The sequence below is a fragment of the Ereboglobus sp. PH5-5 genome (genome assembly GCF_029504805.1).
Lineage (GTDB): Bacteria > Verrucomicrobiota > Verrucomicrobiia > Opitutales > Opitutaceae > Ereboglobus.
On the sequence record NZ_JAQFIT010000014.1, the window covers coordinates 1 to 110,180 of the forward strand.

The following is a 110,180-nucleotide window of genomic DNA, read 5'->3' on the forward strand; positions in this document are numbered from 1 at the left end:
CGTTGCCGCGTCGGTGCGCAGTTTCACAGCGCGCCAATGCAACAACTTCTTCGCCCATGCACATTATGCGACTAATTAATTAGGAATTGCTCTAGTCGCATGCGATAAATCCTACATTCATTCCCCCAAAACGCGCTGATGCGCCCATGGGCACGCGGGAAGCTTTAATACGCCAAAGGATTCTTATGCCTTTTGGCAGGCCCCTCGCAGACTCGTAGAGCGGATATTACATTCTGCCGCAGCAAGGCCGCCCCGCCTTGATTTTCCCTCCCCTTCCCCGCACAGGCGCCGCGCGTCGCAAAAAAGTTAAAAGCCACGGAGAAATGCACTATTAGATTTCGCAATACTTTGACGCGGCACAGGCGGGGGGAGCCCCGGGAACGCGGGCATCCTGCCCGCAGGTTTGGAGGTTTGTGCGGCGCGCCATGTTGCGGGCGTCCCGCCCGCGCTCCCGGGCGCAAGCGCGCTCTACCTTGCCCTGCAAAATTTTAAGATGCACCCACGGAAGGGCATCAGTTAAACTTTATGTTTACAAGGCGGCGAAACCTATCATCTTATTGACCCTTTCCTACCATGATTACGAACATCGACCACTTGGGAATCGCAGTCACATCCATCGACGCCGCACTGGGCTATTATGAAAAAGTCCTCGGCCTCAAATGCACGCATCGCGAGGAAGTCGCATCGCAAAAAGTGCGCACCGCATTCATCCCATGCGGCCAGGTCAATATCGAGCTCCTCGAGCCCACCTCGCCGGACAGCCCGATCGCGAAGTTTCTCGAAAAGAATCCCCACGGCGGCATCCACCATATCGCCTACGCCACCGACGACATCACCGGCCAGCTCGCGCAGGCCAGCGGCGCCGGCGCGCGGCTCATCAACGAAACACCCGTCGAGGGCGCGCACGAAAAACTCGTCGCCTTCCTCCATCCGAAATCCACCTTCGGCGTGCTCACCGAGTTCTGCATGAGCAAACCCGGCGCGCAGCACTGAGGAGCGATTTCCCAACCTTCAAACCTAATTTTTCACCATGGCAATATCCCCTAAACTGCTCGAAGAGCTCGCTGAAAAACGCAAAATCGCCCTCTCGGGCGGCGGCCCGGAAAAACTCGAGGCCCGCAAGAAAAAAGGCCTTCACACGGCCCGCGAACGCCTCACCTCGTTCTTCGACGGCGGCCAGTTCCTCGAACTCGGCCTCCACGTCGAACACTCCTGCCACGACTTCGGCATGGCCGACAAGCACATGGCCGCCGACGGCGTCATCACCGCCATCGGCTACGTTGACGGACGCCCCATCGCCGCGTTCGCGCAAGACTTCACCGTCGGCGGCGGCGCCGTGGGCCGCATGCACGCCAAGAAAATCTGCGACCTGCTCGACTACGCCAAACAATCCGGCATGCCCGTCGTCGGCATCAACGACTCCGGCGGAGCCCGCATTCAGGAAGGCGACGAGGCGCTCTCCGGCTACGGCCAGATCTTCTTCCGCAACACCCTCCTCTCCGGCGTTGTGCCGCAAATCTCCGTGATCGCCGGCCCCTGCGCGGGCGGCGCGGCCTACTCGCCCGCCCTCACCGACTTCATCATCATGGCGAAAAACGGCGCGCAAATGTTCATCTGCGGCCCCGAAGTCATCAAGGCCGCCACCGGCGCGACCGTCACCATGGACGACGTCGGCAGCGCCGTCACCCACGCCTCCGTTTCCGGCAACATCCACTTCATCGCCGACAGCGGCGTTGAGGCCATGCAGATCGCCAAGAAACTCCACTCGTTCCTCCCCTCGAACAACGTCATGGACCCGCCGCACAACATGAACGTGCCGCTCGACATGACACCCGACCCCGTCCTCAACGAGATCATGCCCTCGAACGGCAAGGAAGGCTTCGACGTCAAGAAAGTCATCGAACGGCTCGTGGACAACGCCGACTTCCTCGAAGTGCAGCGCGACTTCGCCCGCAACATGGTCGTCGGCTTCGGTCGCATCCAGGGCATCGTCGTCGGCATCATCGCCAACCAGCCCAACTTCAAGGCCGGCACCATCGACATCGACGCCTCGGACAAGGCGGCCCGCTTCATCCGCTTCTGCAACGTCTTCAACATCCCCCTGCTCACCCTCGTTGACACCGGCGGCTTCCTCCCCGGCATCCAGCAGGAACGCGGCGGCATCATCCGCCACGGCGCGAAAATGCTCTTCGCCTACTCCGCCGCCACCGTGCCGAAAATCACCGTCATCATGCGCAAAGCCTACGGCGGCGCCTACCTCGCCATGTGCCCCAAGGACCTCGGCGCGGACATGGTCTTCGCCTGGCCCACCGCGGAAATCGCCGTCATGGGCGCGGCCGGCGCGGCCAACATCCTCTTCAAACGGGAAATCTCCGCCGCCCCCGACCCGAAAGCCAAGGCCGCCGAGCTCGCCGCCGAATACCAGTCCAAGTTTGCCGCGCCCTACCGCGCCGCCAGCAAGGCCTTCATCACCGACGTCATCGAACCCTCCGAGACGCGCGGCAAAGTCGCCATGGCCCTGCGCGCCACGCTCAGCAAACGCGAAACCCGCCCGCCCAAGAAGCACGGCAACATTCCGCTCTAAAAAAACGGACGGACCACCGTATAATCACGTCACCCGCTCGTAACAACCCGCCGTCCGCGGCCACGCGCAACGAACGGCGGGGCACCAAAACGAATACATGACCAACACACTCATCCTGCTCGCACAAACCGCAGCGCCCGAGGACGCCGTCCTGTTCGGAAACAAATGGATCGCCCTCGCGGTAATCCTCTCCGGCGTGGCAATCTTCATCGCGCTCATCGCCCTCTTCGGACGAATCCTCGCCGCCACGCACCCGGACGAAAAGAAAACCGCCGGCGCAAAGGCCAAATCCGCGGCCCCCGCGCCGCTCGTTGTCGAAGTGCCCAATGCCAGCACCGACACGCCCTCGCCCCAAATACTGGCGGTGATCGCAGCCGCGGTCGCCACCGTGTTCGGCCCCAGGGCGCGAATCGCCGGGGTGCAAACCGCAAAGCCGCCCACCGTCGAGGCCCTCATGCAAATGTGGTCCCTCGAAGGCCGCCGCCAAATCTACACCTCGCACAACCCGCGGGGATAAAAAACTGGCCAAACGAAAAACACTCACACATCAACCAACAACCATTTAACCAAAACCAGAAAATCACATATGAAAAAGCTCCGCGTTACCGTAGAAGGCAAAGCATACGACGTCCTCGTCGAAATCATGGATGAAGGTGCCTCCGCGCCCGCCGCCACGGCACCCGTGCAAAGCGCCCCCATGTCCGCGCCAATCACAGCGCCCACGCCCGCGCCTGCTCCCAAGGCCGCGCCCGCCGCCGCCGGCGCAAGCGACATCGCCAGCCCCCTCGCCGGCAAAGTCGTCTCCATCGACGTCAAAGTCGGACAGGACGTGGCCGAGGGCGCCCAAGTCGCCACCATCGAGGCCATGAAGATGAACACCTACATCTACGCCCCCAAAGCCGGCAAGATCGGCTCGATCCACGCCAATGTCGGCGACGGCATCGAGGAAGGCGCAATCATCATCAAATACGCCTAAGCCGCAGACCAAACACACTTCAATTAACAAAAACCGCCGGCTCAAAACCGGCGGTTTTTTTGCGCCTCCCGGCATATAATGCGCGCCCTGAAAACCGGCTCCGCCCGCAACCGCATTATTTTCAGGCGGAAACACCGTCTTCCAAAACAATTGCAGTTATAAATTCTGCATTGCAATAAGCGGCGCATTAACTCTTTCTTCACAACTCTCTCCATCGCTCAACAGCGGACGGAAACCCAACAAGACAACCAAACTATGGAAACTTCCATGCATCCAAACGCCAAGGCCGCCAAGCGCAGCCTTCTGTCCACCCTCGCTCTCTCGGTCGCCCTCGTCGCCACGCTCGGCACGGCACACGGAGCAGGCTTTGCAATTTACGAAACCGATGCACGCGGTTTCGCCATGGCCAACGCCAACGTCGGACGCAACGACGACGCCAGCGCGCTCTACTCCAATCCCGCCGCAATCACCCAGCTCCCCGGCCTCCAAATCAAAGCCGGCTTGAGCTTCATCATGCCTGACATCGACGTGACGACATGGGGCTCCATCGACGGCCAGGTTTCCGGGGAAAAGAAAACCTCGATGAACTCCTACACCGCGGTCATCCCGAACATCTACGCCACCTACCGCATCAACGACAACATGGCGGTCGGCATGGGCATCTTCGTTCCCTACGGACTGAAGAGCGACTTCGAAAAAGAACCCATCGTCTGGCCCGGCGCATACAACAACTACTACACGGAAATCGAAACCGTCGAGATGTCGCCGACCTTCGCCTACCGCCTCGTCCACGACCAGCCTTGGGCCAAAAACCTCTCGGTCGCCGTCGGCCTCGCGATTCTCAGGACTGATATCACGATCAAACGCCAGATGCTGCTCGGCGCCGGCCCCACCTACACGCCCCTCTACCTTGAAGGTGACGACTGGGAATTCGGATACAACCTCTCCGTCCAGTATGAAGTGAACGACCAACTCGCCTTCGGTATCGTTTACCGTTCCGGCTTCGACACCAAGATCACAGGCGCCAAGGCCAATCTCGTTGGTGTGAAAACCAGCAACGACGCATGGGGTAAAATCGACCTGCCCGAGTCATGGTCCTTCGGCGTCAACTACTCGCCCATCGCGCCCCTCAACATCGGCTTCCAAGCCCTCCGCACAAACTGGGGCTCCTACGACAAGCTCACGATTCAGGCATTCCCTGACAGCACGGTCTCCGTGGCGGAAAAACACTGGAAAGATGTCTGGCGCTACAGCCTCGGCGGTGAATACCAGCTCAACAACGCCCTCGCCCTGCGCGCCGGTTTCGTGATCGACAAGGATCCGGTAAACACCAGATATGCCGATTACATGGTGCCCTCCAACGACCGCCAGATATTCAGCGTCGGCGCCGGATGGAGAATCAGCAAGGCCGTCACCCTCGATTTCGCCTACGGCTACATCAAAATCAAGGAGAGCACCTTCAGCGAGCGCACAGCCGATCACGTTCTCAACACCAAGGTTCACACCGGTAACGCGCACATCTTTTCCGCCAGCATAGCCTGCCGCTTCTGATAAGAATCAGAACAGGAAAACAATCTCCGCCAAAGCGCGACGCCCTCAAAAGCGTCGCGCTTTTTCTTTTTTTCAAAACACCGCTTGCACTTTTTTCGACCGCCATTAATACGTTCACGGCAACCATGACTCAGGCCGCCAACATATCCACCAACCCGATCGACGCAGACTTTTATCTGGCCGCCGACGATTTCTTCAAGGCCAACCGCCCGGTTGCCCTCACCTTCGACGACGTCTCGCTCGCCACGCGCTACTCCCAAATCCTCCCCCGCGACACCGACCTCGCCACCAGCCTCTCCGACTCCCTCCGGCTGCAAATCCCCATCATCTCGTCCGACATGGACACCGTCACCGAGTCGCGCATGGCCATCGCCATGGCCCTCAACGGCGGCATGGGCCTCATTCACTACAACATGACGCCCAAGGACCAGGTCCGCGAAGTCGCCCGCGTCAAACGCCACATCCACGGATTCCTCCAGGACCCCATCACCATCCGCCCCGACATGCTCATCGGCGACCTCCTCGCCCGCATCGAGCAAAAGACGTTCTCATTCTCAACCTTCCCCGTCACCGACGAAAACGGCGTCCTCCTCGGCCTCGTCTCCGGCAACGTCGTCAAGGAACGCTACAAGGCGAAAAAAATCGCCGATGTCATGACCCCGCGCGCCGACCTCATCACCGAGCACATCAACGCCGTCACCAAGAACCCCATCAAGGCCGCCGACACCTTTTTCAACCAGCACATAGGCATCAACAAAATGCTCGTCGTCGATGACGCCGGCAAACTCCGCGGCATGGTCACCAGCCGCGACGTTGAAAGCATCACCGACGAGGCCAAGTCGCAGCGCAAACCCGCCCGCGACGCCAATTTCCGCCTCGTCGTCGGCGCCGCCATCGGCCCCGTCCGCAACCCCGACGGCTCGCTCGACCGCGAAAAAATCGTCTCGCACGTCTCCGCGCTCGTCGCCGAAAACGTGGACGTCGTCGCCATCTCCACCGCGCACGGCCACACCGCCGGCGTGGGCGACATGGTCAAGCTCGTCCGCGACGCCTTCCCCGAGCTCACCATCATCGCGGGCAACGTCACCAGCGCCTCCGGCGTGGAATACCTCGCCGACTGCGGCGCAAGCGCCATCAAGGTTGGCCAGGGCCCCGGCTCCATCTGCACCACGCGCATCGTCGCCGGAATCGGCATCCCGCAGCTCACCGCGCTCTACACCGCATCGAAGGGCGCCGCCGCCAAGGGCGTGCGCATCATCGCCGACGGCGGCATCACCAAGTCCGGCGACATCGTCAAGGCGCTCACCCTCGCCGACAGCGTCATCCTCGGCGGGCTGCTCGCCGGCTGCCGCGAAGCCCCGGGTGAAATCATGGAAATCAACGGCAAATTCTACAAACAATACCGCGGCATGGGCACGCTCGCCGCGATGAAAGCCGGCAGCGCGGCCCGTTACGGGCACGACAAAAACGACACCGCGCGCAAACTCACCGCCGAGGGCATCGAGGCGCTCAAGGAAGTGTCCGGCTCGACGGACGACGTCCTCGGCAACCTCATCGGCGGCATCCAAAGCGGCATGGGTTATCTCGGAGCACAAACCCTTCCCGAGCTCCGCGCCAACGCCCGCTACATGCGAGTGAGCCCGGCCGGCCAAAAAGAGGCCTCCCCCCACGACGTGATCGAAGTCTCCACGCGCAAGCAGTAAAGCTGACCATCGATCACGGTGGAGTATTTCGGTTTATTCTGTCGCATTTTGAGGTAGGGCGAACCGTCTCGGTGAGCCGAGAATGTTGCGGCTCAGCCAGAGGCTTCGCCCTACCTCAAAATGCGACAGAGCAACCCCAAAAAGCTCTAATGGCGAAATGTGCGGTGCCGTTATACTGCGCATTAGTCGGAAGGCGGCGGACTGTCTGGCGGGGATTGGTTTTGCCCAATGTAATTTTGGGTCACGCGGTAAAGGAGCAAGGCTATCCATGTCAGCATAAAGAGCATTGCGATGTCACCAACAAGAAGCCCTGGATCCAGCCAATATAAGCGGGGAACTAATATAAAAAGACCAATAACGCTCACCATCATCGGGAAAAATATCAGCCATACGGCTATTACTGTGAACAGTTTGGTGTGTTTGCCGAATGCCGCCTCCCGCAACAGAAAACCTTCCGCAAAGATGCGCTCAAATGGCGCGATTGCGGCAGTGGCGCTTATAGGGGCGCCACATGCAACGCAGAAATTGGCATGCGGCGCGTTGTGCTGGTGGCAACAGGGGCAAATCATCCACTCCAGATCATTCTCGATCTCAGAATCCCGAGCTGTCACGTCTTCGATGCGGACGTTGTTGCTGGCATCGGGATTTTGCATCGGGGTATTTGTGGAAATGATTGCGGGCTGCCTAACTCTTCACCGCCTTCGCCGCGGCGGCGATTGTCGCCTTCGCCTCCGGCGTGCGGCGGCAGACCACGCTGAGCATGTGCACGAGTTTTTCCAGGGATTCGCGGCTCGGGTTGCCGAGCAGCGCCGCCTGTATCCAGTTGTGGTTTAGCAAATATTGGCTGCGGTAGCTGAGCCAGAAACCGCGCATTTCAAGTTCCTCGCCGAGCTCGGCGGCGGACATTTCCTTGACCGGCAGGATCGTCATGATGCCGGGGCTGGCGACGTCCTCGGACGCGGCGAGCTGGAAACCGAGACTCTGGAGTTGTTCGCGGAGCCACTTGGCGTTGTCGGCGATTTGTTGCATGCGCTCGGGCGTGGCTTGCTGCACGGCGATGTCGAGCGCGGCGACGAGGTTTGTGGAATGGGTGTGGGGCACGCTTTGGTTTTCGAACCAGTGGCCGAGATCGAGATAGCCGGGGAAGCGGTCGGGGTGAGGCTCGGGTTTGTAATTATGAAACACCATCGCGATGCCGGGGAAGCTGCCGAGGCCCTTGCCGGAGGCGCAGGTCGCCAGATACATGCCATGAAGATCCACGGGCATGGCGCCGATGGAGCTGATGCAGTCGGCGCAGAGGTGGAGGTTAAGGCGGTCGGCGAGTTTTTTGAGCGCGTCCAGCGGGTTCATGATGCCGGTGGACGTTTCGTGATGGACAAACCAGATCCAGCCGCCGGCGGGGAGGCGCTCGGCGAGGCGGGTGACCTCGGCCATGTCGAAGGTGTGCCCCCAGGGAAGCTGGAGCCAGTCGTAGCGGAGTCCGGCGTTGCGGGCGTTGCCTGCGAGGCGTTCGCCGAATTCGCCGTTGGAGAGGATGAGACCGGTGGTGCCGAGAAGGGCGAGCTGATTGGCGACAGTGGCGTTGGCGATGGTGCCGGAGCCGAGCATGATCTGGACATCGGCCGCGCCGGTGAGCTTGCAGAGGCGCGCGCGAATGTCGGCCATGCGGGTGATAAACAGCTTGCTGCGGTGCGAGATGGCGGGGCCGGAGAGCGCCTGGCGAACCTCGGAGGAGGTGGGGACGGGGCCGGGAAGGAAGTTGAGGACGTGCTGCTCGGGGGCGGGCCCCTCGACAAAGGAGCTGCGGAGCACGGTGCTTTTTTCAAGGGTGCGGCCGAAGTTTTCCAGCGTCAGATACATGGGCTGGTATTGCGCCTGCTCGGAGCCGACGAGGGGGCCGAAGGGAACGAAGCCGAGATGCCGGTAGAGTTTCAGCTGGCGCGTGGTGGCGGAAATGATGCAGATGTCGTAGCCGTTGTGGAGGCAGTGGCGCACGGCGTGCTCGAAGAGCTTTGGGAAGACGACGGTTTTGCGCGCGTCGGGCTCGACGGCGAGCAGACGCACTTCGCAGGCGGAACGGCCGGTGGGCAGGTATGCGTCGAGATTGGCGAGCTTGCTGTCGATGGAAAAGGGGCGCGTGCCGCGAATGGCGAGCATTCCCATGAGGCGGCGATCCTGCAGGCAAATGATGTAGGTGTTTTCGGCGTGAAAACGATCCACGAGGCGCTCGTCGGTGTTCGGGGCGTGCTGGGGAATTTCCTCGACGAAGGTGCGGTAATTGAGGCGGTGGATTTGCTCAATTTCCCAATCTTCGGTCGCGATTTTGTAAATATATTCAGTTTGGTCGTTTTTGTCGGCCATGGTGGTAAGAAAGTGTGGCAATAAAAGGGAAAGTGCGCGGGGTGGAAAGGGGAAAAACAAAGCGCTCTCACCGGGGGGATGTGCGTAAAAGTGTTACTGGAAGGACTGCCAACCGCCCCGCCCGCCGTTCCGGTCACGCTTTTTTTCCAAGCACGGCAAGAATGTTTGCGCGATGGGAAATCCAGAGTGTGAGAATCATTGCCGCGCAAATGAGCGTGGAGGCGGGATCACGCCAGAGCCACCAGGCAATCACGGGAAAAAGCGCATGCGTGACGAGCCACGAAACCGAAAAGGAGCGGCGGAAAACCGGCTTGAGCGCGAGCGCGAGCACGATGCAAATCGCGGCGGGAATAAAACCCTGCCCGCCCGCCAGCGGACACCATGCGCCGTAAAAAGTGGCCACGCCCTTGCCTCCGCGAAAGCCGAGCCAGACCGGCCAGATGTGCCCTGCGACAACGGCGTAGGCCGCGGCGCACCGCCATGCCGGGGGCGAGTCGGCCATGAAATAACTCGCGGCAAGCGCGACAAGGAAACCCTTGAGTATGTCGATGAGGACAACGGTATAAAAACCGCGCTTGCCGAGAACGCGACCGGCGTTGGTGGCCCCGGTCGCCCCGCTGCCGATTTCGCGAATGTCGACTCCGCCGCGCTTTCTGGCCAGCCAATACCCGGGCGACAGCCCACCGATAAGATAGGCTGCGACAATAAACGCGATGTTCGACCATGCGGGCATGACGGCGGTTAGGATGTTTTCAGTATGCAAAAAAATTAGGGCGCGGAAGGCGCGGCTCGCAAGCACACACATGCGCGCCATGCCATCCGGCAAATTTATTTGGCGTTGCGAATTATCCAAAATCAAAACACTTCACCGCGATGGCGAATCGCATCATGAACACGATCAAACGCACGCTCCCCATGGTATTCATTCCCGCAGCAGTCCTGGCCCTTGCCTCCCAACCCGACGCCCTGGGCGCGCCCGAAATCAATCCCGATTCGTCGGCCACGTTTCGCCTCCGCGCGCCCGACGCGCGCACGGTCGAGCTGCGCTGCGAAGGCATTCCCTATACCGCGCTCGCCAAGGGCGACGACGGCGTGTGGACATTCACAACCGCGCCCCTCGCGCCCGACATTTACGCCTACTCCCTTCTCGTCGATGGCGTGCGGATTACCGACCCCGCAAATCCGCACCTCAAATACAACCTCATAAACAACTCCAGCGAGCTCATCGTGCCGAGCCCCGCCGGCGCGCCCCCGAAGGCATGGGAGCGCACCGACGCGCCGCGAGGCGCGCTGCACCGCCACTCCTTCAAGACCAAGGTCTCCGGCGACGACCGGGACTTCATCGTTTACACCCCGCCCGGCTACGATCCCGCCGACGCCTCCGCGCGTTATCCCGTTTTGTATTTGCTGCACGGATACAGCGACGACGCCACCGCATGGACAACCGCGGGCCGCGCCGACATCATTCTCGACAACCTCATCGCCTCCGGAAAAGCGCGCCCCATGATCGTCGTCATGCCGCTCAGCTACGGCACGATGGAAGTCGTCCGCGCCGGCTGGCAGGGCATGCGCGCCAAGCCCGGCCTGTGGGAGCAAAACATCCGCGACTTCACGCCGATCCTTCTCGACGAGGTGCTTCCGCGTGTCGAGGCCGCCTACCGCGTGTCGACCGCGCGCGAGGATCGCGCCATCGCCGGCCTCTCGATGGGCGGTGCCGAGTCGCTCAACATCGGACTTAACCACATCGACAAATTCGCGTGGATCGGCGCATTCAGCTCCGGCGGCCTGCCCGGGGATCTCGACGCGGCGTATCCACATTTCAACGACACCACCGCGAAACAAATTCGCCTTCTCTGGATCGCCTGCGGCAACACGGACCAACTCCTCACCGCAAACGACCAGGCCGTGAGCTGGCTGAAAGACAAGGCGCCCGACGCCCCGCTCTATTACGTCGTCACCGACCTCGGCCACACCTTCCGCAACTGGCGCCGCTACCTCGCCGAGTTCGCGCCGATGCTCTTCAAGAAATGAAAAAGGATTTTCTATCAACGCCCGGCCAAGGTGGCACAGACATTCCTGTCTGCGCGGGAAGGGGCGCGCGAGCCACGGCACGGATAAGAATGCCCGTGCCACCCTGGAAACGAAACATCGGCGTCCGCTTGTGCGTCGCCGTGTTTTTTCTGCTCCCCGCGCTCCGCGCCATCGACTGGGAGCGCACCGAAATCGAGCAGCGCGCCGAAATCGGCGAGACGCTCCCGCCCTATGAATTCATTTTCAAAAATTCAGGAACGGCACCCGTCAGCATCACAAACGCCCGCGCCGGGTGCGGCTGCCTCGCGCCCGTGATCGACAGGGAAACACTCGCGCCCGGCGAAACGGGCAAGATGCTCGTCAAGTTTGACCGCACCGGACTCGTCGGCGAAGTCGCGCGCACCATCACGATCACGACCGACGAATCGCGCAACAACACCTACGAACTCACGCTCCGCGCCAATCTGCCCGAACCGCTCACCATCGCGCCGCGACTCGTTTTTTGGAAAAGCGAAAATTCCGCCTCCACAAAATCCATCGACATAAAAATCAACTTTGCCACGCCCGTTGAAATCACGGACGCGACATGCAGCCGCGACAACTTCGACCTCGCGCTTGTCGCGATCGAACCCGGACGCCACTACCAGCTCGACGTCACGCCGCGAGACATCGCCACGCCGCGCCTCGCCGTCATCACCCTGAAAACCGCCGCGCCGCTTCCCGCCGGAACGACGCTCACCGCCTATGCGCAAGTCCGCTGAAATCGATTTGACAGGACGGGGCCGCGGCTCAGACGGAGGCTTCGCCCCACCCCATAGCTGATGCGTCCGCTCCTCCGCCAAGCCCTCATTCTCCTCGTGCTCGCCGCCGTTCCGGCGCTGATTTCGGGGTTCATGCACCGCGAGCTTTTTGACGACCCGCCACTCGCCGGCGACGAAACCACGTGGGCGCAAGTTTACGCATGGCAACGCGAGGCCGGCGCGGCGACATCGCAGCCTCGCATTCTTCTCATCGACGCGCGCCCCTCGGAATCCCACGCGGCCTCGCACGCACCCGGCGCGCTGCCGCTCAACCCGGCGCATTGGGAGCAACAGCTCCCCGCAATCATCGAGGAGCTCGGGCGCGCCGCTGAAACGCGCGTTGTTGTTTATTGCGACGACGCGCTCTGCGACACCAGCCGCACCGTGGCCGAACGCATCCGGCGAGAACTCGCGCTCACAAACGTGTTTATCCTGAAGGGAGGCTGGCGCGCGCGATGAACAACAACAATTCCACCCCCGCCGGCATTGCAAACACGGTGCCCGCGCGCATCACCGCCTCGCTCACGCTTCTCATCATCGCGGGCGTCTTTCTTTACGCGGGCGTGTCGAAAGTCAGCGATCCCGCCGCCTTCGCTCACGCCATCGAACTGTATCGCGTCGTGCCGCGCACGCTCGCCGTCATCACGGCGCTCTGGCTGCCGTGGATCGAGATTGGCTGCGCGTGCGCGATTTTCATTCGCGGCTTGCGCGGCGGCGCGCTCGCGATCCTCACCGCGTGCAGCGTCGTCTTCACCGCGATGATTGTCAGCGCCCTGGCGCGCGGCCTCGATATTTCCTGCGGCTGTTTCGGCGATGGCGACACCGGGCGCGCCGCGCTGCTCGTCAGCCTCGCGCGCGCCGCGATTCTGGCCTTTGTTTGCGGAGCAATGTTTCTCCGCCATGCGGCACAAACGGCCAAACCCGCGTAGAGTTTTAGGTAGGGCGAACATTCCCGGCTCACCGGGACGGTTCGCCCTACCCAATGCGTTTTTTCGCCGTGCTACGGGAGCCAGGGGAATTTGCGGGCGTCGGGTTTGCGCTTTTCGCGCTGGGCGCTGTGAAACTCCTTGGCCTCGTCGGTCATGTAGTAGAGCAGCGTGGCGTTGCCGGCGAGCTCCTGGATTCCGCTCTGGCCGTCCACGTCGGCATTGAACGCGCTCTTGAGGCAGCGGATGGCGAGCGGACTGTGCGTGAGGATTTCACGCGCCCACTTCACGCCCTCGGCCTCGAGTTGCGCGACGGGAACGACCGCGTTGACAAGGCCCATGTCGAGCGCCTGCGCCGCGGTGTATTGACGGCAAAGATACCAGATTTCGCGCGCCTTTTTCTGGCCGACGATGCGCGCCAGATAACTCGATCCGAAGCCGCCGTCGAAACTGCCCATCTTCGGGCCGACTTGGGAAAAGATACCGTTGTCCGCCGCGATGGTGAGGTCGCACACGAGGTGCAGGACGTGACCGCCGCCGACGGCGTAACCGGCGACGAGCGCGATGACGACCTTGGGCATCGAGCGAATGAGTTTTTGCAGGTCGAGCACGTTGAGGCGCGGCACACCGTCGTCGCCCACGTAGCCGGCGTGGCCGCGCACACTTTGGTCGCCGCCCGCGCAAAACGCGTATTTGCCGTCGGTGTGCGGCCCTGCGCCGGTGAGGAGCACCACGCCGATTGACTGGTCCTCGCGCGCGTCGGCGAAGGCGTCATACATTTCAAACACCGTTTGAGGCCGAAAGGCGTTTCGCTTTTCGGGGCGGTTGATCGTGATTTTCGCAATACCATCAGCCTTGTGATAAAGGATGTCGGCATAATTTTTAACGGGTTTCCAAGTGATGTCGGCGGTGCTCATTTGTATGAGAAAAAAAGAATATTGAAGCGCGCACAATGCAGTCCGCGGCGCGCCGCGTCAACGGTTGCGCGCCCGCCAAATCCGCTCACCGAACCAAGGAGATGCCAAAGCGGATTGTGTCGGTGCGTTTGTCGTAGTTGAGCAGGCTTTCGCCGTAGCCATTCCAGTATTGAATCATGAAGTAGCCGGCGAAGTTTTTGAAAACGGCATCCAGCGGATAAGTGAGATCGACCTGCACCGCGCCCTTTTTGAGGCGCTGCCCGGCGCGCATGTGAACGACCAGGTTGACGCTGTCGTTCTTGCCGAGAGTGACCGTGAGGTCGCCGTAACCGCGATAATCGTCGAGATCGGGATTGTCGCTCATGTCGCCGATGTATCCCCATATTCTCGGCATCAGGATCATCCGCCATCCGTCGAGATTGCCAAAGGACACAAGCGCGCGCGCCGACACCTTGTTCATGCTGCGGGAAGCGTCGCCGTCGCGGCCGTTGGATTCGTGCCCAATCCCCGCCTGCCAGCCGAGCCAGTTGAAACCGCCGCCCTTTGTTTTTTCGGCGGGCATCATGTAGGCGCAAAACAACTCGGGCATGTAGCTCGTGTCGTAAAAGGGCGAGGAGTCGCCCTCGATGTCCCAAAGCGAGCGCTGCGTGTATGCAAAGCTCAGCCCCTTGAGCACGGGAAACTTTCGCGCCAGATACCCCTCGTCGGCGAGTATCCGATACATGAAGCTGAACTGAAATTTCGCGGCGGGATCATCGGGCCCGTAAATGAAATAAACCGGCTCGTAGGTGGAGAAGTTCTCAAGGAAACTGCGCTTGATTTTTTTGACCACGGGCGGCGGCTGCAGGCTATCGAGCGGCGCGGTGTCGGCGGCATCGGAGGCCTGCGCGGAGGCGGGTTTTATTTCGATGGCCGCGCGCACGGACGGCGGCTCGCGCAGCGTCAATATCCCCCCGCCAACCGCGCCATTGGGAAGCGCGAGTGTGTAAGTGCAGGAGACAAATCCGCGCGTGGTGATGCGCTCGACACCGCGAACATCCTTCGGGTGAATCTGGAGCGCGACAGGAATGGGCGCGCCCTTAGCGACGGACAATTCGCCCTGGAGCGACGCGGGCGCCTCAAAATCCACCGAGTAATCGGCGGTATTAAGCGCAACCAGATTGACGTTAATCGTGTCGCCGGCGCCCACGGCCCCGGACGGCGCGAGCAGGCTGAACACGATGGGCGACGGCGCATCAAGGGCGGGCGTGTTCGCCAGCACATCCGCGACGGCAGCAAACGCGATGCAGTGCACCGTGAGCAGTTTGGCGATTTGAGTGGCGATTTTCATTTGGTTAACGGAATGAGGCGCCCCGTCCGCGGGCAAGCCTTTGTCCGCGAATCACATTATTTTTAGCATGTTTTTGGTTACGCAAGGCATGGCGGGCGGCATGCGCGAGCAACACAGAAACCGGCAAACAAACGCGGGCGGCGATTTCCCTGCTTGATTTATTGGCGGGCACTTTGTGCTCTCATGAAAACGCCCATGCACCTGCTGCTCGCCAAAATCTGGATACACAAACCGCACCACTATATTTTTGAAATCGCGGATGGAATCGGCCTGCGCTGGTATGGGCTGGCGTATGTGCTCGGTTTTCTCGGCGGCGCGTGGTTGCTCACCCGCTACGCAAAGGCAACCCCGCCCCGCTCGCTGCTGCCCGCGGAAAAAGTGTGGGACTTGATCATCGCGCTGGTGCTCGGCGTGTTCATCGGCGCGCGACTGGGCTATTTTATTTTCTACAGGCCGGGCGACTTGGCGCAAAACCCGCTCGTGTTTTTCCGGGTGTGGGAGGGCGGCATGGCAAGCCATGGCGGATTTATCGGAGTCGTTCTCGCGCTCGTGTGGTTTGCGCGGCACAACAAAATCCCATTCCTGCACATCGGCGACCTGGTGGCCACGATCGCATCGCTCGGCCTGATGCTCGGGCGCATCGCCAATTACCTCAACGGCGAGCTTTGGGGCAAATTGACCGACGGCACATGGGGCGTGGTTTTCGCCGCCACCGACGGCGGCTCCCATCCGCGCCACCCATCGCAACTTTACGAAGCCGCGCTGGAAGGCGCGTTGCTGCTCGCGTTCGTGCAATGGCGGTTCTGGCGCACCGATGTCGCACGCAAACAGCCGGGGCGGCTCGGCGGCGAATTCCTCGCGCTGTATGCGGTGGCTCGCTGCGTTTGCGAATATTTCCGCGAACCCGACGCCGCTCTAATCTGGGGGCTGAGCCGCGGCACGTTTTATTCGATCTTCCTGTTCGCCGCCGGACTGGCGCTGGTTGTTTACTCGACGCGCAAGGCAAAAGAAATTCCGGCAAAAAAATCCAAGCGATAATTCATCAGGCAGAAAACGCCCCTTCTTGGACGGGCAAAAAAAGACCCCAAAAACCGTAGAAGTTTTTGAGGTCGAAAGTGGTGGCAAGACTCGGAATCGAACCGAGGACACGAGGATTTTCAGTCCTCTGCTCTACCAACTGAGCTATCTTGCCATTGCGCTTCCCAAAGGAAGAAGGGTGAACGGAAGCAAAAAATAACGAAGCCTCAAGACCAAAGTTGCCAATATCGCAAAATTGGGCGCGATTGTGACTGTCGGCGGAGGCGCGAACGTCGGCGCAATATCCCGTTTTTTAGCGAATAGGAGCACCTTTTTCACTTTCTCTTGCGCCGCCCACAGGCCGTGGCATCCTGTTGCTCAGTTTCCGCATTTCGTCGTCCCCCGCCCGTCCCCATGCCACCACATCCCGTAGTATCCGCAGAGATTTATGTCATCCCCCTGGAGACGGGCCGGTATATTATTTATGCGCCGCTACGGAAGGCGGCGTTTGTGGGCAATGCGCGCGTGGTGAACTTTCTCGCCGGATTGAAGGAGGGAAATTACGACGCGACCCTTGATGCCGACGGTTCCACGACCGAGTTTTTGCGCCGGTTAGAAATACTCGACGCGGGACCGGAGCAACAGCCCGAGGCTGTTTTTTCCGACACGCACGACCCGGTCTCCCTCACGCTCTTTCTCACCACCGCGTGCAACCTCCGCTGCACCTATTGCTACGCGGCGGCCGGGGACGGCCCCGTGCGTTCCATGTCACTGGAAACGGCGTTGCGCGGGGTCGATTTTATTGTCCAGAACTCGTTAAAACGCCGGACGGGATTCATCGACATCAACTTCCACGGCGGCGGCGAGCCGACCCAAAATTGGCGCGTGCTCACCGGCGCGCACGACCACGCGCGACGCCTCGCCGACCAGCACGGGCTGAAACTCACATGCTACACGGCAACCAACGCCGTTTTTTCAGACAAGCAGCTCGACTGGATTGTAGCCCACCTGCAGGGCGCGAGCGTCTCGTTCGACGGGCTGCCCGAGGCGCACGACACGCACCGCATATCCGCCAACGGCAAGGGCTCCAGCGAACGCGTCATGCACACGCTGCGCCGTTTCGACGAGGCCGGATTCTCCTATGGAATCCGCATGACCGTCACCGCCGACATGATTGCGCGCCTGCCGGATTCCATTGAGTTTATCTGCTCGCGCTTCCGCCCCGGCCAGATCCAAGCCGAGCCGGCCTACCAGATCGGACGCTGGGCCGGCGCGCCCTCGGCGGAAACCGACGCGTTCATCGCCGCGTTTCGGGAGGCGCAGAGTCGCGCAAAAAAGCACGGCTGCGAAGTCACCTTTTCCGCCGCGCGCACGGGCACGCTGACAAATCACTTTTGCGGCGCCACGCAAGACCTCTTCGCGCTCACGCCCGACGGCACCGCCTCCGCCTGTTACGAGGTTTTTGACGAAGCCAATCCGCGCGCGAAAATCTTTCTTTATGGAAACGCGGACAGCGACGGCGCGTGGAAGTTTGACATGGAAAAGCTGGCGTTTTTGCGCAGTCACTCCGTGGACAAGCGCGATTATTGCGAGGGTTGTTTCGCGCGCTGGACATGCGGCGGCGACTGCCTGCACAAGGCGCTCACCGTGTGCGGCGACGACGGATTTTCCGGCACCGACCGCTGCAACATCATTCGCGAGCTAACCAAGGACCAAATCCTCGCGCGCATCGCCGAGGCCGGCGGCGTGTGCTGGCACGGCCTGCCGGGCGACGACGAGGAGGGAAGCACATGCCCCAACTGCAACGAAATGGAAACCAAGGAAAGCGAAGCATGAGCCCCAACAACGACAACAAACCCGCGTTTCAACTCACCCGCGTAAGCGAGGGAGAGGAGTTGTATCAACAAACGGAAATCGTGATGCTAAACAAGGGACCCGGAGGAGGCGTGATGAGTCGCCGCGGGTTTCTTGGCGCGGGCATCACCGCGGCGGCTGCGGTGGCGCTGCTGAACAAGTTCACCATCGCGGCAAACGCCGCCAGGACGCCCAAAGCCAGGGCAAGCTCGGTATTGGTCGCTCATATCGGCCACGTTCACACGGTTCGCATAAGTCACGACGGGAAATGGCTGGCTTCGGGCAGCAGCGAGGGAATTATAAAATTATGGAGTTTCCCGGAGGGGGCGTTGATCAAGGCGTCGAAGAAAAACCGAACCAGGGTTACCACTGCCCACATAAGCCCCGACGGAAAACTTTTGGCCGCGGGAAGCAGGGACGGTGCCATTGCGCAATTATGGAGCCTGCCCAAGGTGGCGCTGAAGAAAAAACTGAAGGGACACGCAAAGGGCATCTGCTCGGTCTGCATAAGCCCCGATGGAAAATTGCTGGCTTCGGGCGGCCGGGACAAAACTATCAACCTATGGAGCCTTCCAAAAGGGGGATTGATCAAGAAACTGGAGGGGCACATTGACACTGTTGAGTCTGTTTGCATAAGCCCCGACGGCCAATGGCTGGCATCGGGAAGCAGCGACAAAACTGTTAAATTATGGAGCCTGCCCGATGGCGCCTTGCTCAACACCCTGACCGGGCACCCGAGAGGCATTAACTCCATTTGCGCAAGCCCCGACGGAAAACTGCTGGCTTCGGGAGGCGACGACAAAACAATCTGTTTATGGAGCATGCCGGAAGGAACCCTGGTTAAAAAACTGTCGGGACACACGAACGCCATCATGTCCGTTTGCACAAGCCCCGACGGGCAATTACTGGCATCAGGCGGCGTGGACAAGACCATCAAATTATGGAGCCTGCCCGACGGCGCCTTGCTCAACACCCTGACCGGGCACACGGGCGTCGTCACCTCTGTTTGCGCAAGCCCGGATGGAAAACTGCTGGCCTCGGGCAGCAGTGACCAAACCATCCGCCTGTGGAGCCTGCCCGACGGAAAACAACTTTCCTGCCTGGCGGACATGACCGCCAATCCCGCCAACAGGGAAGGCGCGACTGTCCACATGCGAAACGAATACGGGCAGACCATCACTTACACCCTGCCATGCGGATCCCCGCTTCCCCCCGGAGCCACCTGCCGGTGCAATTGCGTCCCCGGCTCCGTCAAAATATGCACGTGCCAGTCTGTCGCGACGCGGTGCCGCCACGGCTGCTCTTGCGTTCCCGTCTGCACCTGCCAGGCGGTGCGTTGCCGGCAGACGTAGCCGGGCGCCAAAACAGGAAGCCTCCAAAATCTTTCCAAAAGCGAACCCAACTTTAATAAAACAAAGAACACGCACCATGAGCACCGGCGACGCCAGCAAACCCGCGTTTCAACTCACCCGCGTCGACGAGGGCGAGGAGTTGTATCAACAAACGGAAATCGTGATGATAAGCGACGGGGCGGGAGGCGGCGCGATGAGTCGCCGGGATTTTCTTGGCGCGGGCATCACCGCGGCGGCGGCGGTGGCGTTTCTGAGCGCGTGCGGCAAAGAGGAGACAACCGTTCGTCTGGCCCAAGCCGACAAGAGAGACGTCCTCGGGAAAAAGACGGCGCTGCTGCGGGCGCACAAAGAAAGCGTTAACTCCATTTTCATAAGCGCCGACGGAAAGTGGCTGGCGTCGGGCAGCAAAGACAAGACCGTCAAGCTATGGAAACTGCCGGAACGCATTTTGGAAAAAACATTGGACGGCCACAAAAACAGCATTCGCTCGGTTCTCATAACCCCCGGCAAGGGCGAGGCGTTGATTTCCGGCGGATTGGACAAGCAAATCAAAATATGGAATTTGCCCGGTGGCGAACAGGCCGCGAGCCTGGACGACCACAAAGGCGGCATTTTTGCCCTCTGCATGAGCCCCGACGGGACAATCCTGGCGTCGGGAAGCAGCGACAACACCATTAAGTTGCGAACCGAGGCCGGAACCAAAACATTAAAGGGGCACCAAGACTCTGTTCTCTCCCTCTGCATAAGCGCCGACGGGAAATGGCTGGCATCGGGCAGCCAGGACAAAACCGTCAAGCTATGGAGCCTGCCCGGCGGATCGTTGATCAATACATTCACAGGACACCATGGCCGGGTTGCCTCCGTCTGCATAAGCCCTGATGGAAAACTGCTGGTCGCGGGAGACAGCGATGGATGCCTCAGGCTGTGGAGCCTGCCCGATGGCGGGACGGTCAAGTTGCTGCGGGTGAAAAACCATATCGGAAGTTTTGTCTCAACCTGCATAAGTCCCGACGGCCAATGGCTGGCATCCGGTGACGCCGTTTCAAACATCAGATTATGGAGCCTGCCTGACGGCACGTTGATGAAAACGCTGTTGGGGCACACCGGAAGCGTGAATTGCCTCGGCATAAGCCCCGACGGAAAACTGCTGGCATCCGGCGGCAGCGACAGCACCATTCGGCTGTGGAGTTTTCCCGGGGGAGAATTGGTTTCCGCGCTGCCGGACATGGAGGATTTGATAAACCGACCCGAATCCGTGAAGGGCGCCGTTTTCGCCATGACGAGCGAAACCGGGCAAGTCATCACCTACACGCTCCCGTGCGGCGCGGCGATTCCCGCCGGCGCCACGTGCGCGTGCAATTGTGTTTCCGGCCTGCGAAAACCCGCGACACAAAGGGCCTCTTCGGGGACAAGGCCGAGCGGAGGCGGTTGCCGGCACGGGGGCGGTGGAAGTTATCAACGCTGCGTCTGCATGGCCGTGCGCTGCCGGAGGACGTGAATCGCAACCGGCATCCATCGGCCATTGCGAATGGCCGGCGCGCCCGGTGGACCAAACGCCGCGGCGCTACATTCGGAACGAGCCGCTTAGGGTGAAGATGGCGGAGACGATTGCGAAGGCGATGAAACCGACAAAAACAAAGGTGCCGCCGAGCATCACGCTCGTGATGACCTTCATGAAAAAGTTGAGCTGCGCCGAAACAATCTTGCGGTGGCTGTTCGAGATTTTTTTCAGGCTGGGCACAATGCTGCCGGTGTTTTCGCCGATGGCGAGCTGGTCGAGCACAAGCGGCGGAAAACACTCGGTGCGCTGAAGCGCGGAGGAAAGCGCCCCGCCCTCCATGACGTGCGCGCTCGCGTCGCCAAATGCCTCGCGATGCACGGTGTTGCCGATTTGGCGCTCGGTGATCTTGAGCGCGTCGGTGGTGGTGATTCCGTTTTCGAGAAGAATCGAGAGCGTCTGGCTGAAGGCGAGCACGCTCTGGCTCATGGTAAAGTTTTTCGTAAGCGGGAGCTTGAGCAGCCAGCCGTCGGTGATGTGGCGGCCCCTGGCGGTTTTTCGCCAGCGCCAGAAGGCGATCGCGCCGAAGACCAGCGCGCCCGCAATGAAGATGCCGTAGTGCAGCGCAAAGTCAGACATGCCAACCATGAGGCGCGTGGACGCGGGGAGTTTGCCGCCGAGCGAATTGAAGAGCCCCTGCATGCGGGGCATCAGGAAAAACATAAAAAAGAGAATGACGCCAAACGCGACCGTGAGCAGCAGTATGGGATAGGCGAGCGCGCTGACAAACTGGCGGCGCAATTCGTTTTGCTCGTTGTAATGCGCGATGAGCCGCGTGAGCACCTCGCTGAGGCCGCCGGTCGCCTCGCCCGCCTGGATGAGGTTGATTGCCGACGTATCGAAGACTTGCGGGAACTCCGCCATCGCGCGCGAGAGCGTGGCGCCCTCGCCGATGCGCTCCCAAAGGCTGGCGCACAAAAACCGGAGCTTGGGCTCGCGTATGCGCTGCGAGAGCATGCGGAGCGACTCGCCCGCGGAGAGTCCGCTCGAGACGAGATCGGAAAGCGCCTCAAGGAACGGAAGCTGTTCCTTTTTGGAAAGAGGCTTGGGCTTTTTCGATTTCGAGCCGCGGGACGGGGAGGATTGTTTTGGGGATGATGCGGCGGCGCCCGATCTGGCGGCCTTGCTTTTTGCGGGCTTGGCGATGACCGCGCCGCCCGCGGTGACCTCCTCGATCCGCTGGGGTTGCAAACCGCGCGCGGTGAGGTGGCGGAGGGCATCCTTGCGACTGGGCGCCTCCAGCGTCGAGGTGACGGTCTGGCCGGAGCGGTCGCGGGCGGTGTAAGTGTAGGCGGGCACGGGAAAAGAAGCTAGAAGATGAAGATCGAAATGGGCGAAGCCGGGCGAAGACAATTTGAGATGCAAATAGCATTTGGCGGACAACAAGCTGGCAGAATATCAGGGTTTTTTCTCCTGACTCCCGTCTCCTGACTCCTGTCTCCTTTGCTTGGCTTCATTTTTCCGCGGCGATGACCCGCACGATTTCGTCGAGGGTGGTGTGTCCGGCCTTCACTTTTTCCCAGCCGGAGATTTGCAATGGTTTCATTCCGTTTTCGCGGGCGCAAGTGGCGAGGGCTTGCGTGCTTTCCCGGCGGAGGATGAGTTCGTGGAGGGCTTCGTCGGGCTTGAAGATTTCGAAGATGCCGATGCGCCCGCGGTAGCCGGTGTTGCGGCAGCGGTCGCAACCGCAGGGAACCTTGAGGGTTTCGACGCGGTCGGCCTCGTCGGGGTCGATGCCGAGGACGCCGAGCGTTTCGCGGAGCTTGAGTTTGTTGACGGGCTCGTGCTTCGAGCAGTCGGGACAGAGGCGGCGCACGAGGCGCTGGGCGATGACGAGCTCGATCGCGGAGGCGACGAGGAAGGGCTCGATGCCCATGTCTATGAGGCGGGTGATGGCGCCGGGGGCGTCGTTGGTGTGGAGCGTGGAAAACACCAAGTGTCCGGTGAGCGAGGCGCGGATGGCGATGTCGGCGGTGTCGCGGTCGCGGATTTCACCGACCATAATGACGTCGGGGTCCTGACGGAGAATCGAGCGGAGCGCGGTGGCGAAGGTGAGGCCGATTTCCGGTTTCATCTGCATCTGGTTGACGCCGGGAACCTCATATTCGATGGGGTCCTCGACGGTGACGATGCGCAGGTCGGGCGAGTTGATGTAGCGCAGAAATGCGTTGAGCGACGTGGATTTGCCGGAGCCGGTGGGGCCGGTGACGAGGATGATGCCGTGCGGGTATTCGAGCACGGTTTTGATTTCGCGTTGCTCGTCGGCGCTCATGCCGAGGCGGTCCATCGTGTAGGCTTCCTTTTTCTGGTTGAGGAGGCGGAGCGAAACGGACTCGGCGTAAATGGTGGGCGCGGTGGCGACGCGGATGTCGAGGACGTTGCCCCCGGCGCGAAAGTTGATGCGTCCGTCCTGCGGCAGGCGCTTCTCGGAAATGTTGAGCTTCGCCATGATCTTGAGGCGCGAGATGATGGCGTCCTGAAAGCGGAGCAGGTTTTCGGGCACGGGCACGGGCACTAGCAGGCCGTCGACACGGTAGCGGATTTGGAGGCGGCCCTCCTGCGGTTCAAAATGGATGTCGGTCGCCTCGTCGTTGACGGCTTGCGTGATAACGTCGGTGACGAAACGCACGACGGCGGCGTCCTCATCGACATCGTCGTCGGCTTGCTGGATATTTTCGGGGGCGATGTAATCGTCGTCGCTGCCCTCGAGCGAACCGGAGCCGACGCCGAAGCGCTCGATTATGAGTTGGTGGACTTTGTCGGGATTGCCGAGATACCAGACGAGGGGACGCGGCGTGAAGGTGCGTATCCAATCGACAATGGCGGAATCGGGCGGCCATGAGGTCGCCAGCACGAGGGGCGATTGGGAATGGGGAATGTGGATTTCGGAATGCGGAGTTGGGGACGCTGGCGCGGCGCCGGAAGATGGTTCGGCGGGCTGGGTTTGGCTTTCTCCATTCCGCATTTCGAAATCCGCATTTCGAATTGGAATGATTTGGTAATCGTGGATGAGGCGGGCAGGCAGGAGACCGAGGGCGTCGGAGTCGGCCACTAGGTTTGTGACGGTGGGGAGGTTCGCGGCGGCGGCGAGTGCGTCGAGGGTGTCGGGGTCGGTTTTGACGAGAGCCGCGGCCAGGATTTTGAACCGCTGGGCGCGCGGAGCTTCATTGATGGCCTGCACTTGCTCTTCGTCGAGACGACGGGCGAGTGAGTCGGGAAGCGAGGTGTCGGTTAATAACATGGCGCGCGCTTTTCTGGTGCGGTTTTTGCGAGGAGACGCGAACGATCAGCCCCTTTTCTTTTTCTTGTGCCGCTTGGGCTCGGCGGGGAGGTCCGGCAGCGCGTTAACGTCGTCCTTCGGCGGCGCGGGTGTTTGCCCGAGGACTTTTTGAACGGCTTCCTTGTTGCTCATGCGCTCGAGTTGTTCCATGGCGGGCGCGTTGTCCGCAGCTGAGTTGGTAAGGACGGTGGGGCGCAGGAAGAAGATGAGTTCGGTGCGAGTCTGGCTGCGGGTGCGCTTGCCGAAAAGATCGCCGATAATTGGAATGGGGCCGAGACGACTGGTGGTCTTGGTTGCCGAGCTTTTTTGAATGCCGCCAAGGACAATAATTTCACCGCTTTTGACGATAATGGAGGACGAGGTGTTACGCTTTCCTATGATGTATTGCTCGTTGGAGTCGATGGTGACTTTGCCGGAGACGTCGCTGATTTCCTGCTGGATGTCGAGTTGCACGCTGCCGTCGTAACCAATAAGCGGAGTCACCGTGATGGTGGTGCCGATTTCCATCTGGGTGATGGACGAGGTCGTGGCGTTGTTGACATTGCCTGTGTTGACAGTGCTGGCAGTGATAACGGGGCGTGTTTCGCCAATGAAGATTTTGCCCTCTTTGTTGTGCATCGTTGTGATGGCGGGCACGGAGACAATGTTGGTGTTGTTTTTGCGCGGTGTGGTTTTAAGGCCAATGACAGCGGTGAGGGGCTGCAGGGATGACGAGTAGCCCCCGCTGTCGCTGCCTCCGAAACCGAAGCCGGGGCCCTCGCCATTAATCCCGGTGAGCTTGCCGTTTACCACGTTGAACCCGAGCGCATCAATGCCACTGCTGGCATCGTCCGTGAGGCTGACCTCGGCGATGACGACCTCGATGCGGACTTGCGCGAGGAGAACGTCGAGTTTTTCGACGAGCTCCTTGATGATGCGGATATCGTCAACCGTGCCGGACACGACGATGGCGTTGATGCGGGTGTCGGGTTGCACGGTGATGAAGCTGCTGAACTCGTTGCCCTCGAGCCCGAGGCTGCCGCCGGTGATGCCGCTGGCGGGCGTGGCGAAGGCGGGGCGCACACTTGCGGACTGGGTTCGTTGCTGGGAGGTGTTTCGGTTTTGCGTGGTGGCGCGCTGCTGGGTGTTACGGTTGGCCGAGGTGGTTTGCGTGGTGCGCTGTCGCTGGGTGGCGCTGGTGCCGCCGCTGGATTGCGCGGCTTGGGCGGCGCGGGTTTGCCCCGAGATGATGTTGCTGAGAAGCGTGGCGACATCGCCGCACTGCGCGCTCTTGAGGCGGATGACTTCGTTGCGGGTGTTGGGGTCGGCCTTGGTGTCGAGTTTTTTGATGAGGTCGTCGAAAAACGGAAGCTGCCGCGGATCGCCGATGACAACGACCTGGTTGGTGCGATCGTCGGAGTTGAACGTGGTGGAGGCGCCGAGCTGCTGCTGGAGCGGGCCGGTGAAGAGCGCCTTGATTTTGTTCACGATGTCCGAGGCCTTGGCGTATTCGAGCGAGTAAAACTTGGCCTGCACGGGCGTGGCGGCGGGACGGTCAACCTGCTTGATGATGGTTTCGACACGCTGGAGCGTGGAGATGGTGTCGGTGACAAGGAAGGCGTTGGCGCGCTCAAAAATGGAAATTGTCTGTATCTGCGCGTTGAGCATCGTGCTGATCATGGGGACGAACTCGCTGGCGCGAAGAAACTCGAGCTGGAAAAACTTGCTGGCGATGCGGCCCGAGGGCGCAAGGTCGAGCGTGGAGCCCTCTATGATGGTAGGCGCCTCGCTGCGAACGGTGTTAATGGGGACGAGCAGGAGGAGTTTTTCGCCGCGCGGAACGAGCGCGAGCTGGTTGACGGTGAAAAGCGTCTCGATGGCCTGCAACGCCTCGGCGCGCGTGGGCGGGGTGGCGAAGGAAAGCGAGAGGTCGGCGACATTGGGGAGCGTGGCGGGGCGGATGACGGTGCGTCCCGTGAGTTTTTCAAGCTCGGGGATGGCCATCGAAAGCGGCAGCGCGGTCCAGTTGATCGCGATGCGATCATCGGGATTGCCGGAGGGGGCAAGCGCGGGGGCGGCGGGGATTTCAGCGTCGGCCTGCGTCCACGGGGGCGAAAGAAGTATGGGGGAGCCGCCGGGTTGCGCCCGCGGCGCGGCCGGCGTGTTTCGTGCGATGGCCGGCAAAAACGCAGTGGCTGTGAAAATTGAGGCAAGGGCGATGCGGAGGATGCGCGGGGTCATGCTGGAGAGATGGGAAATTGGCTGCGATGGTTTGCTCGGCGGAAGGCGGAGAGTTGAGAGGGTGTTGACTGAAAAGAAAAGAGCGAAGAACGGGTTGGGCATGAAATTTGGCGGAGGTTTTGCAACGGGGCAAGACGTCCCTTGGCGCGGCAGGTTGCACGGGGCCTGACTCTAAATTAGCCGGAGTGCGCAAAAACGGCGCGCGAACATTAATCGCGGAACCGGGCATTTTTTTGGCATTGGAAGTTTCTCCTTGATGCGCGGCGGCGGGACTCTCATCTTCCGTGGTTCAATCGGATCGGGGCGTAGCTTAGCCTGGTAGAGCGCTACGTTCGGGACGTAGAGGTCGTGAGTTCGAATCTCACCGCCCCGACCATTTGAGACAACCGGAGCGGACGTGCGTCCGCTTTTTTTATTTTGAGAACGGATTATGCAGCCGTTCGTTTTCCAGGGTCGTGAGCGGGCCGTGTCCCGGGGCGATCACTGTCTTGCCGGGAAGCTCGGTGAAAAGGCGTTTCAGGCTGTCGGCAAAACTCTGCGCGCAAAAATAACCGCGCCCCGCCGAGCCCGCAAAAATCAGGTCGCCCGACACGAGCATTTGCGTGGCGTCGGGCAACGCGGGCGCGCTCACGACATAGCTGTTGTGCGCCTCGGCGTGGCCGGGCGTCTTGATCGCGCGCACCTCAAACGCGCCGTAGCGCAAGCGCGCGCCCTCGCCCATCGCGAAGCCGCCGCCGACCTCGCCGGCCATGGCGCTTGTGTCCGAAATGCAAATGCCCTCGGGGAAAAACACGGGCGCGCGACCAAGGATGCGCTGGAGCTCCTCCAGTCCGCCGGTGTGCTCGGTTTCGACATGCGTGATAAAAACGGCCTCGATCTTGCGAATGCGTTTCGGCCAGACGCGCTCGATTTGCGCATAGTCGGAGCCGGCGTCGAAAAGAATGCCGGAGGACTGGCCGCACTCGGCGACGATGTAGGCGTTGGCCACGCCGATGCCGTGGGGCGTGCGCAGCGGATAAAGGCAGAAGGGCAGGCCGGAAATCTCGGGCAGCGGATAACGATTCTGCGCGAGGGCGAGCAGGCCCGGCTCGTTGAGGCCGAGCGCGACGGCGAGCCGCTTGAGCTCGTCGGGCGTCAACTCATACCGATAGTCGATGGCGTCGTGTATTTTCTCGGCGGACACGCCCGAGCGCTCCGCGAGCGCCTGCTCGGTGCAGCAAGCGTGCCGCATCGCCTTGTCCAGGACGTCGCCGAGCTCGTCCTCCAGAGGTGCGTATTCGATGACCACGGCGGAAATGTGGCACGGGGTTTGACGAGGCGCACGTTAAAAGTGCCCGCTTCTACTTTACAGGCGGCGCGGCGGCGGGCAATTTCGCGGACGATGGATTCGCAACAACAAGAGATTCTGGATATTTTCACTCGCACGCGCGCGTTGTTGCGCGGGCATTTTGTGCTGCGCTCGGGATTGCACAGCGGGCATTTTTTCCAATGCGCGCAAGTGTGCCAGGACATGGCCGCGGTCACACGGCTGACCGAGTTGCTGCTGCCGAAGCTCGCCGGCTTGAAATTCGAAACCGTGCTCGCGCCCGCGATGGGCGGGCTTGTGATCGGGCAGGAGGTCGCGCGCCAGACAAATTCGCGCTACATTTTTGTTGAGAAGGAAAACAACGCGCTCGTGATGCGCCGCGGCTTCAAGATCGCCCCCGGCGAGCGCGTGCTCGTGGTCGAGGACGTGGTGACGCGCGGCGGCCGCGTGGTCGAGGCGCTCAACATCGTCAAGGCATGCGGCGGCACGCCCGCCGGCGTGGCGATGCTCGTGGACCGCAGCGCGGGCGCGGCCAAGTTCGAGGTGCCCGCGGTTTCGCTGCTGGAGTTGAGCTTCCCGACCTGGCCGGCCGACCAGCTGCCTCCGGAAATCGCAAAACTGCCGGTCGAAAAACCGGGCAGTTGACGGACTCGGGCGCGGATAAATTCCAAAAAAACAAAACGCGGATAGCTGAAAATTCCCATGTCACAATTCGATCTCATTGTCATTGGCGGCGGACCGGGCGGTTATGTCTGCGCTTTTCGCGCCTCGCAACTCGGCCTCAAGGTCGCGCTCGTCGAAAAGCGCCCCACCCTCGGCGGCACCTGCCTCAACGTCGGCTGCATCCCGACAAAGGCGCTTTTGCATTCAACCGAGCAATACGTTTTCGCCCGTGATCACGCCGCCGCGCACGGCATCAAGTTCGACGGCGTCGCCGCCGACATCGCGACCATGATGAAGCGCAAGGACTCCGTCATCGCCAAACTCACCGGCGGTGTCGCGCAACTCGCGAAGGCGCGCAAGGTCACCGTGTTCAACGGCAGCGCGAGTTTTGCCGGCGGCCCGGGCCACCAAGTCGAAGTCACCTCGACCGACGCCTCGACGGGCGGCAAACCCATCACGCAAACCATCTCCGCTCCGAACATCGTCATCGCCACCGGATCGCTGCCCGCCGAATTACCCTCGGTCAGGATCGACGGCAAAAACATCATTTCCAGCGACCAGGCCATCGCGCTCGACGAGGTGCCGAAAAAACTCGTCGTCATCGGCGGCGGCGCGATCGGGCTCGAGCTCGGCTCCGTTTGGGCGCGCCTCGGCGCCGATGTGACGGTTGTCGAATTCCTGCCCAAAATCGCCGCGGCGTGCGACGACGACATCGTGCGCAACTTCACGCGCCTCCTCCAAAAACAAGGTCTCAAAATCGAAACCAACGCAAAGGTCACCGGCGCGAAGTTCAACGGCCCCAGCGGCGTGCTCGCCGCCGAGCGCGACGGGGCGGCGCTTGAGTTTACCGCGGATAAAATCCTTCTCGCCGTGGGCCGCCGCCCCAACACCGAAAACCTCGGCCTGGAAAAAATCGGCGTCGCGCTCGATCCCAAAGGTCGCATCCAAGTCGATTCGGAATTGCGCACCAGCGTCCCCGGCATTCGCGCCATCGGCGATGTTGTCGCCGGCCCGATGCTCGCTCACAAGGCCGAGGAGGACGGCGTTGCCGCCGCCGAGTGGATCGCGGGAAAACACGGCCGCATCAACTGGGATTTTGTTCCGGCGATCATCTACACCGCGCCAGAGGTCGCCACGGTCGGCCTGGGCGAGGACGCGGCGAAGGCAAAAGGCATCGAGGTCAAGACGGGGCGCTTCAACTTTGCCGCAAACGGACGAGCCATCGCCAGCGACACGACCGACGGCTACGCGAAAATTATCGCCGACGCAAAAACTGACACGATTCTTGGCGCGCAAATCCTCGGGCATGGCGCGGGGGAGTTAATCGCCGAGGTCGTCGCGCACATGGAATATGGCGGCAGCGCCGAGGACCTCGCGCGCACCATCCACGCGCACCCGACGCTGGGCGAATCGATCAAGGAAGCCGCGCTCGCCGTCAGCAAATCGGCGATTCACGCATTGTGAAATCAGGGGAGGCGGAGTCCCGCCCCGCCCTTTTTGCATAAAAAACCCGGCGCGCGGAAGCGGGCCGGGCTCGGAAACGCGATGCGTTTGGAGAATGTTATTTGATTTCCTTGTGAACCGTGCGGCGCTTGAGGAAGGGATTGTATTTCTTCTTCTCAATACGCTCTGTCACCGTCTTTTTGTTGCGCGTGGTGAGATAACGCGAGACGGGTTTCCCCTCTTTGCGGGCTTCGGTGCACTCGAGTATGACGACTTCTTGCATAATGTTTTAAAATTGTTGAACGGGTGAGCAAACCAGCGCGGCGGCACAGCGCAACCACAATCTTGCGTCTAAAAATTTCGCCAAAACACAATCCATACGCCCCTCCGGCATGCGCGGACGCTCGACTTTCCCCCGCCGACTCGCATTAGCTGTGGGGGGGGCACCTCCCCTCCATTTCAAAAATTCAAAAAATTCTCCCATGCCACTGACCTTCGACAAACCGCTTCCCGAATTGCGCAAATATCGCGGCACCAATCCGCGCCCGGCGGATTTCGACGCCTACTGGCGCGCCGCGCTGCGCGAGCTCGACGCGACGCCCGCCAACGCCGAGCTCGTCCCCAACCGCGCCATCGCGCCCGCCGGTGTCGAGTGTTTCGACCTGTGGTTCGACGGCACGCACGGCGCCCGCATTCACGCCAAATACCTGCGACCCGAGCGCACGCCCGAAAACACGGACAAACGGCATCCCGCCGTGCTTCTTTTTCACGGCTACTCGGGGCACAGCGGCGACTGGCAGGACAAGCTCGCGATCGTCTCGCAGGGCTTTTGCGTGGCCGCGATGGATGTGCGCGGACAGGGCGGGCTTTCGGAGGACACCGGCGGCGTCAAGGGCAACACCCTGCGAGGGCAGATCATTCGCGGCCTCGACGATCCCGATCCGCACAGGCTGTTTTTCCGCGATGTGTTTCTGGACACCGCGCAACTGGCGCGCGCCGTGATGACGTTTCCGGAAGTCGATGAAAAACGAGTCGGGGCAACCGGCTGGTCGCAAGGCGGCGCGCTCACACTCGCGTGCGCCGCGCTCGAACCGCGCATCAAGCGCGCCGCGCCCGTGTATCCGTTTCTCTGCGACTACCAGCGCGTCTGGCAAATGGACCAGGCGAAAGACGCGTATGACGAGTTGCGCTATTTTTTCCGCCAGCACGATCCGCTCCACGAACGCGAGGAGGCGATCTTCACAAAGCTCGGCTACATCGACTGCCAGCATCACGCGCACCGCATCAAGGCGAGAATCATGCTCGGCATCGGGTTAATGGACACTGTCTGCCCGCCATCGACGCAGTTCGCCGCCTACAATAAAATCAAATCGAAAAAGCAGATGGTGATTTACCCGGATTTCGCCCACGAACCGCTGCCCGGCATGCACGATAAAATTTTCGAGCTCATGCGCGGATTGTGAAACTGCGTTCGCATTGGGCGGGGTGAGCGCGCCGAAAATTGCGAGCGGCAAACACGGTGATTTTTGCGCATCCGTTTGACGTGTTTGTTGATGCGGCGACATAGCGCGGTCTGCCGCCCAACCCCGGCAGGGCGCAAAAAAACGAACCGGCTTTGGGCCGGTTCGTTTGTGGTAAAACGTGTCGATTGTCGTTTATTAACCGAGGCGGGCCTTGAGGGCTTCGCGCTGGGCCTTGAGCTCGGCGGGGAGCTTGGCGCCCACCTTCGCGAAGAAGGTCTCCTGGTCGGCCACTTCGGCTTTCCATTTCTCGACGTCAACCGTTTGGAGTTCGTCGAAGATGGCTTTGTCGAAGCTGGCGCCGTCCCAGTCGAGGTCGTCGAAGGAGGGCTGGTAGCCGATCGCGCTTTCCGCGGCCTTGGCGCAGTCGCAGCCGACGGCGCGGCCAACGATCCACTTGAGCACGCGGGCGTTTTCGCCGAAGCCGGGCCAGATGAACTTGCCTTCGGCGTTCTTGCGGAACCAGTTGACGTGGAACACGGCGGGCATCTTGGCCTTCTTGGCCATGTTGAGCCAGTGCTGGAAGTAGTCGCCGATGTGGTAGCCGCAGAAGGGCAGCATGGCCATCGGGTCGCGACGGACTTGGCCGACTTTGCCCGCGGCGGCGGCGGTCATTTCGGAGCCCATCGTGGCGGCGATGTAAACGCCTTGTTCCCAGCTCTTGGCCTGGTAGATGAGCGGCATGGTGTCGGGGCGGCGGCCGCCGAAGATGAAGGCGCTGATGGGCACGCCGGCGGGATCTTCCCAGGCGGGGTCGATCGTCGGGCATTGCGCGGCGGGCGCGGTGAAGCGGGCGTTCGGGTGAGCGGCCTTGACGCCGTTCTTGCCGTCCGCGGGCGTCCACTTGTTGCCCTTCCAGTCGATGAGTTCGGCCGGGGGCTCGTCGGTCATGCCTTCCCACCAGACTCCGCCTTCGGGTGTGAGGGCGACGTTGGTGAAGATGGTGTTCTTGGCGAGCGAGGCCATCGCGTTCGGGTTGGTCTTGACGGAGGTGCCGGGCGCGACGCCGAAGAAGCCGGCCTCGGGGTTGATCGCGCGGAGGGTGCCGGTGGCGTCGGGCTTGATCCATGCGATGTCGTCGCCGACGGTCCAGACTTTCCAGCCTTTGTCGAGGAGCGCCTTGGGCGGGATGAGCATGGCGAAGTTGGTCTTGCCGCAGGCGGAGGGGAAGGCGGCGGAGACGTAGGTCTTTTCGCCTTTCGGGTTTTCAACGCCGAGGATGAGCATGTGCTCGGCCATCCAGCCTTCGTCGCGGGCCATGTTGGAGGCGATGCGGAGGGCGAAGCACTTTTTGCCGAGGAGGGCGTTTCCACCGTAGCCGGAGCCGAAGGACCAGATTTCGCGGGTCTCGGGGAAATGGACGATGTATTTGTCGGGGTTGCAGGGCCAGATGACGTCTTTTTGGCCTTCCGCGAGGGGAGCGCCGACGGAGTGGAGGCAGGGGACGAAGGGTTTCTCGCCCTTGTCGATTTCCTTGAACACGGCGGCGCCGATACGGGCCATGATGCGCATGTTGGTGACGACGTAGGCGGAGTCGGTGAGCTCGACGCCGTTTTGGGCGATGGGCGAGCCGATCGGGCCCATGCTGTAACCGAGCACATACATGGTGCGGCCTTTCATCGAGCCCTTGAAGAGGCCGGTGAGCTTGGCGCGCATTTCGACGGGATCGGCCCAGTTGTTGGTCGGGCCGGCGTCGTCCTGCGACTTGGAGCAGATGAAGGTGCGCTCTTCGACGCGGGCGACATCGCTGGCGTCGGAACGGGCGTAGTAGCAGCCGGGCCAGAGGTTTTCGTTAAGTTTGGTGTAGGTGCCGCCGGCGACGAGCTTGTTGCACAGATCGTCGTATTCGGCTTGCGAGCCGTCGACCCAGTGGATGGCGGCGGGCTCGCACAAGGCGGCCATTTCATCGACCCAGGCGAGAAGCTTGGCGTTTTCGCTGAGTGGTTTGTTGGATGGTATGTTTGTTTTCATCGGGTGGAAACTGGGTTGTGTGAGTGTTTCTGATGTTTTGGTTTTGTTCGTGTGTTTCTGTCTTTGGAAATGACGAGACAGAAAAGGAACGCGTATTTTACGAAGGCTTCGCGCCGCAATTCAATCATTTGTTTTTTCGGACGGCGTTTTTTACGTTCACACGATTTGTTGACATGAAGCGGAGATTGAGTGGGGCGAATGAAAAACCCCCGCTTTAACGTGGTGAAACGGGTGGCCTTAGCCCTCCTCGCAAGCGAATGGCGTTTGCCAGCGCTGCCGTTGGGCAGCCCCGGAAAAAGACACCGCCCCGCAGAGCCTTCGACAGCACCAACGCGCGTGGGCGATTGGATTCAACCGCTCAATGGCGGGAACCTGTTGATGCGTTACAAACAAAGCCCGGATTTGTAACGGCTTTCACGTTGTGCGCACGCGGGCAATCGGATGGATTGCAACCCAGAACCAGGCTTTCTGGTATTTAAAACAACAACCCAATAATAAAAAAATAACACAATGAGCACCGACAAGCTTTTAACAAAATCCTTTCTTCAGTCCTGGAAAAAAGCCATGCATGCGCTAGCGCTGTCGGGAAAGGACCTTCCCCTCGAAACGGGTGCGAAAAAACACTGGTTTCAAGCTGAAAAAGGAATATCGGACATTCTCAAGGAGGTCGATGCGGCCAATGAGGCCTGCCTGGCCGCGCTGGAAAATCCAAAAAAATTAAAGTCCGCCTATGAAAAATTCGAAAAGAAGAGCAAATCCGTATACAAGATGGGGGATGCTTATTTGGATAAAGTATTCAAGGCAAACAAAGGGGGAAGCAAGGAGCTGGACCAGGCTCGCATCAAATTAAAAGCGCTGGAGTCGGAAGCTGAAATTAGGGTCACATACTACAAGGACAAGGTGAAGGAACTTGCGGGAAAGCCCGACAAGCAGATAGAGAAAGGTGATATAAAAGCCGTGATCACCGCATACCTGGCTTTTCAAAAGGAATGGATGGCGCTGGATTCGGCAATTCGCCCGGCATTGCTCAAGGCCAGCAAAACCCTGGACATCAAATTCAAGGACAATGACAATCCCGCGCCCAAGGAGATCGCCCCCTATGTTGCCGTTATATCCGAGGCATTGGGAAAGAAGCGGCTCGCAAGATTTCGCGCCGTAATTGGCAAATATGCCCGCATACTCCCGGCAGTGAATCACGGCATCGGCACCAAGGATACGCGGGTGGACAAATTGATGGACGGTCTGGATCTGACCATAAGGATAATGGAAAATGACTTGAAGGGAGCCAAGTCGCTTCGCGAATTAAGGAAAGCCATGGACTTATACGAAGACAAACTCAACATGAGTCGCGCCGACATAAACATGGCGGTTATCAACGCGAAAAAGAAATAGTTAATGGCGCTCATAACGCGGACAGCAAAAAAGCCCCGGCCTTTGCGCCGGGGCTTTTTTGCGCATTTTTATAAATAGCGCGGTCGTTTTGGCAGGGCGGTTGGCGCCGGCAATTCCTGGTGCGCTCGGCTCGGACATTTTATCAGGAATTCGGTTTCGAACCGCTCCCCAAGCATCCATTGCATCTGTTCCTGATGTTGAAGGAAGCGAGGAAACAATTGCCACGTCATTGAATGGTTGCGTGCCCGGCTCGTTTGAGTTTGCCCGGTTCTATTTTGAGCGCGTCTAACTTTTGAGTGGCCGCTGATTCTGACAAAGGACGAAAATCAAAACCTTTTCTGAGGTGTTCTGCCGGTTAATCGCCCACCCATCATAATGCTCAGCGGATTTTTCCCACTGCATCGCGCAACTCTGCGTTCTCCGGCCAAGCTCGAACCCGCGCTGCAAGCAAGTCAATATATTCTCTTGGTAGCTTCACATCCGTGTGCGCCCATGCTTGTGCAAATTGCACATACGTCTGCTGCGACTCGACGCCCTGCTTGAGTGCCTCAACCAATGGTTCGATGACGGTGTCCAGTTCGTCTTTTGTCAAGCGGTGCTTTTCGCCTTTCAACGCCAATAGATTTTCGAGCCGCAGCCGTGAGAGCATACGCCACGCCGTGGGGCGCACAACCTTTTGGGACGCCATTGCTTTTTCGAGCATAGCGGCCGCGCTGTATTTCCGGCCGTGCGCGGCTTCGCTCAGACCGAGCGCGGCTATAAACTCCGGATCGTTGCGCGCGTGCACGGATTCGTCGTTGGTCTTGAGCAGCACTTGGCGCGCCATGTCGCGCGCGCCGCAAAGCGCGAACCAATCGCTCACAATTCGCGTTGTCTCGCTGCGCCGCGCCGGGCGAAACTTCAGCGAGGGAATGTCATTACGGGTGAATTTCGCCACGACAATCGCGCATGGCCCCCATGGGTTATCTTTGAATTCGGGGTCGTTTTTGCCGAGCTGTCCGAAAAAATCATACATGCGCGCACGAAACGTGTCGTAGTCCATGCCGAAGTATTCCTTAAAAACAGATTCATTCGTCCGCTGCTTGTTCGTGTTCACAACAAACCGCGCAAAAGCTTCTCGTATTTTGTCGTCCGCCGCAAACGTGCAGTAATACACAAAATCCCGCGCCTCGCGCGCCACGATAATCGATGCGTTTCTACTCGCGACAGTTCGTTGCACGCGTCTTGTTTTTCGGGGTTTTGGCTCAAGGAATTCACCGAGGCTCGCATTCGGCGCGAGCGCGAAATCACGCCAGATTTTCCTTCGGTTCACAATAGCATCCCTGCTGGTTCCTTGAGGGAAATCCGGAGCCCTGCTCAACAGTGCGGTTTCACACATGACACAGTAGCGGCCAAAACTCATTTCATAATCGTCTATCGAAAACCATGCGGGCCTATATTTGCATCTGTAGATCGGTGATCCGAAACCGGGGCTTCCCAGTGGCGGCGGCGGCGTGGATTGCTGGTGACCGCGCAAACTGTTGAGCGCCGTGGATAACCACAGCACGCTACCGCAGCCCGCCTGAATTTCGACGCACATGAGCAAATAGTTAAGTGCAAGGTCGATGGCATTTTCGGTTACACGCTCATCAAATGGCGTTTCGTTGTCGAGATATGCTTGCGGCATGAATTTTAGGAACACAGCTTGCTCGCTGTCGTAAAAACCGCTCACAAGAATTGGCCTCACATCACTAGCTTCGCGGCCCAAATAGACACCCGGCGGCGGGTTATCGCGGGCGTATTGAAGGCCGTCCTTGCCAGCAAGAACGAGATAACGTTCGACGCCTTGGTCGTTGATGAAAATGATTTTTGCGGGTAACTCGCGCCTCATTCGAAAGAGCGTGTTGCTTTGCTCAAACACGCTGATGATTTGCTCCGCACGCTGCATGATACGTGTGATGAGCTTGCTGTTATCAACTGCCGAGAGAATTTCGAAATGGGGCGAACGCATGTAACGCCATTCATGTCTCGGTGTGGATACAGTGAGAGTATCAAGTGTGACAATGTCCTCATTCGCCGCATGGCCATGCGGCTGCGCGAGCGCAAACACCAACAGAAACAGCAACGCCCTAGAACCCAGTTTCATGTAATCCAAGATGCGCGATGTGCGACAAAAGACAAGCACAACGGATGCATATTGAAATCATCACGCCGGGGCATATCATAAAAATTCCATTAAAACCACGCGTGCGCCAAGAATCAACGACATCCCGCCAACGAATTGCGATCACCACCATCCCCCTACGCATGCCCGGTTTTAAAAATTAAAAACTGCCATGATATCATATTCGTATTCGGACGCGCACAACCAAAAGGCAATATCCTTGGTGGCAGGAGGCGTTGCGCACTGCGCAAGCGTCTCTTTGCGTCTCTCAAAATTTGAGACACGCACCGTTCGTCATTACATATTAAGCTTGACCATATTCCATTCATAATAACACATATGAAACTTGTAGGATGGCGACGATACTGGATGTGACTCCCAACACATCCTTCAAAGTAGACACCATGAAAACAAATACTACGATGAAAACCTCAAATATATTAAAATATCTACTACTGTCAGCCTGCATTATCCTCCTTGGTCAACAAGCGCACGCTTGTGAGGAGTGCGGCGAGGGCGGTGGAAATGATTATGATCCCTGCTCCAATTGCGGGGATGCCGAATGCGGCGGAGACTGCTCATCATGCGGAAATTGTGGAGGCTATACTTGTCCAGGCACCGAGTGTATGGGCGAATGCCCTAATTGCGGTAACGCTGCCTATGATTGTAGCTGTGAGCTATGCCCCAATTGCGGGGGCACTTTCGATGACTGCAACTGCGGGCCATGCCCCAATTGCGGCAGCGACAACTGCAACACCGAATGCTCATATCCAACCTGCCGCTATTGTGACGGGGAATACTGCATGGGGGAGTGTATGGAATGGTGCCCCCTGTGTGATAGCGACGGGGAGTGTATTACAACTTGTCCTTGGTGGATTGATCCCGATGACATCGATCCAGACCCCGGCTCCGAAATCACCCCTCCCGTGTTATGTCCCGATTGCGGCAGAAATGACTGTTGCGGGAGTGCGTATTGCGAATGTGGGGATGCCGGTTGCACATGTGGACCGTGAAATATCATCGGCACCGCACGTAATTTTCTGTTTATAACCCAAGGCAGACGTTTTGCGCCCGCCTTGGATTTCTTGAAAAGAAAGCGTAATATTGAAGATGTTGCGCATCTATTTACGGAGCATTTGTATTCGGACGCATGCAATCGAAAACACGGGACGCACGCATCATCCCTCGTGAAGGAGCAACAGATGGGGGCATTTCTGTTGTTTTTGATTCATAAGCCTTGCATGAGCGTCGCGATGATTTTTTCGCGCAGGTGGGTGCTGCGGAGTTTGGATTCGTTGTTGCGCACGGCCATGCCGTAGGCGGCGGGTTCGCCTACGATGAAGACTTTTTTCTTTCCGCGCGTGATCGCCGTGTAGAGGAGGTTGCGCTGGAGCATCATGAAATGGCCCTTGAGCAGCGGGATGATCACGACGGGGTATTCGCTGCCCTGGCTCTTGTGGATGCTGATCGCGTAGGCGAGCGCGAGGTCGCCGGTTTCGTTTTTCTCGAAGGTCTGGATGTTGCCGTCGAAGTCGATCGTGAGCGCGCCGGTCTCGGGGTCGGCGGAGGTGACGGCGCCGATGTCGCCGTTGAAGATGTTTTTGTCGTAGTTGTTGCGAAGCTGGATGACTTTGTCGCCGGTGCGGTAGCGGCCGGAGAGCGACTGGTAGCCGCGCGCGCGCGGGTTGAGCGCGGTCTGGAGCTGCGTGTTAAGGTTGCCGACGCCGGCGACGCCCTTGTGCATGGGCGCGAGCACTTGCACGTCGCGAATGCGGTCGAACCAGTCGTAATGGCGCGGAATGAACTCGGTGCAGAGCGCGATGGTTTTGCGCAGGCAGTCGTCGGGCGAATCGGCGATGACAAACGTGAGGTCGCCCCATGCCTGAATCGCGGAGAGTTCGTGCGCCGATGGCGGAAGCGACGGGTCGCCGTTGTTGATGGCGTGCGCCGTGGCGACAATCTGGCTCTGGCCCTTCTGCCGGTGGATGACATCGAGGCGGGTTACGGGAATGGCCGGATTTTGGATTTTGGATTTTAGATTTTCGATTGAAGAATCCACAAACGCAGATGCGCCGTCAGGCGCGGTGGCCTTTGGAATTTGAGTATTGGAATTTGGAATTTGCGACGGAGGCGGCAGCGCCGCCGCAGTCGCTATGATGTCCTTGAGGACGTTGCCGGCGCCGACGCTGGGGAGCTGGTCGGTGTCGCCGACGAGGAGCAGGTGCGCGCGCGAGGGGATGGCTTGGAAGAGCGAGGCGGCGAGGCGGGTGTCGAGCATCGAGGCTTCGTCAACGATGAGAAAATCGGTGGAGAGCGGCGTGTCCTCGTTGGCGGAGAAACCGCCCTTGGCGGGATCGTATTTGAGGAGGCGGTGGATGGTGCTGGCGAAACCGCCGGTGGATTCGGCGAGGCGCTGCGCGGCGCGGCCGGTGGGCGCGGCGAGGTGCACGCGCACGCGCTTGGCCTTGAGGATTTCGACGAGCGCGCGGAGCGACGATGTTTTTCCGGTGCCGGGGCCGCCGGTGAGGATGGAGATTTTTGAGCGGAGCGCGGCGAGGATTGCGGCGCGTTGCTTGTCGGCAAAATTGATGCCCGCTTTTTTCTCCGCCCACTCGACGGCGATCTCGTCCTTGATGGGCGGCAATCCGCTGGGGACGCGAACGAGCCGCGCGATGGTGGCGGCGATTTTTTGCTCGGCGCGGTTGAGAAGCGGAAGCTGGATGAGCGGAAGAATACCAGAGGCCGGAGTGCCAGAGGCCAGAGGACCAGAGTCGGACTCCGGCAGGGTAGCGTCGATGGGATTGGTGGAAACAGTTTCTGGATTTCGTCCTTCCGGCCTCTGGCTCTCTGGTCTCTGGTATTCTGGCCTCTGAAAATGCGCGACGAGTTGCTTGGTCTCGATGAGCTTGGCGACGCGGCTGGCAAGAAGCTCGGGGCTGGTTTCGAGGAGTTGCGCGGTGTAGTCGATGAGGTCGGCCTCGCGGAGCGCGGTGTGGCCCTCCTCCTGAAGCTCGTCCATCGCGAAGAGGATGCCGGCGTCGAGGCGCGGCGGGGCGTCGTTGGCAAAGCCGAGATTGATGGCGATGCGGTCGGCGGTTTTGAAACCGATGCCGTCGATTTCGCGGGCGACGCGGTAGGGCTCGTTTTTCAGGATCGGCATGGCCTCGTGGCCGTAGCGGTCGATGAGCTTCACGCATTGCGACGTGGTGACGCCGTAGGTCTGGAGGAAGATGTGGATTTCGCGAAGGGCGCGCTGGTCGTCCCATGCTTTTTTGATCGCGGCGGCGCGGACCTTGCCGATGCCGGGAATGTTGCGGAGCTTGGCGGATTCCTCGGAGAGCACGCGAAACGTGTCGGTGCCGAGCGCGTCGACGATTTTGTTGGCGTAAACCTTGCCGATGCCGGGAACGAGTCCGGAGCCGAGATATTTGCGGATGCCGTAAACGGACGAGGGCAGCTCGGCCTTGAAGGACTCGACCTTGAACTGGTCGCCGTGCTGCGAGTGTTTTGTCCACTGGCCGGCGAGGTGGAGCGTCTCGCCGCATTGCGCGCCGGGGAGCGCGCCGACGATGGTGATTTTTTCGGCGGGTTTCGCGCCGTCGCTGTCGGGGCGGAACTCGGCGATGGTGTAGTGGTTTTCCTCGTTGAGAAAGATGATGCGCTCAAGCACGCCGGTGAGTTTGTCGGCATGTGCGGCGGAGGCGGAGCGTGTGTTTTGGAAATTGGCCACGTGCGAGGGATTGGGCGAAATGAACCCCGAAAAAAGCGGATTCACCGGAAAAGTCCAACGGCGAAATCGTTCGATTCTTTCCTCAATCGGGACTTGTGACGGGGCTTACAATCTTTTTGCTACCCTTCCTTATGTCTCCGCAGCAACCAGACGCCAACCCATCCGAAAAACTCTCGCGCTATGAGCCCGAAGTGCGCGAGGCCTACGCGCGCTATCGTGAAACAGGCGACGTGGATGCGGTGCAAATCGTAATCATTGCAATGGTGCGCGAACATTTGCCAAAACCCTCGGACGCGCCGATCACCGACGAACAAAAACTGGTCGAGGACCTGGGTTACGATTCGCTCGCGGTGGCCGAGGTGGTCTTCGCAATCGAGGACACGTTCGGGCTGCGCATCGAGACAAGCGAGATCATGCAGATCAGCACAGTCGGAAGCCTGAAGGAATTTATCGCCAAAAAACTCGGGCCGAAAAATGAGTGAGGCGCGCGTCATGCCCACGGATAAAAACGGACGCCGGCGCGTGGTGATTTCGGGCGTGGGGTTTATCACGCCGATCGGAAACGACTGGGCGGGCGTGGCGGCGAGCCTGCGCGAGGGGCGGCACGGTTTCGAGCGGGTGGAGTTTTTCGGAAACCCGAACGTTCCCGTGAAGGTGGCGGGCACGGTGAAGGATTTTGTCGTGGAATCGATGAACTGGCGCGATTGGAAATGGCCCGCGCGCTACGAGATCGCCCGCGAGACATTGCGCGGCCTGGCGCCGCACGGCGTGTATGCGATCTGCGCGATCGACCAGGCGGTTGAGCACGCGGGACTGGCGCGCGAGGCGCTGGCGAACGACGACGCGACGGGCCTGTATTGCGCATCGGCGGGCTCGGCGATGATGCTGCACGGGCATCTCAGCCAAATGGACAGGACGCGCGGCGAGCGCGGCAACCCGATGGGCGTGGTGAGCTCGATCAGCGGAACGCTGAACTTCAACCTTGCGGCGCACTACAAGATCACCGGCTCGGTGTGCGGGTTTGTGTCGGCGTGCGCGTCGGGCAGCCACGCGCTCGGCTACGCGTGCGACGACATCCGGCTCGGCCGCCTCAATCGCGCGATCGTGGTGGCGGGCGAGGAACTGAACGCGGAAACACTGCTGCCGTTCGCGGCCATGCGCGCTCTTTCGCCGCAAAGCGACCCGAACGTGGCATCGCGTCCGTTCGACACGGCGCGCGACGGTTTCGTGGGCGCGGGCGGCGCGGTGGCGTTGATTTTGGAGGATGCCGAGACCGCCGCGGCGCGCGGCGCGCGCGCGCTTGCCGAAATCGCCGGCTGGGGACAGGCGGCGGACGGCCACAGCGTGGCCATGTCGCATCCCGAGGGGCGCGGTCTCGCAAACGCGATGAAACGCGCGTTATCCGACGCCGGCGCAGACGCTGGGGAAATTGATTACATCAACGCGCACGGCACCTCCACGCCGGTCGGCGACCGCGCCGAGGCGCTGGCGATCAAGACGGTTTTTGACACAAACAAAAAGCAACCGCGAATCAGCAGCACCAAGGCGCTGACCGGACATCCGCTGTCACTCGCCGGAGCGATGGAAACGGCGTTCTGCGTGCTGGCGATGAACGAGGGCTTCATCCCCGGCAACCCGCATCTTGTGAACACCGACCCCGTGTGCGAAGGCCTGGATTTGCCCCGCGAAACGCTGAATGAGCGCCCGCGCCTCGTGTTGAACAACAGCAGCGGCTTCGGCGGCAGCAACGTGTGCCACGTGCTGCGCGCGGTGGGATGAGCGGTTATCTGGGACCGATGCGCCGGGGAGAAATCCCAAACAGGCGGAATGCGTTGCATTAATTATTGCCGAGCATGACATCGCGCACGGCTTCAAGATAACCAAAGCCGTGGAGCATGTCGGGAAGCAGATAGCTTCCCTCCACCCATTCGTTCCACGCATTAATCGTGATGATCTTGGGCTGCTCCGGATGGTTGTCGGCATACTCCCTGGCCTTCCTGAGAAGCATGGCGAAACTCGCCGGGGTGTTGTGATAACAGGTCACGTCCTTTTTTCCCTTGGCGGGAAAACGCGGCGTGTCATCCCAGCCCACCGAAACGCACGGGAACAGCGGAATGTCGAGGATCGCGTCCCATTGCTCGCGTATTTTCCGCGCGTTGCTTCCGTGTGTGAGATAGTCCGGATCAAATCCGCCCATGTTGTAGAACGCCATGCTGTCAAATCCGATCCCGGTGATTCTCTCCAGGGTGGACTTTCGTTTTGCGGCGTCCTTTGGGAAGGACCCGCCGCCGGAATTCATTTGAAGGTGGAGGCCGGGAAATCCCGCCTTCTTCACCTCGGCGCGGAAGTAGTCGATCGCCTTGCGCGTCTCCGCGATGTCCCCGCCAAAACTTTCGACCAGCTTCCGGGTGCTGAACACTGAAAACACCGGGCATCCGTTTATTTTGAGATAATTGGGTTTTGTGAAGTATTGCCTGATGACTCTTTCAACAATGATTTTGAAATTTTCCCAATCCACGCGCGCGTTCCACAACAACGTCTCGTCGTCGCCATGGCGATGGTGGTTCCAATAGTTTTTTTTCACATCGTGGTTGGCCCACATAATATAAAAATTCATTTTTTCATTATTACGGGCCTTGAGAAAGCCGTCGTTTAGCGCGCTTTCCAAATACGGGCCCCCATCATACCAATACCAGTCGTATACGAAGGTGTTCACGCCATGCTTCACGGCCGTGTCGATCCATCGCTCGACCACCCTGGGGTCGTTGTCCATTTCATAACCCCACAACGGCTGGCGCGGTTGATAGTGCCCCTCGAAGCGCGGATTTCCCTTTTTTATCACCTCCCACTCCCCAATCCCCTCGGGCCACAAATGTTTTTCGGCCATCGGATCATTGTGACACGAAGGCCAGACGTATGCCGCGACAATGTAATCATTCCGGGTGGCTTCCGATACGGGGCGGCCTTCGCGCGCGGGCATCACGCACACGGAAAGAAGCCAGCACGCCAGCGGGAGTAACATCAACTTCTGTTTTTTCATGGGGCGATTAAATCCTGTTCCATTCGGGGCGTTTGTTCTGCGGCCATTGGGCCGCGTCCCAAATGACATTTGGCCCGGTTTCGCCTGTCAACCAAGGAGACAACCGGGGCTGCTCGGCACAATCCGAATTCCACAAGTCAAGGCGCGCGCTACCTTCGGCGGTTGTAAACCGTCGCGCCATTTTCATTTTTTGGAAGCGTCAGCATGCCGCCTATGCGGGGCAGAGTTTCGTGCTGCACGGGGCGCATGGGACGCTCCTCCAATTCGGCCTGTTGCGCGTCGTCGCTGCTGCTGGACATCGTGACCCCCCAGTAAACGTAGACGTTGGACTCGCGGCGCTTTTTGTAGATTTTGTCGTAATACACCCCGATCGGAAATATCTCGTTGATGGTTTTTCCGGGCAGCAACGGCAGGTTTCCCATGACCACGCCGCCGGGCAGAAGCTCGCTCGCCCAGTCGCCCGTGCTCGATATGATCGGAGTGTCGTCGGTCGAGAAAAACACGGACATCTGGCCCGGCACATCAAACGCCCCGCGCGCAATAAAGTAGGGCTTGTCCGAGTTGTTCCGCATCACGAAGCGGATCGCGAGCCGAGAGGTGACATCGTCCTCAAGCGTCACCGTGTATTCAATCGCCGTGCCGGGAATTGTCCCGGTGTTGGTCGAATACACCATCGCCTGGGCTTGGGCGGCATTTGCAAAAACAACACTGCCGAGGGCCAGCAACACGAGGCTGCGTTTGTTGGAAAAAAGACGGCGGAAGATAAGCATGGGCAAAGGGTTTATCGATGTAGTTCTTTGCCCTGCCGTGGCAAAGCGAAAATCAATTGGCGTTTGAATTTTTCCGCCGCCTGAAAAAAACTCGCACAAAATTTGCCCGCCGTTTCCCTATTGGGGCGTGAGCCAGCCCCAAGACGACACCCCGGCGCCCACCCCGCAGACAACGCCCAAGCTGCGCTCGCTGCGCCATCGGGCGCCGCTGCTCTGGATACTGATCCCGTTCATGGCCGGGCTTGCGGCGGCAAAAACCGCGCCGCACGCGCTTCCGGCCGGCTGGCTTCTGGGTGGGGCGTTGGTGCTCGCGCTCGCGAGCATCGCCCTTGCGCCGCGGCACTGGAGCGGCCTCGTCGCGCTTGTGCTGTGCGTGCTTTTGAGCGGGGCGGCTTCCTACGAAATCAATCGCAGCCGGCTCGCCTCCTACGACGCGCTTCCGCCGCGCGAAGCCCGGCTCACGCTGCGCGTCACGCACACCTTTGCCCAGGGCGTCCGCGGCGCGCGGGGCAAATCCGACGCGCCGCGAATCAGCGGACTGGCCCGCGTGACGGATGCCGCGCCGCACTTGCGGGAGCTCGTCGGGCAGCGCGTTTATTATTCCCTCGCACTGCCCGTGGAAACAGGCGGCGGGGAAAAAGAAAACACGCCGCCCCCGATAATCCGCTCCGCCGAGATCACCGCCACCGGCGTGCTTTATTCGCTGCCGCGCCGCGTCGCGGCGGATTCCTTTGACGGATACCTCGCGTCCTCGGGCATGAACTTCAAGTTCTCGCGCGGGCGGCTGCTCGGCGTGGAAAAGCCGCCGGACGCCACCGCCGCTTTCTACGAACGAATGCGGCAGCGTTTTTCCAAAATTCTTTCCGCCGGGCTCGAGCACCGGCCGCAGCAGGCGGGCGTTTTGCGCGCGATGGTGCTCGGCCAAAAACAGGACATCGAGGAGCAGCAGCACGCGCTCTTTCTCGGCAGCGGCACGATGCACTTGTTTGCCATATCGGGTCTTCATATCGCCGTGATCGCCACGGGCATCCAGTTTCTTCTTTTGTTTTTGCGACTGCCCGTGTGGCCGCGCGTGATCGCCGGCACGCTCGCGCTCTACGTCTATGTGCAAATCACCGGGGCGAGCCCCTCGGCCACGCGCGCGTTCACGATGGTCGCGCTCCTCCAGGCGTCGCTGCTGCTCCGCCTGCCGGCAAACGCCACCGCCACGCTCGCGTTTGCGGCGCTCGCCACGCTTCTGGTGGCGCCCATGCAGCTCTTCAGCGCCAGTTTCCAAATGTCATACAGCATCGTGGCCGCGCTCCTTTTGTTCGGGCTTCCGCTCGGCGAAACCTGGCTCGCTCGCTGGGTGCCGTTTCGCGACACACCCCAGGTGGCGCGCAACTGGTTTCAGAAAAAAACCGTCGTCGCGCACCGGGCGATTGTTTCCGCGCTCGGCATCAGCATCGCGGCAAGCCTCGTCAGCGCGATTTGCAGCACGATTTATTTCAAGCTCTTCACACCCGGCGCGCTCCTCGCCAACCTCGTGCTGATACCCGCCGCGTCGCTCGTGATTCTCTCGGGTTTTATTTCGCTGTTCTTCGGGCTCATCGGAATCACGCCCCTGAGCGTCCTTTTTAATCACGCCTCGGCGCTCTTGCTTTTCACAATGGAAAAATCGCTGGAGCTGTTTTTGGAAATTCCGGTGGTTGCCATGCCCGCGCATTTCTCGCCGCAATGGACAGGATACTGCGCGCTCGCGCTGCTGCTCGCCTCCTTGCTTTGCGGTTATTCGCAAAAATGGACGCGGAGGCTCGGAGGATTTTGGATGCCCGTTGTCATCGTCGCCGCCGCGCTGCTTTTTTTCGCGCACCGCGGTTGATTCGCGCGAAGCGGCGTCCGCCTCAAGGAATCCGCAAAGTCATGCCAAGCTTGAGGGCGTCGGGGCTTTTGAGCTGGTCGCGGTTGGCCTCGTATATGCGGCTCCAGTGCTCGCTGCCGCCGTAATATTTTCTCGCAATCGACGAAAGCGTTTCACCCGCCGCGATTGTGTGCGTGCGCGTTTCCGGGGCCGCTGTTGTTCCGCTTGCGACCACGGTCTGCGAGTCCGGCTGCGCGGATGCCTCGGGTTGCGGCTGCGCCGGACGAGAGGGGGCGCGGGCGGGCGGCGCGGTTGCCGGGCGGGACTGCGCCTGCGTTTGCGTGATCAATGCGATCTGCGTTTTCAGCCGCACGTTTTCCCCCGCGACATCGGCCGACTGGAGCTGCAATTGCTTGAAATTTTCTTGGGCAACGGCCAGCTGCCTGGCGGCTTCCTTGGCGGCTTCCCTGTCGTCCGCGGCGAGTTTTTCCGCCTCCGCAAATTTCGTCTCGAACTCGGCCAGCTGCGCGGTGAGCGCCGCGTTCTTTTCCCCGGCGACGTCGAACTGTTTTTGCAGCCCGTCGAGTTCCTCCTGCTTGAGCTGTTGGGCTCGCGATGATGCCGCGAGTTTTTCCTCCGCGTCCGCGATTTGTTTGCGAAGCTCGTCCGCGGCGGCGGTGGATGCCGCCGTGTCGTCGGCGATTTGTTTTTCCAACGCAGTCACGCGCTGGGTGAGTTCGTCGCGCGCCTTGGTGGCTTCGGCAAGAGCGGTCTCGGTTTCCTCGAGCTTGGTTTCCGCTTTTGCAAGCCGGTCCTGAAGCGCGTCGCGCGCGCCGAGCACATCGCCGTGCTCGCGAACGGTGCTTTCATTTTTGGCGGACAGCTCGGCAATGCGGGCGGTGAGTGTCGCGATTTCCGCCTTTGCCCCGGCCGTTTCTTTTTGGGCTGCGGCCAGGCTTTCCTCCGCCGCCTCAACAGTCTTTGCGTGCCTGGCCGCGTCCTCGCCAAGCTGCGTGTTGAGGCGCTGGTTTTCGGCGTGGAGCGCCTGGATTTGTTCGCCCAGCGCAATCGCGCCCTGGCGCGCCGCGGCGAGGTCGATGCGCAGCGTGCTCATCTCCTTCCTCGCCGAGGACAGCTTTGCGTTCGCGTCCTCAATGGCATGGTTGCTTTGGGCGATGGCGCCTGTTGCGGTTTCCTTTTCGGCGGTCAGTTTTTCGATCTGCAATTTGAGCGAGTCGATTGTGAGGCGCGCCGATTTCAACTCGGTCGAAATGGCGGTGACGTTTTCGTCCGCCTTGTCCTTGTCCTGCGCGGCGAGTTGCGCGGCGGCGAGTTTTTGGATGAGAATGTTGCGTTCGTTTTCGCGGTTGATCGCGGCCCGCTTCAACTCGGCGTTTTCGCGGCGAAGCGATTCGATGGTTTCGTTCAACCCGGCTTGCGCGAGCTCGTTTTCCTTGGCGGTCTTTCGTATTTCGCCCTTCAACTTCGCCATCTCGATGCGCAGTTCGAGATCCGTCTCCGGGATTGTGGTGAGCTCCACGACGGGCTGGATCGGGCTGGAGGATGCTTTGGCGGTTTCAGCCGCCGGGCTTATCGGACTGACCGGCGAGCCGTCTTGCGCGCACAGCGGCGCGGTGGTTGCGGACAAGAGGAAAACAGTCAGCGCGCAGGCAAAAATAAGGGACGGTAGGCGTGTCATAATGGATTTCGAAGCGTGGTGTCGTGGCTTCAAACGATGAGGAATCGAGAGACACTGAAGGCAAAACGCGCGCCATCTCAATTTTTTTATGACAGCCAACCGTGTTTTGCGCAACTCACGCGCCCGGACCGCGCAGGAGCACTTTGCCGTTGCGTCCGTAGCCGCCGGCGCGGGCGAGCGCCCCGGCGTATTGGTTTATCGGATACACGGAATCGACCGCCATCTTGAGCGAGCCGTCGCGCAGGCGCGCATACACGGCGTCCAGCACGGCTTGCAACGCGCCGGGGTTCGCCGAGCGCGCCCAGCGGTCCATCCAAAATCCCCGCAGCGCCACGTTTTTGAAAATGAACTCGCGCGTGGGAAAACGAATCGCGTCGCCCGTCATGCCGCCGAAGGTGACGAGCTGGCCGTCCTGGCCGAGCGAGCGGGTGAGAGTGATCGCGCTCATGCCGCCAATGCTGTTGAGCGCGAGGCGCGGCGCCGCGCCGCCAAGTTGCGGCATCACGGCCTTGAGCGCCTTGTCGTCGTCGGCCACAACGACATCCGCGCCCATTGCGCGGAGATTCGCCTCGTGTTTTTCGGGCGAACGAACAAGGCAGGCCGTCCGCAGGCCGAGCGAACGCGCAAACTGGATCACACACTCGCCCACGGCGGAGTTGGAGGCGTTTTGAATAATCCAGTCCCCTGGCTTCAGGTTCACAAACTCGTGCAGCAACAACCAGGCGGTCGGCGGATTGATAAACGCCATCGCCGCCTGTTCCGCGGGCAGGTCGGACGGGACGGACATCAGGTCGTCCGCGCGCGCGACGATTGCCTCGCGCCACACGCCCGAATCCTCGGGCATGCGCACACGGTCGCCGATTTTAAATTTTGTCACGTCCGCGCCGAGCTTGGCGACGCGGCCCACGCCCTCGCGTCCGGCGACGGCGGGCAGCGCGCGCAGGCGCCCGTAGGTGCCGCCGATCATTCCGAGGTCGGACGGATGAATGACGGCCGCCTCCATGAGCACGAGCACTTCGCCGGCGGCGGGTTCACGCGCGTCGTCGGAAACCGCCTCGTATTTCAAGACCTCATCGGGTTTGCCGGTGGCGTGGTAACGAACCGCGTGTGGCGCGGCGGGAATTGCATGGTTTGTGTTCATTGGAATTTCTTTCGATTTACGCCGCGAGGCCCGCCGCGAGTGCGAGCGCGCTGCGGGCGCGGTTCAAGATGTAGAGGTGGTAGCCGGGCGCGTTGTTTGCGAGCAGGCCGCGAATTTGCGTGAGCGCCCAATCAATGCCGATCATCTCGGAGGTGTCGGCATCGTCATGGGAGGCCTCGAGTCGCTTGATGAGCACGGGCGGCGGGGGCTCCGAGCCCAGTTGCGTGATGCGTTGCACTTGTTTCAGCGAAAGCACGGGCATGATTCCGGGGACGATGGGCACGGTGATGCCGCGCGCGTGGCATTTTTCCACGAAGCGGTAATACACGGTGTTGTCGAAGAAAAGCTGCGTGGTGATGAACGACGCGCCGGCGTCAACCTTGCGCTTCAAGTTGTCCAAATCGACGTCCTCGTTGGGCGCCTCGGGATGTTTTTCCGGATAACCGCCGACGCCGAGACAAAGGTCCGCGTGGCGCGCCTTGAGCAAGGCGACGAGTTCGTTCGCATAACGCAGGCCGTTCGGCGCGGGCTTGAACTCGGTCGAGCCCTTCGGCGGGTCGCCGCGCAGCGCCATGATGTTTCTGAAACCGTTTTCGTAAATCTGGTCGGCAAGTTCGTTCAGCTCGTCGCGTGAATGTCCGACGCAGGTGAGATGCGGCATCACCGTGAGGCCGAAGTCGCTTTTCAGCATTGCGCTGACTTGCGTGGTGCGCTCGCGCGTGCTGCCGCCCGCCCCGTAGGTCACGGAGACAAAATCCGGATTGATGCGTCGAAGCGCCTCGGCGGCGGCGCGCAGGTTCGCGACCCCCGCGTCATCGCGAGGCGGGAAAAACTCGAGCGATCTCAACGGACGTTTTTGCGCGAAGAGCTCGGATATGGGACGGTTTGCGGTCATTGAAAAAAATTAAGGATTAATGATTAAGAATTAAGAAACCAGCATTTGGAAACCTGAAATGCGATTCGCATCGGGCGCGCGGCGTGTCGCCCCCCAAGCCCCGGCTCATTTCACCAAATCGAAAACGGGAATCACCATTGGCTCCTCGCGCTGGCCCCTGACGAAAGTGTAGGTGATTTCCCCGGACTCGCGCACGAGCTTGTCGTAGCGCTGCAGCTGCCATGCGGACACATGCTCGCCGTTGATGCGCGCGACGATGTCGCCCGCCTGCACACCCGCGTCCTCCGCGGGCGAGCCGGGCACGACTGACAGCACGCGCCAGTAGGCCGGCGTTTTGGCGAAGGAGAGGCCGGCGCTGCGTTGCGAGCCCATTTCGAGGGGGGCGTCCGTGCTCCGTTGAAACGTCACCGTGCCGAGCTTGGAGTCAAAAACGAGGCAGTAGTTTTTCAGGATTTCACCGCCGATCGCCGAGAGCTGGTCGGTGATGTCGACGATCGGTTGCTCGACCTTGCACTCGCCGATGCGCAGCGGCGTGGAGAGCCGGCCGATTTCCTGCACGCGGTCGCCAAGGATCGTGCCGATTGTCGCGCCCGTCCGCGGCGGCTGCGAAAACTCGGGCGAGAGACCGAGCGGGTTGAGGACGAGCGCGCCGTCGCTTCCGGAGTCGATCAGCGCGCTGAATGTTTCGCCGCCAACGCTCACGGGGATGATCGGCGCGCGGATTTCGTTGTTGAACTTGACCGTGACGCCGGGAACCGAGCGAACCGCCGAGCGGCGGCTGATAATCAGGCGCGACTGCGGATAATCCAGCGAGAAAACCGTGTCGCGGAAAAGCGGAAAGCCGATGATGCCGTCGATCCGCATGCCGAAGTGCGCGGAGAGTTCCGCGCAGTCGTAAATGAGCACGGGCACGTTGGAGAACATCGCGTCGCCGAGCTTGATGATGCGCACGTTTGCGGGCGGGAGTTTTTGCACGCGGCCGCTGGCCGTGCGCACGTTGATCGAGCGCGCGCTGGCGCCGTCCTTTTTTTCCGCCGGGTAGCGTTTCACATAGTCGGGCGAGAGCAGCGTCACCGACGAACCGGTGTCCACGATGAAACGCCAGGGGCCGTGCTTGTCCCACTTCGCCTCGACGATAAAATAGTTGGCCTCGATGCGCGCCGGTATGGTGGTCACCGGCTCCGCAAGGCGCGTGTGGCCGGGACGCGACTCGCGCTTGTAGAAATGCAACAGGTGCCGCTGCACGCTCGAACACCCCGCCGAGAAAACCACCATGAGCGCCACGCACAACAGCGCCGCGGCGTGGCCGGGGCGCGGAGCCGGGTGTTTTTGGGCGGTGCGCGAAATCATGCGGGCGGGTTATTTTTCAGGTTCTGGAAGCCGTTGACTAAACCCCCAAGCGACCGCGGCAAGCAAGGCCGCAATTGCATATAATGCGCGCGCGCCCGCGGTGAAAAAGATCACGCCCGCAACGACGGGGGCGACCGCGCGCGCCAGCGATCCCAGCGAGCGAAAAATGCCGAGCACCCGGCCTTGCTCAAGCACGCCCGCGTAAAGCGAAATCAGCCCGCTCGTGGACGGGTTGACGAGCCCGCCGCCGAGCGCGAGCAACGCCACGCCCGCGTAAAGCAGGGCGGGGGCCGGAGCGAACCCGATTGTCAGAAACCCGAGCGCCGAGCAAACCAGCCCGCAAGAAAGCACGGCGGTCTCGCGCAGGCGTTTGTAGAGGCGGCGCACGATCAATCCCTGGGTGAGGATCGAGCAGAGTCCGAGGAAGCCCATCAGCACGCCGTTCTCATACGCCGTGTAGTCGAAGCGCTCCGCGCCCAAAAACACAAGCGAGGTTTCCATCGCCACAAACGCCAGCGAATGCGTGAACGAGACGAGGTTCACCCTGCGCACCGGCGCGTTGTCGAGCGAAAGAATCTCGCGGAGGGGGTTTCGCAGGCGCCAGCCCCCCGCTTGCGCGCGCGCCCCGGGCGGAAGCGTTTCGCGAAAGCGGGCGTTGATCCAAACGAGGTTCACCAGCGCAAGGCCGAGCGCGACGAGCGCCGGCATGGAAAACGGATTTATCCCCAGCGCGACGAGCTCCGGCCAGAGCGCCGGCAAGTCGATGCGCGCCGAGAACGCGCCGACGAGCGGCCCCGTGACAAGGCCAAGCCCGAACGCCGCGCCGACATAACCCATCGACTTCGCCCGTTCCCCGCGCGTGGTCACATCGGCGACCGCGGCGGTGGCGACGGAAAGATTTCCGCCAAACACACCGGCAAGCACGCGCGACGCCAGAAACAGCCAGAACGATCCGCTGAAAGCCCAGAGTAGATAACTCGCCGCCGTGCCGAGCACCGTGAGGCGAAGCACATTGCGCCGCCCGATCCTGTCGGAAAGACCTCCCCACAACGGCGCGGAAACAAACTGAAGCACGGCAAACACCGAGCTCACCACGCCGCCAAAAAGCACCTCGGGCAGATGCGCGCCGCCGCCGAGCGCGCCTGCGATTGTGTTGAGCTGCGCGAGCATCCAGCCGAGCGCGCCGCCGGAGCCGTGAATCAAGAGATAGTGCTTGAGCAGGTCGGGAGTAAGCGGAAACAGAATCGAAAACCCGGCGAGGTCTATGTAGAGCGTGAGGAAAATCACCCCGAGCGAAAGCGGGCGCGCGGACTTTTGGCTGGAGTCGTTGGAGATGGCCACGATGGTTTTTTCTACCCTGGTTTCCGGCCTGATTTTCCGGCGCTTGTCCGAAAACATTTACCGGGAAGGCCGCGCAGCGGAATCAATCCCGCCTCGGCAGCGTTGAAATAGGATTCCGGATGCGCGCGATTGTCGCCGGGGGAAGATAACCCGCGAAGGCAACGGTCGGCATGACGAGCGCGCGTCTGCCCATGATCACGCCGGGTTGCAAAACGGCGTTGCAGCCAACTTCCGCATCCTCGCCGAGAAGCGCGCCGAGCTTGCGCAAGCCGGTGTCGGCGACGCCATCGGGTGTTCGCACCGTCACGGTTTTTTTGTCGAGACGCAGGTTCGAGAGGACGACGCCCGCGCCGAGATGCGCGCGATTGCCGAGGATGGAATCACCGACATAGCTGAAATGCGGCACCTGCACGCCATCCATCAACAGGCAGTTTTTGAACTCGCACGAATTGCCGGCCACACAATTGGCGCCGATAATGACATTGCCCCGGATGAACGCGCCGGGACGGATTTCGGTGCCGGGACCGATCCACGCCGGGCCGATAATCGTGGCGTGCGCGGGGAGTTTTACGCCCGCCCCGATGACCACCCCGCCCTCGATATGCACGCCGGGCGGGACTGGCGGAAGCGGACTTTGAGGCGCGGCGGCAAGAACCGCCTCGAGCGCCGGGCCGATCGCATCAAGCCATGTCCACGGGACGGCGGCGGCGAGAAAATGCGGTGCGAACGCGCCGAGCGATTCCGGCAGGTCGTAGAGGTCGGAGGCTTTCATTTGTGTGAAACTATAAACCCGGGGCTTGTTGCGCCGCTAGACATAAATTCCCCCGCCGAGGAGTCGCTCGCCGTCGTAGAGCGCGAGCACCTGGCCCGAGGCGAGCGCGCGTTGCGGTTCGCGAAAACGAACGGTCGCGCTGCCGCCGTTTGTGTTTTCCGGGTCGGGAATGAATTCCATGTGCACGCGCGGATCGCGATAACGCACGCGACCCTCGATCAAACACGGCGCGGTGACCGGCTCCCCCACCCAGCTCAACGAATGCACCCGCACTTCGCTCGTGAAAAGCCCCGGCGCGTCCAGCGCGTCGAAGGCGACGAGCAGTGCGCGATCAGCGGCGCGTTTGCCAACGACAACGTATTTTTGGAAATCCGCGTTCGAGGGGACGCCGATGCCCCGGCGCTGCCCGATCGTGTAATAATGCAAACCGCGATGCCGGCCGAGCACCTGCCCGTCGGTCGCGCGCACAATCGGGCCGGGCTCGTCGGGCACGTATTGGCGCAGAAAATCCTGCATTTTCACCTCGCCGATAAAACAAATGCCCTGGCTGTCCTTTTTCGCGGCGGTGGCGAGGCCGGCCTCGGTGGCGAGCCTGCGCAGCTCGGGCTTGGGCAGGTGCCCGATGGGAAAACGCGCCGCGCGCAACTGCTCCTGGTTGATCAGCGCGAGAAAATACGACTGGTCCTTGTTTTTGTCCGCGCCCTCGACCAGCGAAAACGCGCCGCCGGGGCTTTCGACGCGCCGCGCGTAGTGCCCGGTCGCGACGGCGTCGAAACCGTGGTCGCGCGCCCACGCCAGGAACACGCCAAACTTGATCTCGCGGTTGCACATCACGTCGGGATTCGGCGTGATGCCGCGCTTGTATCCATCCAGCAAATACGCGACCACGCGCTCGCTGTATTCCCGCATCAAGTTGACCACGCGGAACTCGATGCCGATTTTTTCAGCGACCGCGCGCGCATCCTCGATGTCCTGCTGCCACGGGCAGTCGCCCACGATATTGTCCTCGTTGATCCAGTTTTTCATATACGCGCCCGCGATGTCGAAGCCCTGCTGCTTGAGCACGAGCGCGGCGACGGAGCTGTCCACTCCGCCCGACATGGCGACAAGGATTTTTTCGCGCGATTGCGGCATGGCAATAGCAGGCGCGCGCGGGGGGCGGTTTGTCAACAACGCGCGCACCGTCAATGCGCCGCGCACGGGCGGTTTTTTCGCAACCGCCGCGACAATTTAATACGTTTCTGAATAACCCCCATGCGCAAACGCTTATATTTCGGGCCTGAAATTGCGGGTTTGAGTTTAGTGTTTGGAGTTTCAAATAATTTGGCGCTACCAAATTTCCATGCACAACTCACACGAAACGCCAAACGCCAAGTCCCACGGCGCCCCGGACGCGCCCGTTTACATGGGGCTGCCCGATTTTCATGTGCTGCTGCCGCGTTTCTACGTGGCGCTCGTGCTCACCATCCCGCTGCTCGTTCTCTCAATGGGCGAGATGATCGCCCCCGCGTTTTTCCAGGAGCTCTTCGCGCGCCTATCGATCACCCCGCGCACCAACGCATGGCTTCAGTTCGCGCTCGCCACGCCCGTGTTTTTCTGGAGCGGCAAGTATTTCATCCGCCGCTGGTGGTATTCCATCCGCGAGCGCGACACGAACATGTTCACGCTCACCGTCACCGGCACCGGCGCGGCGTGGCTTTACAGCACCGTGGCGCTCCTGCTCGGCGATTATTTCCCAGAGTCCATACGCGGCCCGCACGGGCTCCCGCTCTACTTCGAATCCACCGCCGTCATCACCACGCTCGTCCTCTTCGGGCAAATCATCGAGCAGCAGGCGCACTCGCGCACCGACGCCGCCATCCGCGCGCTCATGGCGCTCGCGCCCTCGGTCGCCCGCCGCGTCAACCCCGACGGCACCGAGCAGGACGTGCCCATCGAGGACATCCACCCGGGCGACATCCTCCGCGTGCGCCCCGGCGAAAGAATCCCCGTCGACGGTGAAATCACCTCCGGCGAAAGCCCCGTCAACGAGGCCATGCTCACCGGCGAGGCGATTCCCGTGGACAAACACGCAGGCGATTCCGTCTCGGCGGGCACGCTCAACACAACCGGCACGTTCACGCTCCGCTCCACGCGCGTGGGCGGCGAGACGCTCCTCGCGCACATCATCCGCCTCGTCGAGGAGGCGCAGGAAAGCGAGCCCCCCATCGCGCGCCTCGCCGACCGCGTCTCCGCGATTTTTGTCCCGATCGTGCTCGGCGTCTCCGCGCTCACCTTCGCACTCTGGCTCGTCCTCGGCCCGTCGCCCTCCTTCGTCCACGCGCTCCTCAACGCCGTCGCCGTGCTCATCATCGCCTGCCCCTGCGCGCTCGGCCTCGCCACGCCCGTCGCCATCGTCACCGGCATCGGACGCGGCGCGCAAGCCGGCGTGCTCGTGAAAAGCGCCGCCGCGCTCGAGCGCCTTTCCTCCGCGCGCACGCTTCTTATCGACAAAACCGGCACGCTCACCACAGGCCGCCCCACCCTCACCGCGCTCGCCCCCGACCCCGGTTGCGAGCTCCCGGAAAACGAGCTCCTCGCATTCGCCGCCGCCGCCGAGTCGCACAGCGAGCATCCCCTGGCCCTCGCCGTGCTCGCCGCCGCGCGCGCGCGCGGCCTCGGCATCCCGCCCGCCGAAAACTTCGCCGCCATGCCCGGCCTCGGCGTCGCCGCCACTGTATCCGGAAAGCAAATACAAATCACCCGCGCCGAGCGCCACAAGGAGCGCGACACCGACACGCTCGCCGCGCTTTCAATCGACGGCAGGCACGCCGCCACGCTCGCCTTCACCGACACGCTCAAACCCACCACCCCCGCCGCCATCGCCGAGCTTCAGGCGGCCGGCCTCCGCATCGTGATCGCCTCCGGCGACCGCCCCGCCGCCGTCCGCGCCGTGGCCGAGCAGCTTCACCTCCCGCCAATCGACATTCACGCCGGCGCCACGCCCGCATCCAAGCAACAACTCGTGCGAGACCACCAGGCCCACGGTGAGACGGTTATTTTTGCCGGCGACGGACTCAACGACGCCCCCGCGCTCGCCGCCGCCGACATCGGCATTGCGATGGGCGCGGGCACCGACGCGGCAATGGCCAGCGCCGGCATCGTCCTTGTCAAAAGCGACCTGCTTGCGATTTCCAAGGCCATACGCCTGAGCCGCGCCACGCTGCGCACGATCAAACAAAATCTTTTCTGGGCGTTTTTCTACAACGCGCTCGGCATCCCGCTTGCCGCCGGACTTTTTTATCCGCTGTTCGGATGGACTCTCAACCCGATGTATGCCGGCGTGGCAATGAGTGTGAGCAGCCTCACCGTCGTCCTCAACGCCCTGCGCCTGCGCAGATTGAAATTGTCATAACGCCGCGGCGCTAGACGGCCTGGGTATCCGTCTCGCCGTCTTCCAGCATTCGCACAAACTCCGCTTCGTCGATCACGGGCACGCCGAGTGACTCGGCTTTGGCGAGCTTCGAGCCGGCCTCCGCGCCCGCGAGCACGTAACTGGTTTTCTTGCTCACACTGCCGCTGACCTTGCCGCCGGCGGCCTCGATTTTCTCGGTCGCCTGCTCGCGCGTCATCGTTGGCAATGTGCCCGTCAGCACAAACGTCTTTCCGGCGAACATCGCGCTCGTGGCCGCGCTCCGTTCCGGCGGCGGTGTCGGGTTCACGCCCAGCGCGAGCAGCTCGCCGACCAGCATGCGGTTTCGCGGTTCGTTAAAATACTCAATGATCGCCAGCGCCATCGTTTCGCCGATTCCCTCGATCACCGTTTTCTTTTCCAGAATAAAGTCCTCGTATTTTGATTTGGCGAGCGCGTCGAGACTGCGGAAATTTTGCGCGAGATCCTTCGATGCCGACGCGCCGACGTGCGTGATACCGAGCCCGTGGATGAAGCGCCACAGGTCCGCGCGCTTGCTCGTCTCGATGGCGGCGAGCAGGTTGTCAGTCGATTTTTCCACGCTCTTGCCGAGCGTCATCAGGTCGTCGCGGCGCAGCCGGTAAAGGTCCGCCACGCTGCGCACCCAGCCCTTCTCGACAACCGTGTCCACCATCGCCTCGCCGAGGCCGTCGATGTCAACGCACGCCTTCGACGCGAAATGGCGCACGCGCCGCCGCACCTGCACCGGGCACTCGTGGTTCGGGCAGCGCAACGCCACCTCGCCCTCAAGCTGCACGACGGGCGTTTCGCACACCGGGCATTTTTCCGGATACACATACGGCACGCATTCCGGCGCGCGCTTCGCGGTGTTCACGCCCACGACCGCGGGAATGATTTCGCCGGCTTTCTCAACGTAAACAAAATCGCCCACGCGGATGTCCTTGCGCGCAATTTCATCGCGATTGTGCAAGGTCGCACGCTGCACCGTCGTGCCCGCCAGGTGCACCGGTTCGAGTTCCGCGACCGGGGTCAGCACGCCCGTGCGTCCGACTTGAATCGTGATCGCGTTCAGGCGCGTCTCGGCGCGCTCCGGCGCAAATTTGTATGCCATCGCCCAGCGCGGCGCCTTCGAGGTCGCGCCCGCCTCGCGCTGCAACGGAATCGAGTCGAGCTTCACCACGGCGCCGTCGGTCGCGTAGGCGAACTTCTCGCGCATCGTGTCGAGCTCGCGAATGGCGTCGCAAATTTCGTCGGCGTTTTTCACCACCCAGTATTTTTCCAGCGTCGGCAGTCCCCACGCGCGCACCTGTTCGTGCCAGTCGTGCTGCGCCAGTGGCAGCGCGGAGGCCGGTTCGCACGCGCCCAGGCCGTAGAGCACGATTTCCAGTTTGCGCTGCGCGACCTCGCGCGGGTCGAGTTGCTTGATCGTGCCGGCGGCGAGATTGCGCGGATTGGCGTAGAGCGGCTCGGCGGCTTCCTCGCGCAGTTTGTTGATGCGCTGAAACTCCGCGGTCGTCATGAAAATCTCGCCGCGAATCTCGATCAGGTCGGGCGGCTGCGAAAACAAATCGTCGCCCTTTTTCAGCGTGCGCGGGAGCGTTTTGATCGTGAGCGCGTTGGCCGTGATGTCGTCGCCCTCGACTCCGTTGCCGCGCGTCACGGCGCGCACGAGTTTTCCGTGCTCGTAGGTGACGCTCACCGCGAGGCCGTCGATTTTCGGCTCCACGACGTAAGCCAGTTCCTCGCGCCCGAGCAGTTTTTCCAGGCGCGCGCAAAACTCGCGCAGCTCGGTCTCCGAGTAGGTGTTGTCGAGGCTCATCATGCGCTCGCGGTGCGTGTGGGTGGCGAAGCCCTCCGTGCGGTCGTCCCCCACCCTTTCCGTCGGCGAGTCAGCGGACGCGTCTTGCGCACAATCCGGATGCGCATCCTCCAGCTCGGTGAGCGATTTTTTCAGGCGGTCGTATTCGACGTCGGAAATCTCCGGCTCGGCCTTGCGGTAATAAAGCTCGTCGTGATGCGCGATGTCCGCGCGAAGTTTTTTGATGCGTGCCCTGATCTCGTCGGGATTCATGGAAATTGGATTGTTCGAAACAAAACCCATGGCCGCAAAAAGGCGCAAGAAGCGCAAAGAAAATTTCCCGGCATTTTGGCGGGCGCTCCACCGCGACATTTCGTCAAAAACCAAGCACCCCTTGAATTCCGAATGTCACGGCGTGGTTGAATTGGAGCGTGCATTCGAGACCCAAGGTGGTGCTGCCGCCCGCAAAGGGTTTCGCCCTGATGCCCGCCTTGGGACCGGCAGAGAGCATATGATGAACTTTTGAGGTTTGGTTTTTATCGGAGCCATACCTATCCCAGCCGTGCTCAACCAGCACGCTTGCAAGCTGGGTTTCAACGCCGAGCAAAAAATGTTTGAAATGATATGACATGCCCGCGGCCGCGAGCGCTCCGAAACGAGCCTGCGAATAAACGAACGCGGCATTGCCGGGAAGCCGGTCGTCATTGGCGTTTTGATGGCGGTCGCGATTGTCGCCCAATAAAATGCCCGCGTCAAAATTGAGGGAAACGCAGTCCGAAAGGCGCGGCTGCCACCCCAGGGTGATCGACATAAAATGCTGTTTGTTTCCAATGTCGGTCGTGCCGGCGGAACCGGGAACATGGGCGTCGGGCAGGAATGAATCGTCGGGATGCGTGTTATGGGAAAAGGTGTGCTGCTTGAGGCTTATCATTCTGTATCCAAGCAGACCGGCCCTGAATTTCCCCTCCGGAGCCTGCGCGCGAAGCGGTTGTCCGAACAACGCAAACGCAGCCGCCAACACCAGCGGAAGGATGAGTATTTTGTTATTCATTGTGTTTTCTCCAAAGTGAAAAAGGCGGCGGGGCGAGGAGGAGACCCGTGCGCCATTCGACGCCAAAAGCGGGAACGCGCAAAGAATAAAACAAACGCCCAAAACGCACAATGGCCGCCGCTCAATGATTTCTCAACACGCTGCGCGCATCAGAACACCCAACGCGCGCGCAGGCCGAAGCGCACGCGCTCCAGGTTGCGCCCGGAATCGTCGGAGTGCACATAATCGTAATCGCATGTCAGCGACGCGGACCATTTTTCCTTGAATGTGTAGGTGAGCGCGCCGCCGACTTTCAGGTTCGACTCGTCGATGTCGGGGATATTTGAGCGCCCGTTCAGTTGCGACGGCTGCCAGTCCGTCATGCACGAAACAATGAACCGCCTGTTCAGCGCATGCTGCACGTTCACGAAAAAATGATGCGTATACATGTCGGTGTAGAGAATCACGTTCGAGGATTCCTGCGCCGAGAACGTGTAGCCGGCCGATATGAAACTCAAGTCGCTGTAGTCGTGCTTCACACCCAGCTCGACATAGGGCAGCGCCGAGTCGCCGCCATTGCGCCGGAACAGCGCCTCGATTCCCAGCCGCGCCGTGTAGGCCGTGCGCTTGGTCAGCGCGTAATCCGCGCCCGCGAACAAAAAGTGCGAGTCCTTGTTTTTCAACGAGCCGTGCTCGTCGTAGCGTATCGCCTTGTAACGATACTCCGCGGAAAACTGCAAATTTTCGCGCGAGAGCCGCACCGCCTCCACACCCACGAGATACTCCGCGCGGTCGAGGTCCTCGCTCAAATAATCGTTGTCGTAGCTCATGTGCATCGTGCGCGCCTTTCCCTTCAAACCGACGCGCTTGCTAATGTTGTAAGCCAGTTTTCCGTCGAGCTGGTTGTATTTGTAGGACTGGTCGGGATTGGCGACCCCGCCGCCGATTCCCGGCAGCAGAGACTCCGGGTTCTTCACGATTTGAAACGAGTCGCTGAGCTCGCCCTCGAGTCGCGGCGTGAACGCGTGCGCCACGCGCCCGCTGATCGAATGGCTCGCCAGCAATTTGTCGTCCGGCCTGTTCTCAAGGTAGTCCATCGACAACTGGTAACTCGCGGACAAAAATGTCTGCTGGCTCGCCGATATGTTTGCGACGATTGTCGGCTGCGCCTGAAACACGATGCTCTCGATCTCGCCCTTCGCCGCGCCAAAGATGTTCGAGTCGTAATAATATCCCGCGCTCAAGTATGCCGTCAGCAGGCGCCCTTGCTCCACTTCCGGAATCGGCGCGTAAACCGCGCGCGCGTAATTCGCCGCCAGCAACAGGCCGGCGCAGGCGATCAGGAGGGATGACAGTCGTTTCATCGGGATAAAAAAGAAACGGCACGCTAGAATCACCGGCCCCGCCCCGGCAACGTCTTTATTTTTCATGCGCGCCCTCCGCGGCAACCTTCGGCGCCCCCGGATCGATGAGCACATAAAAATCCGGCGCGATCCTCACCGGCACGACCAGGGGGAAATCTGCGGGCAGCCGCCCCGCCGCCAAACCGCGATAGACCGGGGCCCAGTCGCCCCTGCCGTGCGACTGCTCGTTCGCAATCTCGCCGAAAAACGGCCTCGCTAGCGTCGCCGGCGTCAGCACCAGCGCGCGCACCCGCTGCCAGCGCGCCACCTCATGAAACCCTTTCATCGTCGCCGGCTGCGCCCACACGCGCTGCCCGGAATACCACGACGCGCCCGCCGGCACGTCGGACATCCACGCGGGCGGCTCCGCGCGATTTTCCGACAGCTTTTGCCCGATGCCCGAAAACAGCGCCGGCAGATACGGCGGGTAGTTGTAACGCGTCCCGCGCGGCTCCAGCACATCGCGCGCAAGCGGCACCGCCTGCAGGGCCAGCAGCACCAGCGCAGCCGCCAGCCCGCGCGATTCGAGCGCCTCGCTGCTCTTCACGAGCACCAGGAAAAAACCCGTCCCAAAAACAATCACCAGCGGCGCCATGCACAGCCACACATCGCGCTCGCCCTCCCCCGAGCTCAAAAACGCCTGCGCCAGCGCCACGCTCGCGATCACCGCAACGGCAAACCAGCGCAACCGGTTCGCCCGCGCGTCGCGAAACCGGTATGCGAACCCCGCCGCAAAAAACGCCGCAAAAAAAATCCCCCCGCCCGACCAGAAGCGCTCGCCCGCCCCGCGCTGCAAACTCGTCAGCGCCTTGTTGCCGAGCTTCTTAAAATCAACCGCCGGAGACTCCGTCGTGAACATCGCGCGCCGCGTCGCGGGCTCCGCCGTCGGGTCGCCCGCCTTGAGCGCGAGCTCCCGCGCGGCGAATCCAACGGGGCTGCCCGTCAGCGACACATTGCGGGCCATCCACGGCCCCGCCACCACAACGAACACCGCCGTGATCAATACCAGCGACCTGAAAACCCGCCAGTCCGACACCTTTGTCAAAATCACCACCGCCACCAGCGGGGCGGCTACGATCGTCGTGTAATCACTCAAAAACAACGCGCCCAGAATCATCCCGGTCAAAGCGGGACGCCAGAGGGACATGGTTATGCGTCTCCCCAAAGTCAGCGCAGCACCGCCGCCCGCTTTCATCACCCGCGTCTCGGCGGACCAGGTCAACTGAAACAAAGCCAGCCAAAGCGCCATGGTCAGCACGGCGCCGTTCACGGCCACCGTCGCCGCCCAAATCGGCGCCGACAGCATCACGCCGAGCAACGCAATCACACCGCCCATTTCACCAAAAAGGTTTCTCGCCAGAAAAAAGCTCTGCATCGCCACGCACCACAACAACACGATGTTCAATGCGAGCAGCGTCGTGTCGCCGTTGAACCAGCGCGCCGGAAGCAATCGGTGCGCGGCCGCAATCGCCGCCGAATACAACGGCGGCTGGTGCAACTCCGGCAGCGGTTTGCGCACGTCCACAAACTTCCCGCGCGAGATTCGCTCCCGCGCCCACGCAAACGACTGCGGATGGTTCACCAGCGTCGTGAAACCGCGCCCCTCCGCCACCTGCCGGCCAACAACCGCCTGTGCCATCGTCACCTCGGTGAGCGGCCCGCGAAACAATTTGTATCCGACAAACCACGACAACAACAGCACGCCCGCCGCCAGCCCCGCGATCCGAACCCAGCGCGAGCCCTCGCCGATTTCAAACCAGTGCACCCATTCCTGGAGTGATCGTCTTGGTAGCGTGCTCATTTTTGAAAACGTGAGGCGGGGTTGGGTTGGCGGTTCCTCTACTTGTCCAGCACGTCGAGGTCCGGCCAGCGCTGCAATTTCCGGTGCAAGGTGCGCCGGCTTATCCCCATCAACTCCGCCGCGCGCGTGCGGTTGCCGCGCGCCTTGATCAAGGCTTCGCGCAACAGGCGCTTTTCGTTTTCCTCAATCGAATACGCGCTCGACGCCCCCCGGGGTGTCGCGGGCGCCAGCGCGACGCCGGACGGCGTCGCATCCACCGGCGGCACCGGATGAGCCTCCACAACCAGCGCGGGCAGCGCCGGCTTCAACTCGCCGCGAAAGCGCGGCTCCAGGTCGAACTCCGTGAGCCTGCCGCCGCGCCGCAGCACGACCGCGTTCTCGCAAAAATTGCGCAGCTCGCGAATGTTTCCCGGCCACGGATACGCCTGCAAATAACGCATCGCGCCCGGCTCCACGGTGAGCGGCGGCACCTTGTTTTCCTTGCTGAATTGCCTGATGTAATGCGCCAGCAACGGCGGGATGTCCTCCGGCCTCGCGCGCAGCGGCGGCATTGCGATGCGCACGACGTTCAGCCGGAAAAACAAATCCTCGCGAAATTTTTTCTCGATCACCAGTTGCTCAAGCGAGCGGTTTGTCGCCGCCACCAGGCGCACATCGAGCGGGATCGGCTTTGTGCCGCCCACGCGCTCGATTGTTTTTGTTTCCAGAAACCGCAGCAATTTCACCTGCGTGCTTTGCGAGATCTCGCCGATTTCGTCGAGGAACAGCGTGCCGCCGTCCGCCGCCTCGAAACGGCCCACGCGCCGCTCCGTCGCGCCCGTGAACGCGCCGCGCTCGTGGCCGAAGATTTCGCTCTCCAGCAAGTTCTCCGACAACGCCGCGCAATGCACCGCCACGAACGGCGCGCGCGCGCGCGAACTCGCCTGGTGAACCGCCTGCGCCACGAGCTCCTTGCCCGTGCCCGACTCGCCCTCTATCAAAATCGTGGCCCTGGACGGCGCGACCAGGCGCACCCGGTCCAGCACGTCCTTCAGCGCCTGCGAGTTTCCGATGATTCCATCAAAGTTGAATTTGTCGTCCAGTCGCTCGTGCAGCTGTTGCACCTCCACCTCGAGCGTTTTTGTTTTCAGCGCGCGCTGGATGAGCATTTCGAGCCGCTCGATGTTCACCGGCTTCGTCAGGAAATCCACCGCGCCGCGCTTCATCGCCTCAACCGCGGTCTCGATGCTTCCGTAGGCTGTCATCATGATCACCGCCGGCTTGTTCGGCAGCGTCAGCGCGCGGTCGATCACGCGCAGCCCGTTTTTCCCGCCCGGCATGCGCAGGTCGGTCACGACCACGTCAAATTCCTGCGCATCCATCAAGTTGAACGCCTCGTCCGCGTTGCTCGCGATGGACACATCGTAATTGTCCTCCAACGCCTGTTGGAGACCCTCGCGAGTATTTTTTTCGTCATCAACGATGAGCACACTGGGAACCATGCCCCCGTATTCACGCGAGCCGTTGCAAAACGGTCAATGAGTAATTCAACCCGGCGCGCGGTTCCGGACAGAAGTCGCATCGTCCCCACAAACCCGCTTGCCAGCGCTCGCGACACTTGGTTCGCTCGCGTCTTTTCATTCCGCATCCGCATTCCCAATTCCTTCAGCCTTTCAGTCCTTCAGTTTTTCAGCCTTTTCCTTACGAACCATGTCCGCAGAAATCACCAAGAGTTACGAGCCGCACGACGTTGAGAAAAAATGGTATTCCGCCTGGATGCAGGCGCGCGCCTTCGCCGCACCCGAGCCAAAGCCCGGCCAGGAAACGCACACCATCGTCATCCCGCCGCCCAACGTCACCGGCATTCTGCACATGGGCCACGCGCTCAACAACACCCTCCAGGACGTGCTCACGCGCCGCGCCCGCCTCGAGGGCAAGGCGGCTTGCTGGATTCCCGGCACCGACCACGCCGGCATCGCCACGCAGACGATGGTCGAAAAACACATCAAGAAAACCGAGGGCAAAACCCGCTACGATCTCGGCCGCGACGAATTTCTGAAACGCGTTTGGGCCTGGCGCGACGAAAAGGGCGACCTCATCCTCCGGCAGCTGCGCGAACTCGGCTGCTCGTGCGATTGGGACCGCACGCACTTCACGATGGACCCCGGCTACAGCCGCGCCGTCCTCACCGCCTTCGTCAAACTCTACAAGCAGGGCCTCATCTACCGCGGCAAACGCATGGTCAACTGGTGCCCCGTCTCGCTCACCGCGCTCTCCGACGAGGAGGTCGAAATGCGCCCGACCAAGGGCCACATTTACCGCGTCCGCTACGAGCTCGTCGAACCCGCGCCGATTCCCGAAATTCCCGAGGACGCCCGCCCGCTTCCGCCCGAGGCGATCAACGACGGACGCGTCACGCACATCGTCCTCGAAACCACGCGCCCCGAAACCATCGCCGCCGACGTCGCCGTCGCCGTGCATCCCGACGACCCGCGCTACAAAACCCTCATCGGCAAAAAAGTCTGGCGCCCGCTCGGCGAGCGCGTGCAGATCGCCATCATCGCCGACGCCGCCGTCGATCCCGTCTTCGCCGCCGGCGCGCTCAAGGTCACGCCCGCCCACGACAAAGTGGACTTCGAGATCGGCCAGCGCCACAAGCTCCCCGTCATAGACAGCATCAACGCCGACGGCACCATGAACGCCGGCGCCGGCCCCGAACTCGCCGGACTCGACCGCTTCGTCGCGCGCAAAAAATCCGCCGAAATCCTCTCCGAACGCGGCGCGCTCATCGAGGCCAAGCCCTACGAAAACAACGTCGGCTACTCGCAACGCGCCGGCGTGCCCATCGAGCCGCGCCTCACCTGGCAGTGGTGGCTCCGCTACCCGCGCGTCGAGGAGGCGAAGCAAGTCGTGCGCGACGGCACGATCAAGTTTCACCCCGAGCGCTGGACGAAAGTTTACCTGAACTGGCTCGAAAACATTCAGGACTGGTGCATCAGCCGCCAGCTCTGGTGGGGCCATCGCATCCCCGTTTGGTATCGCAAGGGCGTTGACCGCGACACGCTCACGCCCGCCGACCTCGCCGACCCGCAAAAAATCCACGTCTCGCTCGACGGCCCCGCCGATCCCGAAAACTGGACGCAGGAGGACGACGTGCTCGACACCTGGGCCTCATCGTGGCTCTGGCCCTTCGCCACGCTCGGCTGGCCCGACGCCGACGCGATGAAAGCCGCCAACTACGACACGCTCTACCCGACCACCACGCTCGCCACCGGCGCCGACATCATTTTCTTCTGGGTCGCCCGCATGATCATGGCCGGCTTGGAATTCACGCACGAAGGCGAACCCCTGGAAAAACGAATCCCCTTCAAGCACGTTTATTTCAACGGCATCGTGCGCGACAAGCAGGGACGCAAAATGTCGAAATCGCTCGGCAACTCGCCCGACCCGCTCGACCTCATTAAAAAATACGGGGCCGACGGCCTGCGCTTCGGCATGTTGCAAATCGCCCCGCTCGGCCAGGACGTGAAGTTCGACGAGGACCGCATCGAAGGCGGCAAAAACTTCTGCAACAAACTCTGGAACGCCTGCCGCTTCCGCCAGATGAGTTCGGGTAGCGCGGGCGTCCCGCCTGCGGACAAGGAGCGTCCCGCTCCTTGCCAGGCCGACAACTCCTCGCTCGACGCCATCCTCGCGCGCCTCAACCCCGCGCAACTCGACGACGACGACCACGCGCTCCTCGGCGCGCTCCTCGACACCATGCGCGTGCTCGAGCGCAGCTTCGCCGAGTTCGAATTCGCGACCGCCACGCAACGCCTGTATTCATTTTTCTGGAACGATTTTTGCGACTGGTATGTCGAGGTCGCCAAGACCCGCGTGCAGGACCCCGCCGCGAAGACGCACGCGCTCGCCATGCAAGACCTCGTCATCCGCGAGTTCCTGCTCCTCTTCGCGCCCTTCGCGCCCTTCATCACCGAGGAACTCTGGCACCTCCTCGGCTACGGCGCGGCAAACGACCTGCTGCAAAACACACGCCTCGAAACCGCGGACGAACTGGCCGGCATACTCCGCAAAAACGACGTGCTTATTTCCGACAGCGCCACCGCGCGCGTGGAAAAACTGCAACAAACCGCCACGCTCGCCCGCCAGCTCAAGGCCGAGCAATCCGTCGCCCAAAAGCGCGACGTGAAATTCCTCGTCCTTGCCGACGACGCCAACTGGGCCGCCCTTTCCTCAAACGCCGCCAAGCTCGCCCGCCTCGTCGGCGCCGCGAGCATCGAACGCGCCGCGAGCGAACCCGCGCTCCCCGCAATCGTGACGCCGCTCGGCACGCTCTATCTCGACACCGGCGTGAAAGTTGACGCCGCCGCCGAGCGCGCGCGCCTGACGAAGGAACTTGCGCAATTGGAAAAACACATTGCCGGCACGCAAGCGCGCCTCGCAAACGAAGCCTTCGTCAGCAAAGCCCCGCCGGCAGTGCTCGAAGGCGCGAAAAAACAACTCGCCGACCAGCAGGCCAAAAAAGCCGAGTTGGAGCGTTTGCTGAAAGCATTGTGAGCCTCCAAACAAGCGGGCGGGACGCCCGCGCTCCCAGGGTCACAGCAACCGTGAAATTCGCGCCGCAAGCGCCGCGGTTGCGGCATCCATCCACGCCCTGCCTTTTTCCGCGGTCGCCGCAGTCGCGTCGCCCATCACGCCGCTTTGGGAAACGTCGCGCGTCATCCACGCAAACGAATCCAGCGGACGCGCGGGGTATTCGCGCACGGCCTTGTCCATGCGCACGAGCTCCGGCGCGCATGCGAGCATGAGGGCGGTTTCCCATTCGCCGGCGTGGATTCCGTTTTTCGCCTCGTGTTCGGAGAGTTCCGGCGAGAGCGGCGCCTTTAGCATTCCGGCGCGCATGCCGAGCGTGGATTGGATTTCGCGCAGCGTATAAACAATCACGGGGCTGTTGCCGCCGTGCGTATTTAAAATTGCGATACGACCAAAACCCATCGAGCACAACTCCGCCGCCACTTCGCAAAGCACACGGCGCAGCGTCCGCGCCGAGACCGTGATCGTGCCCGGAAAACCGTCGTGCTCGTTGCTTTTGCCGAACGTGAGCGGCGGCGCGACAAACACGCGACGCGCGGTTTCGGCGGAAAGTTTCGGCAGCGTGCCGGCGAGCAACGCCTGCCCGAGAATCGCGTCCACGCCGACTGGCAGGTGCGGCCCGTGCTGCTCGATCGCGCCCGTGGAAATGATGACAAGCGCGTTGTGCTTGTCCGGCAGCGCGTCGATTTGCGCAGGCGTGAATGAAGGAAGGTAATTCCTGGGAGCGCGGGCGTCCCGCCCGCTTGTTTGGGCGGGCGGGACGCCCGCGCTCCCGGGGTGCCCGGCGCTGCCAAACCTCCATGCTTGCGCGGTTTTTACCAAGCCGGCTTTCACAGGGTTGTTGCGAATATACTCCCGAATACTGACGAGGTGTCCCGCATCACGAACGTAGCGGTCATGATAGTCGGACATCCAGAAGGCTCCCTGGCCGCCAAGAATCGCGTTGGCCTTTTTGGCGACAAAAGACTTCCAGGAATGCACGATGTCGGACACGGCGTGCCCCTCGCGCGTGGCGATGAGCGCGTGCACATGATTGGGCATGACGCACCATTCGAGGAGCGCGTAGCGTTCGCCGTCGAAATGCAGAAGGGCGTTTTCGACGAGCGCGGCAATGCCGGCATTGCGCAAGTGGCACGCCCCGTGACCGGCGTCCTCATATTCGGCAATGCGTTTGCGCAGCTCAACGGAGCGCGGATCGTCGGACGGAACGGCGGTTCCATCGTCATTGCAATCGAGTTCGACCCTCCACTGCTCAATCACCTTTGCCGGAACACTGTCGTGCAAGCGAAAGGTAATGGACTGGACAAGGCCGGGCTGGTCGAAATGGGGCAAGTAATCGCGAGAATGCCAGCCCTTTCCCGGGAGCGCGGGCGTTGCGCCCGCTTGTTTGGGCGGGCGGGACGCCCGCGCTCCCAGGCGTTGCGCCAGATGCGCCGCCACCGCGGTCAAAATCGTTTCGCCGTCGAGCGATTCGTCGGGCGCGAGCGGTTCGGGTTGCTGAAAATTCCCCGGACGAAAATCCGCGTCGCGCACATCGGCCTCGCCGGCGCGTTCGAGATTCGCGCGCACATCGGCGGCTGACAATCCCAGCACGCGCATCGCGGCGGCCTGCGCGTTCGCGCGCGCCGGGGCTGGCGCGCCGGGATGAAAACTCATCCCGAGCCTGGAAACATTGACGACGCGGTTTTCCATTTCCCAATCGACATGCGTGTCGAGCGCGACCGTGGCGGCGAGTTCCTCGTTCCAAGGGCTTGTGTTGAAGAAAATAATTTTTCTGAAACCGGCGGACTTCACCGATTTCACGATCTCGCGCATGTGGTCATAAGCGGTGTCCGCGTCCACTCCGAAAAACGTCGAACGCTGATACGGCGCGAGCGCAAAACGCAACGGCGGCAGCACGAGCAGCGAATCGCATTCCATCGCGGCGCGTTTCAAAATCTCGCCACCGGCAACCTCCTCGGCATCAAGCGGCAGGCCGAGTCCGTGGTCGGCAAACCCGTGCACGGGCAGCACGACGCTCGTGCGCGCCCTGGCGTCGCCCGAAAGCGCGGCAAACTCCGGCCACGAGTGATGCGGCCAGAAATTTTCGTGATGCGCGTTCGCGAGCCAGAAGGTGCCCATGACATGCACAATTACAATGAAGCGCGGGATGCGCAACCGAAGTTTCGAGTATTCCACTTTGACCACGGATGACACGGATTAACACGGATAAATATGCAGGGGCGTCGCTTGCGACGCCCTGTTTATCATCCGTGTAAATCCGGGGTCAAAAAATCAGAAAATCTTAATTCGGGATGGTCCTCAGGTTTTGCGCGCGAAATACATTTTGCGGTTTGGCGGAAAACAGCGGATAATCCGGGCACCATGAAAAAATCAATCGGTGTCATCGGTCTTGGCATTATCGGCGGCGTGTGGGCCCGCCACTACAACGACGCGGGCGTGCTCGCGGGCGCGTGGAATCGCACGCCGCAACCGGATTTTCCGCGGTGGATGCCGTCCGCGCTTGATGTCGCGAAAACGGCGGACGTGGTGCAGATCGTCGTGGCCGATCCGCCGGCGGTGAAGGGGATTCTCGACGCGATTCTGCCGGCGCTCGGCGCGGGCAAAATCGTCATTCAATCGAGCACGATCGACCCTGCGAGCAGCGAGGAGTTCAAGAAACTCGTCGAAGGCGCCGGCGCGCGTTACCTTGAGGCGCCGTTCACCGGGAGCAAGCCGGCGGCGGAGCAAAAGAAGTCGGTCTATTATCTTGGCGGCGACGCGGCGTTGATCGCGGAGGTGGAGCCGTTGCTGTCGCTTGTGTCCGAGTTTCGATACACAATCGGCACCAATGTGCAGGCGACGACGCTCAAGCTGGCGATGAACCTGAACATCGCCGGGCAAATGCAGGCGCTCGCCGAGACGCTGACAATGGTGCGCAAGGTGAGCGTGCCGGACGATTTGTTCTTCAAGGTCATCAGGCAAAACGTGAGCTACTCGGGCGTCACGGCGCTCAAGGAGCCCAAGCTGCGCTCGGGGGATTTTTCGCCGCAGTTCTCGGTGAAGCACATGCTGAAGGACATGCGCCTGGCGTCGCGCACGGAGGGCTGCGATGATTTTCCGGTGCTCGACACCGTGCGCGAATGCCTCTTCCACGCCGACCAGGCGGGCTACTCCAACGAGGATTTTTCGGCGCTGATCAAATTGCTGAAATAACCGCGGCCCCGGTTGCGATGTGTATAAAAAATGCGCGTTGGGAAAACCAATGCGCATTTTTGCCGGATAATATTATAATAAACAATCAAACGAGTTGCCTTATGGAAACGCCCATGTTTTTCAGGCAGAATTTAATATTGTAGAATTTCTCATCGACCTTGACCAGTTCCTTGATGATGTCGTTCGCGGTCGCGTTGGTGTGAAACGCCTTTGGCATCAGTTGAATTTCCTTCACCATGGCCTTGTAATGTTTGTAAACACCGCCTTTCACGAAGTCGTCGTTTTCCTTGATGATCTCCATGATGTTTTTGGATATCGCGACCATTTTGACGATCATCGGGCCGTTTTTGCTGCTGTAAGAGGCTATTATTTTCTGGGTAATTGCCGCATCCGGCTTCTTCTCGTTTTTGGCGGCGAGCGTTTTCAATTTTGAAAAGTAGGCGCTCGCATCGGCGAGAAGGATTTCGAGCTCCTTGTGCGCCTTGAGGTAGCGGTCAACGATGCCCTTGGTCTCTTTGCCTCCGGCCTTGGTGGCGTCATCCAGTTCCGCGACCTCCAGCTCGGCGCGGCTGTAGATGGCGTCGAGCTTGCCCGAAAGGTATGCCAGGGCGCTTTGCTGGATTTTCAGATCGGCCTTGTCGGCCTTCGGGTCGGCCGCGTTCTTTAATTCATTGATGTGCTGCGTCCGCATTTTGTTCACGGACTGAAGGCGTTTCAGCAGCTTGTCGCGGCCTTTTGCGACGTCCTTGGCCCGACCCTTCTTGATGAGTTGCGCCATGGCGTTCGCCTCGGCGTCGAGTTCCTTGAAGGTGACGCTCAGCGTCTTGTTGGAGCGGAGCCAGCATTTCTTGACGCTTTCCTGCGGCTTGGCCTTTCCGGTCATGGCTTCATATTTTGCGGAGGCTTTTTCCCATTCGGCGAGTGTGTTCATTGTAGGTTGTTTTATTTGGGTTCGGGTTAAGTTTGACGACTCGCTTGAGCGAGGCGATGCGTTGAAAACCAAGAGGAAAAGCGCCGTGGAAGAAAGTGTTTTGTGATTATAATACGCGGGTTTGTTTGTAATTACACGCGAAGGCGCGTTTTCACGGCGGCGAGACTCCAGGGCGTGGTTGCGCACGACGACTTCGAGCGGGAGGTTCAGACAGGAGTTGCCCCCGCAGGATGACGGTTTGGCGACGCGATTGAGCAAGACGCAGTTTTTTGGTGGCTAAACGCTCGCCGCTTGCGCCATTTTCCGCGCTGCAAAAACACATGAGTGAAAAGACACCGGAATCCAACATCCCGCCCCGCGCGCCGCTGACCTTGCAGGAGCATCGCGCGGCGACCGACTTGTGCCTGCAAACCGGCATTCTGCTCATGCAGCACGGGGTGGAAAGCGCCTTTGTGGAATCGATCACGCGCCGCACGGGTTTCGCGCTCGAGCTCGACCGCGTCGATGTCGCGATCATGGCAAACGCCATCACCGTGACGAGCTACGCGGGGCCGCACAGCATGACGCGCGTGCGGCGCAACGAGGATCGCGGCATCAACATGCACGTGGCGATGGAGGTGCAGCGCGCCGCGCTCGCGTTCGAGTCGGGGGAAATCGACCGCGCCGAATTTGAAAAATGCGTGCGCTCGGTGAAGGCGTTCCGTTATCCGCGCTGGCTCGTGGTGCTCGCGATCGGGTTGTCGTGCGCGTGCTTCGCGCGGCTGGCGGGGGCGGACTGGACCGGATGCGTGTTTGCGTTTGCGGCAAGCGCCGCGGCGATGGTGGCGCGGCAGGTGTTCGCGCATTTTCATTTCAACCCGATTGTCGGATTTTTTGCGGCGGCATTTGTCGCCACGTCGATTTGCGCGCAAGCATTGCTGCAGTCGATCGGCACGACCCCGCGGCTGGCGATGGCGGCGAGCGTGTTGCTGCTGGTGCCGGGGTTTCCATTGATCAACGGCGTCTCGGACATGGTGAAGGGTTACGTGAACACGGGCATCTCGCGCATCGCGCTCGCGATGCTGATGGCCCTGGCCACGTGCGCTGGAATCGTGCTGGCAATGTCGGCCTGGGGCACATGGGGGTGGCTGTCATGAGCAACGTCGAAATTATTCCCCTGCTGCTGGACTTGCTCCAGGACATGGCGCTGGCGGCGGTGCCGGCGGCGGGTTTTGCGATGGTGTTCAACGTGCCGGTGCGCGTGCTGAAATACTGCGCGTTGTTCGGCGCGCTGGCGCACGGAATGCGTTTTCTGATGATGCGCGCGGGCATGCCCATCGAATGGGGCACATTGATCGCGGCGACGGCGGTGAGCTTCGCGGGAGTGTGGCTCGCGAGACGGCTGCGCGCGCACCCGAAGGCGTTCACCGTGGCGGCGATGATCCCGATGATTCCGGGCGTGTCGTTTTTCACGACGATCATCGCGCTGCACCAACTCGGCACGCGCGGGTTCGACGCGGAGCTTTTTTCGGTGGCGCTGACAAACGGGTTGCGGACGTTTTTTATCATCGGCGCAATCGCCATCGGCCTGGCAATGCCGGGTTTGCTGCTCTACCGGCGGCGTCCGGTGGTGTGAATCAGGCTGGCTCTGGAGCGCGCGGCGTGCGAGTGTGAGCGCGTCAATCGCATCGTCGCTTCTCAAATCGTGAAACCGGGATTTCTCAGAACATTCGCATTGCTGGCCGCCATCATCGCGGGGGCGCTTTGCCCGTGGGCGCGGGTGCTCGCGTTTCTCATTCCGTGGCTGATCGTGGGAATGCTGTTTGTCGTTTTCCTCGGCACGAAGTTTTCGAGGGAATCGTTTCAGCGTTCGCATGCCTGGCTGGTGCTGGCCAATGTGCTGATGGGCGGGGTCGGGTTTGCGATCGGCTGGGCGACTGGCGGGCGAGACATCGCGATCGCGGGTTTCTTCGCGGGAATCGGGCCGACGGCGACTGCGGCGGCGGTGATCACGGGGTTTCTCGACGGGCGCGTCGATTATGTGGTCACGACGTTCATGCTCACGAACCCGATCATCTCCGCGCTCATGCCGTTTTTGATGCCGCTCGCGCTCGGCCACGCCACGCCCGCGGCGTCGCTCGACATTGCGTTGAGCGTTTCGCTGCTGGTGTTCCTGCCGCTTTTGGTGGCGATGATTTTGCGGCGCGTTTATCCGGCGGTGACGACATGGCCGGCCCGCGCAAAAAACGCGTCGTTCTTCGCGTGGGTGCTCGCGTTGTTCCTGATCATGGCGAAGACGAGCCATTTTTTGCGTTACGAAATGAGCGACGCGCCGGGTGTGCTGCTGCTGAAAATCGGCGCGGTTTCACTGGTCGTGTGCGCGATGAGTTTCGCCATCGGAAGGGTGATCGGCGGGCGCGCGTTCGCGCGGGAGGCGAGCCAGGCGCTCGGCCAGAAAAACAACAACTTCACAATCTACCTGGCCATGACCTACGCGAATCCGCTGATCGCGCTCGGGCCGACTTTTTATGTGATCTGGCACAACCTCTGGAACTCGTGGCAGCTGCACCGTCACGGGGGGAAAAAATAGGGGCGGCATGAATCGCCGCGTCCATACTGGCGCCGCCGTTTTTTAGAACGCCGACTTTGGCACGTGCAGCGAATCGCCGGGCAGCATCCGGGGGTCCTCGGCGGGGGTTCGCTCGGCGAGCTCCGCGTCGATCGTGTAGGACTTGCCGGCGCGGGCGAGCGAGACGCGGGTTTGTTTCGCGTAAATCGCAAAGCCGCCCGCGGCCTGAACCGCCTTCGTAACCGTCAGGTCGGGCGCCCAGACCACGCGGCCGGGCCGGGCCACCTCGCCGCCGACATACACGTAACGCTCTGTCGCCGTCACCGAGACATCGACCGCGTTGTAGATTTTTTTATCGACGTAATTCTCGCGGATTTTTTGCGCGAGCACCGCCGCCGTTTCGCCCGATGCGGTGATCGCGCCGATATACGGCAGCGAAATCAACCCCTGATCGTCGATCTGGAGCTGGTTGCTGCTCGGATCGGGAATGCCCTGAAGCGTGACCACAAGGTTGTCGCCGGGACGGAGCACCGCGACGTTTTCGGCGTCGGGCAGGACGGGATTGTGCCGCTGCCCGTCGGCGCTCTTGGGCGTCTTGCAACCGGCAAGCGCGAAAACCATCGCGAGGGCGATCAATGAAAGGATGAGTTGCCGGAGTGTGTTTAACATCGGAAGAAATTTTGAGTCATTATTTCCGATTTAAACGGCGCGTGTCGACTCAACGTTTTCCGCGACTGCGACGCTTCGGCTTGGTGTCTTCCTCGCCGTCGTCATCATCGTCGCCGGCTTCGATGTCGAAACCTCCGTCACCGTCGCCGCGTTCGATTTCGCCGTCCTCCGTCTCCTCTTCCTCGTCCTCGTCCCACTTGAGGGACTGGTCGTTCTTGAGTTTTTCCTCCTCCTCCTCGTCGAGTTCGGGGAGGTCGGCGTCGGCGGCCTCGTCGTCCTCCTTGGTGACGGGACGCTCCTCGTCGGTGTCCCAGCCAGCGGGAACGTATTCGAGAATCGCGGCGAGTTCGTCGAACGTGTGGATCGCCCGGCCCTCGATGAACGAGGCGTTTTGATCCTCGCGGATTTCCTCCTCAACCTCGTCAACAGTGAGCTTCGCCTCGAAATTGAACAGGTCGTTGAGCGTTTTCACGCGGCAGCGCGTGATATGGTCGAGCAGATCGGCGTAGGGGCCGTTTTCGTCGTCGATCGTGTCGGCGAGCGCGAAAAGTTTTTCGTCGGAGTCAAAGATGGAGTCCTTCACGCGGCGCAGGCGCACGCGTCCGTCGCCCAGGTCCTTCTCGATGCGGAAGGGGATGAACGCCGCCTCCATGATGTCCTGGTCAAAACCGTAATCGCGCAATGCTTCGACCAGGTCGGTCAGATAATCAAGCTGCCGGGGGTCAACGATGCTCAGCCCGTCGACATCCCAACGGATCGGGTCGCTGACTTCTTCGACCCACCAGTTGTGATCATCGCCAAGACGGACTATGCACCAATCGAGACTTTTAGAGGATTTTGCCATGGTATGTTTGCGTGATAATTTTCGGGAGGAAAAAGAGCAGGGATTGGTCGAGTCAACCCAGGAATCATCGCGCCCGAATTTTTCCGCCCAAAACCTCCTGTTTCTCCAAAACGAGGCGGAGCGTGAAAGGGCATAAGTGAAAAACAAGCCCAAAATTCAAGATATTGCGCCCCGTCAATCTTGTGTGAAAAACAACGGCATTTCGGCGCGCCGCGCTTGATTTATTTCCGGCAAATACCAACGTCTTGCATACATGGATTATTTTTATGAACGCGTCCTGCGCCCGATCTTCTTCAAGCTCGACTGCGAGCTCGCGCACAACCTCGGCGCTTTTGGCATGACCGCCCTCGGCTGGATGCCCCCTGTCTGCCGCGTCATGGAGCGCTGCGGACGCCTCCCCGCCGCCGCGCGCCCCATCGAGGCGTTCGGCCTGAAATTTCCCAACGCCGTCGGTCTCGCCGCCGGCTTCGACAAACACGCCACGGCCTGGCCCGCCGCCGCCGCGCTCGGTTTCGGCCACATCGAAATCGGCACCATCACCGCCCTCGCCCAGCCCGGCAATCCCAAGCCCCGCGCCTTCCGCTACCCGAGCGAGGAGGCGGTCATCAACCGCATGGGCTTTAACAACGAAGGCGCCGAAACCGTCGCCAAGCGCCTCGCAAAAATGCCCAAGCGCGGCAAACGCCGCATCCCTCTCGGCATCAACATCGGCAAATCAAAAGTCACCCCGCTCGAAAAAGCCGTCGAGGATTACCTCACCAGCTTTTCGCTCCTCGCCGACCACGCCGACTATCTCGTGCTCAACGTCAGCAGCCCGAACACCCCCGACCTCCGCAAGCTCCAGGATGAGCAGCGCCTCTCCGAGCTCCTCGCCGCGCTCGACGCCGCCAACCGCGACCGCGCCTCGCAAAAAGACGCGGCGGGCAACGCCAAAACACGCGTGCCCCTGCTCCTGAAAATCGCCCCCGATCTCACCTACCCGCAAATCGACGCCGTCCTCGAGCAGCTCGAGGCAAACCACTTCGACGGCATCATCGCCACCAACACCACCCTCGCCCGCCCCGGCTATTTTGAAAACATCGACCAAACCGGCGGACTCAGCGGCATGCCCCTGACAAAAAAATCGACCGAAATCATTCGCTACATTTCTCGCGCAACAAACGGCAGGCTGCCGATCATCGGCGTGGGCGGAATCCACACCTCCGGGGACGCGGGCGAAAAACTCGATGCCGGCGCGACCCTCGTGCAAATCTACACCGGAATGATCTATCGCGGCCCCTTCTTCGCCCGCGAACTCGCCCGCGAACTCAGCGCTCGCCAGCTCCGCCCCACCCGCGGGTATTGACAGAAAACAACCGCACAGACGGATCAGTCCTTGAAAGCTGATCCAGTTTTCCGAGCAAGCCGACCTCCGCCACCTCGCGCAACGGAATCAAAACAAACGCGCGCTCCCACATGCGCGGATGAGGCAGCGCGAGCGTTTCCGACGCGCACTCTACGTCGCCAAACAAAAGCAAATCCAAGTCGAGCGTGCGCGGCCCCCAGCGCACTTCGTTTTCGCGCCGCCGCCCAAACGCGCGCTCAATCCGCTGCATTTCGCCGAGCAACGCCTCGGGTGAAACGGACCGTCCAACACCCAGCCTCGCCGCCAGATTCAAATACGCAGGCTGTTCCACGCCGCCAACCGGATCGGTTTCATAAATCGCCGACACTGCATCGACACGCACATCCGCCGCATCGCCAAGCGCGCGCAACGCACCACGCAGCGTCGCCTCGCGATCACCAAGATTCGAACCCGCGCTGATGTAGGCGACACAACCGCTCATTTGCGCTCCCTGCGCACCCGCGCTTTCAGTCCGTCGAAATCAAAATCCACCGGCGGCTTTAACTTGGTCACGTCAACACTCACGGCGCGCACTTGCGCAAACGCGCGCAACAAATCCTCCACAATGCGGCAGGCAAGCGTCTCAACAAGATTGACCGGCGGCCCCTCCATCACCGCGCGCGCGGCCTCGTGGATGCGCCGGTAGTCGATAGTTTTTTCCAGATCGTCCGTGCGTCCGGCCTCGTCGAGCGGCAGTTCGAGCGTGACGGTCACCTCCCATGGTTGCGGCCGTGTTTTTTCCTCCGGCAGCGCGCCGTGGCACGAGTGAAAACGCATTCGGGAAAGTGTGATGGAATCGGTGCTCATAATTTTTCAACCTCCGTCCATTCCGCGCCCGCGCGGATCGCGTCGGCCATCTCAACGAAGGGGCGCATGCGCGCCACATCGTGCACGCGCACCATGCGCGCGCCCTGCTGGACGCCCCACACGAGTGTCGCCGCCGTGCCGTCCTCGCGCTCGGTTGGTATCTGTTTTTTCAATACACTGCCGATTGTCGATTTGCGCGACGTGGCAAGCAACACCGGATGCCCAAGGTCAACGATGCGAGAAAGGTGTTTCAGCACTTCAAGGTTCTGCGCGACATTCTTTGCAAAACCAAAACCCGGATCAGTCCATATCTGCCCCGCCTCAACCCCCGCCCCGAGCATGGTGTCGATCGAAGCTCGCAAATCGGCAATCACGTCGGGCCAAAAATCCGTGTAATCGGACGCGGGCCGGTTGTGCATCAGGATGATCGGGCAGCGAAGATCGGCGGCCGCCTGCGCCATGTTTTCGCCCTCGAAACGCCCGCCCCAAACATCGTTGATGATGTCTGCGCCGCCGCGCACCGCCGCGCGCGCGACACCCGCCTTGTAAGTGTCCGCGGAAATCGCCGCCTCGGGAAACGCGCCGCGCACCGCCTCGATTACGGGAAGGACGCGATCAATTTCCGCCGCCTCGCTCACGGGCGCGTGGCCGGGACGCGTGGATTCGCCGCCGATGTCGATCACGTCCGCGCCCTCCGCGAGCATCGCGCCCGCGCGCTCAAGCGCCGCCTGCGCGCCGATGAATTTTCCACCGTCGGAAAACGAGTCGGGCGTCACGTTGAGAATTCCCATGATGAGCGTGCGCGCGCCGTCCGGCAGCGCGCGTCCGTGCGGGCTTCGCCATTGGAGCTTATGAAGATGAGTCGCTGTTTTCATTTCGCTTTTAAACTTTCGACGAGCGCCGCCGTTCCCCCGGCCATGCTGACGCGCGGTGTGTATCCAATATCCCGATGCGCAGCGGTTGCGTTAAACCAGTGGTCCTTGGCGAGCTCCGAGGCCACAAAGCGCGTCATGGGAGGCTCGCCGCGCAAGGGCAGCACGCGCCACGCGGCCTCGCAACACGCGCCAATGGCGGACGCGGCGCGCAACGAAATGCGTTTCCCAACCGGACGCTCGCCGAGCGAAACGAGCAAGTTGTTAATCCACTCCCAAAGCACGACGGGCTCGTTGTTGGTAATGAAATAGGCGCGGCCCGCGCATTGCCCGATGTTGGTTTCGGCGAGCAGGTGCGCGTCGGTTGCGTTTTCAACATGCACCATGTCCACTCGATTGCGTCCGTCGCCGACAATGCGGAGACGCCCGCGGCGCGCCTGCGCGAGCACGCGCGGGATGAGATGCGGGTCGTCGTTGCCCCAAATCAAATGCGGACGCAACGCGACGGTTCTCAGTCCGGGCGAATTCGCCGCCAGCACCTCTCGCTCGGCGATTGCCTTGGTAAGCGGATACGCGCTTGGGCAGCGCGTGGTGAGCGGCAGCGATTCGTCGGCGCCGGCGAGGTCGAGGTCGTTGTAAACGACGCTCGGCGTGCTCGTGTGCACAAAGCAACGCACACCATGCTCCCTCGCCCCTGCCAGCAACGCGCGCGTGCCGATCACATTTGCGCGAAAAAAATCATCGTAGCGCCCCCACACGCCGACTTTGGCGGCCACATGAAACACCGTATGAATGCCCGCGCACGCATCGCGCATCGCGCCAGCATCATCGAGCGACGCGGCGATAAAGTGCACGCCGCGCGCAACAAGATCGTCCGCAACCCGCCGCGCCAGCACGGTGACGGGGCGGCCTTGCGCAAGTAGCCGCTCGACAATGTGCCGCCCGAGAAACCCCGTGCCGCCCGTGACAAGCACGGGGGAAGAAAGGGCTGAAGGGCTGAAGGGCTGAAAGGCTGAATCGGAAGAAGGCATCGATCGTGGGAGGTTTGATTGGGCGGTTTTTCTTTCAGCCCTTCAGCTTTTCAGTTCTTCCGCCTTTCCGCTCGCGGCCCAGGCCGCGAGCGTCAGCCGGTGGATCTTGGCGTTGTGGCGCACATCCACGGGAAATTTTGGGTGATGGAAGAAATGCGCGATCCCCGCCGTGTGCGGCTGCGCGAGCGCAAGCGCGCGAAGTTCCGCGGCGAGTTTGGCGAGGTCGAAATGCTTGGATGCCGGCTGAATGACGATTGCCGGGATCTGCGAACCGCGCGCGCCGAGTCCGACGAGCGCGCAACGGACGACTTGCGGATGCGCGCGAAACACCTGCTCGCAAGGTTCCGTGTAAAGCGGCCCGGCGGCAGTTTCGACGCGCTCGGCCTTGCGTCCGCAAAACCACAGACGCCCATCCGCGTCGAGACAACCGGTGTCACCCATGCGATGCCAAATGGTGTCGCCGGATTTTATTTTTGCCGCCGCGGTGGCGGCGGGAAGGTTGTCATACTCGCGCGTGATCGCGGGGCCGGTGACAATGATCTCGCCGATCTCGCCGGGCGGGAGCTCGCGCGCGTCGGCGAGCGCGGCAATGGGGTCGTCATTGATTGCGATGATTTTGATTTGTATCTCCGGCGTGGCGCGGCCCACGCAAGCGCCGGCGCAGGCGCTTTTGTTTTGGAGCATTTCGTCGCCGTTGACGTTGCTCACGGGCAGGCACTCGGTCGCTCCGTAGGGGCTGTGGAGTTTTCCGTTGGGGAGAATTTTTCGCGCCTTTTCCCAAAGCGCGGCGGGCACGGGGGCGCCGGCGCAGAGCACGCGTTTCATGCTCGGGAGCGTGATGTTGTTCGCAATGCAGTAGTCGGCGATTTTGTTCCAGAGCGTCGGCGAGCCGAAGGAATTGTTCACATTTTCCTGCTGGATGGCGCGCACGATTTTTGAGGGATCAAGCGTCGCGGGGCGGCTCGGGTCGATCTCGGGCACTATGGTCGTCATGCCGAGAGCGGGGGAAAAAAGCGCGAAGACCGGCAGCATCGACAAGTCGCCCTCGCCGGGCTCGATTTCGTAGGTGTCGCGAATCGAGCGCACCTGCGCCTCAAACATTTCGTGTTTGTAGCAGACGCCCTTTGGCGCGCCGGTGGAACCGGAGGTGAAGAGAATCGCGGCAAGGCCGTTGTTGGAAACCTCCGTGTTATTCTGGATTTTAGATTCTGGATTTTGGGCTTTTATCCGCGCGAGCGGAGAACTGCTTGCGGGCACCCGTATTTCGACGGAGCGAAACGCGCGACGGCACACGCGGCTGAGAAATCGCGCGACCGGAATGCCGAGCAGCACGCGCGGGCGCGAGTGCGCGACGCAACGCAAAAAACTTTTCATGCCCATGCCCGGGTCAATGATCACGGGCACCGCGCCCATTCTGAAAAGCGCGAACACCGCCGCGATGAGCGGCAGCCCCTGGCGCACCATCACGAGCACGCGATCGCCCTCGCGCACGCCGCGTTTGACGAGGTTGGCCTCCCACGCGCCGACCTCGGCATGGAGATCGGAAAACGTGAGCGTGAGATAATCTATTTTCTCGCCGGCGGCATCGTGAACGCGTCCGCGCGGCACTTTTACCGCAACCGCGTCCGGCCGCGCCTTCGCCATGATGGTGAGGTGCCGCGCGATGTTCATTCAGCAACACCCTCGCCGCGCGACGGCTCGGCGGCGGTTTCGCGAGCGAGGTTGTCCGCCTCGCGTTTTTCCTTTTTGCCGCGCGCGAGCAATTCGACCTGCCAGGGCAGGAGCACCTCGCCGGGTTTGTCGGGAATGCGGGCGATCTGGGCGAGTTGCGCGCGGTTGGCGATAAGCGTCGGGTCGAGCTGAATTTTTTGCGCGATGAAATCGCGCTCGGCCTTGATCGCATCCTGCACGGCGAGCTCGGCGGCCGTGAGCGGAAGGATGTTCGGGTCGCGTCCGCGGCGGCGCGGGAGCGTGTGCGGGTCGCGCGAAAGCCCGGCCTCAATCGCAGCCCGCAGGCTTGGCGCGAGCCGGTCGTGGCGGCGCCCGAGCTTGATCGTCTCCATGAGAGAGCGGGCGGACAGGCCGTGGTCGGCGCCCTCGGCGATTTTGAGAAGCAGGTCGTTGCTCGTGACCTTGAACGGCGGCGTGTCGAGCTTGCGGGCCCAGTTTTCGCGCCAGTGCCAGAGCGCGTGCAACACCGCGAGACCGTGCGGGCGCAGGCGTTCGGAGCGGCCGATGCGCCAGTCGTTTTCGTCGTCGGGAGGAAACCCGGTCGCGCCGGACTCGATCTGGCGGTCGCATTGCTGGCGCAGCCAGTCGAGGCGGCCAAGCGCATCCAGCTCCGATGTCAGCTGGTCGCGCAGCGCGGGCAAATAATACACATCGAGCGCGGCGTAATCGAGCAGGCGCGGCGTGAGCGGGCGCTGGGACCAGTTGGCCGTTTGCGAATCCTTGTCGAGCGCGACGCCGTAGTGCTCCTCGAGCAGCGCGGCGAGCCCGATGCGCCGGCGGTTGAGCAGCTGCGCCGCGAGCATCGTGTCGAAAAGACTGCGCGCGCGAAACCCGCACAGGTCGGCCAGCAGCCGCAAGTCGAAATCGCTGCCGTGCATGACGAGATGCTTGCCCGCGAGCCGCTGCCACAATGGCGAAAAGTCGAGCCCGGCCAGCGCGTCCACGAGAAAAAATTTTCCCTCCACATTGAACTGCAGCAGGCAGAGCCGCGTGCGGTAGTGATAAAGATTGTCCGCCTCGGTATCGAGAAAGACCTCGTCCACGCGGTCAAGCGCCTCGAGCAAAGGCGCAAGCTGGCCTGCTTGATCAATGAGTTGGTATTCGGGCGTGTCTGGCATCGGCGAAAAGAAATGTCACAGGAAACACAAACATCCCGAAACGGAAAGACTGAAAGAAATGAGCCGCGGGGAAAATATCGCAAAAAAACACGTGTGCAAAACCGCTTGCGTTTGACGGCCCGTCCTCTCGAAATGTCTGCTGTGAAAGATTCGTTTCACATTTCAGCAAAAGCGTAAACACCATCATCAACACAAATGCACTCTGAACAACTCAGCGCCAACGGAGTCAGCCCGATGCCGCACGGCTACGCGCTCATGACCAATCCCGCCCTCAACAAGGGCACCTGTTTCTCGGAACGCGAACGCGACGCGTTGGGGTTGCGCGGGCTGCTGCCCCCGCGGGCGTTCAGCCTCGAGGAGCAAATGCGGCGCGCCCTCGGCAACATGCGCCGCAAACCCGACGCGCTCGAAAAATACATCTTCCTCACCACGCTCCAGACGCGCAACGAAACGCTCTTCTACCGCCTGCTCCAGGACAACATCGAGGAAACCATGCCGCTCGTTTACACGCCCACCGTCGGCCAGGCGTGCCTCGAATACGGCTCCATTTTCCGCCGCCCGCGCGGCCTCTTCATCAGCCTGCGCGAAAAAGGCCGCGTCGCCGAAGTGCTGCGCAACTGGCCGATCGCCGACGTGCGCATGATCGTCGTCACCGACGGCGAGCGCATCCTCGGACTCGGCGACCTCGGCGCGCTCGGCATGGGCATCCCCGTCGGCAAGCTCTCGCTTTACACCGCATGCGCCGGCGTCCATCCGAGCTACTGCCTGCCCATCACAATCGACGTCGGCACCGACAACGAGAAACTCCTTGATGATCCCTTCTACATCGGCCTCCAGCAAAAGCGCGTGCGCGGCGCCGAATACGACGAGCTCCTGCGCGAGTTCGTCGAGGCCGTGAAAACCGTCTACCCGAAAGCGCTCCTCCAATGGGAGGATTTCGGAAACACCAACGCGTTCCGCCTCCTCGAGGAAAATCGCAAAAACCTCCTCTCATTCAACGACGACATCCAGGGCACCGCCGCCGTCGCCATTGGCGGCCTCATCGCCTCGCTGCGACTCACCGGAAAAAAACTCACCGACCAGCGCCTCCTCTTCCTCGGCGCGGGCGAGGCCGGCACGGGCATCGGTGAGCTCTTCACCGCCGCCGCGCAAAAGGCGGGCCTCTCCGAAGCCGACGCGCGCGCCTGCTGCTGGTATGTCGATTCGCAAGGCCTCGTCGTGAAAAACCGGCCCGGCAAACCGCTCGCGCACCACAAGCTCCCCTTCGCGCACGACCACGCGCCCGTCGCCACGCTCGCCGAGGCGGTCGAGGCGGTCAAACCCACCGCGCTCATCGGCGTGTCGGGCATGCCGCGCACCTTCACCGAGCAAATCATCCGCCGCATCGGCGAACTCAACAAGCGCCCGGTTATCTTCGCCCTCTCAAATCCCACCTCGCGCGCCGAATGCACCGCGGAGGACGCCTACAAATGGACGGAAGGCCGCGCGATCTTCGCGAGTGGAAGTCCCTTTGATCCCGTCACCATTGACGGCAAGACGCACCATCCCGGCCAGGGCAACAATGTGTATATCTTCCCCGGCGTCGGCCTGGGCGCGCTCGCCTGCGGTGCGCGCGAAGTGACCGACCGCATGTTCCTCGCCGCCGCAGAAACACTCGCAGGTCAAGTGACCCAAGCCGACCTTGACCTTGGTCGGGTGTATCCCGCGCTCACCAAGATCCGCGACGTCTCCGCAAAAATCGCCGCGGCCGTGGCCGAGGAAGCGCATCGCGAAAACCTCGCCACCACGCCGCGCCCCGCCGACATCGAAGCCGACATCAAGGCCAAGATGTATGAGCCGGCGTATCGCGAATTTGAGTGAGCCGCGGTTTTTGAATCGCGCACTGAAATCAAAACAGCCGCGGACTATCCGCGGCTCAAAACAGTTTCGCCATGACTTGGACCGCGGGGTTCAAGCCAGTGGCTTTGTGGTCTCAATCTCGCACATGGCGTCGTGCACGCGCACGATTTCGGCAATCTCGGGCCGCATGGTTTTGATTTCAGCGCCGACGGTTTCGATGTGACGGCAGGTGGCGAAATCGGACGGGTTGCGAAGGGTTTTGGTGCGCGGCACCGGGAAGAATAATCTCGAAAAGAATCCCCTCGATTCAGACGCCTGTTGTTCCCCCGGCGAAAGCGGCACTTTTTTGAAACAGCGCCAGGGTTTCGGGCTAAGCCGCGCGCGATAGCATTTTTGTTTCCTGCAAAGCAGGACATAACGCGCGTCGGATTTTAACTGCGTGAGAATGGCCTCGCTCTCGGGCGACTCGGGGTCGAAGAGCGTGCTCGTGCAAAGATAACGAAGACCGGCGGCGGTCGAATAAACACGGAAGGCGAGATCGGGGCGCGCGGCCAGAAGATCGGCGAGCGCGCTTAGCGCCCCAGCCTGCGTGGTGCCGCCAACGGACTGCACGATTTGCCCGGTCCTTGGGTCCCTGCCCTGCTGCTCAAAATCGACATCCACAAACATCACGCGGTTTGCATTGAGCACGGAGGCTCCGTAGGCATTGCGGGTGATGCGCGCGATCGGTGATCCGTCCGCGTAAAGTTGCTTGAGCACGGGCTCGGTCAGGTCGCGCACACCGTAGGGGTAGCGTTCGCGCTCATGGGGCGCGTGAGCGCCGCCGGAGGCGGCCTTGTTCGCCTCGGCTTGGGCGAGCGCGACGGCCTTTTGTTGCGCGTCGGACTGGCTGATGGAGGAGGAGGCTCTTGCGCTGCGGAAGACGCGCCCGGAGGCGCCGTCGGCGCCGCGGGTTTCCATAGCGGTGAATTGTTTCGGGGTGGTCATAGCGTGAATGGGATTTTTGTCTGCGCGGAGAATCGCATGAACGCGGTGGCGCAGACAAAATAAAAAACCGCGAGCGTTGCGGCTCGCGGCTTGTGGGTGATAAATGAATACAACCTAAATCAGTCTTTTTTCTCCTCTTCCGCGGCGGGCGCGGGAGCCTCGGCGGGTGCCGCTGCTTCTTCCGCTGCGGGCTTGGCGGCGGCGGGTTTCTTCGCCTTCTTGGCGCGGCTCTTGTTCTTCTTGTAGCCGGGATCGTCGGCTTTCACGAACTCAATGAGAGCCATCTCGGCGGCGTCGCTGTCGCGGCGGCCGAGCTTGTAGATGCGGGTGTAACCGCCGCTGCGATCGGCAAACTGCTTGTAGGTTTCGTTGAAGAGCTTGGTGACTGCATTCTCGTCGCGGACGTCCGCGAGGGCGAGACGGCGCAGGTGAATGGCGTCCTTCTTGTCCTTGGCAACACCGGCCTTCTTGGCCTTGGTGATGACTTTTTCAATGAAGGGACGCAAGGCCTTGGCCTTGGTGAGGGTGGTTTGGATGCGCTCATGCTTGATGAGCGAGGCGGCCATGTTGGCCATCATTGCCTTGCGGTGCTCGCGCGTGACGCCGAGTCCGTATTTGTGCACTTTGTGACGCATTGTATTTCAGTTTTTATTTGGTTTTTGGTTGTGCTTCCCGATCGGCTTTCCGGTCGCAGCGTTGGGCGGCAGCGGACGGCGCGAGAAGCCCCGCCGCGGAGCGGCGGGAAGGGTGAAATGTGAAGAGTGAAAGGTGAAAAAAGAAAACCGGCGCGGCGCGGGAGCACCCTCAGTTTTCACTCTTTACCATTCGCTCCTCACTCTTCGACTCAGAGATCCTTCTTTGAGTCGAGCAGGCGCTCGTCGAACTTCATGCCGAGGGAGAGGCCGAGGGCTTCGAGCTTGTCCTTGATTTCGTTGAGGGACTTTTTGCCGAAGTTGCGATACTTGAGCATTTCCTGCTCGGTCTTCATGGCGAGTTCGCCGACGGTGGTGATGTTCGCGTTGTTGAGGCAGTTCGCGGCGCGGACGGAGAGTTCGATTTCGTTGACCGACATGTTGAGCAGCTTGCGGAGCTTGTTCTGCTCCTCGCTGACTTCGTTGGCCTGGGTCTCGAAGGCGTATTCCTCGTTGCTGACGCGGTTGAAGACGTCGAGGTGGTGCGCGAGGATCGAGGATGATTGCTTGAGGGCGTCGTCCGGCGTGATGCGGCCGTCGGTCCAGACTTCAAGAATGAGTTTGTCGTAGTCGGTGATCTGGCCGACGCGGGTGTTCTCGACGGTGTATTTGACGAGCTTGACGGGCGAGAAGAGCGAGTCGATCGGGATGACGCCGATGGTTTGCTCCTCCTTCTTGTTTTGCTCGCCGGGATAATAACCGCGGCCGGTTTTGATTTCGATCTCGGCCTCGAAGGTTTTGTTTTTGTCGAGCGTGCAAATGACTTGCTCGGGGTTGACAATCTTGACGTTGGCGTCGGCCTGGATGTCGGCGGCGGTGACGGGACCCTCGCGGCTCACCTTGATGAGGAGGGAGAAGGGTTCGCGTTTTTCCGAGACGATGAGGATTTTCTTGAGGTTGAGGACGATGTCTGTGACGTCCTCGACGACGCCGTCGATGCTCTGGAATTCGTGGTTCACGCCGTCGATCTTGATGGACGAGATGGCGGAGCCCTCAATGGAGCTCAGGAGGACGCGACGGAGGGAGTTGCCGATGGTGTGGCCGTAACCTGCTTCGAATGGTTCGGCGATGAATTTTGCGTAGGTGGGCGTGGAGCCTTCCTCAACTTTGCTGAGTTTGCTGGGGAGTTCGAACTTTCCGAGTCGTTTTGGCATGGCGGGAATGTGGAAGTTTTCTGACAGTTGCGCGTTAAGCGATAATAATTGTGACTGTTTCGAATTGGAAGAGGGCGCGCGCGAGGCGCGCCCCTACGAATTAGCGCGAGTAGAATTCAACGATGAGCTGCTCGTTGATGCCGGGTTCCATTTCGTCGCGGTTGGGCATGCGGGTCATGGTGGCCTTGAGAGCTTCGTCGTTGCGGGTCAGCCAGCCGGGGACGTTGCGAGCGCGGGTTTCCTCGAGGTTGCGGGTGGCAATCTGGCGGGAAGTGGGCGCGTTCTTGACCTCGATTTCGTCGCCGGGCTGGACGCTGTAGCTGGCGATGTCGACCTTGTGGCCGTTGACGCGGATGTGGCCGTGGTTGACGATCTGACGGGCGGCGGCGCGGGACTTGGCGAAGCCGAGGAGATAGACAACGCTGTCGAGGCGGGTCTCGAGGAGCTGGAGGAAGACCTCGCCGGTGACTCCGCGGGAGCGCTTGGCCTTGGCGAAGACGCGGCGGAACTGGCGCTCGAGCAGGCCGTAGATGTAGCGGAGCTTTTGCTTTTCGTTGAGGCCGACGGCGTATTCAGAGAGTTTGCGACGAAGCTTGGGGCCGTGCTGGCCGGGGGGATACGTGCGTTTTTCGTAAGCTTTCGTGGAGCCGAAGAGCGGCTGCGAGAAGCGGCGGCTGAGGCGGGTTGTTGGTCCGGTATAACGAGCCATGGTGTTTTAAAAATTAAGAATTAAGAGTTGTGAATTAAGAAGTGAGAAACCGGCGGAACGCGGATTAGACGCGACGGCGCTTGGGCGGACGGCAACCGTTGTGGGGAACGGGGGTGACGTCGACGATGGCGTTGATTTCGAGACCAATGGCCTGAATGGCGCGGATGGCGGAGTCGCGTCCGAGGCCGGGGCCGGAGACTTCGATGACGACGTCCTTAAGGCCGTGCGCCATGGCGTTGCGGGCGGCGTCCTGGGCGACGATTTGCGCGGCGTAGGCGGTGGATTTGCGGGAGCCGCGGAAGTTGCACTTGCCTGCGCTCGACCAGGAGATGACGTTGCCCTTCGGGTCGGTGATCGAGACGATCGTGTTGTTGAAGGAGGCGTTCACCTTGACGATGCCGGAGGTGATATTCTTGGAGCCCTTGGCCTTGCGAACCTTGATGGCGCCGACTTCCTCCTTGAGGAGTTCCTCGGCGGTGGGTTGGCGGGCGACGCCGCCAACGAGTTCAACGGGTTTTTCCTCGGCGGGAGCGGCGGCATCGGCAGCCGGAGCGGCGGCCTTTTCCTTCTTGGCCTTGGGGGCTTTTGCAGGTTTCTCGGCGGCGGCTTCGGGAGCGGCGGCGGCAGGAGCGGTTTCCTTCGTGGGATCGGATTTGTCTTCAGCCATGGTGGTTGTGTTTGTTTAAAGGTGTTATTTGGCGGCCTTGGTGACACCGACGGTGCGGCGCGGGCCTTTGCGGGTGCGGGCGTTGGTGGAGGTGCGCTGGCCGCGAACCGGGAGGCTGCGGCGATGGCGGATGCCACGGTAGCAGCTGATGGCCTGGAGGCGCTTCAGGTTGCCGGTGATTTCGCGGCGAAGGTCGCCCTCGACGACCCACTTGTGGTCGGTGATGACGTTGAGGATCTTGTTGAGCTGCTCCTCGGTGAGATCCGAGGCGCGCATGTTGCCGTCGATTCCGGCCTCCTCGCAGATGATGGCGGATCGGGCGGGACCGATGCCGTAGATGTAATTGAGCGAGAAGACGACTTTCTTCTTCGCGGGAATGTCAACACCGAGTAGACGTGGCATAGTGGTTAGTTGGTTGTTTGGTGAATTGTTGTGGTTTGTGAGATTGGACTGGCAGGGAAAGTGGTGAGATTTTGGATTTTCGATTGGGCGCTTCCGCTCCGGTTTCGCGCAGGAGCGCGCAATCCAAAATCGAGAATCGAAAATCGAAAATTTCTAGGGGCGCGGGACCGTGAGGATTTCCGGGCCGTGGTCTGTCGTGAGCACTGTGTGTTCGAAGTGGGCCGAGGGGCTGCCGTCGGCGGTGACGATTGTCCAGCCGTCTTCGGCTGTCTTGGTGCGCCAGGAGCCGAGGTTTATCATGGGCTCGATGGCGAGGGTCATGCCGGGCTTGATGACGTCGGTCTTCGATTTTTTGCGTTCGATGAAGTTCGGGATTTGCGGTTCCTCGTGCATCGATGCGCCGACTCCGTGGCCGACCATGTCGCGAACAATACCATAGCCGTGCGGCGTGATGTAGTTCTGGACCGCCTCGGAGATGTCGCCGATGCGGTTGCCGACCTTGGCCTGGGCGATGCCGGCGGCGCGGGCTTCCTCGGTGACGCGGAGGAGCTTGGCAACTTCGGGCGAAACCGCGCCAACGGGGACGGTGTAGGCGTTGTCGCCGACGTAGCCGTTGTAGGTGACGCAAATGTCGAGAGTGACAACATCGCCGTCGCGGAGGATGCGCTTGAAGGAGCCGATCCCGTGAACAACTTCCTCGTTGACGGAAATGCAGGCGTAGGCGGGAAAGGGACGGACGCCGCGGGAGTGCGACGGATAACCGTAACAGGCGCTCTTCGCGCCGTATTCCTCAATGTATTTCCGGGCTAGATCATCCAGGTCAAAAGTAGAGATGCCGGGCTGCACGGCTTGCTTGAGTCGGTGCAGAACGGTCGCGGCAATGGCGCATGATTCCCTCATGCGGGCGATGGCATCCTTGTTTTTAATCGGAATTGCCATGGCGTTATTTCGCGAGAACCGGCGCGAGGGCTTCGTCGTCGAGAAGAAGACCGTGGGCTCGGTAGTGATTGACGATGTGCAGGCTCGCCGTGTCGTTCGCGTCGGCGGCGTCGATGACGCCGTCGAGCGACTCGCCGCGGGCGTCGAGCCATTCGTCAAATACTTTTGCTTGGAGCAGCGTAGCCGGGAAGCCGGTGAGGGCGAATCCCGCATCAGGTTTGCGCGCCCAAAACCAGCGCCGCATAATCGCGGTGACGGTTTCCCCGGAGGGGGATTGCCCCCGGCGGGCAGCGGCTTCGGCCTTCTGGCCGAGCGGCGTGTGACGCGAAATCTCCTGGCGTATCAGGCCGGTGGGAGAGACGTGCTCTTGATTCAAAGAACTGAGTTGGAGCATCACGTTTTCGATTTTCGAAGCGGTGGAGCCAACGATGACTAGCTTGATCTTGGCCGCGAGGCCTTGATTGGAAAAGTAGGTGAGTAAGCCGGACACGGTGACCGGTGTAAAGTCCTTATTTTATGATGCCTGAATACATCAGATACCATGAAACAAGGCCGATGAGGAAAAGGCCGCCCAGCACATACCAGAGGCGGGAGACGGTTTTCCAGTCGGCGGCTTCGCCGGTGGCGCTGGCAACATTCGGGTTGCGGGCGTGGATGCGGCCTTTTTTCAAGAACCCGTCATAGTGGCGCTGGAGGAGATAGGTCTCAACCTGGCGCATGGTGTCGAGGACGACGCCGACGGTGATGAGCATGCCGGTGCCGCCGAAGAAGGAGGCGACACGTTGCGGGACGTGGAAGTTGAACAAAAGCACGTCCGGGAAAATGGCGATGACGGTGAGGAAGATCGAGCCGGCCAGGGTGAGGCGCGTCATGATGAAGTCGAGGAACTTGGCAGTGGGCTCGCCGGGGCGAACGCCGGGCACATAACCGCCGTATTTCTTGAGATCATCCGCGATCTGGATGGGCTTGAACATGACCGACACCCAGAAATAGCTGAAGAAAAGGATGAGGGACGCCATCAGCACGTAATAGATCGGATCCCCGCGAAGAAGGTCGGCCGCAAGCCGGGTCATCCAACGCCATTCCATCGCGCCGCCGAGCATCTGGAAAATCTGCTGGGGGAAGAGGAGGATGGCGCTCGCAAAAATAACGGGCATAACGCCGGAGTAGTTGACCTTGAGCGGAAGGAACGAGCTCTGGCCGCCCATGACCTTGTTGCCAACGACGCGCTTGGCGTATTGGACCGGAATCTTGCGCTGTCCCTGGACAACGAGAACGATGCCCATGGTGACAATGATGAAGAGCGCGACCATGAACACGGCGATGAGCGGGCCGGGCTTGTCAACACCGACGGGGCCGGTGAAAAGCTGCCAGGTGGTTTGGGCCGCGCCGGGCAAGTCGGCGAGAATGCCGACGGTGATAAGGAGCGAGACGCCGTTGCCAATGCCGCGCGAGGTGATCTGCTCGCCGAGCCACATGAGGAGCATGGTGCCGGCGGTGATGAACACCACTGAGGTGAACATGAACCAAGTCTTGTTGACGAGAATGAGCGAGGGACCGGTGTAACCGCCGAAGAGCGAGGCGGGGTTCTCAAGACCCAAAACGAGAAGAACTGCCTGGATGACGCAAATCGCGACAGCGAGGTAACGGGTGTATTGGGTGAGTTTCTGGCGGCCGACATCGCCTTCCTGCGAAAGGCGGGCGAGCGAGGGCACGACGGCGCTCATGAGCTGAAAAATAATGGACGCGCTGATGTAGGGCATGATGCCGAGCGCGCAAATGGCGCCCTTGGTGAGCGCGCCGCCCGTGAACATGTTGTAGAGCCCCATCAGGGAGCCGGTGGTTCCGGAGGTCGCGCTCTGGTCGGCAAAGAAGTCCATGAGCGGGCGCGGATCCAGACCGGGAAGCGGAATGTTCGCACCGACGCGAGCCACAAAGAGAAGGGCGAAGGTGTAGAAAATTCGCGAGCGAAGCTCGGGGATTTTCAGGGAGTTGGAGAAGGCGGAGAACATGTGGAAATTTTGGATTTTGGATTTTCGATTTTGGATTTGGGAGCTGCCGCTCCGTTTTATTTTTCGATTCCCGCTTTCAATTTCGCGCGGCAGCGCGCAATCGAAAATCGAGAATCGAAAATCGAAAATTCAGTCGCGGCTCAAGCCGCGACGGTGGCGGAGCCTCCGGCTTTTTCGAGCTTGGCCTTGGCGGACTCGGAGAACTTGGCGGCGGTGACTTTGAACGCGCGGGAGACTTCGCCGTCACCAAGAACCTTGAGCTTGGCGCACGCGCAGCGGATGAGGCCGGCCTTGGCGAGGATTTCCGCGTTCACTTCCGTGACACTGTCGTCGAGGGACGCGAGCTCGCCGACATTGACGACGGCGTATTCGGTGCGGAAGTTGTAGTTGTTGAAGCCGCGGTGCGGGAGCTTGCGATAAAGGGGCATCTGGCCGCCTTCGAATCCGGGGCGGATGGAGCCGCCGGAACGGGCGGTCTGGCCCTTGCCACCCCTGCCCGAGGTCTTGCCGTGGCCGCCGCCTTCGCCGCAGCCCACGCGTTTGCGACGGTGAACCGCGCCTTTAACATTTTTGAGTTCGTGAAGTTTCATGTGTGTGTTTTTTCCTAATGTTTGGTCGCCGCATCCGGATTTTTCGGATGCGACTCGGAGGGCGTCGCTTGCGACGCCCCTACGGGTTTACTCGGCGGCAGGCGCGACCACGGTTTCGCGGGCGGCTTTGATTTGCGCGGCGAGGCGGAGTTTTTTGAGTCCGTTGAGGGTGGCGTGCACCACGGCGTTGTGGTTCTTGGACCCCATCGACTTGGTGAGCACGTTCTTGACGCCGGCGGCTTCGAGAACCGCGCGGACGGCGCCACCGGCGATAAGGCCGGTGCCGGGAACCGCGGGGCGAAGGAGAACGCGACCGCCGTCATATTCGCCGTAAACTTCGTGGGGGATCGTGTCGCCCTTGATTTTCACGGAGACCATGCGCTTCTTGGCGTGCTCGGTGCTCTTCTTGATGGCGTCGGGCACTTCGTTGGCCTTGCCGAAGCCGATGCCGACGGAGCCTTTCTTGTCTCCAACGACGGCGAGGGCGGAAAAGCTGAAACGGCGTCCGCCTTTGACGACCTTGGCGCAGCGGTTGATGAAGACAATTTTTTCGACGAGCTCGGGCGCGTTGGGATCGATGTTCGCGGTGTCGCGACGGTCGCGACGGGGGCCGCGTCCGCGCTCGCCGCCTTCGCGGCGCTCGCCACGGGAGGTGCGTCCGCGACGGGGCGCCTCAACAGCGGCTTCGGGTGCGGCGGGCGTGTTTTCAACGGCGGCGACGGCCGCGGGGGCGGCTTCGGCCGGTGTGACGGGAGATTCGTTTTCGGTGCTCATTTTATTAGAATACGAGGCCGCCTTCGCGTGCTGCGTCAGCGAATACTTTGACTTTGCCGTGGTAGGGTGCGCCCGCGCGGTCGAAGACGACGCTCTCAATGCCGGCGGCCTTGGCCTTGGCGGCGAAGGCGGTGCCAAGCTCCTTGGCGCCATTGAGGTTGGCGGCGAGTTTCTTGGCGCGGAGTTCCTTGTCGAGGCTGGAGAGGAAGGCGAGCGTGGTGCCCGCGTCGTCGTTGATGGCCTGGGCGTAGATGTGCTTGGTGGTGAAGCGCACGCAGAGGCGCGGGCGGGCGGCTGTGCCTTGGACCTTCTTGCGGATTCTCCAGCGGCGTTTCTGGAGGAGGTCGGCTTTGCGTTGAGTGTTCATTTTGAAATAGTGTGGGTTGCGGGTTGTTAGGCGACGGTTTTGCCTTCCTTGCGGCGGACGCGCTCGGCGTGTTCTCCGACGATGCGGACGCCTTTGCCCTTGTAGGGTTCGGGCGGGTAGTAGGCGCGGATGTTGGCGGTGACTTCGCCGACGACTTGCTTGTCAGCACCCTCGACCTTGAGCTTGGTCTGGTCGGTGACGGTGATTTTGATGCCTTCGGGAATGTCGTAAACGATGGGATGCGAATAGCCGAGTGCGAGGTCGAGCTGGTTGGCGCCCTTGAGGGCTGCCTTAAAACCGACGCCCTGAATTTCGAGCTCCTTGGCGTAGCCGTCGGTGACGCCCTTGATCATGTTGCTGATCACGGCGCGGGCGGTGCCATACATGGAGCGCGCGAAGCGGGTTTCGTCAACGGGTGTGACGGTGATTTTGCCATCCTTGTTTTCGAGCTTTACGACGGGGGCGAAGGTTTTTGTGAGTTTGCCCTTCGGGCCTTCGACGTGGACGGTGGTGTCCTTGATCTCGACTTTGACTTTTTCGGGAATGGTAACGGGAACTTTGCCGATACGTGACATGGTGATGATCTCCTTTTTCTCGGTGTTGCGGGTTACCAGACGTTGCAGATGAGCTCGCCGCCGAGTTTCTCGCGACGGCAGTCCTGGTCCTTGAGGACGCCCTTGGATGTCGAGAGGATGGCGATGCCGAGTCCGTTGAGGACGCGGGGAATTTCATTGTAACCGCAGTAGAGGCGGCGGCCGGGCGTGGAAACGCGGGTGATGTTGGTGAGCACGGGAGCACTGTCCACATACTTCATTTTGACGACGAGGGTCTTGTGCCCCTGCGCGTCGGAACCGGTGGTGTAGTCGGAGACGTAACCCTCGGCCTTGAGGATGGCGGCGATACCTTCCTTGTATTTGGAGTGCGGCGCGGCGCACTCGGCGAGACCGGCCTTCGACGCATTGCGGAGGCGGGTCAGGAAATCACTGATCGGATCTGTCATGATGTTGGATGTTTTTGTTTAATTTCCCTCGGGTCATATCCGACCCCCGGGGAGAAAATTAAGTTTTTCGCTTTGTTACCAGGATGACTTCGTGACGCCGGGGATTTTGCCGGCGAGGGCGAGTTCGCGGAACTGGATGCGGGAGACGCCGTATTTGCGGTTGTAGGCGCGGGGGCGTCCGGAGAGGGCGCAGCGGTTGCGGATGCGCACGGACGAGGAGTTGCGCGGAAGCTTCTGGAGCTTTTTCTGCGCGGCGTAGAATTCCTCCTCCGGGGTGTCCGGATTGGCGATGAGGGCTTTCAACTCGGCGCGCCGTGCCTTGTATTTCTCGGTCATGGCAATGCGCTTCTTGTTGCGTTCGATGGCTGATGTTTTCGGCATGTCGAAAAAGAGTTTTGAAAAGTTGTTTTGGGTTACGCGGCCTTGGGCGCGGGCGCGGCGGCGGCGGTTTCGGAGCGGCGGAAAGGCATTCCGAGGAGCTTGAGAAGCTCGCGGCCTTCCTCGTCGGTCTTGGCGGTGGTGTTGATTGAGATGTCGAGACCCATGGTCTTCTTCACATTCTCAACGGTGATTTCGGGGAAGATGGTAAAGTCGGTGATGCCGAGGTTGTAGTTGCCCTGACCGTCGAGCTTGGGCGAGATGCCGCGGAAGTCGCGAATGGTGGGGAGGGCGACGGCGAGGAGGCGGTAGAGGAAATCCCACATGGCATTGCCACGAAGGGTGACAAACGCGCCAACGATTTGACCCTGGCGGAGCTTGAAGTTCGAGACGGCCTTTTTGCTCTTGGTGTAGACGGGCTTTTGTCCGGCGATGAGGCCGAGATCCCGGCCGATGTCGGTGATCTGGTTCTTGTCCGCGTCGGAATCAATGCCGGTGTTGAGCACGATTTTGACGAGTTTCGGCACTTCGTGCCTGTTCTTGTAGCCGCGGCTCTTGATGAGTTCGGCGATGATTTGCTCGGTGTAGAGCTTCTTAAGTGCGGGTGTGTATTTTTCGCTCATTGGTGCAAGGCCCCGGATTTCCAACCCGTGGGCATCTGAGTTTTTGAAAAGTGTGAAGAGTGTGGTGTGAAAAGTGAAAAGGGGACAATGCTAGGGTTTGTCCCGCTCGTGGCGATTACTTTTTCGCGGATTTTTCCTTCTTCTCAGCCGCGGCTTGCAGCTTGAGGTTGGAAATATGAATGGTGCCTTCGCGCTCGATGATGCCGCCGGGCTTTTGCTCGCCCTGGGCCTTGGTGTGGCGCTTGATGAGGGCGAGGCCTTCAACGCGGGCGCGCTGCTTGGCGGGGAGGATTTCGAGAATCTTGCCCGTCTTGCCTTTGTGGGAGCCTGAGATGACGGCGACGGTGTCGCCGCGTTTGACGTGGAATTTGGTAGCCATTGTTAGAGAACCTCCGGTGCGAGGGAGATGATTTTCATGAAGTTCTTGGCGCGCAGTTCGCGGGCCACGGGGCCGAAGATGCGGGTGCCCTTCGGGTTGCCGTCGGGTCCGATGATGACGATCGCGTTGCTGTCGAAGCGCAGGTAGCTGCCGTCGGCGCGGCGGATGGGAGCCTTGGTGCGGACGACAACGGCCTTGGTGACTTCGCCTTTCTTGACGGTGGCATCGGTCGTGCTGTCCTTGATGTGGACGGTGATGATGTCGCCGACGCCGGCGGTGTCAGTCATCTGGCCTTTCTTGCGGATGTAGGAGGCGGTGCGCGCGCCGGTGTTGTCGGCTACGTCGAGGAGTGAGCGGAGTTGGATCATGGTGTGTGGCTCCTTGTATTATTCGGCCTTGGCTTCGTCAGCGGCGGCTTTTGCGGTTTTGGTGGGAACGGTCGCGGCTACATCGGCTTCGGTGACGGCGGCGGAGGCGCTCACGGCTTTTTCGATGATGCTCACGAGGCGCCAGCGCTTGAGGCGCGAGATCGGGCGCGTCTCCATGATCTCAACCTTGTCGCCGAGGCCGGCTTCGTTCTTCTCGTCGTGAACGTGCACGACGGTTTTGCGGTTGATGACTTTGCGGTAGCGCGGATGCGGAACCTTGAAGGGGACGGTGACTTTGATTGACTTGTCGCCGGAGCGGCTGGTGACGATGCCGACGAGGTCTTTGCGATTGTTGCGTGTCATGTTAAGTGCGGATTGCGGATTGCGGTATGACCTCTTATTTCGCGGCGGCGGCGAGCTTGACGGTCTTGGTGGTTTCCATGCGGGCGATGTCCTTGCGAATGCCGCGGATGGTGTGGGTTTTCTCAACTTGGCCGGTTTGCTTGCGCAGGCGGAGCTGGAGGAGCTGCTCGCGGGCTTCGCGGAGCTTGACGTCGAGTTCCTTGAGGGAGAGTTCGTTGATTTCTTTGGAAGTCATGGCGTGTCGTCTTTTGGTTTCAGGTTGTGGTTTTAGACGTTCGCGCCTTCACGGGTGATGAAGCGGCAGTGGAAGGGGAGCTTCGCGTCGGCGAGGCGGAAGGCCTCCTTGGCGATCGTGGCGGGAACGCCGGCGAGTTCGAAGAGAACCGCGCCCGGCTTGATCACGGCGACGTAGTATTCGACGGGACCCTTGCCCTGGCCCTGACGAACCTCGGCGGGTTTTTTCGTGATCGGCTTGTGGGGGAAAACGCGAATCCAGAGTTTGCCCTTGCGCTTGAGGTGGCGGGAAATGGTGACGCGAGCGGCCTCGATTTGGCGGCCGGTCATGTTGCCACGGGTGAGGGACTGGAGCGCGTAGTCGCCGAAAGCGACTGTGTTTCCGCCCTTGGCATTCCCTTTGCGGGAGCCTTTTTGGACTTTGCGATATTTGGTGCGTGATGGTGCGAGAGCCATGGAGTGTGTCTCCTTTGTTTAAAGATGTTGCGGCTGGGTGCTGCGGATTAGTTGGTTGCTTCGGCTTCTTTTTTACAGATCCAGCACTTGACGCCGATCTTGCCGTAAACGGTTTGGGCCTCGGAGAAGCCGTAGTCGATTTGTTCGCGCATGGTGTGGAGCGGAACGCGGCCCTTGCGCTGCCATTCGCGGCGGGCGATGTCGGAACCGCCGAGACGACCCGAGCACTGGATTCGGATGCCCTCGACGCCGAGGTTCATGGCGATTTCGACGGCCTTTTTCATGGCGCGGCGGAAGGCGATGCGGCGTTCGAGCTGGAGGGCGACGGACTCGGCGACGAGTTGCGCGTCGGTCTCGGGTTTCTTGACCTCGGTGATATCGAGGAGGATTTCCTTGCCGGTGAGCTTGGCGAGGTCGTCCTTGATCTTGTCGATTTCCTGTCCCTTGCGGCCGATGACGATGCCGGGGCGGGCGGTGTAGATTTTGACGCGGACGCGGTTGGAGGCGCGCTCGATGAAGATGCGGGGGACGGAGGCTTGCTTGAGTTTCTCCATCAGTTTCTCGCGGATGAGCTGGTCTTCTGCGAGGAGCTTGGCGAAGTCTTTCTTGTTCGCATACCAGCGGGATTGCCAGTTGCGGTGAACTGCGAGGCGGAAGCCGACGGGATTGGTTTTTTGGCCCATGGTGGTTGCGTAAAATTAGTTGTTGTCTTGGCCGTCGGTGAGGACGATGCGGATGTGGGACATCTTCTTGCGGCGGGGCGCGGCGGAACCGCGGGCGGCCGCCTTGAAGCGTTTGAGCACGGGGCCGTTTTCAATGACGGCGAGCTTCACGGTGAGCGCGTCGGCGTTGAGGTTGTGATTGTTCTCCGCGTTTGCGACGGCGGAGTTGAGGGTCTTGGCGATGAGGCGCGCGGATTTGCGCGTGATGACGCTCAAGAGGTTGCGCGCGTCGGCCACGGTGCGGCCTTGAATGGTGCGCGAGACTTCGCGCATTTTTTTCGGCGACATGCGCGCGTATCGTGTGAGTGCTTGGACTTCCATGTGTTTGTTAACGATTCCGGTTTGGCGGCGATAGCAGGAGCGGTTGGTTATTGGGCTCCCCTACCCTTTTGGTTGTTTGGTTGTTGGTGAGAAAAGTGGTGGTTTTTATTTTCGATTTTCGATTCTCGATTTTGGATTGGGAGCTTCCGCTCCGTTTTCGTTTTCGGTGCCGCGCAGCAGCGCGCAATCGAAAATCCAAAATCCAAAATCGAAAATCACTAGACTTCCTTGCGGGTCATGCCGCCGTGAGCCTTGAAGACGCGGGTGAGCGCGAATTCGCCGAGCTTGTGGCCGACCATGTTTTCGGTGACGTGCACGGCCACGAAAGCCTTGCCGTTGTGGACGTTGAAGGTGTGGCCGACGAAATCGGGCGTGATTGTCGAGCGGCGCGACCAGGTCTGGATGGGTTTGCGCGACTTGGTTTCGACTGCCTTCTCAATTTTTTCCATGAGATGGTAGTCGACGTAGAAACCTTTTTTGATTGAGCGTGCCATGTGGGAGGAATTTCTGAAGACCTGAAAGCCTGAAGGCTGAAGGTCGGGTTGTTATTCGGTGAGTGTTTTGCGGTTTGTTGTTTCAGCCTTCAGGTTTTCAGGCTTTCAGGCTTTTATTTCTTGCCGCGCGGCGGACGGCCGTTGTGGCGGGTGATGATAAGGCTGTTGGAGGGCTTGGCGCGCTTGCGGGTCGGGAAGCCCTTGGCGAGCTGCCCCCACGGGGACATGAGGTGCTGGCGTCCGCCACCGCCCTTGGACTTGCCGGCACCACCGCCGTTGGGGTGGTCGACGGGATTCATGACCATGCCGCGAACGCGGGGGCGCTTGCCGAGCCAGCGCTTGCGGCCGGCCTTGCCGAGCGAGATGTTCTTGTTGTCGGCGTTGCCAATGACGCCGATGGTGGCGCGGCAGTTGGCGTTGACGCGGCGGAGTTCGCCGGAGGGAAGCTTGATGGTGGCCTGACCGTCCTCGACGTTGACGAGCTCGATCGAGGTGCCGGCGGTGCGGCCCATCTGGGCTCCGCGGCCGGGAAGGAGTTCCACGCAGTTGAGCTTGGTGGAGGGCGGAATGACTTCGAGGGGGAAGTTGTTGCCGACAACAAAGTCGTTGTTCGTGGCTTTCTTCGAGCTGAAGATGGTGTCGCCGACCTTGAGGCCCTCGGGAGCGAGGATGTAGCGTTTCTCGCCGTTGGTGTAGCAAACGAGGGCGATGCGCGCGGTGCGGTTCGGATCATACTCGATGGCCTGCACCTTGGCGGGCATGTCGAGGATGTCGCGACGGAAGTCGATGACGCGGTAGAGGCGCTTGTGTCCGCCGCCACGACGGCGCGTGGTGATGCGGCCGTTGTTGTTGCGGCCGCCGGTCTTGCCGTGCGATTCGGTGAGCGCGCGCTCCGGGCGCTTCTTGGCGAGGCCGGGCGTGACATTCAGTTTCGTGAATCGCGTGGAGGCGGTCAGGGGACGAAGTGATTTGATAGGCATTGTGATGGTTCTCCTTGTTGATGGCGCGCGGCTCGTTAGAGGAGCTCGATTTTGTCGCCGGTCTTGAGGGTCACGATCGCCTTTTTGTAGGCGGAGGTTTTCGACGGGCGGCCCTGGCGGCTGCGTTTGTTTTTGCCGTCGATGTTCATGATGTTCACGCGGGTGACGGTGACCTTGAAGGCTTTCTCAACGGCTTCGGCTACCTGGTGCTTGTTGGCCGCGATGTCGACCTCGAAGGTGTATTGGCCGTAGTCCGAGGAGAGTTTGTTGGATTTCTCGGTGAGGAGAACTTGCTTGAGGACGTGCGTGGTGTTCATGCGTTGGCTCCTTTCGTGCGGGCGATGATTTTCTCGAGGGCCGCGGTGGAGACGATGATCTTCTTGTATTGCGCGAGGTCGAGGGTGTTGAGTTTCGAGGCTTCCTGCATTTCGACGCTGCAGAGGTTGCGCGTGGCGCGGGCGGCCTCGAGGGTGAAGGTTTCGTCAACGACGAGCACCTTGCCCTTGGGGGCGATGGTGCGGATGACTTTTTGCATTTCCTTGGTCTTGGCGGCGGGCGTCTCGAATTTTTCGATGACGTCGAGCTCTCCGGCGGCGCAGCGGTCAAACAGCGCGCGGCTGAAGGCGAGGGTCTTGACCTTGGAGTTGATTTTCTTGGAGAAGTCGCGGGGACGGGGGCCGAAGACGACGCCGCCGCCGGCCCAGATGGGCGAGCGTTTTTCGCCGGCGCGGGCGCGGCCCGTGCCTTTTTGCTTGAAGGGCTTCTTGTTGGAGCCGGCTACTTCGCCGCGGGTCTTCGTAGAGCGGGTGCCCTGGCGGTTGTTGGCGTTGATGGCGACGATGACTTCCTTGACGGCTTGGAGGCCGCGATTGGCGTTTTCGCCTTCAAAGAGAGGGATGTCGAAATCCTTTTCAACGGAGCTGGCTGCGTCGGGTGTGAAAACTTTGAGTTTCATGGTCTGCGTTTTCCTTGTGGGTTAGGCCTTATTTGGCGGCAGCGCGGGGCTGGCCTTTGATGGCGGTGCGGACGATGACGTCGTCTCCGTTCGCGCCGGGAATGGCGCCTTTCACGAGGATGAGATTTTTCTCGGCGATGATCTTGACGACCGTGAGGTTTTGCACGGTGCGGCGGACATTGCCCATGTGTCCCGGCATTTTCTGGTTTTTCCAAACGCGGCCGGGGGTCTGGCGCATGCCGACCGAGCCGATGCGGCGGTGGAACATGGAGCCGTGGGAGGAGACGCCGCCGGCGACGCGGAAGCGGCGCACGACGCCTTGGAAGCCCTTGCCCTTGGTGATGCCGATCACGTCGATGATCTGGCCTTCCTTGAAGATGTCGACTTTGACGATGTCGCCGACCTTGAGTTCGGGGGCCGCGTCGAGGCGGATTTCGCTGAGCACGCGGGGCGTCTCTTCGAGACCGGCCTTCTTCGCGTGAGCGGCCTCGGCTTTGGAGGCGTTCTTGGCTTTCTTTTGGTTGAAGCCGAGCTGGACGGCGTTGTAACCGTCGGTTTCCGTGGTTTTGACTTGGACGACCGGGCAGGGGCCGGCTTCCACGACGGTGACGGGGACCAGGACGTTTTGGGCGTCATAGACCTGCGTCATTCCGAGTTTTTTGCCTAGGAGCGTAGTGATCATGGGCTAAGTGGTAGGTGGATTGTTTCCGTTTAACGACCTACATTAGTCGAAACCCAGCGGTGCGCGGCGCGCACATGGGCAAGAACTAAGTATGTTGTGAAAGTGATTTGGTTGTTGGTGATTGGTTAAAATGTCGTGTGTTAATTTTCGATTTTTGATTTTGGTTTTTCGATTGGGAGCTTCCGCTCCGTTTCGCTTTTGGCATCGCGCGGCAGCGCGCAATCCAAAATCGAGAATCGAAAATCGAAAATTAAACGAAAGAGGTCGAAAAACTCAGACCGTGATCGTAATGTCAACACCAGAAGGGAGATTGAGCTTTTTTAGCTCATCAACCGTCTGGGCGGTCGGCTCGATGATGTCGATGAGGCGCTTGTGTGTGCGCGACTCGAATTGCTCCATCGACTTTTTGTCAACGTGCGGCGAGCGGTTCACGGAGAGCTTCTCGATGCGGGTGGGCAGCGGGATGGGGCCGGAAACACGGGCGCCGGAGCGCTTGGCGGTCTCGACGATTTCGAGGGCGGACTGGTCGATTACGCGGTAATCGAAGCCCTTGAGTTTAATGCGAATGCGTTGGCCTTTCATGGCGGTGTGGCGTGATAAAGAACGAGTTGGAGAAGAGTGGTGGTGGAATTTTCGATTTTCGATTTTCGATTCTCGATTGGGAGCTTCCGCTCCGTTCGTTTTGGTTTTCAGTTTTTGTTTTTCGTTTCGCGCGGTAGCGCGCAATCGAAAATCGAAAATTTATTTCGTGTTTTGTTATTAGGATCTGGCTGGTGCTTTGGAGGAGGTTTCGACAATCTTCGCGAGGAGCGAGTTGGGAACTTGCTCGAAGTGCGAGGGTGTGATCGAGGCGCTGGCGCGGCCTTTGGAGAGCGAGCGGATGTCGGTGACGTAGCCGAAGAGGTTTTCGAGCGGAACGTGCGCGTTGACGATCGCGGCGCCGTTTTTGTTCTCGATGCCCTGGATGGTGCCGCGGCGGCGGTTGATGTCGCCCATGAGGTCGCCCTGGTATTCCTCGGGTGTCGTGACTTCGACGGCCATGATCGGCTCGAGGAGGATCGGCGTGGCTTTCTTCATGGCTTCCTTGAAGCCGAAGATGCCGGCCATCTTAAACGCGAGTTCCGACGAGTCGACTTCGTGGAAGGAGCCGTCAACGATGCGGACCTTGACGTCCACGACCGGGTAGCCGGCGACGACGCCGTTGTTACAGGCTTCGTAAATGCCGTCGGTGGTGGGCTTGATGAATTCCTTCGGGATGACGCCGCCAACGATTTCGTTGATGACTTCGATGCCCTTGCCTTTTTCATTGGGCTCGACCTTGAGCACGCAATGGCCGTATTGGCCCTTGCCACCGGACTGGCGGATGAATTTGCCCTCGCCTTCGGCGGCGGAGAGAATGGTTTCGCGGTAGGCGATCTGCGGCTTGCCAACGGCGGCCTCGACCTTGAACTCGCGCTTCATGCGGTCGACGATGATGTCGAGGTGAAGCTCGCCCATGCCGGAGAGAATGGTCTGGCCGGTGTCGGCGTCGGTCTTGACCTTGAGGGTCGGATCCTCGGCGACGAGACGCTGGAGCGCGATGGACATTTTTTCCTGGTCGCCCTTCGAGTTCGGCTCGACGGACATCGAGATAACGGGCTCGGGGAATGACGGCGGCTCAAGGCGCACGTCGAGGTCTTCGTCGCAGAACGTGTCACCGGTGATGACGTCCTTCACGCCGACGACGGCGCAAATGTCACCGGCGTAGGCGACGTCGATTTCCTCGCGATCCATGGCGCGCATGAGGACGAGGCGGGAGACGCGCTCGCTGCGGCGAGTGCGGGGATTGTAAACCGGGGTGCCCTTGAGGAGCTTGCCGGAGTAAATGCGGTAGAACACGAGGCGTCCGACAAACGGGTCGGTCCAGAGCTTGAAGGCGAGACCGGCGAGCTTGCTGTTGTCGGAGACGGGGATTTCGATTTCCTTGCCTTCGGAATCGACGCCGCGGATCGGCGGCACTTCCATCGGGTTCGGGAGGTAGTTGACAACGCAGTCGAGGAGGCGCTGGACGCCTTTTTTCTTGAAGGCCGAGCCGGGGATGGCGCCGAAGAACTTCATCGAAATGGTGGCTTTGCGCACGGCGAGCATGAGCTCTTCGGTGGTGATTTCCTCGCCGCCGAGGTATTTCTCGGCGAGCACGTCGTCGAAATCGGAAACCGCCTCAATGAGTTGGTCGCGCCATTTCTTGGCGTCTTCCTTCATGTCGTCGGGGATGTCGCGGATGTCCGGCGTCATGCCGAGCGGATCGTCCTTGGTGGGTTCCGTGAAATAGTAGGCGACGTTCTGGACGAGGTCCACGAGGCCGATGAAGCCGTCTTCCTTGCCGATGGGCAGGAAGAGCGGGTGGGCGTTGGCCTTGAGCTTCTCGCGCATTTCGGAGACGGCGCGGAGGAAGTCGGCTCCGGTGCGGTCCATCTTGTTGACGAACGCGACGCGGGGAACGTGGTATTTGTTGGCCTGGCGCCAGACGGTTTCGGATTGGGGCTGCACGCCGGCGACCGCGCAGAAAACGGCGACCGCGCCGTCGAGCACGCGCATGGAGCGCTCCACCTCGGCGGTGAAGTCCACGTGGCCCGGGGTGTCGATGATGTTGATGCGCTGCTTGATGCCCTTCCACGGACCCCAGCTCGCGAGCCAGGCGCAGGAAATGGCGGATGCGGTGATGGTGATGCCGCGCTCGCGCTCCTGCTCCATCCAGTCGGTGACCGCGGTGCCTTCGTGCACTTCGCCCATCTTGTGGACGGTGCCGGAATAATAGAGGATGCGCTCGGAAGTGGTGGTCTTGCCGGCGTCAATGTGCGCGGCAATGCCGATGTTGCGGGTCCATTCGAGCGGGAAGGGACGGTCTTTGGCATTCTCCGACGAGACCTTGGACTTGTCGGTGATTATGGTAAGTTTGGAAACGTCGAATTCGGTGGCTGACATGTGATGCGGGCGCGAAGCGATGGTTGACGATGGGCGGGTGGACGCGGCGGTTTCGAATTACCAGCGCAAGTGAGCGAAGGCGCGGTTGGCCTGGGCCATCCGGTGCGTGTCTTCCTTCTTTTTGACGACAGTGCCAGTGTTATTGTAGGCGTCGACGATTTCAGCGGCCAGGGCGTCCTTCATGGGAATGCCCTTGCGGGTTTTGGCTGCGTTGGTGATCCAGCGAAGAGCAAGGCTCTCCTGGCGTTCGTAGGAAATTTCCACGGGCACCTGATAAGTGGCGCCACCGACGCGGCGGCTCTTCACTTCAAGGCGGGGACGGGCGTTCTCAAGCGCGCCAATCAAAAGGTCAACCGGATCGCCCTTCTCGAGCTTGGCGGAAACCTTCTCAAAGGCTCCGTAGACGATGCGCTGGGCGAGGCTCTTCTTGCCACTCTTCATGATGACATTGACCAAATGGGCAACGAGAGGGCTGTTGTAGCGCGAATCGGGAACAGTGGTGCGCTTGGTGGCTCTGTGACGGCGTGACATGATTGGAAATGTAAATGAACGACGGTTAAAGATTGCGGGTTATGGCTTATTTGGCGGCCTTCGGACGCTTGACACCGTATTTGGAACGGCTGCGACGGCGTTTCTCAACACCGGTGGCGTCGAGCGTGCCGCGAACGATATGGTAACGGACGCCGGGGAGATCCTTCACACGGCCGCCGCGAACGAGCACGATCGAGTGCTCCTGGAGATTGTGCCCCTCGTCGGGGATGTAGGAGATGACCTCGTTGCCGTTGGTGAGGCGCACCTTGGCCACCTTGCGAATGGCGGAGTTGGGCTTCTTGGGAGTGCGGGTCATGACTTGCACGCAAACACCGCGGCGAAACGGGTTTCTATCGAGTGCGGGAGACTTGGACTTCGTGCGAATAATGCGACGTCCTTTGCGAACAAGTTGGTTGATGGTTGGCATAACGGTTTGGTTAAAAAATTGGAAACTGAGTGTCTGAAAAAGAGGAAAAGGGGGCAGACGCTACCTTTCCTGAACAAGTGAGCAAGGATTTTTTGCGAAAAAATGATTGCACGAAGAATTGGGGCTGAACGAGAGCCCGGATTCCTTCGGTATCACGATGGTCGCGCCGCCAACCAGCTACAGTCCTTCGACGCATAAAAGTGAGGGAGAAAAATGTTGAACCGCAAAAAAGAGCCCTCCTTCCCGCGCCAGGCAAGCGAAAAACAACCAAATCGTTTTAACAGGGCAAAATCATCCTACCGGATTCTCCTGATCCTCCAAAAAAAGTCGGCCAACCGTCACTCTTGACGCCGCGCGGCGTCTGAAGTTCAACACATCCCTGCAAATGAGCCTCTCAAAACTCCCAGCCTTCGCCGCCCTGTGCCTTGCCGCAACCCTCGCGTTTCCCCTCGCATCGGCGGGCGCCGAACTCGAATGGACCAACGCCGATGATTCCAACAACTGGGTGACCGGCTCCGGCACCAACTGGTGGAGCGGCTCCGCCACGCATTTCTCCGCGAGCAGCGCGGTCGTCTTCGGTTCGCCCAACCAGCCGTCCGTCACGCCCGGCACAATCACCATCACCTCGTCCAACGGCGTGACCATCGGCGCGTCCGGCACGAACCCCGGCATGATCGTCACCGGTGACGGCAACTGGGAATTCACCCTGCGCTACGCGCTCACCGCGACCACGAGCACCAACGCCGGCATCGGCCTGTCCGGCTCGGCCGGCGTGTTCAAGGAAGGCACGGGCACGCTCACGTTTTCCATGACCACCGCCTACACGGGCACGACCGATGTGCACGCCGGCGCGTTGCGCCTCAACGTCGCCGACGCCATCGCGCAAAGCTCCGCCGTCATCCTCGCTTCCTCCGCGCGGCTCGATCTCGGCGGTTACAACCAAACACTAAAAAGCCTCGTCGTCTCGTCCGGCGGCACGGTCGCCTTCAGCAGCACCGGCGCGAACTACAACGCGCTCACGCTCGACTCGCTCACCGGCGACGGCGCGGAGTTCCAACTCCGCTACAACCCCGGCGCGGGCTACAGCGACCAGATCATTCTCACCGGCACGAGCGAAGGTTCGCACAGGCTGATGTTTGATAAATACGGCGACACTCCCGAAAACAACGACACCTCGATCCTCGTTGTCGAAAACAAGGGCGGCGGCACGGCGGTCTTCAGCGGCTCGACGGAAACAGCAGCCCACATTTACAAAGTCGAGCAAGGCGCAAACGGAAACTGGTATTTGAACAACACCGAACTGCCCAGCCGCATCGCCTCCGCCGTGATCGCCTCTGCCGCCGCGGCGGGGCAGGACTGGCACTACGAACTCGACTCGCTTCACAAGCGCATGGGCGAACTGCGCGAGCCCCCGCTCGGCGGCGCGGCCAACCTTTGGTTTCGCGTCAACGCCGCGCGTTTCAACGCCGACTCGCGGCTCACCGGACGCAATTTCAGCCAATACAACTACGGCGCGACGATTGGCGCCGACAAGGCGTTTTATCCCGGCGGCGACTCCGGCGCATCGACATGGTTCCTCGGCGCGTTCGGCACTGTGACCCACGTCAACCGCGACTTCAAAAACGGCGCGGGCGACGGAAAAACCAACGGCGCGGGCGGCGGCCTTTACGTGACATGGCTGCACGCAACCGGCTGGTTCGCCGATCTGCTCGGGCGCATGGACCGCAACAAAAACGACATCAACGCCGTGACCACCGACGGCTACCTCGCCGAGGCCGATTACAACGCCAACGTCAAAGGACTCTCGTTCGAGTTCGGACGCCGCCTGCTCTGGAACGAGGAGTGGTGGATCGAGCCCTTTGTGCAATACGCCGTCGCGCACATCGACGGCGCGGATTACAACGCGCATTACCACTACAACGAAAGAACCTCGGTTCCCGTGAGCGTTGAAAAATCGAAATCCGCGCAAGCCCGCATCGCGTTGCGCCTCGGCGAAGTCGCCGGCGCGAGCCAGGGCTGGCATCCGTATGCGAAGGCGGCGGCCGTGTATTCGCACACGAGCGACGGACGCGTGCGCGTCGGCTCCGGCGCCAATGCGCGCAGCTTCACCGCCAACTTCGACGGCTGGCGCTGGGAGGTCGGCTTCGGCGCCGCCTACGTGATCAACGAGCGCAGCCAGTTTTATTACGACTACGAATACTCGCGCGCCAAGCGCTACAACCGCCCCTGGGCGGTGAACGCCGGCTACCGTTACGCGTGGTGACGCCACCCCGTTTTTCCGCCGCCATGCAACCCCGCCCCGAAGTTCGCCGCCAAGACCGCCTGCTGGACGAAGCCGGGCAGGAACGCCTTCTCGAAACGGGCGAATACGGATTTCTCGCAATGAACACCGCCATCGGCGGCTACGGAATCCCGATCAATTTTGTGCGCGAAAAAACCGGCGCCGGCGCGGATCGCATCTATTTTCACTGCGCGCCGGAAGGCCGCAAACTCGACGCGCTCACGGTGGACAACCGCGCGAGCTTCTGCGTGGTCGGCGCGACGCGAGTCGTCCCGGACAAATTCACAACCGCGTATGAAAGCGTGATCGTGTTTGGCAGGATCGCGTCAAATCTTGACGCCGACGAACGCCGCGCCGCGCTCCGCCTGCTCGTGAAAAAATACTGCCCCGAGTTTATTGAGAAAGGCGAAAAATACATGGAGGCGTCCTTCCATCGCACGCACATCCTGCGCCTCGACATCGAGCACCGCACGGGCAAGACAAAGCGCGTCATGCCGCGCGCGTGATTTTTCCCCGATGAGAAAAGTCATCGCATTCAACGGAAGCCCCCGGACGAAGTGGAACACGCACACGCTGCTCGAGCACGCGCTGTCCGGCGCAAAATCGAAAGGCGCGGAGACGGAGCTGATCAACCTCTACGACATCGACTACAAAGGCTGCCGCAGTTGTTTCGCGTGCAAGCGAAAGGGCGCGCTACTCGAGCAATGCGCGATCAAGGACGACCTGCTGCCCGTGCTCAAAAAAGTGCGCGACTGCGACGCGGTGCTGCTCGGCTCGCCGGTTTACCTCGGCTGCGTCACCGGCGAAATGCGCTCGTTCATGGAGCGGTTGCTGTTCCCGTATAAATCATACGACGGGAAGCCCTCGACATTTCCCAAAAAAATCAAAAGCGCGTTCATCTACACAATGAACATCCGCGCGGACGAACTGCCCGCATACGGCTACGAAAATTTCCTGAAAGCCAACGAACGCTACCTGCGCGAAGTCTATGGCGAGGCGGAAACAATGCTGGTCACGGAAACGCAACAATTCTCCGACTACGATCACTACGCGGCATCGCGTTTCGACGGCCCCGCGCGCAAACAGCGTCACGAAACCGTCTTCAAGGAAGACTGCGCCAAAGCCTTCGCCCTCGGCGCGCGCCTGGCCGCAGGGTAGGGCGTATCGAACAAAGCAACAGTTGAATACCGGCCCGGTGAACCGGGGCTGTTGTGGCGCAGCCAGAAGCTTCGCCCTACCAAAAGGCATTGTCTCACAACAAAATAAACTGGAAATGCTATGAACCGAAAACGTCCAATCGAGCATTCCGAGGCCGAATTGAGTGTTTGACCGCAAGCGCAAAGGCAAATATGCATAAAATACTGACGCAGCCCTGCCAATTCACGGCACACTCTCATTCCACCCAGTTTTAAAATGCCCTATGATACAACTGTCCGTATTCGCCTCTTTTTTCCCCGTCACTTGGTTGAGCAACATTAAAGAGAAAAGCCTGCAACTCCGCAAGAGCACATTTAACACAAATGAAAATAAAATTAATAATAATATTATTAGTCTGCATTAACCTTCATTCAAAATGCGACGCATTGTCTTTATTTGAATACAAGGAAAGTAGGTGCGCTCCTAATGGCCTGCGATTTATGGTATTTGAATTCAGAGAAAGCAAGCACATGCTTAAATTTGAATATGCTTTACCTATTAGTGAAAACTTGAATGAGTTTCTTTACCCATGCCATCTAACATTTATTGAACACGATAAATCTTGGACGCAAATAGAAACCATTCCTAAGGGCTTAATGAAGCCTGTAAGAAAAGATTACAATCCTGTTGATGGCTCTCTTGGCATATGTGTAACCAGCTCATATCTTAAGGCACAGGTGCTTCGGGCAATTGAAAAATACAACTATGGAGAAAAACATATGAAAATAAAATTTAGAATACGTGCATCAAACAATCTGAACGAAACCATGATGTTGGATACGGAGCCGATTTTAATAGAGATGAAAAACAATGGTTTATTTCTTATTGGATATTGGAAGACATCAAAAGATGGTCGATATCCCACATACTCAAATGTTGATAAACATACGTTCGACAACTTGGTTAAGTTGGACACTCCGATTGAGATAAAAGAAGTTTATAAACCAACTCAATGGGGATTGCTCCCTGAGAATTGGGTAGTGTCCGTCAAGTTTCGCACATTTTAAAAAGCATATAGTCGGCGGAGGAAGGTTATGTGTTGTTTTGTTGTTGGTTCTTTCGTGAGGGTTG

102 protein-coding genes and 2 tRNA genes are annotated in these 110,180 nt (G+C 60.8%); 34 read left to right on the top strand and 70 right to left on the bottom strand.

The window, feature by feature from the left end; all coding sequences use genetic code 11:
- Positions 1-573: 573 nt before the first annotated feature.
- From mce to M2103_RS10035, 6 genes are all read left to right on the top strand, one after another.
- Positions 574-993 (top strand): methylmalonyl-CoA epimerase, encoded by a 420-nt coding sequence (gene mce, locus M2103_RS10010; RefSeq protein ID WP_277510343.1) that lies wholly within the window; start codon positions 574-576, stop codon positions 991-993.
- A gap of 37 nt (positions 994-1,030) precedes the next feature.
- The gene (locus tag M2103_RS10015) at positions 1,031-2,584 is read left to right on the top strand and encodes a carboxyl transferase domain-containing protein (protein WP_277510345.1); all 1,554 of its coding nucleotides are present in this window, start codon (positions 1,031-1,033) and stop codon (positions 2,582-2,584) included.
- 97 nt (positions 2,585-2,681) lie between these two features.
- A complete protein-coding gene (locus tag M2103_RS10020) occupies positions 2,682-3,101 on the top strand; it encodes an OadG family transporter subunit (RefSeq protein WP_277510346.1) in 420 nt (139 codons plus the stop codon).
- Between the two features lie 69 nt (positions 3,102-3,170).
- A complete protein-coding gene (locus tag M2103_RS10025) occupies positions 3,171-3,560 on the top strand; it encodes an acetyl-CoA carboxylase biotin carboxyl carrier protein subunit (RefSeq protein WP_277510347.1) in 390 nt (129 codons plus the stop codon).
- 255 nt (positions 3,561-3,815) lie between these two features.
- Positions 3,816-5,111 carry an OmpP1/FadL family transporter gene (locus tag M2103_RS10030; protein WP_277510348.1) on the top strand — a complete coding sequence of 432 codons (1,296 nt, stop codon included), beginning with the start codon at positions 3,816-3,818 and terminating at the stop codon, positions 5,109-5,111.
- 125 nt (positions 5,112-5,236) lie between these two features.
- Positions 5,237-6,814: an IMP dehydrogenase gene (locus tag M2103_RS10035; protein WP_277510349.1), complete on the top strand. Its 1,578-nt coding sequence runs from the start codon at positions 5,237-5,239 to the stop codon at positions 6,812-6,814.
- Between the two features lie 182 nt (positions 6,815-6,996).
- Here M2103_RS10035 and M2103_RS10040 read toward each other — a convergent pair whose 3' ends face one another.
- The 3 genes from M2103_RS10040 to M2103_RS10050 form a co-directional block, all read right to left on the bottom strand.
- A complete protein-coding gene (locus M2103_RS10040; protein WP_277510350.1) occupies positions 6,997-7,467 on the bottom strand; it encodes a zinc ribbon domain-containing protein in 471 nt (156 codons plus the stop codon).
- Positions 7,468-7,498: 31 nt separating this feature from the next.
- Positions 7,499-9,175: an aminotransferase class V-fold PLP-dependent enzyme gene (locus M2103_RS10045; protein ID WP_277510351.1), complete on the bottom strand. Its 1,677-nt coding sequence runs from the start codon at positions 9,173-9,175 to the stop codon at positions 7,499-7,501.
- Positions 9,176-9,308: 133 nt separating this feature from the next.
- A complete protein-coding gene (locus tag M2103_RS10050) occupies positions 9,309-9,938 on the bottom strand; it encodes a glycerol-3-phosphate acyltransferase (RefSeq protein ID WP_161554678.1) in 630 nt (209 codons plus the stop codon).
- A gap of 125 nt (positions 9,939-10,063) precedes the next feature.
- Between M2103_RS10050 and M2103_RS10055 the strand changes: the two genes are divergently transcribed.
- From M2103_RS10055 to M2103_RS10070, 4 genes are all read left to right on the top strand, one after another.
- On the top strand, positions 10,064-11,206 hold the full coding sequence (locus M2103_RS10055; RefSeq protein WP_277510352.1) for an esterase: 1,143 nt from the start codon (positions 10,064-10,066) through the stop codon (positions 11,204-11,206).
- 89 nt (positions 11,207-11,295) lie between these two features.
- Positions 11,296-11,967 carry a DUF1573 domain-containing protein gene (locus M2103_RS10060; protein WP_277510354.1) on the top strand — a complete coding sequence of 224 codons (672 nt, stop codon included), beginning with the start codon at positions 11,296-11,298 and terminating at the stop codon, positions 11,965-11,967.
- Between the two features lie 60 nt (positions 11,968-12,027).
- Positions 12,028-12,465, top strand: coding sequence for a rhodanese-like domain-containing protein (locus tag M2103_RS10065; RefSeq protein WP_277510355.1), 438 nt, complete (start codon positions 12,028-12,030; stop codon positions 12,463-12,465).
- Complete coding sequence (locus tag M2103_RS10070) at positions 12,462-12,935, top strand: MauE/DoxX family redox-associated membrane protein (RefSeq protein WP_277510357.1); 474 nt, start codon at positions 12,462-12,464, stop codon at positions 12,933-12,935. The genes M2103_RS10065 and M2103_RS10070 overlap by 4 nt, the downstream gene beginning before the upstream one ends.
- 71 nt (positions 12,936-13,006) lie before the next feature.
- Here M2103_RS10070 and menB read toward each other — a convergent pair whose 3' ends face one another.
- Together menB and M2103_RS10080 are read right to left on the bottom strand one after the other, a co-directional pair.
- Positions 13,007-13,849: a 1,4-dihydroxy-2-naphthoyl-CoA synthase gene (gene menB / locus M2103_RS10075; protein ID WP_277510358.1), complete on the bottom strand. Its 843-nt coding sequence runs from the start codon at positions 13,847-13,849 to the stop codon at positions 13,007-13,009.
- An 85-nt stretch (positions 13,850-13,934) separates the two neighbouring features.
- Positions 13,935-15,179, bottom strand: a complete 1,245-nt coding sequence (locus M2103_RS10080; protein WP_277510359.1) for a phospholipase A — start codon at positions 15,177-15,179, stop codon at positions 13,935-13,937.
- A 183-nt stretch (positions 15,180-15,362) separates the two neighbouring features.
- Between M2103_RS10080 and lgt the strand changes: the two genes are divergently transcribed.
- Positions 15,363-16,217: a prolipoprotein diacylglyceryl transferase gene (gene lgt, locus M2103_RS10085; RefSeq protein WP_277510361.1), complete on the top strand. Its 855-nt coding sequence runs from the start codon at positions 15,363-15,365 to the stop codon at positions 16,215-16,217.
- Between the two features lie 78 nt (positions 16,218-16,295).
- Here the strand turns inward: lgt and M2103_RS10090 are convergent.
- Positions 16,296-16,371: transfer RNA gene (locus M2103_RS10090), tRNA-Phe, on the bottom strand.
- 239 nt (positions 16,372-16,610) lie between these two features.
- Between M2103_RS10090 and M2103_RS10095 the strand changes: the two genes are divergently transcribed.
- The 3 genes from M2103_RS10095 to M2103_RS10105 all read left to right on the top strand — a co-directional run bounded on the left by M2103_RS10095 (position 16,611) and on the right by M2103_RS10105 (position 20,900).
- A complete protein-coding gene (locus M2103_RS10095) occupies positions 16,611-18,032 on the top strand; it encodes a radical SAM protein (RefSeq protein WP_277510362.1) in 1,422 nt (473 codons plus the stop codon).
- Positions 18,029-19,402, top strand: a complete 1,374-nt coding sequence (locus M2103_RS10100) for a WD40 repeat domain-containing protein (RefSeq protein ID WP_277510363.1) — start codon at positions 18,029-18,031, stop codon at positions 19,400-19,402. The genes M2103_RS10095 and M2103_RS10100 overlap by 4 nt, the downstream gene beginning before the upstream one ends.
- A 76-nt stretch (positions 19,403-19,478) precedes the next feature.
- Positions 19,479-20,900: a WD40 repeat domain-containing protein gene (locus tag M2103_RS10105; RefSeq protein WP_277510365.1), complete on the top strand. Its 1,422-nt coding sequence runs from the start codon at positions 19,479-19,481 to the stop codon at positions 20,898-20,900.
- 66 nt (positions 20,901-20,966) lie between these two features.
- Here the strand turns inward: M2103_RS10105 and M2103_RS10110 are convergent, their stop codons facing one another.
- The 3 genes from M2103_RS10110 to M2103_RS10120 all read right to left on the bottom strand — a co-directional run bounded on the left by M2103_RS10110 (position 20,967) and on the right by M2103_RS10120 (position 26,460).
- A complete protein-coding gene (locus M2103_RS10110; protein WP_277510366.1) occupies positions 20,967-22,259 on the bottom strand; it encodes a type II secretion system F family protein in 1,293 nt (430 codons plus the stop codon).
- A 154-nt stretch (positions 22,260-22,413) separates the two neighbouring features.
- Positions 22,414-24,201, bottom strand: coding sequence for a GspE/PulE family protein (locus tag M2103_RS10115; RefSeq protein WP_277510367.1), 1,788 nt, complete (start codon positions 24,199-24,201; stop codon positions 22,414-22,416).
- A gap of 45 nt (positions 24,202-24,246) precedes the next feature.
- Positions 24,247-26,460 (bottom strand): secretin N-terminal domain-containing protein, encoded by a 2,214-nt coding sequence (locus M2103_RS10120; RefSeq protein WP_277510368.1) that lies wholly within the window; start codon positions 26,458-26,460, stop codon positions 24,247-24,249.
- 299 nt (positions 26,461-26,759) lie between these two features.
- Between M2103_RS10120 and M2103_RS10125 the strand changes: the two genes are divergently transcribed.
- Positions 26,760-26,836: transfer RNA gene (locus M2103_RS10125), tRNA-Pro, on the top strand.
- Between the two features lie 36 nt (positions 26,837-26,872).
- On the opposite strand, the gene M2103_RS10130 is transcribed toward M2103_RS10125, so the two are convergent.
- Positions 26,873-27,748 (bottom strand): MBL fold metallo-hydrolase, encoded by an 876-nt coding sequence (locus M2103_RS10130; protein ID WP_277510369.1) that lies wholly within the window; start codon positions 27,746-27,748, stop codon positions 26,873-26,875.
- Positions 27,749-27,841: 93 nt separating this feature from the next.
- Here M2103_RS10130 and pyrE point away from each other — a divergent pair, with 93 nt between their 5' ends.
- Positions 27,842-28,411: an orotate phosphoribosyltransferase gene (gene pyrE, locus M2103_RS10135; protein ID WP_277510371.1), complete on the top strand. Its 570-nt coding sequence runs from the start codon at positions 27,842-27,844 to the stop codon at positions 28,409-28,411.
- Positions 28,412-28,468: 57 nt separating this feature from the next.
- On the top strand, positions 28,469-29,893 hold the full coding sequence (gene lpdA / locus M2103_RS10140) for a dihydrolipoyl dehydrogenase (RefSeq protein ID WP_277510372.1): 1,425 nt from the start codon (positions 28,469-28,471) through the stop codon (positions 29,891-29,893).
- Positions 29,894-29,990: 97 nt separating this feature from the next.
- On the opposite strand, the gene rpmG is transcribed toward lpdA, so the two are convergent.
- Positions 29,991-30,155: a 50S ribosomal protein L33 gene (rpmG, locus tag M2103_RS10145; protein ID WP_108824923.1), complete on the bottom strand. Its 165-nt coding sequence runs from the start codon at positions 30,153-30,155 to the stop codon at positions 29,991-29,993.
- Between the two features lie 199 nt (positions 30,156-30,354).
- Here rpmG and M2103_RS10150 point away from each other — a divergent pair, with 199 nt between their 5' ends.
- On the top strand, positions 30,355-31,335 hold the full coding sequence (locus M2103_RS10150; RefSeq protein WP_277510375.1) for an alpha/beta fold hydrolase: 981 nt from the start codon (positions 30,355-30,357) through the stop codon (positions 31,333-31,335).
- Between the two features lie 195 nt (positions 31,336-31,530).
- Here the strand turns inward: M2103_RS10150 and M2103_RS10155 are convergent, their stop codons facing one another.
- Positions 31,531-33,363: a phosphoenolpyruvate carboxykinase (GTP) gene (locus M2103_RS10155; RefSeq protein ID WP_277510376.1), complete on the bottom strand. Its 1,833-nt coding sequence runs from the start codon at positions 33,361-33,363 to the stop codon at positions 31,531-31,533.
- Between the two features lie 510 nt (positions 33,364-33,873).
- On the opposite strand from M2103_RS10155, the gene M2103_RS10160 reads away from it, so the two are divergent.
- Positions 33,874-34,755 carry a hypothetical protein gene (locus M2103_RS10160; RefSeq protein WP_277510377.1) on the top strand — a complete coding sequence of 294 codons (882 nt, stop codon included), beginning with the start codon at positions 33,874-33,876 and terminating at the stop codon, positions 34,753-34,755.
- Between the two features lie 379 nt (positions 34,756-35,134).
- On the opposite strand, the gene M2103_RS10165 is transcribed toward M2103_RS10160, so the two are convergent.
- Positions 35,135-36,880, bottom strand: coding sequence for a hypothetical protein (locus M2103_RS10165; protein WP_277510378.1), 1,746 nt, complete (start codon positions 36,878-36,880; stop codon positions 35,135-35,137).
- 1,246 nt (positions 36,881-38,126) lie between these two features.
- The gene (locus M2103_RS10170) at positions 38,127-40,628 is read right to left on the bottom strand and encodes an AAA family ATPase (protein ID WP_277510379.1); all 2,502 of its coding nucleotides are present in this window, start codon (positions 40,626-40,628) and stop codon (positions 38,127-38,129) included.
- 131 nt (positions 40,629-40,759) lie between these two features.
- Between M2103_RS10170 and M2103_RS10175 the strand changes: the two genes are divergently transcribed.
- Together M2103_RS10175 and M2103_RS10180 are read left to right on the top strand one after the other, a co-directional pair.
- Positions 40,760-41,110 carry an acyl carrier protein gene (locus M2103_RS10175; RefSeq protein ID WP_277510380.1) on the top strand — a complete coding sequence of 117 codons (351 nt, stop codon included), beginning with the start codon at positions 40,760-40,762 and terminating at the stop codon, positions 41,108-41,110.
- Between the two features lie 10 nt (positions 41,111-41,120).
- Entirely contained in the window at positions 41,121-42,407 is a 1,287-nt protein-coding gene (locus M2103_RS10180; RefSeq protein ID WP_277510381.1) for a beta-ketoacyl-[acyl-carrier-protein] synthase family protein, read from the top strand.
- 58 nt (positions 42,408-42,465) lie between these two features.
- Here M2103_RS10180 and M2103_RS10185 read toward each other — a convergent pair whose 3' ends face one another.
- Together M2103_RS10185 and M2103_RS10190 are read right to left on the bottom strand one after the other, a co-directional pair.
- Positions 42,466-43,608, bottom strand: coding sequence for a glycoside hydrolase family 99-like domain-containing protein (locus M2103_RS10185; RefSeq protein ID WP_345783553.1), 1,143 nt, complete (start codon positions 43,606-43,608; stop codon positions 42,466-42,468).
- Positions 43,609-43,817: 209 nt separating this feature from the next.
- Positions 43,818-44,438 (bottom strand): hypothetical protein, encoded by a 621-nt coding sequence (locus M2103_RS10190; protein WP_277510383.1) that lies wholly within the window; start codon positions 44,436-44,438, stop codon positions 43,818-43,820.
- Between the two features lie 127 nt (positions 44,439-44,565).
- On the opposite strand from M2103_RS10190, the gene M2103_RS10195 reads away from it, so the two are divergent.
- A complete protein-coding gene (locus tag M2103_RS10195) occupies positions 44,566-46,299 on the top strand; it encodes a ComEC/Rec2 family competence protein (protein ID WP_277510384.1) in 1,734 nt (577 codons plus the stop codon).
- A 22-nt stretch (positions 46,300-46,321) separates the two neighbouring features.
- On the opposite strand, the gene M2103_RS10200 is transcribed toward M2103_RS10195, so the two are convergent.
- The 7 genes from M2103_RS10200 to mnmA all read right to left on the bottom strand — a co-directional run bounded on the left by M2103_RS10200 (position 46,322) and on the right by mnmA (position 54,610).
- Positions 46,322-47,926: a LysM peptidoglycan-binding domain-containing protein gene (locus M2103_RS10200; RefSeq protein WP_277510385.1), complete on the bottom strand. Its 1,605-nt coding sequence runs from the start codon at positions 47,924-47,926 to the stop codon at positions 46,322-46,324.
- A gap of 166 nt (positions 47,927-48,092) precedes the next feature.
- Complete coding sequence (locus M2103_RS10205) at positions 48,093-49,118, bottom strand: 2-enoyl thioester reductase domain-containing protein (protein WP_277510386.1); 1,026 nt, start codon at positions 49,116-49,118, stop codon at positions 48,093-48,095.
- Positions 49,119-49,134: 16 nt separating this feature from the next.
- Positions 49,135-50,013 carry a methylenetetrahydrofolate reductase [NAD(P)H] gene (metF, locus tag M2103_RS10210; RefSeq protein ID WP_277510387.1) on the bottom strand — a complete coding sequence of 293 codons (879 nt, stop codon included), beginning with the start codon at positions 50,011-50,013 and terminating at the stop codon, positions 49,135-49,137.
- Between the two features lie 105 nt (positions 50,014-50,118).
- A complete protein-coding gene (locus M2103_RS10215; RefSeq protein WP_277510388.1) occupies positions 50,119-51,363 on the bottom strand; it encodes an aspartyl protease family protein in 1,245 nt (414 codons plus the stop codon).
- Positions 51,364-51,372: 9 nt separating this feature from the next.
- Positions 51,373-52,704 carry an MFS transporter gene (locus tag M2103_RS10220; RefSeq protein WP_277510389.1) on the bottom strand — a complete coding sequence of 444 codons (1,332 nt, stop codon included), beginning with the start codon at positions 52,702-52,704 and terminating at the stop codon, positions 51,373-51,375.
- 82 nt (positions 52,705-52,786) lie between these two features.
- Positions 52,787-53,476: a UDP-N-acetylglucosamine diphosphorylase gene (locus M2103_RS10225; RefSeq protein ID WP_277510390.1), complete on the bottom strand. Its 690-nt coding sequence runs from the start codon at positions 53,474-53,476 to the stop codon at positions 52,787-52,789.
- Positions 53,477-53,512: 36 nt separating this feature from the next.
- The gene (gene mnmA, locus M2103_RS10230; protein WP_277510391.1) at positions 53,513-54,610 is read right to left on the bottom strand and encodes a tRNA 2-thiouridine(34) synthase MnmA; all 1,098 of its coding nucleotides are present in this window, start codon (positions 54,608-54,610) and stop codon (positions 53,513-53,515) included.
- 208 nt (positions 54,611-54,818) lie between these two features.
- Between mnmA and M2103_RS10235 the strand changes: the two genes are divergently transcribed.
- The gene (locus M2103_RS10235; RefSeq protein ID WP_277510392.1) at positions 54,819-56,870 is read left to right on the top strand and encodes a copper-translocating P-type ATPase; all 2,052 of its coding nucleotides are present in this window, start codon (positions 54,819-54,821) and stop codon (positions 56,868-56,870) included.
- A 10-nt stretch (positions 56,871-56,880) separates the two neighbouring features.
- On the opposite strand, the gene ligA is transcribed toward M2103_RS10235, so the two are convergent.
- From ligA to M2103_RS10260, 5 genes are all read right to left on the bottom strand, one after another.
- Positions 56,881-58,959 (bottom strand): NAD-dependent DNA ligase LigA, encoded by a 2,079-nt coding sequence (gene ligA / locus M2103_RS10240; protein WP_277510393.1) that lies wholly within the window; start codon positions 58,957-58,959, stop codon positions 56,881-56,883.
- 103 nt (positions 58,960-59,062) lie between these two features.
- Positions 59,063-59,737 (bottom strand): hypothetical protein, encoded by a 675-nt coding sequence (locus M2103_RS10245; protein WP_277510394.1) that lies wholly within the window; start codon positions 59,735-59,737, stop codon positions 59,063-59,065.
- 149 nt (positions 59,738-59,886) lie between these two features.
- Complete coding sequence (locus M2103_RS10250) at positions 59,887-61,080, bottom strand: hypothetical protein (RefSeq protein WP_277510395.1); 1,194 nt, start codon at positions 61,078-61,080, stop codon at positions 59,887-59,889.
- A gap of 55 nt (positions 61,081-61,135) precedes the next feature.
- Positions 61,136-62,920, bottom strand: a complete 1,785-nt coding sequence (locus M2103_RS10255) for a hypothetical protein (RefSeq protein ID WP_277510396.1) — start codon at positions 62,918-62,920, stop codon at positions 61,136-61,138.
- A 38-nt stretch (positions 62,921-62,958) separates the two neighbouring features.
- Positions 62,959-64,401, bottom strand: coding sequence for a sigma-54 dependent transcriptional regulator (locus M2103_RS10260; protein ID WP_277510397.1), 1,443 nt, complete (start codon positions 64,399-64,401; stop codon positions 62,959-62,961).
- A gap of 208 nt (positions 64,402-64,609) precedes the next feature.
- Here M2103_RS10260 and M2103_RS10265 point away from each other — a divergent pair, with 208 nt between their 5' ends.
- Positions 64,610-67,456, top strand: a complete 2,847-nt coding sequence (locus tag M2103_RS10265; protein WP_277510398.1) for a valine--tRNA ligase — start codon at positions 64,610-64,612, stop codon at positions 67,454-67,456.
- A gap of 39 nt (positions 67,457-67,495) precedes the next feature.
- On the opposite strand, the gene M2103_RS10270 is transcribed toward M2103_RS10265, so the two are convergent.
- Positions 67,496-69,688, bottom strand: coding sequence for a creatininase family protein (locus tag M2103_RS10270; RefSeq protein WP_277510399.1), 2,193 nt, complete (start codon positions 69,686-69,688; stop codon positions 67,496-67,498).
- A 168-nt stretch (positions 69,689-69,856) separates the two neighbouring features.
- Between M2103_RS10270 and M2103_RS10275 the strand changes: the two genes are divergently transcribed.
- A complete protein-coding gene (locus M2103_RS10275) occupies positions 69,857-70,687 on the top strand; it encodes an NAD(P)-dependent oxidoreductase (RefSeq protein WP_277510401.1) in 831 nt (276 codons plus the stop codon).
- Between the two features lie 85 nt (positions 70,688-70,772).
- Here the strand turns inward: M2103_RS10275 and M2103_RS10280 are convergent, their stop codons facing one another.
- Complete coding sequence (locus M2103_RS10280) at positions 70,773-71,618, bottom strand: hypothetical protein (protein WP_277510402.1); 846 nt, start codon at positions 71,616-71,618, stop codon at positions 70,773-70,775.
- Positions 71,619-71,938: 320 nt separating this feature from the next.
- Here M2103_RS10280 and M2103_RS10285 point away from each other — a divergent pair, with 320 nt between their 5' ends.
- From M2103_RS10285 to M2103_RS10295, 3 genes are all read left to right on the top strand, one after another.
- Complete coding sequence (locus M2103_RS10285; RefSeq protein WP_277510403.1) at positions 71,939-72,754, top strand: threonine/serine exporter family protein; 816 nt, start codon at positions 71,939-71,941, stop codon at positions 72,752-72,754.
- A complete protein-coding gene (locus M2103_RS10290) occupies positions 72,751-73,233 on the top strand; it encodes a threonine/serine exporter family protein (RefSeq protein ID WP_277510404.1) in 483 nt (160 codons plus the stop codon). The genes M2103_RS10285 and M2103_RS10290 overlap by 4 nt, the downstream gene beginning before the upstream one ends.
- 69 nt (positions 73,234-73,302) lie before the next feature.
- Positions 73,303-74,187: a hypothetical protein gene (locus tag M2103_RS10295; protein ID WP_277510405.1), complete on the top strand. Its 885-nt coding sequence runs from the start codon at positions 73,303-73,305 to the stop codon at positions 74,185-74,187.
- A 42-nt stretch (positions 74,188-74,229) separates the two neighbouring features.
- Here M2103_RS10295 and M2103_RS10300 read toward each other — a convergent pair whose 3' ends face one another.
- A complete protein-coding gene (locus M2103_RS10300) occupies positions 74,230-74,835 on the bottom strand; it encodes a polysaccharide biosynthesis/export family protein (protein ID WP_277510406.1) in 606 nt (201 codons plus the stop codon).
- 49 nt (positions 74,836-74,884) lie between these two features.
- On the bottom strand, positions 74,885-75,679 hold the full coding sequence (locus M2103_RS10305; protein WP_277510408.1) for a hypothetical protein: 795 nt from the start codon (positions 75,677-75,679) through the stop codon (positions 74,885-74,887).
- Positions 75,680-75,932: 253 nt separating this feature from the next.
- Between M2103_RS10305 and M2103_RS10310 the strand changes: the two genes are divergently transcribed.
- Positions 75,933-77,024, top strand: a complete 1,092-nt coding sequence (locus M2103_RS10310; RefSeq protein ID WP_277510409.1) for a quinone-dependent dihydroorotate dehydrogenase — start codon at positions 75,933-75,935, stop codon at positions 77,022-77,024.
- Here the strand turns inward: M2103_RS10310 and folK are convergent.
- Genes folK through M2103_RS10340 form a run of 6 tightly spaced genes read right to left on the bottom strand, consistent with a single transcriptional unit; the run spans position 76,987 to position 82,622 of the window.
- Positions 76,987-77,505, bottom strand: a complete 519-nt coding sequence (folK, locus tag M2103_RS10315; RefSeq protein WP_277510411.1) for a 2-amino-4-hydroxy-6-hydroxymethyldihydropteridine diphosphokinase — start codon at positions 77,503-77,505, stop codon at positions 76,987-76,989. The genes M2103_RS10310 and folK overlap by 38 nt on opposite strands.
- Entirely contained in the window at positions 77,502-77,870 is a 369-nt protein-coding gene (gene folB / locus M2103_RS10320) for a dihydroneopterin aldolase (protein WP_277510412.1), read from the bottom strand. The genes folK and folB overlap by 4 nt, the downstream gene beginning before the upstream one ends.
- Positions 77,867-78,745, bottom strand: coding sequence for a dihydropteroate synthase (folP, locus tag M2103_RS10325; RefSeq protein WP_277510413.1), 879 nt, complete (start codon positions 78,743-78,745; stop codon positions 77,867-77,869). The genes folB and folP overlap by 4 nt, the downstream gene beginning before the upstream one ends.
- A complete protein-coding gene (locus M2103_RS10330) occupies positions 78,742-79,773 on the bottom strand; it encodes an NAD-dependent epimerase/dehydratase family protein (protein WP_277510415.1) in 1,032 nt (343 codons plus the stop codon). The genes folP and M2103_RS10330 overlap by 4 nt, the downstream gene beginning before the upstream one ends.
- Positions 79,774-79,815: 42 nt before the next feature.
- Positions 79,816-81,444, bottom strand: coding sequence for a fatty acid CoA ligase family protein (locus tag M2103_RS10335; protein ID WP_277510418.1), 1,629 nt, complete (start codon positions 81,442-81,444; stop codon positions 79,816-79,818).
- Positions 81,441-82,622, bottom strand: a complete 1,182-nt coding sequence (locus tag M2103_RS10340; RefSeq protein WP_277510420.1) for a ribonuclease D — start codon at positions 82,620-82,622, stop codon at positions 81,441-81,443. The genes M2103_RS10335 and M2103_RS10340 overlap by 4 nt, the downstream gene beginning before the upstream one ends.
- A gap of 195 nt (positions 82,623-82,817) precedes the next feature.
- Here M2103_RS10340 and M2103_RS10345 point away from each other — a divergent pair, with 195 nt between their 5' ends.
- Complete coding sequence (locus tag M2103_RS10345) at positions 82,818-84,482, top strand: NAD-dependent malic enzyme (protein ID WP_277510421.1); 1,665 nt, start codon at positions 82,818-82,820, stop codon at positions 84,480-84,482.
- 90 nt (positions 84,483-84,572) lie between these two features.
- Here M2103_RS10345 and M2103_RS10350 read toward each other — a convergent pair whose 3' ends face one another.
- The 32 genes from M2103_RS10350 to rpsL all read right to left on the bottom strand — a co-directional run bounded on the left by M2103_RS10350 (position 84,573) and on the right by rpsL (position 105,631).
- The gene (locus tag M2103_RS10350) at positions 84,573-85,448 is read right to left on the bottom strand and encodes a hypothetical protein (protein WP_277510423.1); all 876 of its coding nucleotides are present in this window, start codon (positions 85,446-85,448) and stop codon (positions 84,573-84,575) included.
- A gap of 119 nt (positions 85,449-85,567) precedes the next feature.
- Positions 85,568-86,083: a 50S ribosomal protein L17 gene (gene rplQ, locus M2103_RS10355; RefSeq protein ID WP_345783552.1), complete on the bottom strand. Its 516-nt coding sequence runs from the start codon at positions 86,081-86,083 to the stop codon at positions 85,568-85,570.
- A gap of 209 nt (positions 86,084-86,292) precedes the next feature.
- Positions 86,293-87,294 carry a DNA-directed RNA polymerase subunit alpha gene (locus M2103_RS10360; protein WP_108824960.1) on the bottom strand — a complete coding sequence of 334 codons (1,002 nt, stop codon included), beginning with the start codon at positions 87,292-87,294 and terminating at the stop codon, positions 86,293-86,295.
- A gap of 100 nt (positions 87,295-87,394) precedes the next feature.
- Positions 87,395-88,003: a 30S ribosomal protein S4 gene (rpsD, locus tag M2103_RS10365; protein WP_277510424.1), complete on the bottom strand. Its 609-nt coding sequence runs from the start codon at positions 88,001-88,003 to the stop codon at positions 87,395-87,397.
- 64 nt (positions 88,004-88,067) lie between these two features.
- Complete coding sequence (rpsK, locus tag M2103_RS13230) at positions 88,068-88,670, bottom strand: 30S ribosomal protein S11 (protein ID WP_108824959.1); 603 nt, start codon at positions 88,668-88,670, stop codon at positions 88,068-88,070.
- A 24-nt stretch (positions 88,671-88,694) separates the two neighbouring features.
- Positions 88,695-89,072 (bottom strand): 30S ribosomal protein S13, encoded by a 378-nt coding sequence (gene rpsM, locus M2103_RS10375; RefSeq protein ID WP_108824958.1) that lies wholly within the window; start codon positions 89,070-89,072, stop codon positions 88,695-88,697.
- A 153-nt stretch (positions 89,073-89,225) separates the two neighbouring features.
- The gene (gene map / locus M2103_RS10380) at positions 89,226-90,011 is read right to left on the bottom strand and encodes a type I methionyl aminopeptidase (RefSeq protein WP_277510425.1); all 786 of its coding nucleotides are present in this window, start codon (positions 90,009-90,011) and stop codon (positions 89,226-89,228) included.
- Between the two features lie 4 nt (positions 90,012-90,015).
- Positions 90,016-90,501, bottom strand: a complete 486-nt coding sequence (locus M2103_RS10385) for a nucleoside monophosphate kinase (protein WP_277510426.1) — start codon at positions 90,499-90,501, stop codon at positions 90,016-90,018.
- Positions 90,502-90,520: 19 nt separating this feature from the next.
- Entirely contained in the window at positions 90,521-92,023 is a 1,503-nt protein-coding gene (secY, locus tag M2103_RS10390; RefSeq protein ID WP_108824956.1) for a preprotein translocase subunit SecY, read from the bottom strand.
- 140 nt (positions 92,024-92,163) lie between these two features.
- A complete protein-coding gene (gene rplO, locus M2103_RS10395; RefSeq protein ID WP_277510428.1) occupies positions 92,164-92,613 on the bottom strand; it encodes a 50S ribosomal protein L15 in 450 nt (149 codons plus the stop codon).
- 87 nt (positions 92,614-92,700) lie between these two features.
- Complete coding sequence (gene rpsE / locus M2103_RS10400) at positions 92,701-93,192, bottom strand: 30S ribosomal protein S5 (RefSeq protein ID WP_277510453.1); 492 nt, start codon at positions 93,190-93,192, stop codon at positions 92,701-92,703.
- A 199-nt stretch (positions 93,193-93,391) separates the two neighbouring features.
- Positions 93,392-93,754 (bottom strand): 50S ribosomal protein L18, encoded by a 363-nt coding sequence (rplR, locus tag M2103_RS10405; protein ID WP_277510429.1) that lies wholly within the window; start codon positions 93,752-93,754, stop codon positions 93,392-93,394.
- 26 nt (positions 93,755-93,780) lie between these two features.
- Complete coding sequence (gene rplF / locus M2103_RS10410; protein WP_108824952.1) at positions 93,781-94,329, bottom strand: 50S ribosomal protein L6; 549 nt, start codon at positions 94,327-94,329, stop codon at positions 93,781-93,783.
- Between the two features lie 32 nt (positions 94,330-94,361).
- A complete protein-coding gene (rpsH, locus tag M2103_RS10415) occupies positions 94,362-94,754 on the bottom strand; it encodes a 30S ribosomal protein S8 (RefSeq protein WP_277510430.1) in 393 nt (130 codons plus the stop codon).
- Positions 94,755-94,829: 75 nt separating this feature from the next.
- Complete coding sequence (rpsN, locus tag M2103_RS10420) at positions 94,830-95,135, bottom strand: 30S ribosomal protein S14 (RefSeq protein ID WP_277510431.1); 306 nt, start codon at positions 95,133-95,135, stop codon at positions 94,830-94,832.
- A 32-nt stretch (positions 95,136-95,167) separates the two neighbouring features.
- Positions 95,168-95,755 carry a 50S ribosomal protein L5 gene (gene rplE, locus M2103_RS10425; RefSeq protein WP_277510432.1) on the bottom strand — a complete coding sequence of 196 codons (588 nt, stop codon included), beginning with the start codon at positions 95,753-95,755 and terminating at the stop codon, positions 95,168-95,170.
- A gap of 115 nt (positions 95,756-95,870) precedes the next feature.
- A complete protein-coding gene (gene rplX, locus M2103_RS10430; protein ID WP_277510433.1) occupies positions 95,871-96,134 on the bottom strand; it encodes a 50S ribosomal protein L24 in 264 nt (87 codons plus the stop codon).
- A gap of 2 nt (positions 96,135-96,136) precedes the next feature.
- Positions 96,137-96,502 carry a 50S ribosomal protein L14 gene (rplN, locus tag M2103_RS10435; protein WP_277510435.1) on the bottom strand — a complete coding sequence of 122 codons (366 nt, stop codon included), beginning with the start codon at positions 96,500-96,502 and terminating at the stop codon, positions 96,137-96,139.
- 18 nt (positions 96,503-96,520) lie between these two features.
- On the bottom strand, positions 96,521-96,865 hold the full coding sequence (gene rpsQ / locus M2103_RS10440) for a 30S ribosomal protein S17 (protein WP_108824946.1): 345 nt from the start codon (positions 96,863-96,865) through the stop codon (positions 96,521-96,523).
- 34 nt (positions 96,866-96,899) lie between these two features.
- Entirely contained in the window at positions 96,900-97,100 is a 201-nt protein-coding gene (gene rpmC / locus M2103_RS10445) for a 50S ribosomal protein L29 (protein ID WP_277510437.1), read from the bottom strand.
- Positions 97,101-97,132: 32 nt separating this feature from the next.
- Positions 97,133-97,555, bottom strand: a complete 423-nt coding sequence (gene rplP, locus M2103_RS10450) for a 50S ribosomal protein L16 (protein WP_108824944.1) — start codon at positions 97,553-97,555, stop codon at positions 97,133-97,135.
- A gap of 47 nt (positions 97,556-97,602) precedes the next feature.
- Positions 97,603-98,238 carry a 30S ribosomal protein S3 gene (gene rpsC / locus M2103_RS10455; protein WP_108824943.1) on the bottom strand — a complete coding sequence of 212 codons (636 nt, stop codon included), beginning with the start codon at positions 98,236-98,238 and terminating at the stop codon, positions 97,603-97,605.
- A 15-nt stretch (positions 98,239-98,253) separates the two neighbouring features.
- Complete coding sequence (gene rplV, locus M2103_RS10460) at positions 98,254-98,598, bottom strand: 50S ribosomal protein L22 (RefSeq protein WP_108824942.1); 345 nt, start codon at positions 98,596-98,598, stop codon at positions 98,254-98,256.
- Between the two features lie 218 nt (positions 98,599-98,816).
- A complete protein-coding gene (gene rpsS / locus M2103_RS10465; RefSeq protein WP_277510439.1) occupies positions 98,817-99,092 on the bottom strand; it encodes a 30S ribosomal protein S19 in 276 nt (91 codons plus the stop codon).
- Positions 99,093-99,205: 113 nt separating this feature from the next.
- Entirely contained in the window at positions 99,206-100,072 is an 867-nt protein-coding gene (gene rplB, locus M2103_RS10470; protein ID WP_277510440.1) for a 50S ribosomal protein L2, read from the bottom strand.
- A gap of 35 nt (positions 100,073-100,107) precedes the next feature.
- Positions 100,108-100,389, bottom strand: coding sequence for a 50S ribosomal protein L23 (gene rplW / locus M2103_RS10475; RefSeq protein ID WP_277510441.1), 282 nt, complete (start codon positions 100,387-100,389; stop codon positions 100,108-100,110).
- Positions 100,386-101,027, bottom strand: coding sequence for a 50S ribosomal protein L4 (gene rplD / locus M2103_RS10480; RefSeq protein ID WP_277510443.1), 642 nt, complete (start codon positions 101,025-101,027; stop codon positions 100,386-100,388). The genes rplW and rplD overlap by 4 nt, the downstream gene beginning before the upstream one ends.
- 28 nt (positions 101,028-101,055) lie before the next feature.
- Entirely contained in the window at positions 101,056-101,709 is a 654-nt protein-coding gene (rplC, locus tag M2103_RS10485; RefSeq protein WP_277510444.1) for a 50S ribosomal protein L3, read from the bottom strand.
- A gap of 273 nt (positions 101,710-101,982) precedes the next feature.
- Positions 101,983-102,291, bottom strand: a complete 309-nt coding sequence (gene rpsJ, locus M2103_RS10490; protein WP_108824937.1) for a 30S ribosomal protein S10 — start codon at positions 102,289-102,291, stop codon at positions 101,983-101,985.
- A 177-nt stretch (positions 102,292-102,468) separates the two neighbouring features.
- Positions 102,469-104,673 carry an elongation factor G gene (gene fusA, locus M2103_RS10495; RefSeq protein ID WP_277510447.1) on the bottom strand — a complete coding sequence of 735 codons (2,205 nt, stop codon included), beginning with the start codon at positions 104,671-104,673 and terminating at the stop codon, positions 102,469-102,471.
- A 57-nt stretch (positions 104,674-104,730) separates the two neighbouring features.
- Entirely contained in the window at positions 104,731-105,204 is a 474-nt protein-coding gene (rpsG, locus tag M2103_RS10500) for a 30S ribosomal protein S7 (protein WP_108824935.1), read from the bottom strand.
- Positions 105,205-105,250: 46 nt separating this feature from the next.
- A complete protein-coding gene (rpsL, locus tag M2103_RS10505; RefSeq protein ID WP_108824934.1) occupies positions 105,251-105,631 on the bottom strand; it encodes a 30S ribosomal protein S12 in 381 nt (126 codons plus the stop codon).
- 385 nt (positions 105,632-106,016) lie between these two features.
- On the opposite strand from rpsL, the gene M2103_RS10510 reads away from it, so the two are divergent.
- The 4 genes from M2103_RS10510 (at position 106,017) to M2103_RS10525 (ending at position 110,116) form a co-directional block, all read left to right on the top strand.
- The gene (locus M2103_RS10510) at positions 106,017-107,894 is read left to right on the top strand and encodes an autotransporter outer membrane beta-barrel domain-containing protein (RefSeq protein WP_277510448.1); all 1,878 of its coding nucleotides are present in this window, start codon (positions 106,017-106,019) and stop codon (positions 107,892-107,894) included.
- A 23-nt stretch (positions 107,895-107,917) separates the two neighbouring features.
- On the top strand, positions 107,918-108,418 hold the full coding sequence (locus tag M2103_RS10515; protein WP_277510450.1) for a pyridoxamine 5'-phosphate oxidase family protein: 501 nt from the start codon (positions 107,918-107,920) through the stop codon (positions 108,416-108,418).
- 10 nt (positions 108,419-108,428) lie between these two features.
- Entirely contained in the window at positions 108,429-109,070 is a 642-nt protein-coding gene (locus tag M2103_RS10520; RefSeq protein ID WP_277510451.1) for a flavodoxin family protein, read from the top strand.
- A 509-nt stretch (positions 109,071-109,579) separates the two neighbouring features.
- Entirely contained in the window at positions 109,580-110,116 is a 537-nt protein-coding gene (locus M2103_RS10525; RefSeq protein WP_277510452.1) for a hypothetical protein, read from the top strand.
- The last annotated feature ends 64 nt before the right edge of the window (positions 110,117-110,180 follow it).

What these genes read in the sequence shown, in the direction of transcription:
- mce (WP_277510343.1), top strand. Translation starts at nt 574, where the DNA reads ATGATTACGAACATCGACCACTTGGGAATCGCAGTCACATCCATCGAC.
- M2103_RS10015 (WP_277510345.1), top strand. Translation starts at nt 1,031, where the DNA reads ATGGCAATATCCCCTAAACTGCTCGAAGAGCTCGCTGAAAAACGCAAA.
- M2103_RS10020 (WP_277510346.1), top strand. Translation starts at nt 2,682, where the DNA reads ATGACCAACACACTCATCCTGCTCGCACAAACCGCAGCGCCCGAGGAC.
- M2103_RS10025 (WP_277510347.1), top strand. Translation starts at nt 3,171, where the DNA reads ATGAAAAAGCTCCGCGTTACCGTAGAAGGCAAAGCATACGACGTCCTC.
- M2103_RS10030 (WP_277510348.1), top strand. Translation starts at nt 3,816, where the DNA reads ATGGAAACTTCCATGCATCCAAACGCCAAGGCCGCCAAGCGCAGCCTT.
- M2103_RS10035 (WP_277510349.1), top strand. Translation starts at nt 5,237, where the DNA reads ATGACTCAGGCCGCCAACATATCCACCAACCCGATCGACGCAGACTTT.
- M2103_RS10040 (WP_277510350.1), bottom strand. Translation starts at nt 7,467, where the DNA reads ATGCAAAATCCCGATGCCAGCAACAACGTCCGCATCGAAGACGTGACA.
- M2103_RS10045 (WP_277510351.1), bottom strand. Translation starts at nt 9,175, where the DNA reads ATGGCCGACAAAAACGACCAAACTGAATATATTTACAAAATCGCGACC.
- M2103_RS10055 (WP_277510352.1), top strand. Translation starts at nt 10,064, where the DNA reads ATGAACACGATCAAACGCACGCTCCCCATGGTATTCATTCCCGCAGCA.
- M2103_RS10060 (WP_277510354.1), top strand. Translation starts at nt 11,296, where the DNA reads ATGCCCGTGCCACCCTGGAAACGAAACATCGGCGTCCGCTTGTGCGTC.
- M2103_RS10065 (WP_277510355.1), top strand. Translation starts at nt 12,028, where the DNA reads ATGCGTCCGCTCCTCCGCCAAGCCCTCATTCTCCTCGTGCTCGCCGCC.
- M2103_RS10070 (WP_277510357.1), top strand. Translation starts at nt 12,462, where the DNA reads ATGAACAACAACAATTCCACCCCCGCCGGCATTGCAAACACGGTGCCC.
- menB (WP_277510358.1), bottom strand. Translation starts at nt 13,849, where the DNA reads ATGAGCACCGCCGACATCACTTGGAAACCCGTTAAAAATTATGCCGAC.
- M2103_RS10080 (WP_277510359.1), bottom strand. Translation starts at nt 15,179, where the DNA reads ATGAAAATCGCCACTCAAATCGCCAAACTGCTCACGGTGCACTGCATC.
- lgt (WP_277510361.1), top strand. Translation starts at nt 15,363, where the DNA reads ATGAAAACGCCCATGCACCTGCTGCTCGCCAAAATCTGGATACACAAA.
- M2103_RS10095 (WP_277510362.1), top strand. Translation starts at nt 16,611, where the DNA reads ATGCCACCACATCCCGTAGTATCCGCAGAGATTTATGTCATCCCCCTG.
- M2103_RS10100 (WP_277510363.1), top strand. Translation starts at nt 18,029, where the DNA reads ATGAGCCCCAACAACGACAACAAACCCGCGTTTCAACTCACCCGCGTA.
- M2103_RS10105 (WP_277510365.1), top strand. Translation starts at nt 19,479, where the DNA reads ATGAGCACCGGCGACGCCAGCAAACCCGCGTTTCAACTCACCCGCGTC.
- M2103_RS10115 (WP_277510367.1), bottom strand. Translation starts at nt 24,201, where the DNA reads ATGTTATTAACCGACACCTCGCTTCCCGACTCACTCGCCCGTCGTCTC.
- M2103_RS10120 (WP_277510368.1), bottom strand. Translation starts at nt 26,460, where the DNA reads ATGACCCCGCGCATCCTCCGCATCGCCCTTGCCTCAATTTTCACAGCC.
- pyrE (WP_277510371.1), top strand. Translation starts at nt 27,842, where the DNA reads ATGGATTCGCAACAACAAGAGATTCTGGATATTTTCACTCGCACGCGC.
- lpdA (WP_277510372.1), top strand. Translation starts at nt 28,469, where the DNA reads ATGTCACAATTCGATCTCATTGTCATTGGCGGCGGACCGGGCGGTTAT.
- rpmG (WP_108824923.1), bottom strand. Translation starts at nt 30,155, where the DNA reads ATGCAAGAAGTCGTCATACTCGAGTGCACCGAAGCCCGCAAAGAGGGG.
- M2103_RS10150 (WP_277510375.1), top strand. Translation starts at nt 30,355, where the DNA reads ATGCCACTGACCTTCGACAAACCGCTTCCCGAATTGCGCAAATATCGC.
- M2103_RS10155 (WP_277510376.1), bottom strand. Translation starts at nt 33,363, where the DNA reads ATGAAAACAAACATACCATCCAACAAACCACTCAGCGAAAACGCCAAG.
- M2103_RS10160 (WP_277510377.1), top strand. Translation starts at nt 33,874, where the DNA reads ATGAGCACCGACAAGCTTTTAACAAAATCCTTTCTTCAGTCCTGGAAA.
- M2103_RS10165 (WP_277510378.1), bottom strand. Translation starts at nt 36,880, where the DNA reads ATGAAACTGGGTTCTAGGGCGTTGCTGTTTCTGTTGGTGTTTGCGCTC.
- M2103_RS10175 (WP_277510380.1), top strand. Translation starts at nt 40,760, where the DNA reads ATGTCTCCGCAGCAACCAGACGCCAACCCATCCGAAAAACTCTCGCGC.
- M2103_RS10180 (WP_277510381.1), top strand. Translation starts at nt 41,121, where the DNA reads ATGCCCACGGATAAAAACGGACGCCGGCGCGTGGTGATTTCGGGCGTG.
- M2103_RS10185 (WP_345783553.1), bottom strand. Translation starts at nt 43,608, where the DNA reads ATGCCCGCGCGCGAAGGCCGCCCCGTATCGGAAGCCACCCGGAATGAT.
- M2103_RS10190 (WP_277510383.1), bottom strand. Translation starts at nt 44,438, where the DNA reads ATGCTTATCTTCCGCCGTCTTTTTTCCAACAAACGCAGCCTCGTGTTG.
- M2103_RS10205 (WP_277510386.1), bottom strand. Translation starts at nt 49,118, where the DNA reads ATGAACACAAACCATGCAATTCCCGCCGCGCCACACGCGGTTCGTTAC.
- metF (WP_277510387.1), bottom strand. Translation starts at nt 50,013, where the DNA reads ATGACCGCAAACCGTCCCATATCCGAGCTCTTCGCGCAAAAACGTCCG.
- M2103_RS10215 (WP_277510388.1), bottom strand. Translation starts at nt 51,363, where the DNA reads ATGATTTCGCGCACCGCCCAAAAACACCCGGCTCCGCGCCCCGGCCAC.
- M2103_RS10225 (WP_277510390.1), bottom strand. Translation starts at nt 53,476, where the DNA reads ATGAAAGCCTCCGACCTCTACGACCTGCCGGAATCGCTCGGCGCGTTC.
- mnmA (WP_277510391.1), bottom strand. Translation starts at nt 54,610, where the DNA reads ATGCCGCAATCGCGCGAAAAAATCCTTGTCGCCATGTCGGGCGGAGTG.
- M2103_RS10235 (WP_277510392.1), top strand. Translation starts at nt 54,819, where the DNA reads ATGCACAACTCACACGAAACGCCAAACGCCAAGTCCCACGGCGCCCCG.
- ligA (WP_277510393.1), bottom strand. Translation starts at nt 58,959, where the DNA reads ATGAATCCCGACGAGATCAGGGCACGCATCAAAAAACTTCGCGCGGAC.
- M2103_RS10245 (WP_277510394.1), bottom strand. Translation starts at nt 59,737, where the DNA reads ATGAATAACAAAATACTCATCCTTCCGCTGGTGTTGGCGGCTGCGTTT.
- M2103_RS10250 (WP_277510395.1), bottom strand. Translation starts at nt 61,080, where the DNA reads ATGAAACGACTGTCATCCCTCCTGATCGCCTGCGCCGGCCTGTTGCTG.
- M2103_RS10255 (WP_277510396.1), bottom strand. Translation starts at nt 62,920, where the DNA reads ATGAGCACGCTACCAAGACGATCACTCCAGGAATGGGTGCACTGGTTT.
- M2103_RS10260 (WP_277510397.1), bottom strand. Translation starts at nt 64,401, where the DNA reads ATGGTTCCCAGTGTGCTCATCGTTGATGACGAAAAAAATACTCGCGAG.
- M2103_RS10265 (WP_277510398.1), top strand. Translation starts at nt 64,610, where the DNA reads ATGTCCGCAGAAATCACCAAGAGTTACGAGCCGCACGACGTTGAGAAA.
- M2103_RS10275 (WP_277510401.1), top strand. Translation starts at nt 69,857, where the DNA reads ATGAAAAAATCAATCGGTGTCATCGGTCTTGGCATTATCGGCGGCGTG.
- M2103_RS10280 (WP_277510402.1), bottom strand. Translation starts at nt 71,618, where the DNA reads ATGAACACACTCGCCGAATGGGAAAAAGCCTCCGCAAAATATGAAGCC.
- M2103_RS10285 (WP_277510403.1), top strand. Translation starts at nt 71,939, where the DNA reads ATGAGTGAAAAGACACCGGAATCCAACATCCCGCCCCGCGCGCCGCTG.
- M2103_RS10290 (WP_277510404.1), top strand. Translation starts at nt 72,751, where the DNA reads ATGAGCAACGTCGAAATTATTCCCCTGCTGCTGGACTTGCTCCAGGAC.
- M2103_RS10300 (WP_277510406.1), bottom strand. Translation starts at nt 74,835, where the DNA reads ATGTTAAACACACTCCGGCAACTCATCCTTTCATTGATCGCCCTCGCG.
- M2103_RS10305 (WP_277510408.1), bottom strand. Translation starts at nt 75,679, where the DNA reads ATGGCAAAATCCTCTAAAAGTCTCGATTGGTGCATAGTCCGTCTTGGC.
- M2103_RS10310 (WP_277510409.1), top strand. Translation starts at nt 75,933, where the DNA reads ATGGATTATTTTTATGAACGCGTCCTGCGCCCGATCTTCTTCAAGCTC.
- folK (WP_277510411.1), bottom strand. Translation starts at nt 77,505, where the DNA reads ATGAGCGGTTGTGTCGCCTACATCAGCGCGGGTTCGAATCTTGGTGAT.
- folB (WP_277510412.1), bottom strand. Translation starts at nt 77,870, where the DNA reads ATGAGCACCGATTCCATCACACTTTCCCGAATGCGTTTTCACTCGTGC.
- folP (WP_277510413.1), bottom strand. Translation starts at nt 78,745, where the DNA reads ATGAAAACAGCGACTCATCTTCATAAGCTCCAATGGCGAAGCCCGCAC.
- M2103_RS10330 (WP_277510415.1), bottom strand. Translation starts at nt 79,773, where the DNA reads ATGCCTTCTTCCGATTCAGCCTTTCAGCCCTTCAGCCCTTCAGCCCTT.
- M2103_RS10335 (WP_277510418.1), bottom strand. Translation starts at nt 81,444, where the DNA reads ATGAACATCGCGCGGCACCTCACCATCATGGCGAAGGCGCGGCCGGAC.
- M2103_RS10340 (WP_277510420.1), bottom strand. Translation starts at nt 82,622, where the DNA reads ATGCCAGACACGCCCGAATACCAACTCATTGATCAAGCAGGCCAGCTT.
- M2103_RS10345 (WP_277510421.1), top strand. Translation starts at nt 82,818, where the DNA reads ATGCACTCTGAACAACTCAGCGCCAACGGAGTCAGCCCGATGCCGCAC.
- M2103_RS10350 (WP_277510423.1), bottom strand. Translation starts at nt 85,448, where the DNA reads ATGACCACCCCGAAACAATTCACCGCTATGGAAACCCGCGGCGCCGAC.
- rplQ (WP_345783552.1), bottom strand. Translation starts at nt 86,083, where the DNA reads ATGCGTCACAAAGTGCACAAATACGGACTCGGCGTCACGCGCGAGCAC.
- M2103_RS10360 (WP_108824960.1), bottom strand. Translation starts at nt 87,294, where the DNA reads ATGCCAAAACGACTCGGAAAGTTCGAACTCCCCAGCAAACTCAGCAAA.
- rpsD (WP_277510424.1), bottom strand. Translation starts at nt 88,003, where the DNA reads ATGGCTCGTTATACCGGACCAACAACCCGCCTCAGCCGCCGCTTCTCG.
- rpsK (WP_108824959.1), bottom strand. Translation starts at nt 88,670, where the DNA reads ATGGCTGAAGACAAATCCGATCCCACGAAGGAAACCGCTCCTGCCGCC.
- rpsM (WP_108824958.1), bottom strand. Translation starts at nt 89,072, where the DNA reads ATGCCACGTCTACTCGGTGTTGACATTCCCGCGAAGAAGAAAGTCGTC.
- map (WP_277510425.1), bottom strand. Translation starts at nt 90,011, where the DNA reads ATGGCAATTCCGATTAAAAACAAGGATGCCATCGCCCGCATGAGGGAA.
- secY (WP_108824956.1), bottom strand. Translation starts at nt 92,023, where the DNA reads ATGTTCTCCGCCTTCTCCAACTCCCTGAAAATCCCCGAGCTTCGCTCG.
- rplO (WP_277510428.1), bottom strand. Translation starts at nt 92,613, where the DNA reads ATGAAACTTCACGAACTCAAAAATGTTAAAGGCGCGGTTCACCGTCGC.
- rplR (WP_277510429.1), bottom strand. Translation starts at nt 93,754, where the DNA reads ATGAACACTCAACGCAAAGCCGACCTCCTCCAGAAACGCCGCTGGAGA.
- rplF (WP_108824952.1), bottom strand. Translation starts at nt 94,329, where the DNA reads ATGTCACGTATCGGCAAAGTTCCCGTTACCATTCCCGAAAAAGTCAAA.
- rpsH (WP_277510430.1), bottom strand. Translation starts at nt 94,754, where the DNA reads ATGACAGATCCGATCAGTGATTTCCTGACCCGCCTCCGCAATGCGTCG.
- rpsN (WP_277510431.1), bottom strand. Translation starts at nt 95,135, where the DNA reads ATGCCGAAAACATCAGCCATCGAACGCAACAAGAAGCGCATTGCCATG.
- rplE (WP_277510432.1), bottom strand. Translation starts at nt 95,755, where the DNA reads ATGAGCGAAAAATACACACCCGCACTTAAGAAGCTCTACACCGAGCAA.
- rplX (WP_277510433.1), bottom strand. Translation starts at nt 96,134, where the DNA reads ATGGCTACCAAATTCCACGTCAAACGCGGCGACACCGTCGCCGTCATC.
- rplN (WP_277510435.1), bottom strand. Translation starts at nt 96,502, where the DNA reads ATGATCCAACTCCGCTCACTCCTCGACGTAGCCGACAACACCGGCGCG.
- rpsQ (WP_108824946.1), bottom strand. Translation starts at nt 96,865, where the DNA reads ATGACACGCAACAATCGCAAAGACCTCGTCGGCATCGTCACCAGCCGC.
- rpmC (WP_277510437.1), bottom strand. Translation starts at nt 97,100, where the DNA reads ATGACTTCCAAAGAAATCAACGAACTCTCCCTCAAGGAACTCGACGTC.
- rplP (WP_108824944.1), bottom strand. Translation starts at nt 97,555, where the DNA reads ATGGCTCTCGCACCATCACGCACCAAATATCGCAAAGTCCAAAAAGGC.
- rpsC (WP_108824943.1), bottom strand. Translation starts at nt 98,238, where the DNA reads ATGGGCCAAAAAACCAATCCCGTCGGCTTCCGCCTCGCAGTTCACCGC.
- rplV (WP_108824942.1), bottom strand. Translation starts at nt 98,598, where the DNA reads ATGGAAGTCCAAGCACTCACACGATACGCGCGCATGTCGCCGAAAAAA.
- rpsS (WP_277510439.1), bottom strand. Translation starts at nt 99,092, where the DNA reads ATGGCACGCTCAATCAAAAAAGGTTTCTACGTCGACTACCATCTCATG.
- rplB (WP_277510440.1), bottom strand. Translation starts at nt 100,072, where the DNA reads ATGCCTATCAAATCACTTCGTCCCCTGACCGCCTCCACGCGATTCACG.
- rplW (WP_277510441.1), bottom strand. Translation starts at nt 100,389, where the DNA reads ATGAACACCACGCACGTCCTCAAGCAAGTTCTCCTCACCGAGAAATCC.
- rplD (WP_277510443.1), bottom strand. Translation starts at nt 101,027, where the DNA reads ATGAAACTCAAAGTTTTCACACCCGACGCAGCCAGCTCCGTTGAAAAG.
- rplC (WP_277510444.1), bottom strand. Translation starts at nt 101,709, where the DNA reads ATGATCACTACGCTCCTAGGCAAAAAACTCGGAATGACGCAGGTCTAT.
- rpsJ (WP_108824937.1), bottom strand. Translation starts at nt 102,291, where the DNA reads ATGAAAGGCCAACGCATTCGCATTAAACTCAAGGGCTTCGATTACCGC.
- fusA (WP_277510447.1), bottom strand. Translation starts at nt 104,673, where the DNA reads ATGTCAGCCACCGAATTCGACGTTTCCAAACTTACCATAATCACCGAC.
- rpsG (WP_108824935.1), bottom strand. Translation starts at nt 105,204, where the DNA reads ATGTCACGCCGTCACAGAGCCACCAAGCGCACCACTGTTCCCGATTCG.
- rpsL (WP_108824934.1), bottom strand. Translation starts at nt 105,631, where the DNA reads ATGCCAACCATCAACCAACTTGTTCGCAAAGGACGTCGCATTATTCGC.
- M2103_RS10510 (WP_277510448.1), top strand. Translation starts at nt 106,017, where the DNA reads ATGAGCCTCTCAAAACTCCCAGCCTTCGCCGCCCTGTGCCTTGCCGCA.
- M2103_RS10515 (WP_277510450.1), top strand. Translation starts at nt 107,918, where the DNA reads ATGCAACCCCGCCCCGAAGTTCGCCGCCAAGACCGCCTGCTGGACGAA.
- M2103_RS10520 (WP_277510451.1), top strand. Translation starts at nt 108,429, where the DNA reads ATGAGAAAAGTCATCGCATTCAACGGAAGCCCCCGGACGAAGTGGAAC.
- M2103_RS10525 (WP_277510452.1), top strand. Translation starts at nt 109,580, where the DNA reads ATGCTTAAATTTGAATATGCTTTACCTATTAGTGAAAACTTGAATGAG.